This is a genomic window from Streptomyces sp. NPDC046805 (assembly GCF_040645355.1).
Classification (GTDB): domain Bacteria; phylum Actinomycetota; class Actinomycetes; order Streptomycetales; family Streptomycetaceae; genus Streptomyces.
Window position 1 is genome coordinate 1 of the sequence record NZ_JBEYYC010000027.1, and the last position, 113,779, is coordinate 113,779.

Annotated in this window: 99 protein-coding genes and 5 pseudogenes (1 of these 104 cut by a window edge); 43 read left to right on the forward strand and 61 right to left on the reverse strand. The window is 70.2% G+C overall.

Annotation, left to right across the window (positions count from 1 at the left end; genetic code table 11):
- A pseudogene (locus ABZ910_RS26150) lies at positions 1–126 on the forward strand (transposase); the annotation flags it as partial.
- A 157-nt stretch (positions 127–283) separates the two neighbouring features.
- Here the strand turns inward: ABZ910_RS26150 and ABZ910_RS26155 are convergent.
- The 3 genes from ABZ910_RS26155 to ABZ910_RS26165 are packed head-to-tail and all read right to left on the reverse strand — an operon-like array spanning position 284 to position 2,983.
- On the reverse strand, positions 284–1,315 hold the full coding sequence (locus tag ABZ910_RS26155) for an NAD(P)/FAD-dependent oxidoreductase (protein ID WP_361369369.1): 1,032 nt from the start codon (positions 1,313–1,315) through the stop codon (positions 284–286).
- Positions 1,312–1,827, reverse strand: a complete 516-nt coding sequence (locus tag ABZ910_RS26160; protein WP_361369371.1) for an isoprenylcysteine carboxylmethyltransferase family protein — start codon at positions 1,825–1,827, stop codon at positions 1,312–1,314. Before ABZ910_RS26160 ends, ABZ910_RS26155 begins: the two co-directional genes overlap by 4 nt.
- 7 nt (positions 1,828–1,834) lie before the next feature.
- A complete protein-coding gene (locus ABZ910_RS26165; protein ID WP_361369373.1) occupies positions 1,835–2,983 on the reverse strand; it encodes a 3-oxoacyl-[acyl-carrier-protein] synthase III C-terminal domain-containing protein in 1,149 nt (382 codons plus the stop codon).
- Positions 2,984–3,110: 127 nt separating this feature from the next.
- Here ABZ910_RS26165 and ABZ910_RS26170 point away from each other — a divergent pair, with 127 nt between their 5' ends.
- The 7 genes and pseudogenes from ABZ910_RS26170 (at position 3,111) to ABZ910_RS26200 (ending at position 9,988) form a co-directional block, all read left to right on the forward strand.
- The gene (locus ABZ910_RS26170) at positions 3,111–3,878 is read left to right on the forward strand and encodes a UbiA family prenyltransferase (protein WP_361369375.1); all 768 of its coding nucleotides are present in this window, start codon (positions 3,111–3,113) and stop codon (positions 3,876–3,878) included.
- Positions 3,879–4,122: 244 nt separating this feature from the next.
- Positions 4,123–4,845, forward strand: a complete 723-nt coding sequence (locus ABZ910_RS26175; RefSeq protein ID WP_361369377.1) for a DUF2071 domain-containing protein — start codon at positions 4,123–4,125, stop codon at positions 4,843–4,845.
- A 412-nt stretch (positions 4,846–5,257) separates the two neighbouring features.
- Positions 5,258–5,350 (forward strand): annotated as a pseudogene (locus tag ABZ910_RS26180) (SGNH/GDSL hydrolase family protein); the annotation flags it as partial.
- A 193-nt stretch (positions 5,351–5,543) separates the two neighbouring features.
- Positions 5,544–5,783, forward strand: coding sequence for a hypothetical protein (locus ABZ910_RS26185; RefSeq protein ID WP_361369378.1), 240 nt, complete (start codon positions 5,544–5,546; stop codon positions 5,781–5,783).
- A 293-nt stretch (positions 5,784–6,076) separates the two neighbouring features.
- Positions 6,077–7,351: an MFS transporter gene (locus tag ABZ910_RS26190; RefSeq protein WP_361369380.1), complete on the forward strand. Its 1,275-nt coding sequence runs from the start codon at positions 6,077–6,079 to the stop codon at positions 7,349–7,351.
- A gap of 40 nt (positions 7,352–7,391) precedes the next feature.
- A complete protein-coding gene (locus ABZ910_RS26195; protein ID WP_361369381.1) occupies positions 7,392–8,342 on the forward strand; it encodes an alpha/beta hydrolase in 951 nt (316 codons plus the stop codon).
- A complete protein-coding gene (locus ABZ910_RS26200) occupies positions 8,339–9,988 on the forward strand; it encodes an NAD(P)/FAD-dependent oxidoreductase (protein ID WP_361369383.1) in 1,650 nt (549 codons plus the stop codon). Before ABZ910_RS26195 ends, ABZ910_RS26200 begins: the two co-directional genes overlap by 4 nt.
- Positions 9,989–10,013: 25 nt before the next feature.
- On the opposite strand, the gene ABZ910_RS26205 is transcribed toward ABZ910_RS26200, so the two are convergent.
- On the reverse strand, positions 10,014–10,694 hold the full coding sequence (locus ABZ910_RS26205; RefSeq protein WP_361369385.1) for a GntR family transcriptional regulator: 681 nt from the start codon (positions 10,692–10,694) through the stop codon (positions 10,014–10,016).
- Positions 10,695–10,759: 65 nt separating this feature from the next.
- On the opposite strand from ABZ910_RS26205, the gene ABZ910_RS26210 reads away from it, so the two are divergent.
- From ABZ910_RS26210 to ABZ910_RS26220, 3 genes are all read left to right on the forward strand, one after another.
- A complete protein-coding gene (locus ABZ910_RS26210) occupies positions 10,760–12,673 on the forward strand; it encodes an acetate--CoA ligase (RefSeq protein ID WP_361369387.1) in 1,914 nt (637 codons plus the stop codon).
- 7 nt (positions 12,674–12,680) lie between these two features.
- Positions 12,681–14,189, forward strand: a complete 1,509-nt coding sequence (locus ABZ910_RS26215) for an aldehyde dehydrogenase family protein (RefSeq protein WP_361369389.1) — start codon at positions 12,681–12,683, stop codon at positions 14,187–14,189.
- A 106-nt stretch (positions 14,190–14,295) separates the two neighbouring features.
- Positions 14,296–15,375, forward strand: coding sequence for an alcohol dehydrogenase catalytic domain-containing protein (locus ABZ910_RS26220; protein ID WP_361369391.1), 1,080 nt, complete (start codon positions 14,296–14,298; stop codon positions 15,373–15,375).
- A gap of 314 nt (positions 15,376–15,689) precedes the next feature.
- Here the strand turns inward: ABZ910_RS26220 and ABZ910_RS26225 are convergent, their stop codons facing one another.
- The 7 genes from ABZ910_RS26225 to ABZ910_RS26255 all read right to left on the reverse strand — a co-directional run bounded on the left by ABZ910_RS26225 (position 15,690) and on the right by ABZ910_RS26255 (position 22,389).
- Positions 15,690–16,781: a tartrate dehydrogenase gene (locus ABZ910_RS26225; protein WP_361369393.1), complete on the reverse strand. Its 1,092-nt coding sequence runs from the start codon at positions 16,779–16,781 to the stop codon at positions 15,690–15,692.
- Positions 16,771–17,538: an SDR family NAD(P)-dependent oxidoreductase gene (locus ABZ910_RS26230; RefSeq protein WP_361369395.1), complete on the reverse strand. Its 768-nt coding sequence runs from the start codon at positions 17,536–17,538 to the stop codon at positions 16,771–16,773. Before ABZ910_RS26230 ends, ABZ910_RS26225 begins: the two co-directional genes overlap by 11 nt.
- Positions 17,535–18,506, reverse strand: coding sequence for an NAD(P)-dependent oxidoreductase (locus ABZ910_RS26235; protein ID WP_361369397.1), 972 nt, complete (start codon positions 18,504–18,506; stop codon positions 17,535–17,537). Before ABZ910_RS26235 ends, ABZ910_RS26230 begins: the two co-directional genes overlap by 4 nt.
- Positions 18,507–18,542: 36 nt before the next feature.
- Positions 18,543–19,232 (reverse strand): GntR family transcriptional regulator, encoded by a 690-nt coding sequence (locus tag ABZ910_RS26240; protein WP_361369399.1) that lies wholly within the window; start codon positions 19,230–19,232, stop codon positions 18,543–18,545.
- Between the two features lie 378 nt (positions 19,233–19,610).
- The gene (locus ABZ910_RS26245; protein ID WP_361369401.1) at positions 19,611–20,468 is read right to left on the reverse strand and encodes an enoyl-CoA hydratase; all 858 of its coding nucleotides are present in this window, start codon (positions 20,466–20,468) and stop codon (positions 19,611–19,613) included.
- Positions 20,465–21,661, reverse strand: coding sequence for a CoA transferase (locus ABZ910_RS26250; RefSeq protein WP_361369402.1), 1,197 nt, complete (start codon positions 21,659–21,661; stop codon positions 20,465–20,467). Before ABZ910_RS26250 ends, ABZ910_RS26245 begins: the two co-directional genes overlap by 4 nt.
- Complete coding sequence (locus ABZ910_RS26255; RefSeq protein ID WP_361369404.1) at positions 21,658–22,389, reverse strand: enoyl-CoA hydratase/isomerase family protein; 732 nt, start codon at positions 22,387–22,389, stop codon at positions 21,658–21,660. The genes ABZ910_RS26250 and ABZ910_RS26255 overlap by 4 nt, the downstream gene beginning before the upstream one ends.
- A gap of 319 nt (positions 22,390–22,708) precedes the next feature.
- Between ABZ910_RS26255 and ABZ910_RS26260 the strand changes: the two are divergent.
- Both ABZ910_RS26260 and ABZ910_RS26265 read left to right on the forward strand, forming a co-directional pair.
- Positions 22,709–22,855, forward strand: a pseudogene (locus ABZ910_RS26260) (transporter); the annotation flags it as partial.
- A gap of 150 nt (positions 22,856–23,005) precedes the next feature.
- Entirely contained in the window at positions 23,006–23,515 is a 510-nt protein-coding gene (locus ABZ910_RS26265; RefSeq protein ID WP_361369406.1) for a VOC family protein, read from the forward strand.
- A 343-nt stretch (positions 23,516–23,858) separates the two neighbouring features.
- Here the strand turns inward: ABZ910_RS26265 and ABZ910_RS26270 are convergent, their stop codons facing one another.
- The 19 genes from ABZ910_RS26270 to ABZ910_RS26360 all read right to left on the reverse strand — a co-directional run bounded on the left by ABZ910_RS26270 (position 23,859) and on the right by ABZ910_RS26360 (position 43,066).
- Entirely contained in the window at positions 23,859–24,131 is a 273-nt protein-coding gene (locus ABZ910_RS26270) for a DUF4190 domain-containing protein (RefSeq protein WP_361369408.1), read from the reverse strand.
- Positions 24,132–24,366: 235 nt separating this feature from the next.
- On the reverse strand, positions 24,367–25,566 hold the full coding sequence (locus ABZ910_RS26275; protein ID WP_361369410.1) for an FAD-dependent oxidoreductase: 1,200 nt from the start codon (positions 25,564–25,566) through the stop codon (positions 24,367–24,369).
- Positions 25,559–25,732, reverse strand: a complete 174-nt coding sequence (locus ABZ910_RS26280) for a rubredoxin (protein ID WP_361369412.1) — start codon at positions 25,730–25,732, stop codon at positions 25,559–25,561. Before ABZ910_RS26280 ends, ABZ910_RS26275 begins: the two co-directional genes overlap by 8 nt.
- Positions 25,729–25,896 (reverse strand): rubredoxin, encoded by a 168-nt coding sequence (locus tag ABZ910_RS26285; protein WP_361369414.1) that lies wholly within the window; start codon positions 25,894–25,896, stop codon positions 25,729–25,731. The genes ABZ910_RS26280 and ABZ910_RS26285 overlap by 4 nt, the downstream gene beginning before the upstream one ends.
- A complete protein-coding gene (locus ABZ910_RS26290) occupies positions 25,893–27,059 on the reverse strand; it encodes an alkane 1-monooxygenase (RefSeq protein WP_361369416.1) in 1,167 nt (388 codons plus the stop codon). Before ABZ910_RS26290 ends, ABZ910_RS26285 begins: the two co-directional genes overlap by 4 nt.
- A 240-nt stretch (positions 27,060–27,299) precedes the next feature.
- Entirely contained in the window at positions 27,300–29,093 is a 1,794-nt protein-coding gene (locus ABZ910_RS26295; protein ID WP_361369418.1) for a GMC family oxidoreductase, read from the reverse strand.
- A gap of 2 nt (positions 29,094–29,095) precedes the next feature.
- Positions 29,096–30,787: an aldehyde dehydrogenase family protein gene (locus tag ABZ910_RS26300; RefSeq protein WP_361369420.1), complete on the reverse strand. Its 1,692-nt coding sequence runs from the start codon at positions 30,785–30,787 to the stop codon at positions 29,096–29,098.
- Positions 30,788–30,965: 178 nt separating this feature from the next.
- A complete protein-coding gene (locus ABZ910_RS26305) occupies positions 30,966–31,820 on the reverse strand; it encodes a lytic transglycosylase domain-containing protein (RefSeq protein ID WP_361369422.1) in 855 nt (284 codons plus the stop codon).
- 298 nt (positions 31,821–32,118) lie between these two features.
- Positions 32,119–32,838: a hypothetical protein gene (locus ABZ910_RS26310; RefSeq protein ID WP_361369424.1), complete on the reverse strand. Its 720-nt coding sequence runs from the start codon at positions 32,836–32,838 to the stop codon at positions 32,119–32,121.
- A gap of 31 nt (positions 32,839–32,869) precedes the next feature.
- A complete protein-coding gene (locus tag ABZ910_RS26315; protein WP_361369573.1) occupies positions 32,870–33,328 on the reverse strand; it encodes a hypothetical protein in 459 nt (152 codons plus the stop codon).
- 89 nt (positions 33,329–33,417) lie between these two features.
- Positions 33,418–34,689 carry an MlaD family protein gene (locus tag ABZ910_RS26320; RefSeq protein ID WP_361369426.1) on the reverse strand — a complete coding sequence of 424 codons (1,272 nt, stop codon included), beginning with the start codon at positions 34,687–34,689 and terminating at the stop codon, positions 33,418–33,420.
- The gene (locus ABZ910_RS26325; protein WP_361369428.1) at positions 34,686–36,017 is read right to left on the reverse strand and encodes an MCE family protein; all 1,332 of its coding nucleotides are present in this window, start codon (positions 36,015–36,017) and stop codon (positions 34,686–34,688) included. Before ABZ910_RS26325 ends, ABZ910_RS26320 begins: the two co-directional genes overlap by 4 nt.
- Positions 36,014–37,147 (reverse strand): MCE family protein, encoded by a 1,134-nt coding sequence (locus ABZ910_RS26330; RefSeq protein WP_361369430.1) that lies wholly within the window; start codon positions 37,145–37,147, stop codon positions 36,014–36,016. Before ABZ910_RS26330 ends, ABZ910_RS26325 begins: the two co-directional genes overlap by 4 nt.
- A complete protein-coding gene (locus ABZ910_RS26335) occupies positions 37,144–38,148 on the reverse strand; it encodes an MCE family protein (RefSeq protein WP_361369432.1) in 1,005 nt (334 codons plus the stop codon). Before ABZ910_RS26335 ends, ABZ910_RS26330 begins: the two co-directional genes overlap by 4 nt.
- Positions 38,145–39,173, reverse strand: a complete 1,029-nt coding sequence (locus ABZ910_RS26340) for an MCE family protein (RefSeq protein ID WP_361369434.1) — start codon at positions 39,171–39,173, stop codon at positions 38,145–38,147. Before ABZ910_RS26340 ends, ABZ910_RS26335 begins: the two co-directional genes overlap by 4 nt.
- Entirely contained in the window at positions 39,170–40,405 is a 1,236-nt protein-coding gene (locus tag ABZ910_RS26345; protein WP_361369436.1) for an MCE family protein, read from the reverse strand. The genes ABZ910_RS26340 and ABZ910_RS26345 overlap by 4 nt, the downstream gene beginning before the upstream one ends.
- A 103-nt stretch (positions 40,406–40,508) precedes the next feature.
- Positions 40,509–41,336 carry an ABC transporter permease gene (locus ABZ910_RS26350; RefSeq protein WP_361369438.1) on the reverse strand — a complete coding sequence of 276 codons (828 nt, stop codon included), beginning with the start codon at positions 41,334–41,336 and terminating at the stop codon, positions 40,509–40,511.
- A 3-nt stretch (positions 41,337–41,339) separates the two neighbouring features.
- Positions 41,340–42,110, reverse strand: a complete 771-nt coding sequence (locus ABZ910_RS26355; protein ID WP_361369440.1) for an ABC transporter permease — start codon at positions 42,108–42,110, stop codon at positions 41,340–41,342.
- Positions 42,107–43,066, reverse strand: coding sequence for an ABC transporter ATP-binding protein (locus ABZ910_RS26360; RefSeq protein WP_361369441.1), 960 nt, complete (start codon positions 43,064–43,066; stop codon positions 42,107–42,109). Before ABZ910_RS26360 ends, ABZ910_RS26355 begins: the two co-directional genes overlap by 4 nt.
- A 260-nt stretch (positions 43,067–43,326) precedes the next feature.
- On the opposite strand from ABZ910_RS26360, the gene ABZ910_RS26365 reads away from it, so the two are divergent.
- On the forward strand, positions 43,327–44,562 hold the full coding sequence (locus ABZ910_RS26365; protein WP_361369443.1) for a helix-turn-helix domain-containing protein: 1,236 nt from the start codon (positions 43,327–43,329) through the stop codon (positions 44,560–44,562).
- A 179-nt stretch (positions 44,563–44,741) separates the two neighbouring features.
- Here ABZ910_RS26365 and ABZ910_RS26370 read toward each other — a convergent pair whose 3' ends face one another.
- Complete coding sequence (locus ABZ910_RS26370) at positions 44,742–47,498, reverse strand: LuxR family transcriptional regulator (protein WP_361369445.1); 2,757 nt, start codon at positions 47,496–47,498, stop codon at positions 44,742–44,744.
- A 214-nt stretch (positions 47,499–47,712) separates the two neighbouring features.
- Here ABZ910_RS26370 and ABZ910_RS26375 point away from each other — a divergent pair, with 214 nt between their 5' ends.
- The 5 genes from ABZ910_RS26375 to ABZ910_RS26395 all read left to right on the forward strand — a co-directional run bounded on the left by ABZ910_RS26375 (position 47,713) and on the right by ABZ910_RS26395 (position 55,584).
- A complete protein-coding gene (locus ABZ910_RS26375) occupies positions 47,713–49,218 on the forward strand; it encodes an aldehyde dehydrogenase family protein (protein WP_361369446.1) in 1,506 nt (501 codons plus the stop codon).
- A 39-nt stretch (positions 49,219–49,257) separates the two neighbouring features.
- Positions 49,258–50,388 carry an NAD(P)-dependent alcohol dehydrogenase gene (locus ABZ910_RS26380; protein WP_361369448.1) on the forward strand — a complete coding sequence of 377 codons (1,131 nt, stop codon included), beginning with the start codon at positions 49,258–49,260 and terminating at the stop codon, positions 50,386–50,388.
- A gap of 56 nt (positions 50,389–50,444) precedes the next feature.
- Complete coding sequence (locus ABZ910_RS26385) at positions 50,445–51,563, forward strand: MBL fold metallo-hydrolase (protein WP_361369449.1); 1,119 nt, start codon at positions 50,445–50,447, stop codon at positions 51,561–51,563.
- A gap of 215 nt (positions 51,564–51,778) precedes the next feature.
- Positions 51,779–53,251: an MFS transporter gene (locus ABZ910_RS26390; RefSeq protein WP_361369575.1), complete on the forward strand. Its 1,473-nt coding sequence runs from the start codon at positions 51,779–51,781 to the stop codon at positions 53,249–53,251.
- An 83-nt stretch (positions 53,252–53,334) separates the two neighbouring features.
- On the forward strand, positions 53,335–55,584 hold the full coding sequence (locus ABZ910_RS26395; protein ID WP_361369451.1) for an LLM class flavin-dependent oxidoreductase: 2,250 nt from the start codon (positions 53,335–53,337) through the stop codon (positions 55,582–55,584).
- Positions 55,585–55,631: 47 nt separating this feature from the next.
- Here the strand turns inward: ABZ910_RS26395 and ABZ910_RS26400 are convergent, their stop codons facing one another.
- The 5 genes from ABZ910_RS26400 to ABZ910_RS26420 all read right to left on the reverse strand — a co-directional run bounded on the left by ABZ910_RS26400 (position 55,632) and on the right by ABZ910_RS26420 (position 63,185).
- Positions 55,632–57,803 carry a 3-hydroxyacyl-CoA dehydrogenase NAD-binding domain-containing protein gene (locus ABZ910_RS26400; protein WP_361369453.1) on the reverse strand — a complete coding sequence of 724 codons (2,172 nt, stop codon included), beginning with the start codon at positions 57,801–57,803 and terminating at the stop codon, positions 55,632–55,634.
- A gap of 66 nt (positions 57,804–57,869) precedes the next feature.
- Positions 57,870–59,084, reverse strand: coding sequence for an acetyl-CoA C-acetyltransferase (locus ABZ910_RS26405; protein ID WP_361369455.1), 1,215 nt, complete (start codon positions 59,082–59,084; stop codon positions 57,870–57,872).
- Between the two features lie 41 nt (positions 59,085–59,125).
- A complete protein-coding gene (locus ABZ910_RS26410; RefSeq protein WP_361369457.1) occupies positions 59,126–60,799 on the reverse strand; it encodes an AMP-dependent synthetase/ligase in 1,674 nt (557 codons plus the stop codon).
- A 46-nt stretch (positions 60,800–60,845) separates the two neighbouring features.
- Positions 60,846–62,054, reverse strand: coding sequence for an acyl-CoA dehydrogenase family protein (locus tag ABZ910_RS26415; protein WP_361369458.1), 1,209 nt, complete (start codon positions 62,052–62,054; stop codon positions 60,846–60,848).
- Between the two features lie 15 nt (positions 62,055–62,069).
- The gene (locus tag ABZ910_RS26420) at positions 62,070–63,185 is read right to left on the reverse strand and encodes an acyl-CoA dehydrogenase family protein (RefSeq protein WP_361369460.1); all 1,116 of its coding nucleotides are present in this window, start codon (positions 63,183–63,185) and stop codon (positions 62,070–62,072) included.
- A 242-nt stretch (positions 63,186–63,427) separates the two neighbouring features.
- Between ABZ910_RS26420 and ABZ910_RS26425 the strand changes: the two genes are divergently transcribed.
- The 4 genes from ABZ910_RS26425 to ABZ910_RS26440 are packed head-to-tail and all read left to right on the forward strand — an operon-like array spanning position 63,428 to position 65,652.
- The gene (locus ABZ910_RS26425) at positions 63,428–63,745 is read left to right on the forward strand and encodes a hypothetical protein (RefSeq protein WP_361369462.1); all 318 of its coding nucleotides are present in this window, start codon (positions 63,428–63,430) and stop codon (positions 63,743–63,745) included.
- Positions 63,738–64,874 carry a thiolase family protein gene (locus ABZ910_RS26430; protein WP_361369464.1) on the forward strand — a complete coding sequence of 379 codons (1,137 nt, stop codon included), beginning with the start codon at positions 63,738–63,740 and terminating at the stop codon, positions 64,872–64,874. Before ABZ910_RS26425 ends, ABZ910_RS26430 begins: the two co-directional genes overlap by 8 nt.
- Positions 64,871–65,257, forward strand: coding sequence for a MaoC family dehydratase N-terminal domain-containing protein (locus ABZ910_RS26435; protein WP_361369466.1), 387 nt, complete (start codon positions 64,871–64,873; stop codon positions 65,255–65,257). The genes ABZ910_RS26430 and ABZ910_RS26435 overlap by 4 nt, the downstream gene beginning before the upstream one ends.
- Entirely contained in the window at positions 65,254–65,652 is a 399-nt protein-coding gene (locus tag ABZ910_RS26440) for a MaoC/PaaZ C-terminal domain-containing protein (RefSeq protein WP_361369468.1), read from the forward strand. The genes ABZ910_RS26435 and ABZ910_RS26440 overlap by 4 nt, the downstream gene beginning before the upstream one ends.
- 98 nt (positions 65,653–65,750) lie before the next feature.
- On the opposite strand, the gene ABZ910_RS26445 is transcribed toward ABZ910_RS26440, so the two are convergent.
- The 4 genes from ABZ910_RS26445 to ABZ910_RS26460 all read right to left on the reverse strand — a co-directional run bounded on the left by ABZ910_RS26445 (position 65,751) and on the right by ABZ910_RS26460 (position 70,012).
- Positions 65,751–66,614 (reverse strand): SDR family NAD(P)-dependent oxidoreductase, encoded by an 864-nt coding sequence (locus ABZ910_RS26445; RefSeq protein ID WP_361369470.1) that lies wholly within the window; start codon positions 66,612–66,614, stop codon positions 65,751–65,753.
- 2 nt (positions 66,615–66,616) lie between these two features.
- Complete coding sequence (locus ABZ910_RS26450; protein WP_361369472.1) at positions 66,617–68,149, reverse strand: AMP-binding protein; 1,533 nt, start codon at positions 68,147–68,149, stop codon at positions 66,617–66,619.
- 7 nt (positions 68,150–68,156) lie between these two features.
- Positions 68,157–68,786: a VOC family protein gene (locus tag ABZ910_RS26455; protein ID WP_361369474.1), complete on the reverse strand. Its 630-nt coding sequence runs from the start codon at positions 68,784–68,786 to the stop codon at positions 68,157–68,159.
- A 65-nt stretch (positions 68,787–68,851) separates the two neighbouring features.
- Entirely contained in the window at positions 68,852–70,012 is a 1,161-nt protein-coding gene (locus ABZ910_RS26460; RefSeq protein WP_361369476.1) for an alpha/beta hydrolase, read from the reverse strand.
- A 127-nt stretch (positions 70,013–70,139) separates the two neighbouring features.
- Here ABZ910_RS26460 and ABZ910_RS26465 point away from each other — a divergent pair, with 127 nt between their 5' ends.
- From ABZ910_RS26465 to ABZ910_RS26490, 6 genes are all read left to right on the forward strand, one after another.
- Positions 70,140–71,426, forward strand: coding sequence for a CaiB/BaiF CoA-transferase family protein (locus tag ABZ910_RS26465; protein ID WP_361369478.1), 1,287 nt, complete (start codon positions 70,140–70,142; stop codon positions 71,424–71,426).
- On the forward strand, positions 71,423–72,418 hold the full coding sequence (locus ABZ910_RS26470) for a hydroxymethylglutaryl-CoA lyase (protein ID WP_361369480.1): 996 nt from the start codon (positions 71,423–71,425) through the stop codon (positions 72,416–72,418). The genes ABZ910_RS26465 and ABZ910_RS26470 overlap by 4 nt, the downstream gene beginning before the upstream one ends.
- Before the next feature lie 73 nt (positions 72,419–72,491).
- On the forward strand, positions 72,492–73,865 hold the full coding sequence (locus ABZ910_RS26475; protein WP_361369482.1) for a response regulator transcription factor: 1,374 nt from the start codon (positions 72,492–72,494) through the stop codon (positions 73,863–73,865).
- A 121-nt stretch (positions 73,866–73,986) separates the two neighbouring features.
- A complete protein-coding gene (locus tag ABZ910_RS26480; protein ID WP_361369484.1) occupies positions 73,987–75,354 on the forward strand; it encodes an alkaline phosphatase PhoX in 1,368 nt (455 codons plus the stop codon).
- Between the two features lie 146 nt (positions 75,355–75,500).
- Entirely contained in the window at positions 75,501–76,070 is a 570-nt protein-coding gene (locus tag ABZ910_RS26485; protein WP_361369576.1) for a DinB family protein, read from the forward strand.
- Between the two features lie 228 nt (positions 76,071–76,298).
- On the forward strand, positions 76,299–76,979 hold the full coding sequence (locus ABZ910_RS26490) for a class I SAM-dependent methyltransferase (RefSeq protein ID WP_361369486.1): 681 nt from the start codon (positions 76,299–76,301) through the stop codon (positions 76,977–76,979).
- Here the strand turns inward: ABZ910_RS26490 and ABZ910_RS26495 are convergent.
- Positions 76,901–77,509 (reverse strand): hypothetical protein, encoded by a 609-nt coding sequence (locus ABZ910_RS26495; protein ID WP_361369488.1) that lies wholly within the window; start codon positions 77,507–77,509, stop codon positions 76,901–76,903. The two genes, ABZ910_RS26490 and ABZ910_RS26495, sit on opposite strands and share 79 nt — an antisense overlap.
- Before the next feature lie 185 nt (positions 77,510–77,694).
- On the opposite strand from ABZ910_RS26495, the gene ABZ910_RS26500 reads away from it, so the two are divergent.
- Together ABZ910_RS26500 and ABZ910_RS26505 are read left to right on the forward strand one after the other, a co-directional pair.
- Positions 77,695–79,005 (forward strand): SUKH-4 family immunity protein, encoded by a 1,311-nt coding sequence (locus ABZ910_RS26500; protein ID WP_361369489.1) that lies wholly within the window; start codon positions 77,695–77,697, stop codon positions 79,003–79,005.
- A gap of 163 nt (positions 79,006–79,168) precedes the next feature.
- On the forward strand, positions 79,169–79,942 hold the full coding sequence (locus ABZ910_RS26505; protein WP_361369491.1) for an SDR family oxidoreductase: 774 nt from the start codon (positions 79,169–79,171) through the stop codon (positions 79,940–79,942).
- A 124-nt stretch (positions 79,943–80,066) separates the two neighbouring features.
- On the opposite strand, the gene ABZ910_RS26510 is transcribed toward ABZ910_RS26505, so the two are convergent.
- Positions 80,067–81,572 carry a PucR family transcriptional regulator ligand-binding domain-containing protein gene (locus tag ABZ910_RS26510; protein ID WP_361369493.1) on the reverse strand — a complete coding sequence of 502 codons (1,506 nt, stop codon included), beginning with the start codon at positions 81,570–81,572 and terminating at the stop codon, positions 80,067–80,069.
- Positions 81,573–81,766: 194 nt separating this feature from the next.
- On the opposite strand from ABZ910_RS26510, the gene ABZ910_RS26515 reads away from it, so the two are divergent.
- From ABZ910_RS26515 to ABZ910_RS26535, 5 genes are read left to right on the forward strand one after another with little or no spacing between them, the layout of a single operon-like run.
- Positions 81,767–83,323, forward strand: coding sequence for an APC family permease (locus tag ABZ910_RS26515; RefSeq protein WP_361369495.1), 1,557 nt, complete (start codon positions 81,767–81,769; stop codon positions 83,321–83,323).
- The gene (locus ABZ910_RS26520; RefSeq protein WP_361369497.1) at positions 83,320–84,033 is read left to right on the forward strand and encodes an SDR family oxidoreductase; all 714 of its coding nucleotides are present in this window, start codon (positions 83,320–83,322) and stop codon (positions 84,031–84,033) included. Before ABZ910_RS26515 ends, ABZ910_RS26520 begins: the two co-directional genes overlap by 4 nt.
- A gap of 38 nt (positions 84,034–84,071) precedes the next feature.
- A complete protein-coding gene (locus ABZ910_RS26525) occupies positions 84,072–84,872 on the forward strand; it encodes an SDR family oxidoreductase (RefSeq protein WP_361369498.1) in 801 nt (266 codons plus the stop codon).
- A complete protein-coding gene (speB, locus tag ABZ910_RS26530; RefSeq protein ID WP_361369499.1) occupies positions 84,860–85,831 on the forward strand; it encodes an agmatinase in 972 nt (323 codons plus the stop codon). Before ABZ910_RS26525 ends, speB begins: the two co-directional genes overlap by 13 nt.
- On the forward strand, positions 85,831–86,706 hold the full coding sequence (locus ABZ910_RS26535) for a polysaccharide deacetylase (protein WP_361369577.1): 876 nt from the start codon (positions 85,831–85,833) through the stop codon (positions 86,704–86,706). The genes speB and ABZ910_RS26535 overlap by 1 nt, the downstream gene beginning before the upstream one ends.
- Before the next feature lie 37 nt (positions 86,707–86,743).
- Here ABZ910_RS26535 and ABZ910_RS26540 read toward each other — a convergent pair whose 3' ends face one another.
- Together ABZ910_RS26540 and ABZ910_RS26545 are read right to left on the reverse strand one after the other, a co-directional pair.
- Positions 86,744–87,736: a CorA family divalent cation transporter gene (locus ABZ910_RS26540; protein ID WP_361369501.1), complete on the reverse strand. Its 993-nt coding sequence runs from the start codon at positions 87,734–87,736 to the stop codon at positions 86,744–86,746.
- Between the two features lie 290 nt (positions 87,737–88,026).
- A pseudogene (locus ABZ910_RS26545) lies at positions 88,027–88,653 on the reverse strand (sigma-70 family RNA polymerase sigma factor); the annotation flags it as partial.
- Positions 88,654–88,766: 113 nt separating this feature from the next.
- Between ABZ910_RS26545 and ABZ910_RS26550 the strand changes: the two are divergent.
- On the forward strand, positions 88,767–89,858 hold the full coding sequence (locus tag ABZ910_RS26550) for a MerR family transcriptional regulator (RefSeq protein ID WP_361369503.1): 1,092 nt from the start codon (positions 88,767–88,769) through the stop codon (positions 89,856–89,858).
- 23 nt (positions 89,859–89,881) lie between these two features.
- On the opposite strand, the gene ABZ910_RS26555 is transcribed toward ABZ910_RS26550, so the two are convergent.
- From ABZ910_RS26555 to ABZ910_RS26575, 5 genes are all read right to left on the reverse strand, one after another.
- The gene (locus ABZ910_RS26555) at positions 89,882–91,258 is read right to left on the reverse strand and encodes a deoxyribodipyrimidine photo-lyase (RefSeq protein WP_361369505.1); all 1,377 of its coding nucleotides are present in this window, start codon (positions 91,256–91,258) and stop codon (positions 89,882–89,884) included.
- 103 nt (positions 91,259–91,361) lie between these two features.
- On the reverse strand, positions 91,362–92,888 hold the full coding sequence (locus tag ABZ910_RS26560) for an SDR family oxidoreductase (protein ID WP_361369507.1): 1,527 nt from the start codon (positions 92,886–92,888) through the stop codon (positions 91,362–91,364).
- 189 nt (positions 92,889–93,077) lie between these two features.
- Positions 93,078–94,097, reverse strand: a complete 1,020-nt coding sequence (locus ABZ910_RS26565; RefSeq protein ID WP_361369509.1) for a cytochrome d ubiquinol oxidase subunit II — start codon at positions 94,095–94,097, stop codon at positions 93,078–93,080.
- Positions 94,098–94,099: 2 nt separating this feature from the next.
- Positions 94,100–95,536: a cytochrome ubiquinol oxidase subunit I gene (locus tag ABZ910_RS26570; RefSeq protein WP_361369511.1), complete on the reverse strand. Its 1,437-nt coding sequence runs from the start codon at positions 95,534–95,536 to the stop codon at positions 94,100–94,102.
- 90 nt (positions 95,537–95,626) lie between these two features.
- Positions 95,627–96,367: a class I SAM-dependent methyltransferase gene (locus ABZ910_RS26575; protein ID WP_361369513.1), complete on the reverse strand. Its 741-nt coding sequence runs from the start codon at positions 96,365–96,367 to the stop codon at positions 95,627–95,629.
- 69 nt (positions 96,368–96,436) lie between these two features.
- Between ABZ910_RS26575 and ABZ910_RS26580 the strand changes: the two genes are divergently transcribed.
- Entirely contained in the window at positions 96,437–96,631 is a 195-nt protein-coding gene (locus ABZ910_RS26580) for a hypothetical protein (RefSeq protein ID WP_361369514.1), read from the forward strand.
- Here the strand turns inward: ABZ910_RS26580 and ABZ910_RS26585 are convergent.
- From ABZ910_RS26585 to ABZ910_RS26610, 6 genes are all read right to left on the reverse strand, one after another.
- Positions 96,599–97,063 (reverse strand): GNAT family N-acetyltransferase, encoded by a 465-nt coding sequence (locus ABZ910_RS26585; RefSeq protein ID WP_361369516.1) that lies wholly within the window; start codon positions 97,061–97,063, stop codon positions 96,599–96,601. The two genes, ABZ910_RS26580 and ABZ910_RS26585, sit on opposite strands and share 33 nt — an antisense overlap.
- Positions 97,064–97,092: 29 nt before the next feature.
- Positions 97,093–98,634 carry an AMP-binding protein gene (locus ABZ910_RS26590; protein ID WP_361369518.1) on the reverse strand — a complete coding sequence of 514 codons (1,542 nt, stop codon included), beginning with the start codon at positions 98,632–98,634 and terminating at the stop codon, positions 97,093–97,095.
- Positions 98,635–98,714: 80 nt separating this feature from the next.
- On the reverse strand, positions 98,715–99,572 hold the full coding sequence (locus ABZ910_RS26595; RefSeq protein ID WP_361369520.1) for a dioxygenase: 858 nt from the start codon (positions 99,570–99,572) through the stop codon (positions 98,715–98,717).
- Positions 99,573–99,629: 57 nt separating this feature from the next.
- Positions 99,630–100,490 (reverse strand): citryl-CoA lyase, encoded by an 861-nt coding sequence (locus ABZ910_RS26600; RefSeq protein WP_361369522.1) that lies wholly within the window; start codon positions 100,488–100,490, stop codon positions 99,630–99,632.
- Entirely contained in the window at positions 100,483–101,676 is a 1,194-nt protein-coding gene (locus ABZ910_RS26605) for a CoA transferase (RefSeq protein ID WP_361369524.1), read from the reverse strand. Before ABZ910_RS26605 ends, ABZ910_RS26600 begins: the two co-directional genes overlap by 8 nt.
- Positions 101,677–101,751: 75 nt before the next feature.
- Entirely contained in the window at positions 101,752–102,588 is an 837-nt protein-coding gene (locus tag ABZ910_RS26610; RefSeq protein WP_361369526.1) for an IclR family transcriptional regulator C-terminal domain-containing protein, read from the reverse strand.
- Between the two features lie 200 nt (positions 102,589–102,788).
- Here ABZ910_RS26610 and ABZ910_RS26615 point away from each other — a divergent pair, with 200 nt between their 5' ends.
- Positions 102,789–102,998 (forward strand): hypothetical protein, encoded by a 210-nt coding sequence (locus tag ABZ910_RS26615; protein WP_361369527.1) that lies wholly within the window; start codon positions 102,789–102,791, stop codon positions 102,996–102,998.
- Positions 102,999–103,013: 15 nt separating this feature from the next.
- On the opposite strand, the pseudogene ABZ910_RS26620 reads toward ABZ910_RS26615, so the two are convergent.
- Together ABZ910_RS26620 and ABZ910_RS26625 are read right to left on the reverse strand one after the other, a co-directional pair.
- Positions 103,014–103,742: pseudogene (locus ABZ910_RS26620) on the reverse strand (SAM-dependent methyltransferase); the annotation flags it as partial.
- A gap of 271 nt (positions 103,743–104,013) precedes the next feature.
- Positions 104,014–104,985, reverse strand: coding sequence for a Dyp-type peroxidase (locus ABZ910_RS26625; protein WP_361369529.1), 972 nt, complete (start codon positions 104,983–104,985; stop codon positions 104,014–104,016).
- A gap of 474 nt (positions 104,986–105,459) precedes the next feature.
- Here ABZ910_RS26625 and ABZ910_RS26630 point away from each other — a divergent pair, with 474 nt between their 5' ends.
- Both ABZ910_RS26630 and ABZ910_RS26635 read left to right on the forward strand, forming a co-directional pair.
- On the forward strand, positions 105,460–106,251 hold the full coding sequence (locus tag ABZ910_RS26630; protein ID WP_361369530.1) for an SAM-dependent methyltransferase: 792 nt from the start codon (positions 105,460–105,462) through the stop codon (positions 106,249–106,251).
- 179 nt (positions 106,252–106,430) lie between these two features.
- On the forward strand, positions 106,431–107,909 hold the full coding sequence (locus ABZ910_RS26635) for a glutamate--cysteine ligase (protein WP_361369532.1): 1,479 nt from the start codon (positions 106,431–106,433) through the stop codon (positions 107,907–107,909).
- A 45-nt stretch (positions 107,910–107,954) separates the two neighbouring features.
- On the opposite strand, the gene ABZ910_RS26640 is transcribed toward ABZ910_RS26635, so the two are convergent.
- Complete coding sequence (locus tag ABZ910_RS26640) at positions 107,955–108,734, reverse strand: D-Ala-D-Ala carboxypeptidase family metallohydrolase (protein ID WP_361369533.1); 780 nt, start codon at positions 108,732–108,734, stop codon at positions 107,955–107,957.
- Positions 108,735–108,930: 196 nt separating this feature from the next.
- On the opposite strand from ABZ910_RS26640, the gene ABZ910_RS26645 reads away from it, so the two are divergent.
- The gene (locus ABZ910_RS26645) at positions 108,931–109,248 is read left to right on the forward strand and encodes an antibiotic biosynthesis monooxygenase (protein ID WP_361369535.1); all 318 of its coding nucleotides are present in this window, start codon (positions 108,931–108,933) and stop codon (positions 109,246–109,248) included.
- A gap of 138 nt (positions 109,249–109,386) precedes the next feature.
- Here the strand turns inward: ABZ910_RS26645 and ABZ910_RS26650 are convergent, their stop codons facing one another.
- Positions 109,387–110,298, reverse strand: coding sequence for a serine hydrolase (locus ABZ910_RS26650; protein ID WP_361369536.1), 912 nt, complete (start codon positions 110,296–110,298; stop codon positions 109,387–109,389).
- A 287-nt stretch (positions 110,299–110,585) separates the two neighbouring features.
- Between ABZ910_RS26650 and ABZ910_RS26655 the strand changes: the two genes are divergently transcribed.
- Positions 110,586–111,875, forward strand: coding sequence for a hypothetical protein (locus ABZ910_RS26655; protein WP_361369538.1), 1,290 nt, complete (start codon positions 110,586–110,588; stop codon positions 111,873–111,875).
- A gap of 39 nt (positions 111,876–111,914) precedes the next feature.
- On the opposite strand, the gene ABZ910_RS26660 is transcribed toward ABZ910_RS26655, so the two are convergent.
- Positions 111,915–113,372 (reverse strand): hypothetical protein, encoded by a 1,458-nt coding sequence (locus ABZ910_RS26660; protein ID WP_361369540.1) that lies wholly within the window; start codon positions 113,370–113,372, stop codon positions 111,915–111,917.
- Between the two features lie 177 nt (positions 113,373–113,549).
- On the reverse strand, positions 113,550–113,779 hold the 3' end of the coding sequence (locus ABZ910_RS26665) for an ROK family transcriptional regulator (RefSeq protein WP_361369542.1). Its footprint extends 919 nt past the window's final position; the window shows 230 of its 1,149 coding nt (coding positions 920–1,149); the start codon falls outside the window, past its right edge; the stop codon is at positions 113,550–113,552.

A 113,779-nucleotide genomic window follows, 5' to 3' on the forward strand; every position in this document is an offset into this window, starting at 1 on the left:
CCACGGACACGATCCGCTGGGACCGGACGCGGAGCGAACGCGGGAGACCAGCGTGCCCAAAACCGTTCGGGGCACACGACCGAGCACGAGTCCTGGCAGCAGGACTCACTCCCGCTCAGTCTCTAGGAACGGTCGCAGCAATCTCCTGGCTCAGGGGCCGGGTTGAGCGGGCGCCGCCGCCGGTCTGCAGCCGAATGCCGGGGAGAACCGGCGAAGGAGGCCGGATCCCGTCGGTCCATGGCCGTCTGCCCGTACTCCTGGTGGATCGGAGCACGGTCGGAGTTCAGGCCAACGCGTTGACGGCTGCCCTGAACAGGCGTGGCAGGCGTGCTGCGGTGGGCATGATGTGCGGGGCGAGCACGGGCTGCTGTCGCGCTCTTACCAGCAGTTCGGTCAGGAGCCGATGCCGGCGGGTCGCGTTCGCCCAGTCGGTTTCGTACCGGCTGGGCGTGCCACGACACAGGTTGGTGACCAGGGCTTCGGCGCCGGTGAGGGCGAGGGAGAGGCCCTCACCGGTCAGCGCGTCGATGTAGCCGGCCGCGTCGCCGACGAGCAGTACCCTCCCGTGGGCCCGGGTGCGGACTCTCTGACGCAGCGGTCCGGCGCCCCGCACCGCGGTGACGGCCGCCTGCGGGGGGAGGCGGTCGGCCAGCTCGGGGAAGTTCTCGAGATGAGTGGCGAAGGGGGCTCGCCGGGTCGTCAGCATGGCGATGCCGACGAGTCGGGGCCCGAGGGGGGTGACGTACGCCTCTGTGTGCGTTCCCCAGTGCACCTCCACATACGGTGACCACGGGGGCACCGCGTAGTGCCGGCGCAGCCCGTAACGAGGTACGCCTCGGGTCTTCACCTCCAGGCCCAGGCAGCGACGCACGGGTGAGTGCAGTCCGTCCGCGGCGGCCAGCCAGCGGGCACGCAGCCCCGTCCCGGGGATTGTCACGCCGGTGACGTCCTGCCGTACCTCCTCCACCCGCAGGGGCAGTACGGGCACCCCGGCCGCCAGCACGGCCCGGTGCAGGATGCCGTGCAGGTCGGTGCGGCGCGCACCGGTGCCGGGGCCGTGGCGGAAGACGGCCTGGACCTGGCGGTGGTCCTGTACATAGCGGATGCCGGCGATCGGGTGACCGGGGACCTCCAGGCCGAGCGCGGCGAGAGAGCGGACGACGCCGGGCATCAGACCCTCCCCGCACGCCTTGTCGACCGGCGCCTGGCGCGGCTCGGCGATGACGGTGTCGAGACCGGCGCGCGCGGCGTGCAGGGCAGTGGCGAGGCCGGCGGGCCCACCGCCGGCGATCAGCAGGTCGTGGCCGCCGCTCACGCGGGTGCTGCTTGGGTGAGGGCCGCGTTCTCGCAGCGCACCCGGACGGTGAGCAGCACCGCGTTGGCCACGGTGAACACCGTGGCGGTCAGCCATGCGGAGTGCACCAAGGGCAGGGCGGCGACCTCCACGACGACGGCGAGGTAGTTGGGGTGGCGCAGGAAACGGTAGGGTCCGGCGCCGACCAGCCGCGCTCCGGGAACGACGATGACCCGGGTGTTCCAGTACGGTCCGAGTGCGGTCACGCACCACCAGCGCAGGGCCTGGGCCAGGACGGCGAGCGCCAGCATGGGCCACCCCAGAACCGGCAGGAACGGCCGGCCGGCGAGCACGGGTTCGAGCAGGCAGCACGCGAGCAGGCCCGTGTGCAGGGCGACCATGACGGGGTAATGGTCACGGCCGTGCTCCACACCGGCGCGGGAGAGGGTCCACGCCGCGTTGCGCCGGGCGACGACGAGTTCGGCCCCGCGTTCGGCGGCGACGGCGAGAACGAGAAGCGCGTACCACGGCATGAGGCCCTCACCAGCGCAACAGGACGAGTTCGGAGCAGAATCCCGGGCCCATGGCCAGCATCAGCCCCCACGTGCCGGTCTCGGGCCGACGGGACTCCCGGATGCTCTGCAGGATGTGCAGCACGGACACGGACGAGATGTTCCCCACCGTCTCGAGTGAGCGCCGTGAGGGTTCCAGGGCATCGCCGGGCAGACCGAGGGCGTCGTCCACCGCGGAGAGAACCCTGGGACCTCCCGGGTGACACACCCAGGTCCCGATGTCGTCGGTGGTCAGGCCGTGTTCGGTCAGGAAGGCACGTACGTTCCGGCCGAAGTGGTCCCTGACGAAGCCGGGGACACCGGCATCGATCAGGACACGAAATCCGCCTGCGCCGATGTCCCAGCCCAGGAGCTGTCCGGTGTCCGGGTACAGGCAGCTACGCGTGGCGACGACGAAGGGCCCGGCCGTGTCCCCTCGGGCGCAGCCACTGCCCCGTGCGACGAGCGCCGCCGCGCCGTCGCCGAACAGGGCACCGGCAACGAGGTTGGCCCGGGAGGCGTCACCCTGCTGGAGCGTCAGCGAGCACAGTTCGACGGTGAGCAGCACGGCGGTGTCGTCGGGGTGCCCGCGAAGGTAGTCGTGCACCCGGGCGATGCCGGCGGTGCCCGCGACACAGCCGAGGCCGAACACGGGAAGTCTCTTTACGTCGGGCCGCATTCCCATGCGCCCGGCCAGCCTGGCGTCGAGCGAAGGAGCGGCGACACCGGTGATGGAGGCGCAGACCAGCAGGTCGACATCAGCCGGTCCGAGTCCCGCCTCGCGCAGTGCTCCGGTGAGGGCTTCCTCGCCCAGTTCCAGGCCCGCCGTCATCCACGCGTCGTTGCTGTCCCCGAAGTCGCCAAGAAGGGCGTACCGCTCGATCGGCAGGGCGAGATGACGTGTACGCACCCCGGCGGACGCGTGGATGCGGCGCAACAGGGCGCGGTCCGCACCCGGGGCTAGGCACAGATCGCCGATCGGCTCGGTGAGGTCCTCCTGGGCGTAACGGTGCGGCGGCAGCCTGGTACGGACAGCCGCGACGGTGGTCGCTGTGGCGGCGGGCGCGGCTCTGCGGTGCAGGGTGGTGGGCGGGGAAGGGGCATGCTCGACGATCACGGGGACACGCATGTCATTCATGCCTTCCTCGCCTGGGACACTCGATTACCTTGCGTACGTGTCCGTCCACCCGTCTGGGGCTCTGCCGCGCACGACACACCGAGTCCCGGCGTTGCTGCGCTCGTGTCATCCGGAGCCGACGGTCGCCGTGACCGTGTTCGTGACGTGCCTCGCCGCGGTAGCGGGCCGGGGAGTGACCGGGACGGTGACGGTGGCCGTGGCAGTGCTGTCCGGTCAGCTCTCGATCGGATGGTGCAACGACGCGGCCGACGCCCAGCGGGACCTAACCTGCGGGCGCGGCGACAAGCCGGTGGGAACCGGCGAGATCCCGCGCTGGGCGGCGGCCTGCGCGGCCGGAACGGCCTTGGGCTTGTGCGTACCGCTGTCGCTGCTGAGCGGGGTCGCCGCGGGAGCCGCACATCTGGCGGGCGTGGCCGCCGGCTGGACGTACAACCTGCGGCTGAAGCACACGGCGCTGTCCCCCCTGCCCTACGCCGTGGGTTTCGGCTCCCTGCCCCCCTTCGTCACGCTCGGCCTGTACCCGCCGTCCTGGCCCGCCTGGTGGGCGGTGACCGCGGGGGCCCTTCTTGGCCTCGGAGCTCACCTGGTGAACGTCCTTCCCGACATCGAGGACGACCTCGCGACGGGTGTCCGTGGTCTGCCGCACCGGCTGGGGCCCCGGGCCTGCCGGTGGCTGGCCCCGTTCGTCATGCTGACGGCTGTGGGCGTGCTCGCCGCAGGACCGTCCGGGGCGGTCGGAGTCACGGACTGGACACTGGCGGCGGCCGCGTCGGTCGCGGTGACGGGTACGGCTGTGCCGTATCAGGCCGGCAGCCGGTGGCCGTTCCGGGCGGCGATCCTGGTGGCCGGGATCGCTGTGGCCCAGCTTCTGCTGCGCGGTTCGGACATGACGTGACCCGCCGCACCCGTGGGCCCCGCCAGGCCTCGGAGACGGCCCGGTACTCCGCCTGGATCCGAGACGGCCGACACCCGAACCGTTCCTAGAGACTGAGCGGGAGTGAGTCCTGCTGTCAGGACTCCGTCGTCACGCTCTGTCCTGAACACCGGGAAGCAGGACTGGTGACGGCGCATACACAGGCATCGGCCTCTTCATCCCGGCCCTTGCGTTTCCGGGGGCCGCGGGCGGGGACTCGCCGTCCATGGTGTCGTACGAAGCGGAGCAGCGCGTGCGTGCGCCGATGCTGCGGGCCCGTTGGCTGACGCAGACGTTCGTCAACTGGCCCTGTCGACCGGAGTCCGTCCAGGCTCTGCTGCCCGGGGAACTGGTCGTGGACGAGTACGACGGGGCCGCCTGGGTATGTCTCACCCCCTTTCTCATGGCGGACGTTCGCCCTCCCGGAGTGTCCGGCACGTTGCCAGGGCTCCCGACGTTCGCGGAGACCAACCTGCGGACTTACGTCCGGCGCCGGGACGGACAGGACGGATTGTGGTTCCTGTCCCTGGAGGTCTCCTGTCCGCTCATGCTGGCAGCCCGTGCCATCGGGGCGCCGTACCATCCGGGGACCCTGCGCGTCCTGGCCGAGGGGGACACCGTCGCGTACGCCGGTTCGCGGAGGACCGGCCGGGCCTCCTACCGCCTGGACGTCCACACCGGCGGCCCGATCGAACCGACAGAGCGGGACGTGTGGCTGACCTCGCGCTGGCGGGCGTACACGCACAGCATGGGAGTCCTCTGGGAGACACCCGTGGAGCACGAGCCATGGCCGCTGGCCGCCGCCGCTGTCGAGACGATGGAGGAGACACTGACCGCCGCGGCGGGCCTTTCCACCCCTCCCGGCGAGCCCGTCGTGCACTTCTCCGAAGGCGTCCGGGACGTCCGGCTGGGGATCTCCCGTCCACTGTCCCCGCCGGGCCGTTCCTGATCTCCATCCGACGCGGAGCCGCATGCATGCATGCGCAGAGGCGATCCGAGGCAGTCAGAGGAAACCGCTCTGATTCGCCCCCGATTCGACCGGGGCTGCTCGGAGCCGATCAGAGGCATTCACCCTCTGGTACGGCTCGGAGCCGGCCGAGGTCGGGTCGGTGTCGATCAGACTGCGCCCTCCACGACGGCACTCCGAGTCGATCTCGGTCGAGCTGCGACGGGGACGTCCGCCTCCGACTGCTCTCGGCGGTGGTCGTCCTCCCGTAAGTTCTTGCTCTTGCGCAGGTAGAGGTCTATGAGAGGGACGGCCATCGGCGGTGGGGCTCCTTGGCGCTCGGATTGCACCGCCCCCCTTGCCATACGCGCCCTCCATCCCGCGTCCAGGGAACCTGGGTGGGTGTCCCGTCCGGGGACGGCCGACCGCCCAGTTCAGCGCTGAGCTGAGCAAAGCCTTCTGGATCACGCCTGCGGACCGCACAAACCCCGGCCCTGTGACGGACTGGCCACAGGTGGGACCCCGCCCCGGAGCCGCGCCCCGGCGCCCTCATGAAGCCACCCCGGCAGACACCCCGACCGACATCACGCAGGAGCCACTCATGGGCCAACCCATCGAACGTCTCTCCGTCGCGGGGTAGAAGGTCGTCGGCGGCGGCCCGTCCCCCCTCGGTGGAGGACCCGCGGCGGCGTCTCACCGAGATGCGGTACGTCTTCATCAAGTTCCCCAATTCGCGCGAGGCAACGTATGTCGGCGTCCGCATGGACGAGGCGGCCACCGATCTCGCCCAGACGGACTTCGCGGGCGGCACCGGCAGCGTGCACATCGAGAGGATGCTGATCCTCAACACCGTCAGGGCGCGCTGCGTCGCCGACGTCGAACTGTCGTCGCTCAGCGGCACCGGACACCTGGCGGTCCTGGAGGAGTCGGCCGTCCGCTGATCCGTCGTACCGCGCACCGCAAGGCGGGCCCCCGCCTGCGCCACGCCGGAGCCATCCCGCTGAGCCCGCCCGCGCCTCGCGTGAGTTGAAGAAATGCATCCTGCATTATTCATTGACGCGGCTACCACCTGGGCCTACTGTCATGCCCTGTTCGAAGCGAAGCGCGATCGTAGGCGCAGTCAGCCATCGTGTACGGCACCTTCCCTAGGAGCGGTCAGGTGACTTCAACTTCCCCCTCAGCCCCCGCGGTTGACGAACGGACCGTCGATCCCCGTAAACGGCGAAGCGCGATCGTGGGCGCCTACCAGGGCCTGCTCGTGGACTTCATCGACCTTTATCTGCCGGTGATCGCCCTCGGGCCTGCGACGATCTATTTCCAGCCTCCGGGGCTGTCGCCCGCGACGAGTACCACCCTGTACTTCGTCATCTTCGCGGCGACACTGCTCGGCCGGCCGCTGGGGGCTCTGGTCTTCGGCTCGTTGGCAGACCGGGCGGGCCGGCGCCGGATCACCATGATCTCCGTGGCCGGGTTCTCGGCCTGCACCCTGGCCATAGGCCTGCTGCCGGGCTATGACTCGATCGGCATATGGAGCCTGGCCCTGCTCATAGCCCTGCGTTTCATCGACGGCATCTTCCTGGGCGCGGAGTACACCGCCGCGGTGCCCCTGGCCTACGAGTACTGTTCCAAGGAAAAGCGCGGGCTGGTGGGCGGCATCCTCGCCGGAGCCTACTGCGCGGCGTTCATCCTCCTCTCCTTGCTGACACTCCTCGTCCTGCGGATCGCTCCGGCGGGCGGGACCGACTCGTCGTATGTCCAGTGGGGTTGGCGGATCGCGTTCTTCTTCGGTGCCGCGTGTGGTGCCGCCTTCCTGGTCTACCGCCGCAAGCACCTGCCCGAGTCGGACCTGTGGGAGAAGTCCAGCAAGGCGAAGGCGCCGCTGCGCGAGGTGGTGTTCGGGCGCGAACGGGCTTCGTTCTGGCAGGTGTTCATACTCATGACCGGGCTCTGGATCACGTCGTCCATGACCGCGTCCGTGGTCCCGGACATGCTGAAGAGCTACCACAAGCTCGACGCGACCACCCTCACCTGGACCCTGCTCATCACCAACATCCTTCTGTACGCGGGCTTCATCGGGGCCGGAGTGGCGAGCCAGCGGGTGGGGCGGCGTCCCTTCCTCGCCGTGATGGGTGGCGTCATCGTCGTTGCGGGCAGCGCGAGTTACTACGTCTTCATGGACGGAGTGATTCACGGCGTCCTCGCAGTCGCCGCCATGTCGGTCGTCGTACAGTTGGTGATCAGTTCCGTGTTCGGCGTCGCCACCTGCTATGTCAACGAACGTTTCGGAACCAGCGTCCGGTCGTCCGGTTTCGCGATGGGGTACAGCTTCTCCTTGATCATCCCGAGCTTCTACAGCTTCTATCTCCTGGGCCTGGCCGACGTGATGCCCGCTCGGTTCGCCCCGATCCCGCTGCTGATCCTGGGCGGGGCGCTGGTCACCATCGGGGCGCTGTGGGGGCCCGAGACGCGGGACCTCGACTTCCGCGTCAGCGGCCAAGCAGCACATTGACCCAGAGAATGCATTCTGCATCGTAAGAGAGGAGGAGACCGTGCTCGATGCGGCAAGCAGAGCGCTGCTCCAGCAGTTGGCGGAGGCGGGGACGAAACCCTTCTCCCGGATGACGGTCCATGAAGCACGGGACTGGTCGGAGCGAATGGGTGAGTCCCGGGCAACGGGACCGCGGATGGCTCAAGTCCGCGATCACCAGGTCGCGGTGAAGGACGGCGCCATCGACGTCCGGCTGCTCGTCCCGGAAGGGGACGTCCACGGCCTGATGGTCTACTACCACGGCGGAGGATGGGTCATCGGCGGCATCACGCAGTCCGATGCCTTCGCCCGGGTCCTGGCGGAGCGGACCGGCTGGGCCGTCCTGCTGGTCGACTACCGCCTGGCCCCGGAACACCGCTATCCGACCGCCGTCGACGACGCGTGGAGCGCCCTGCTGTGGGCCGCGGAACGGACAACGGAACTCGTAGGACGGGACATTCCGCTGTGCGTGGCGGGCGACAGCGCGGGCGGCAATCTCGCCGCGGTCATGGCCCAGCGCGCACGGGCGGCCGAAACCCCCGACCTCGCGCTCCAGGTCCTCGTCTACCCGGCGACCGACACCGACACCGAGCGCCCCTCCTACCTCGCGCCCGACAACCAGCTCTTGGTCGACCGCGACAGCATGCTGTGGTTCTGGGACCACTACGCGCCCGACGCGGCCGCACGCGCGGAGCCGGAGGCGGCTCCGCTGCGCGCCGACGATCTCGGCGGGCTCGCGCCGGCCATCGTCATCACCGCCGAGTTCGATCCTCTCCGCGATGAGGGGATGGCGTACGCGGACCGGCTGCGCCGGGCGGGGGTGCGGGTCGAATCCGCGCACTTCCCGGACCAGATGCACGGCTTCTTCCCCCTGGTCGGTGTCCTGCCCGGCAGCGACGCCGCCGTCAGTCATCTCTCTCGTACCATCCGCCGGCTCCTCGATACGGACCGGCTGGACAGGAGCAATTCATGACCTTGCCTGACACCTCCGACGCGGGCTCCGACGCTCGCCCGCGCTCGTACGACGCCGTGGTCGTCGGCTCTGGATTCGCCGGTATGTACATGCTCTACCGGCTGCGCGAACTCGGAATGACGGTCCGCGCCTACGAACGTGGCGGTGACGTGGGCGGCACCTGGTACTGGAACCGCTACCCGGGAGCCCGTTGCGACATCGAGAGCGTCGACTACTCGTACTCGTTCTCCCCTGAGTTGGAGCAGGAGTGGCGCTGGTCGGAGAAGTTCGCCACCCAGCCCGAGATCCTCCGTTACGCCAACCATGTCGCCGACCGCTTCGACCTGCGGCGTGACATCCAGCTCAACACCAAGATCATCGCTGCCTCTTACGACGAGGCCGGCGGGCGATGGGAAATCAGGAGCGACGCCGGCGAGGAGATCCGCGCCGACTACTTCATCCTGGCGACCGGCTGTCTTTCGGTCGGCAACGTCCCGGTCATCCCGAGGCTCGACACCTTCGCGGGCAGCGTCCACCACACGGGCAACTGGCCGCACCAGGAAGTCGACTTCGCGGGACAGCGCGTCGGCGTCATCGGTACGGGATCGTCGGGCATCCAGTCCATACCGCTCATCGCCCAACAGGCCGCGCACACCGTCGTCTTCCAGCGGACGCCGAACTTCAGCCTTCCGGCACACAACCGGGAGCTCGACGACGACTACATCCGCGACGTGCGCGCGGGCTATGACGCCCGCCGGGAACTCGCCCGCTACAGCAACGGCGGCGTCCCACGCGTCGACACCACGGTCAAGGCGTTCGACATCCCCGACGACGTGCGGCACGAGACGTACGAAAAGCTCTGGAAGGAGGGCGGCCTCAACTTCGCCAACGCGTTCGCCGACCTCAGGACCAGCCATGAGTCGAGCGAGACGGCCGCCGAGTTCGTCCGGCAGAAGATCCGTCAGATCGTGGAGGACCCGAAGACCGCCGAGCTGCTCACCCCGACGACGTATCCGTTCGCCACGAAGAGGCCGTGCGTGGACACGGGATACTACGCGACCTTCAACCGGCAGGACGTGGAACTGGTCGACGTCAAGGCCGCGCCGATCCAGGAGATCACGAAGACGGGCATCCGCACCGCGAAGGCCGAGTACACGCTCGACGCCATCGTCTTCGCGACCGGCTTCGACGCCATGACGGGAGCGATCAACAGCATCGACATCCGCGGACGCGACGGCGAACGGCTCCGCGAGACCTGGGCGGCCGGTCCGCGCAGCTACCTCGGACTCGCCTGCGCCGGCTTCCCCAACATGTTCACGCTCGCCACCGCCGGCAGCCCGTCCGTCCTGGGGAACATGCTGACCTCGATCGAGCAGCACGTGGAGTGGGTCGCCAACCTGATCGACTCCTCGCGGACCGACGGAGCGGTCGTCATCGAGGCGACGCGGGAAGCCCAGGACGAATGGGTGGACCACCTGCGGGAGATCGCGGACAAGACGCTCTTCCCCACGGCCGCTTCGTGGTACATGGGGGCCAACATCCCTGGAAAGCCACGGGTCTTCCTGCCGTACGTCGGCGGAGTCGGCACCTACCGGCGGCTGTGCGAGGACATCGCCGCGGACGGCTACCCCGGGTTCACCCGAGTAAGGCAGTCCGTTGCGCGGTGAGTTGGGTGCGCGCCCGGCGAGGAGGTCACTCGGGCGGCGACGGCGAGCCCAGGACGTAGCCATGGGCGTCGGGGCTCAGGGTCTGCTCGTGGACCTGCGCGGCCATGGCGCGGACGCTGCGCACGGCGGCCTCGACGTCGCGGCTCTCCATGGCCTCGACCACCGTGGTGAAGCCCGCGACCCACAGGTCCCACAAATTGCTCGAGCCGCTCAGCCCCATGAAGCGGCGCCCGCGGCCGAAGACCATCTTCCAGACGGCCTTGAGGTCGGGGTTGGCCGCCCGATCCACCGCCATGCCGAAGATCTCGGCCACGGCACTGGCCGCGGCCGCGGGGCGACTGCGCTTGACCGCCGTGCCCATGTCCTCCAGGAGCTCCCGCAGGCGCACGAGATCATCGTCGGAGAGATTCGGCAGCGCGCGTTCCACCGCTCCCGCGTACAGGATGAACTGCATGTCCAGGGTCGCCACGGCCTCGTCGAGGTTCATCTGCGCCACGCGGCGCCAGCGGTTCGGGGAGACCTCGACGAGTCCCTCGTGGGCGAGTTGAGCGATCGCCTCCCGTACCGGGGTGATGCTCACCCCCATACGCGCGGCGACTTCGCCGTCCTTGAGGACTTCGCCGGGCGCGAGGACCCCGGAAATGATCTCGGCTCGCAGTTGACTGAGCACGGCTTCGGTACGCGTGGGCGGAACACTGAAGGACACAAATGCATCCTACATCAGTGCCTGTTTCCGCCTCCGCCGGCAAGTGAGAACGTAGAGAGGCTTCCTTGATTTCACCGACCCACCAGCAGACCTACGACCGCAGCATCGCGGAGCCCGAGGCGTTCTGGCGTGACGCGGCCCGGGCCGTGGACTGGATCGAACCACCGTCCACGATCCTGGACGCGACGCACCGTCGATGGTTCCCGGACGGCGTGCTCAACACGTGCTTCAACGCGCTGGACCGGCACGTGCGCGCGGGACGCGGGGACAAGACCGCGCTGATCCACGACTCGGCGATGACCGGAGCCCAACGCGAGTACAGCTATGCGGAATTGACGACCCTGGTCGCCAAGTTCGCCGGTGTCCTGCGGTCGCTGGGCGTCGAGCGCGGGGACCGCGTCCTGATCTACCTGCCGATGGTGCCCGAGGCCCTCGTCGCGATGCTCGCGTGCGCGCGCATCGGCGCGGTGCACTCGGTCGTCTTCGGCGGCTTCGCCGCGGCCGAACTCGCCGCGCGTATCAGCGACGCCCGGCCGAAGGTCGTCGTCGCGGCGTCCTGCGGCCTGGAACCCGGCCGCGTGGTCGAGTACAAACCCCTGCTCGACCAGGCCCTCGACGCGTGCGACCACCAGCCCGACACCTGTGTCATCGTGCAACGTCCTCAGGCGGTCGCCGACTTGGGCGCGCGGGACCTCGACTACGCCTCGCTGATGGCCTCCGAGGAAATACCGGAGGCCGACTGCGTCGCGCTCGCCGCGACCGACCCGCTCTACATCCTCTACACCTCGGGCACGACCGGAAGGCCCAAGGGCGTGGTCCGGGACCACGGCGGCCACGCGGTCGCCCTGTCGTGGTCCATGATGCACGTCTACGACGTCGGCCCGGACGACGTCATGTTCACGGCCAGCGACATCGGCTGGGTGGTGGGCCACTCCTACATCGTGTACGGCCCGCTGCTGGCCGGCGCCACCACGGTGCTGTACGAGGGCAAGCCCGTGGGCACCCCGGACGCCGGAGCCTTCTGGCGCCTCGTGGAGCAGTACGGGGTGAACACCCTCTTCACGGCGCCCACCGCGCTCCGCGCGATCAAGCGACTCGATCCCGAGGGCGAGCACCGTGCCCGGTACGACCTGTCCTCGTTGAGGAACCTGTTCCTCGCGGGCGAACGCCTCGACCCGGCCACGTACGACTGGGCCGGCGAGGTTGTCGGGGTCCCCGTCACGGACCACTGGTGGCAGACCGAGACCGGCTGGCCCGTGACGGCGAGCCTGCGCGGGCTGGACGGACCGCCCGGCAGACCGGCGTCGTCGGGACTGCCCGTGCCCGGGTTCGAGGTGCACATCCTCGACGACGACGGCCGCCCGCTGCCGGTGCGCGAAGAGGGCGCCGTCTGCCTGAGACTGCCGCTGCCCCCGGGCACCCTGACCGGCCTGTGGAACGACGAACAGCGCTTCGTCTCCTCGTACTTGTCGCAGTACGAGGGCTACTACCTCACCGGCGACGGCGGGTTCGTCGACGAGGACGGCTATGTCTACATCCTGGGCCGGACCGACGACGTCATGAACGTCGCCGGCCATCGGCTCTCGTCCGGGCAGATCGAGGCGGCGGTGGCGTCCCACCCGGCGGTCGCCGAGGCCGCAGTGATCGGGGCCCGGCACGAACTCAAGGGCCAGGTGCCGCACGCGTTCGTCGTCACCAGGACGGACTACGCCGGCTCCGACCAGGACCTGGCGACGGAGCTGTCCGCCCTCGTGCGCCGGGACGTCGGCCCCATCGCGACCCTGTCCAGGGTCGACGTGGTGAACGGCCTGCCGAAGACACGCTCCGGCAAGGTCCTGCGCAAGACCATGCGCCAACTGGTCGACGGAGAAGCCGCACCCGTCCCGTCGACCATCGAGGACATCTCGGTCCTCGACGACTTCCGCGCGGCCCTGGCACAGCGAGCCGTGCCGTCCGCGACCCCCCGCGACAAGGAATGAGAGAACGATGACGACTGCCGTCAAGAATCAAATCCTCGCCCCCGTACAGGAGTTCATCAACAAGCCGAAGCGGCTGCTGATCGACGGCGACTGGATCGAGCCCGTCGAGCAGGGCGGCTTCACCACGATCGACCCGGCGACGGGCAATGTGATCTGCGAGGTACCCCACGGCACGCACCACGACATCGACCGTGCCGTGGCCGCCGCCCGACGGGCCTTCGACCACGGCCCGTGGAGCCGGATGCGCCCCAACCAGCGGGAGAAGTTGCTGTGGCGCGTCGGTGACCTCATCGAGGCCAAGGCCGATGTCTTCGCCCAGCTCGAGTCCATCGACAACGGCAAGCCGGCGTCCATCGCGCGGCGATCGGACGTCGCGCGGACGGCCGACCTGTTCCGGTACTACGCCGGTTGGGCCACCAAGCTGGAAGGCAGCACGGTGGACGTGTCGATGCCGCGCGTCACCGAGGGCGAGTTCCACGCCTTCACCCTGCGCGAGGCGATCGGCGTCTGCGGCCAGATCATCCCCTGGAACTTCCCGCTGCTGATGGCCGCCTTCAAGCTCGCCCCCGCCCTCGCGGCCGGCAACACCGTCGTCCTCAAGCCCGCAGAACAGACCCCGCTGACCGCCCTGTTGCTGGGCGAGGTCTTCTGCGAGGCCGGTATGCCGCCCGGCGTGGTCAACATCGTCACCGGCTTCGGCGACGCAGGGGCGGCGCTCGCCGCGCACGACCACGTGGACAAGGTGGCGTTCACCGGATCGACCGAGGTCGGCAAGAAGATCGTCGACGCGGCCAGGGGCAATCTGAAGAAGGTCTCGCTCGAACTGGGCGGCAAGAGCCCGAACATCGTCTTCGCCGACGCGGACTTCGAGACGGCAGTGGAGGGCTCGGTCAACGCCTGGCTCAGCAACCAGGGCCAGGCCTGCGTGGCGGGGACACGCCTGTACGTCGAGGACGCCATCTTCGAGGAGTTCATGCGGGCCGTCGCCGAACGGGTCAGCAAGGTGAAGATCGCCCCGGGCCTCGACCCGGCCAGCGAGATGGGCCCGTTGGTGTCCCAGGAACAGCTCGACCGAGTGACGGGCTACCTGGAGCAGGGCCTCGCCGACGGGGCTCGTGCGCTGACCGGCGGCAGGCGGCGCGGAGAGCAAGGCTATTTCCTCGAACCCACCGTCCTCGTCGATGTGCGCCCCGACTTCAGTGTCGTCCGCGAGGAGATCTTCGGCCCCGTGGTCGTCGCGATGCCGTTCTCGGCCGCCGACGGTATCGACGCGATCGCCGACGTGGCCAACGACACTGACTACGGCCTGGCGGCCGGCGTGTGGACGCGGAACATCTCCACCGCTCACCGCCTCGCACGGCGGATCAAGGCAGGTTCCATCTGGGTCAACCAGTACAACGCCAGTGACTTCGCGCTGCCGTTCGGCGGCTACAAGCAGTCCGGCTGGGGACGCGAGCTGGGCACCGACGGCATCCATCTCTACACGCAGGTCAAGGCCGTGAACATCGCCCTGTGACGCAGGGCCCGAGCACACCGCTGCGCGTCCCTCCCGAGCAGGGGGGACGCGCAGCAACACCCTTTTCCTCTTTTCTCGCTTTCACTCGCTCTCGTAAGGAGTCACCATGCTCGCCGCCGTACTCACCGGCACCGGCCAGGACAAGGTCGAGGTCCGTCGCGATGTCGAGACGACGGGATTCGGCCCAGGAAAGGTCCGGGTCGCCATACGGGCCACCGGTCTGTGCCACTCCGACCTGTCCGCGATCTCCGGCAAGCTGGCCCACCCGGTGCCGGTGGTGCTCGGGCACGAAGGGGCCGGCGAGGTCCTGGAGGTCGGCGAGGGTGTCACCCACGTCCGGCCCGGCGACCGCGTGACGGTCAACTGGCGTCCCTCCTGCGGAACATGCGGACTGTGCCGGCGCGGGCAGAGCAACCTCTGTCCGAGTGGCGCCGCCGCCAGGCACGTCACGGGATTCACCGCAGGCGGCACCGATCTGTACCGCTTCGTGGGCGCCGGCACCTTCGCCGAAGAGATCGTGCTCGACGCGGGGTTCGCGGCTCCGATTCCGCAGGACATCTCCTACGAGGCCGCCGCCCTGATCGGCTGCGGCCTCACGACGGGCTTCGGCGCGGCCGTCAACACCGCCGGAGTCCGGCCGGGCGACACCGTGGCCGTCATCGGCTGCGGGGGCGTGGGCATCAGCGCCGTCCTGGGCGCCAGGACGGCCGGCGCCGCCCAGATCGTCGCCGTGGACCCCGTGGCCACCCGCCGCAAGTGGGCTCTCGAGTTCGGCGCCACCGAGGCCGTCGCCCCGGAGGAGCTGGCCGACGCCGCCGCCCGGCACACGGAAGGCCTGGGATTCGACCACGTCATCGAGGCCGTCGGCCGCCAGGCTGCCGTCCGCTCCGCTTTCGAGGCGGCGCGCCCCGGCGGCAACGTCTGCCTCGTCGGCGTGGCCGGGCCCGAGGAGATGTTCCCGGCCAGTCTGATGGAACTGTTCGCCGGCGAGAAGCGCGTACTGCCCTCGGTGTACGGGGGAGCCGACGTCACGCGCACTTACGGGCGGATCATCAATCTGGTGCGTGCCCGACGCCTCGACATCGAGTCCCTGGTCACCCACCGGCTGCCGCTGACCGAGATCCACGAGGCCATCGACCTGATGCACCGGGGCGAGTCGCTGCGCGTCATGCTGACCACCGACTGACAGTGAGGATTGACCATGGCATCGCTCGGGGGTCCGACTCTCCGACTGGCTGACGCTTCGGCTGACCTTGGCCGGAATCGTCGGCCTGCCGGGCGGTGCCGCCTGGCGTGTGGCCGGCCCCGCGGTCGTGGGCGCGCCGCAGGGCCCGTACGACCGCGGGTGAGGGTGGCTCCTCCGCGGGCAGCCAGTGGGAAGCGCCCGGTCCTCGCGGCTTCGATCACACCGCGAGGACCGGGCGCGTACCCGCTTTCGACCGCCTCGCACCGTCGTGTTGTACGACGCGGAGCGCAAGCACACTCAGGCGCTCACCCGGCTCAGATGTTCCGGCAGACCGCCTGGGTGAACTCCGCCGTCCCGGCCGACCCTCCCAGATCCCGCGTACGCAGCCCCTGCTCGAGTGTCTTCTCGATCGCCCCCATGAGATGGGCCGCGGCGGGGCCGAGGCCCAGGTGTTCGAGCATCATGACCGCTGTCCACATCTGGCCGACGGGGTTGGCGACGCCTTGGCCGGCGATGTCCGGGGCCGATCCGTGTACCGGCTCGAACATGGAGGGGTAGCGGCGCTCGGGGTTGAGGTTGGCGCTGGGGGCGACGCCGATGGAGCCCGCGATCGCGCCGGCCAGGTCGGAGAGGACATCGCCGAACAGGTTCGACGCGACGATCACCGAGAAGGACTCCGGCGTCGCCACCAGCTTCGCGGCCAGCGCGTCGATCAGGACGTGTTCGACGGGCACGCCTGCCTTGTCGGCCACCTCCTGGACGACCTCGTCCCAGAACGGCATCGTGTGGATGATGCCGTTGGACTTGGTGGCCGAGGTGAGCTTCGCGTTCCTCGACGCGGCCAGCCGCGCGGCGTACTCAGCGACTCGGGTGACGCCGGTCCTGGTGAAGATGGCCTGCTGGAAGGCCGCCTCCTGTTCCGAGCCCTGGTACATCCGGCCGCCGATCTGCGAGTACTCGCCCTCGACGTTCTCCCGCACGACCACCAGGTCGATCAACTCGCCCGAGCGCACGGGGGAGTCGACTCCGGGCAGCGCGCGTACGGGACGGAGATTGACGTACTGCATGAACGCACGGCGTATGGGGATGAGCAGACCCCACAGGGTCACGTCGTCGGGGATCTCCGGGTCGCCGACCGCGCCCAGGAAGATCCCGTCCCCGTCGGACATGCGGTCGAGACCGTCCGCCGGCATCATCACGCCGTGCCTGCGGAAGTACTCCGAACCCCAGTCACGATGACGCCAGTCGATGCTGACGCCGTACTCACGTGTCACCGCGTCGACCGCTTCGACGGCGGCCGGTACCACCTCCAGGCCGATGCCGTCCCCGGGAATGAGGTCGATCGTGAAACGCGACCTCGACTCCGGTGCCCCGGCCTGGGCAGTCTCGTCTTGCTTACCCACCATTGGGCCTCCCTGTTACCCACAGCACCTGGCCTGTCATATGACGTGCGTCGTCGGAGGCCAGGAAGGTGATGACGCCTGCGAGATCCTCCGGCTGAGCCACTCGCGGCAGGGCGTTGCGACGGATCTGCTCGGCGCGGATCGACTCGTAGTCGACGCCGGCCGTGTCCGCCAGATGATGGGTCATCGGAGTCTCGACGTGCCCCGGACCCACGGCATTGACCGTGATGTCGAACGGGCCGAGGTCGAGCGCGAGCGAGCGCGTGAGACCCATGACGCCTGCTTTCGCCGCGGCGTAGTGCACGAAGCCGCGCTCGGTTCCGATGGACGCCTGCGAGGTCACGTTGACGACGCGCCCGGAGCGCCGACGCACCATCGATGCCTGGGCCGCTCGGGCGAAGTAGAACGATCCCGACAGGTTCACGTCGAGCATACGCTGCCACTCGCTGTCGCTGATCTTGTGGACCAACGACGTCGCGTGCAGTCCCGCGTTGTTCACGAGCACGTCGATCTCGCCGAGTGAGGCCACGATCGAGTCGACGCACCTGCCGACGGCCGCCGAGTCCGTGACGTCGGCGATGAACGGCTCGGCCGTCCCGCCGGCGTCCGTGATGGCCTCGACCGTGGCCGACGCGGACTCCGTGTCGCGGTCGACCACCGCGACGCGTGCGCCCTCGCGCGCGAAGCGCTCCGCACAGGCTCGCCCGATGCCGCTGCCCGCGCCGGTCACGATCACCACTCGGTCTTCGAAGCGCTTCATCGGCGCTGCTCCTCTGCGGGGACTCGGGCGGATCGCAAGGCGTCGATGTACTGGGCGACGCCCGCCCGCAGGTCGTACGCGGGCTCGTAGCCGATCTCGCGTCGTGCCGCGGACTTGTCGAGGTCCATGACCATGGGGCGGGGCGAGACTCCCGGCTCGATGTCGATGCCGACCCCGGGCACGAGTTCCCTGACGAGCTCCGCGGCCTCCCGCAGCGTGGCGAGTTGCCCGGTGACGGACAGCGCGGGGCTCTCGATTCCGTCCGACCGCAGTGCGAGGCACACCGCTCGGGCCGCGTCCTCGACGTGCAGCCAGTCCACGACCGTGTCGGCGTGGCGGACTCGCGTGCCCTTCAGGCCGGCCACCGGGCGCTCGACCAGGTCGACCACCGGTCCGCCGGCCGAGCCCCGGGGTATCGCGGTCGCCCGTCCGAACCCGTAGACGACGGTGAAGCGCAGGCCGACCGTCTCCATCGCGTACTGCCGGTTGTACTGCGCGCCGATCACCTCCGTCAGCGACTTGGTCCGCCCGTAGATGTCCGACGCGGTGTGCGGTGCGTCGTTGGCGACACTCGTGCCCGGCGTTCCCCATCCGTAGACCGCGGTGCTGCTCGCCCACACCACCCGGGCGATGCCGGCCCGGCGTGCCGCATCGAAGACGTTGACCGCCCCCAGGCAGTTCACCTCGACCGCGAGTTTCGGGTCGCCGTCGGAGCGCTGCGTCAGCAGTGAAGCCAGATGTACGACGCCGGACGCGCCCTCGATCGCCTTCGGCACGGCGTCGCGATCCCGCACGTCCAGGTTGTGCACCTCAAGGCGCGATCTGTCCTTCGCCCCGGTCAGCGCCTCGATCAGGGTGCTGTCCGGCTCCCGGTCCAGGACGACCACCCGGTGCCCTTGTCGGAGCAGGGCTTTGGTGACGTGACTTCCCACGAACCCGCAGCCACCTGTGACGACGACGCGCTCCATGGGTCTCCTTTCATGGGGGACAGGACAGTCGGGAATTCAGCTCCGACGCGACGAACCCGCCGAGGACCGCGCCACCGCGGCCTTGAGGGTTTCAAAGCCGCGTTCGAGGTGGAGGCGGGTCAGGTGTTCCGTCTCCGTGGAGTCCCGGCGCCACAACGCGTCGATGATGTTGCGGTGTTCGAGGATGGCCACCCGGCGGACCTCGTCGTCGTACTGCTCCACGATGCGGGGAACGACGCTGTACGGACGCAGCCGGTCCAGGGTCTCGATCAGGGGCGGGCTTCCGCAGAAGGTGATGATCCGCCAGTGGAAGAGCTGGTTCAGCTCGCTGATCTCGCCGACCATGCCGCTCGCGTCGAGCAGCTTCTCCATCTTCTCCTGCATGGCCTTCAGGTCCTCGAAGTCGTCCGCGGTCATGCGCTGCGAGGACAACGCCGCCGCCCACGGCTCCAGCCGGATGCGGATGGCGAAGCCGTGCGCCACGTTGGGCCACAGATCGGCGACGACCCGCGTGCCGTTGGGCTTGACCGCGACCAGACCGTCGACCGTGAGGCGGGCCAGCGCTTCCCGCACCGGTGTGCGGCTGACGCCCAGGCTGCGTGCCAGCGACTGCTCGGACAAGGGGCTGTCGGTGGCGAACTCGCCCTTCTCCAGCAACGAGCGGAGCCTGCGGTAGGTCTGCTCGGCGAGGCTGTCACCCTCCGCCGCGGTGTTCATGATGTCCATCAGTCGGTCACTCCTCTGTTGAACCACCGGCACACGGCATCACCGACCTGGTTGAGGGAGAGCACTGTGAGGGCGATGGCCGTCGCCGGCGCCACGATCTGCCAGCCAGCCGTGGACTCACACGATAGGCGCGGGAAAGCATGTGTCCCCAGCTCGGGTCCGGGGGCTGGATTCCCAGGCTCAGGAGGCTGAGGCCGGCCTCGGCGAGGAAGGCGAACGACAGCATGAGGAACCACTGGACGACGACGGGACGCCGGCCGTCCGCGACATCGAAGGAGACGTCGTGCACCACCCGTGCGGCGGAGTGCCGTTGCTGCCGGAACCCGACCGTCAGCCGGTCGACGCTCAGCAGGGGTGTGGTCGGTGTGGTCATCGCGGCTACTTCGCGTCTCTGGCGAGGGCCTTCTTGACGAGATCCGTCGAGCCGGGCCCGTTCATGTGACCGATGACCTCGGCGTTGTGCGCATGCGCGAGCTGGTGCAGGCCGAAGACCGAGTCGGTACCGCTGCGGTAACCCATCAGGTCGTCGCACTGGTTGACCGCCTGCTTCGCGAGCGCCAGCCCGATGCGCGGACGCCCCGCGATCCTGGTGGCCAACGCGGTGCTGAACTCCATCAACTCCGCGCGCGGAACGACGTGGTTGACCATTCCGGCCGCATGCGCGTCGCCGGCCGAGAGCCGGTCCGCCGTGAACAGGAACTCCTTGGCCTTGCGGGAACCGAGCTCCCAGGGATGGGCGAACAGCTCCACGCCCGGAATTCCGAAGTCGACCGCCACATCGGCGAAGTAGGCATCCTCGCTCGCGACGATGAGGTCACAGGACCAGGCGAGCATCAAACCGCCCATGATGCAAGCGCCTTGAACAGCCGCGATCGTCGGCTTCGGGAGGTCCCGCCACCGGCGGCACAGGCCCACGTACAGCTCGCTCTCGCGGGCGAACCTGTTCTCGGCGCCTTCCTTGCCCACGTGGTCCCACCACAGGGACACCCGGTCGAACGTGGTCTCACGGTCGCCTGTCGGGCCGAGGTCATGGCCGGAGGAGAAGTGCGGGCCGTTGCCTGCGAGGATCGCGACCTTCGCCTCGTCGTCGAACGCGAAGCGCTGGAAGGCGCGGTCGAGCGCGTACAGCAGCTTGCCGTTCTGCGCGTTGCGCACCTCGGGCCGGTTGAGGGTGATGGTGGCGACGCCGTCGTTCAGCTCGTACAGGACGAGATCCTCGGGGATGTGCTCGCTCATGCGGTGTGCTCCGGGTGTCGGGACGGCGAGGGGAGGAAGTTCGGCGCGTCGTTGTGCTGACCGAGCCCAGGCGGTGCGGTGAAGCGCTCGGGCACGCCGGTCTTGATCGGGTTGCCGACCATGCGGGCCGTCGATCCGTCGCTCAGCTCGACGGGTACGACCATGTTCCGCCGGGCGACCGTGGGCAGGGCGAAGGCCTCGGCGACGTTCTGCACGAGCGCGACCGGGACGTCCTGCGCGCGGAAGCGCTCGACCCACTCACCGGACGGGCGTTCCTTGAAGGCGCTCGCAACGATCTGCTCGAGCTCGGCCCGGTTCTGCTGGCGTGCCGCGAGGTCGTGGAAGCGCGGGTCGTCGGCGATCTCGGGCCGGCCGAGCGCGCGACAATAGCCGGTCCACCAGCGCGGGATGGCACTGGGGGTCGCGTAGACGTAGCGGCCGTCGGCGCACTCGAAGGCCTGGCTGGGCGGGAAGGTGGCGTGCCGCGTTCCCATGCGCTGGTAGACGACGTCGTGGGTGAGGTAGTCCTGCGCCTGCCAGACGAGCAGACTGAGTTGCGCGTCGAACAGCGAGACCTCGACGTGCCGCGCCTCGCCGTCGGTGTTGCGGCCGTGGAGCCCCGCGAGGATGGCGATGGCCGCCCACAGGCCGCCCGCCGTGTCGCCGATCTGGTAACCGACCCGGGAGGGCGGCCCGTCCAGCTCACCCGTGAGGTCCATGACTCCGCTCAGCGCCTGAAGCAGGCTGTCCACGGCCGGATAACCGGCCCAAGGACCCTCGGAGTCGAATCCGTACAGCGAGCAGAGCACGAGATCGCTCCGGCGCTTCAGGAGCTCTTCGTAGCCCAGCCCGAGACGCTCCATCACGCCCGGCCGGAAGTTGTGGCACACGACGTCCGCCTCGGCCACGATCTCCAGGAACTGCTCGCGGCCGGCCGGGGACTTGAGGTCGATGGTCTTTGACCTCTTGTTGCGATTGACGCTGAAGAAGAAGGTGCTGTTCCCGGCGATCTCGTGAGGAGGCAGATTCCGTACGGGATCGCCCGCCGGCGGCTCGATCTTCAGTACGTCTGCGCCGAGGTCGCCGAGGATCATCGTCGCGAAGGGCCCGGCGAGGAAGTGCGAGAGATCGACGATCTTCAGCCCGGTCAGCGGAAGCCGCTGCCCGTCCCGCTCCTGGCTCGCGGCCGTCATCGTGACGCGCCCTTCAGGTCGTCCACGGAAAGACCCCCGGCCTTGAGCCGGCGGTTGCCGGGGAGCTGCTCTATCTCCCAGACCGTGTGCGCGGCGTGCTCACCGGGCCCGCGGGGCACGGTGTCGAGGACGCCCTGCTTCAGGTAGCGCACGACGTCCTGGTCGGCCGAGGCGATCTCCCTCGCCCAGGCCATCGCGGTCGATTCGAGCTGATCACTGTCGACCACGGCGTTGAGGAGACCGGCGCGCGCGAACTCCTCCGGCGTGTGGACCCGGCCGATCAGCAGGATCTCCATCGCGATCTTGTGCGGCACCTTGGTCGCAAGACCCGCCGCCATGCCGCGCGACAGCCCGAACTTGGCCTCGGGATAACGGAACTTGGCGGTGTGCGCGGCGACCGCGAGATCGGCCTGCTGGAGGAGCATCATCCCGGCACCGATGCACCAGCCGTCGATGGCGACGATGATCGGCTTGCTGGTCGCGACACCGAGATTCGGCGCCCACGAGGGCTCCGCCGGCGCGTCGCCGACGTCGATCCCCGCGGTGAAGTCGGCGCCCGCGCCCTTGAGGAGCGCGACGCGGTCGTTCCCCTCGTCGAACTTGATCCACGCCTGCGCGAGCGACTCGGCCATCGCGCGGCTGAGTGCGTTCTTCTTGTTCGGCCGATCGATCGTCAGAACTGCGACGCCGTCGATCGATTCGTAGGTGAGCTGTCCACCATCACTCAAGGCTTCGCCCTCCGGAGTGCTGTGTGCCGTCTGGCTCACCTGACGCTAAGAGGACTGTATCCCGAAGTCAAGATCTGTATACCGACTGATGGGGCGTCAGTTTTCTCGCGGCGGTCTCTCGCCCAGTTGGGACCGCGCTACCACCTGCCGGCTCGCTGACACGACGGCGGCTCGTCCGGTCACCCGGGGCACACGCGCTCGTCGAAACTCAGCCACCGCCCCCTTCCGTCGGCCCTCCGCGATGTCGTGGGCAACGACCCCAGCGTGCAGGCGCGACAGCCCTGCAAGCTGGGGAAAAGTCGAGGCCGGACTGGAGGCGATGCTCGGCGTCCGCGACAGCGGGGTGCTGTCGCAAGCCGTCTCCTACCTGTCCTGACTGGACCCCGCGCATCACGAGGTCGAGGCGCTCGTCCGGAAGGTGCTCGGCGCGGAGGTCGCCGAGACCACCGACTGGCGCCGTCCGCGGCCGACGAGAAAAAGTCGCCCCTCGAAATTCACAGGCTGCAGGTATGTAGTCGCCCAGTTGTGTAACAACCGAGCCCATGCTCCCATCGGCTTATACGGACCCATAACAGCGAACTGGGCACGTCGCGTGACGCTCGTCGACCAGTAGTTGATGAGCGCCCTCTTCGGCTCGGCATTCCAGGCCACTGAACGTGCGGTGAACGAGAAAATCGAGAGAAAGGGAGCCGGCATGGGCGAGGAACTGACACCGGGAATCTCCGGCATACATCACCTGTCACTAACCGTCACCGACATGGAGGCCAGTCTGGACTGGTACCAGCGCTTGCTCCAAGCCGATCGCGTGCCGACCACATTCCCCCACTACGAACGGGAGGACACAGGCTACGGAATTTTGCTGACCGAGCCGCGCTCGGGGCTCGTCATCGGACTGCACCACAACACCGCCAATCAAGGTGAGCAGTTCGATGAATCTCGTACCGGATTGGATCACGTGTCGTTCAAGGTGAATGCACGTGAAGACCTGGAGGCCTGGACCGCTTGGCTCGATGAACTCGGCATTGACCACACCGGTATCAGAGACCTGAAAGAGCCGTTCGCATACTCAACCGTGGTATTCCGCGACCCTGACAACAATCAGCTTGAGCTCGTCGCACTCGGTTGACAGACCGTCTCCATTGAACGCGCCAATCAAAACGTCCCAAGGACGATAACCGCCATCGGTTACGCCGCTGCGCTCATCGCCCTCTCCGCGGCCGTGCTCGTCGCCCAGAGGCGGCGCGAAGCCGGCGAGCTCCGGCAGGAGGCGGAGGAAGCGATGGCCGTCGCCGCCTCACAGAGGTGACCACGGCCATCGTCGGCGCCGCCAGCGGCCGATGACCATCTCGATGTTCGAGTCGCCCTTCGGCATGTCCGGCGGTCCGATCGCCAGCGCGGCTTCCGTCCGCTACGCCACCGGGCCCTGCGCCCCTGATCATCTGTGAGATGGGCGGCATCCTCGCCGTGGTTCAGTGGCCGAAGTTCCAGACGAACGTGCCGTTGGCGGTCACGAGGACGGCGAGCACCAAGAGATCTGCCGCGCCGAGAGCGACGCCCAGCAGGGCACGTCCTCGGCGGGTGGTGCCCCGGTGCAGTGCGATGCAGGACAGGACGATGGCAAGAGGCCCGAGAAAGATGTTCAGCACGAGAAGTCCGAGCAAGCCTAAGACAAAGGAGGCGACGGCCTCGTCGTCAGCACCGTCGACGCTGGTGGGCCGGTGCTCGGATACTACGAATTGCATGGTTCTTCTCCTCGGAGTCGCACAGCGCGGCGACGCGACCGGCTTTCGCGTACGACGAAGTGGATCAACCAGCATCCGATGCCGGCCGCAGCGGCGACGGTGGCAGGGGGCGGCATCTGGGTGATGGCCCCCAGGAGGATTTCCATAAGGACGAAGATGGCTGCTATGACGACCATGGTTCTCCTCTAGGCAGAGGGCTCAACCCCAGCGGAATGGCAAGGCCAGGGGCGGCTCCTCAGTCGGTGTCGGCCGCGAACACGCCGTCGGGGCGAGCCTGTTCGGCGACGAGTCTGCGCAGTGCGCGGAAGTCAGCAGGCCGGCCCGCGGCGACACCGCCGACGAGTCTGCCGTCCTGGTATGCCATGGCGGCGAAGTCGAAATCGGTGAGGTCGCCTTGCAGGATCAGCTCGTCGGCCTGCGCGGGGTGGCCGCAGATCTGCAGGTTGACGCCGTGCTGGTTGGTCCAGCCCCAAGGCACGGCGTCGTAAGGCCGCCGATTGCCTGTGAGCATGTTCCGGGCGACGGCCTCACCATGCTCCTGAGCGTGGTTCCACTGCTCGATCCGCACCCGCTGCCCGAGGAGACCGTCGGGGTGGCGGGCGACGTCGCCGGCCGCATAGATGTGCGGTGCGCTCGTGGTGCCGTACGCGTCCACGACGATACCGTCCGCCGTCTCGAGGCCGGCTTGCTCGGCAAGGCCGGTCTCCGGGACCATGCCCACGGCGACCAGCACCGACTGGGCCTCCCAGATGTTGCCGTCACGGTCGGTCGCGACGACCGCGTCCCGATGCCGGGCAAGGCTCTGCAGCCTCACACCGGTGTGGATGCGGACGCCGTGGGCCCGGTGCAACTCCGTCACGGCCTGCCGAAGCCGGGCGGGCAGCACCCGCTCCAGCGGCTGGGACGCGCTCTCCAGGACCGTCACCTCGCAACCCAACGCCCGTGCGGTGGCAGCGACTTCCAGTCCGATCAGCCCCGCGCCGACGACGAGCAGCGGACCGCCCGACTGAAGGTCTGTACGCAGGCCCGCCACGTCGCCCAGGGAGCGCAGCGTGTGCACGTGGTCGAGGCCGGCCGCCTGAGGCAGGATGCGGGCGCGGCCGCCGGTGGCCAAGAGCAGCCGGTCGTAGGGGTGTCGGGAGCCGTCCGCCAGTCGCAGGGCTGCGGCTTCCACCCCCGTGACCCGTGTGCCGGTGAGCAGATCGATGTCCAACTCTCCCCAGGTGGACGGGGGCTTGAGTCGGCTGGACTCCGGGCGTACGGCGCGCCGGAGCATGTCCTTGGACAGCGGCGGGCGCCGGTAGGGCTCCTCGGGTTCGTCACCGATCAGAACGATCCTGCCGTCGAAACCCTCCTTGCGGAGGGTGAGTGCAGCGGTGGTTCCGGCCACTCCTGTACCGACGATCGCGATGGTACGGGGCTGGGAATCAGGCACGGCTGACCTCGACCATCTCGAAGTCGGCCTTGGCCGCCCCGCAGTCCGGGCAGGACCAGTCGTCCGGGATGTCCTCCCAGCGGGTTCCGGGTTCGATCCCCTCATCCGGCCAGCCGAGCTCCTCGTCATAGAGGAAACCGCAGACCAGGCACTGCCACTTCCTCATGCCGCAACCTCCTCGAAGTCGACCTTCTCCCGCACTCCGCAGTCGGGGCAGCACCAGTCGTCCGGAACCTCGCTCCAGGCGGTGCCCACCGGGAAGCCCTCGCGGGGCTCGCCGATTCGCTCGTCGAAGACGTACGAGCAGACCGTGCACTGGTATCGGCTCATACGGCGGCTCCGTACCGGGCCAGGACCGCGGAGCGCTTGGCCGGCTGAATGTTGGCCAAGGCGACGTCGCCGCGGTAGTGGGAGAGGACACGGCGGTCCATGATGCGGCGCCACAGGGGCGGCACGTAGGCGAGGATCACCATGCCGGCGTAGCCGGTTGGCATCTCCGGGGCCTCCTCGAAGTGGCGCAGGGCCTGGTAGCGGCGGGTGGGGTTGGCGTGGTGGTCGCTGTGCCGCTGCAGGTGGTAGAGGAGCACGTTGGAGGTGATGTTGTCGCTGTTCCAGCTGTGCCGCGGCGCGCACCGCTCATAGCGACCGCCCTCCGTGCGCTGCCTCAACAGTCCGTAGTGCTCTATGTAGTTGACGACCTCCAGCAGCGAGAAGCCGAAAACGGCCTGGAGAATCAGGTACGGCAGGATGCCCGGACCGAAGGCGGCCACCAGGGCGCCGAACAGCACCAGCGACATCACCCAGGCGTTGAGCACGTCGTTGCGCAGCGACCACACCCGCTTGCCGCCGCGCCGCAGCCGAACCTTCTCCAACTCCCAACCGGACCGCGCGCTGCCGAGGACCGTACGGGGCAGGAACCGGTAGAAGCCCTCGCCGAGGCGCGCACTGGCAGGGTCCTCGGGGGTGGCGACCCGCACGTGGTGACCACGGTTGTGCTCGATGAAGAAGTGGCCGTAACAGGTCTGCGCCAGCGCGATCCTGGACAGCCAGCGCTCCAACTCCTCCTTCTTGTGGCCGAGTTCATGCGCGGTGTTGATGGCAATGCCGGCCACCACGCCGAGGGTGACGGCCAGCCCCACCTTGTCCACCACGGACAGGCCGCCGTCGGCGAACAGCCAGCTCCCGGTGACCAGACCGGCGTACTGCAGCGGCAGATACATGAACGTGCACCAGCGGTAGTACCGGTCCTGCTCCAGCCAAGTCAGCGCGCTCTGGGGCGGGTTGACCAAGTCCTTGCCGATCGCCAGATCCACCACCGGGATGATCCCGTACAGCACTATCGGCCCGGTCCACCAGAACACGCCCAGCCCCGTGGCCGCTACCAGACCCCACGAGACAAAGGGGAAGAGGGGCACCAGCAGACCCAGCAGCCACAGATACCGCTTCGGATCCCGCCATGTCGCCTCAGGAACGAGTCCCGCATCCGTTGCCATGGAACACCAACCTTCGTTTTCAGAACTTACATTTGCGGATGAAGCGCCCATTAGTAAGACAGTCCGTGATTAATCCGTCAACGACATGAACAGAGCAGAGTGCACAGGTAAAGCGAAGATCGAGTCGGTAGCGTGAAGAAGTCGCGGTGGCGTTTCACGCAGCCGTTCGCTGCCTCCGCGGTCACTCCGCGGCGGGCCGCAACCGAGTCGGCGGCGGCACGTCGTCCATGGCTCGTCCTCTCACCTTCCGTCGGGTTGCTTCGCGGCGCCGTGTGCCTGGGCGTCGGGACGGACGGTCGGCAGGGGCAGCAGCGGCAGGCGCAGCGCCGCGAAGGCGTGGTCCGGTACGGAGGCACGCGCGGGCGGTACGGGCTCGACAGGCCGGTACGACTCGCCCTGGGCCGGGCGGCCGTCGGTCTCGCCCTTGTTGGGCCAGGCGGCCATGGCCCGCTCGGCCTGAGCGGTGATGGTCAGGGAGGGGTTGACACCGAGGTTGGCGGAGATGGCCGAGCCGTCGACCACGCTGATGCCCGGGTGCCCGTACAGCCGGTGGTACGGGTCGATCACGCCGGTGCCGGGACTGTCGCCGATCGGGCAACCGCCGATGAAGTGGGCGGTCATCGGGATGTCGAGGATCTCCCCGAGGGTGCCGCTCGGGAAGCCGTTGATCTCCTCGCTGAGCAGCCGGGCGGCCTGCTCGGCGGCGGGGATCCAGGCCGGGTTGGGCGCGCCGTGGCCCTGACGGGAGGTCAGCTTGCCGGGGCCCTTCAGCGACACGGTGATCGAGTTGTCCAGGGTCTGCATGACCAGGGCGATGATGGTGCGCTCGGACCACCGGCGCTTGTTCAACGAGCGGAGCAGCAGTCCGGGGCGGGTGACCGCGGCGGCCAGAAAACGCAGCCAGCGCGGACCGCGGCCGACGCCCGGGACCTGGAGTACGGTCAGCAGCCCCATGGCGTTGGAGCCCTTGCCGTAGCGCACCGGCTCGATGTGGGTGTTCTCGTCGGGATGGATGGACGAGGTGATGGCCACGCCCCGGGTGAAGTCGGCCCGGCTGCCGTAGCGGCGATCGGTGGTCTGGGCGCTCACCAGGGATTCGGAGTTGGTGCGCGTGAGGTACCCCAGGCGATCGGAGATGCGCGGCAGGTCGCCACGGGCCTTGAGGGTGTGCAGCAGGGTCTGGGTGCCGTAGGTGCCGGCGGCCACCACCACGTGCCGGGCGGTGAGCCTGCGGCTGCTGCCGCGGCGGCGGTCGGTCCGGCGGGTGTGCACGGTGTGGACGCCGTCATGCTCGGTGATCCGGGTGACGGTGGTGAGCGCGTGGATCTCGGCGCCGGCGCGTTCGGCGAGGTGGAGGTAGTTCTCGGTGAGCATGTTCTTGGCGCCGTGGCGGCAGCCGGTCATGCACTCGCCGCACTCGATGCAGGCCCGGCGACCCGGTCCGGCGCCGCCGAAGTAGGGGTCGGCGACCTCGGCACCGGGCTCGGTGGGAAGGCTGCCGTCCGCGTCCTGGCCGTCGCCGAAGAACACCCCGACGGGCGTGCGGTGGAAGGTGCGGCCGACGCCCATCCTCTCGGCGGCGGACTTCAGATGCTCGTCGGCGGGGGTGACCGTCGGGTTGAGCCGCACGCCGAGCATGCGCCGCGCCTGGTCGTAGTACGGCGCCAACTCCTTTTCCCAGTCGGTGATATGGGCCCACTGGCGGTCGTCGAAGAACGCCTTCGGCGGTACGTAGAGGGTGTTGGCATAGTTCAGAGAGCCGCCGCCGACCCCGGCGCCGGCCAGGATGACCACGTTGCGCAGAAGGTGGATGCGCTGGATGCCGTACAGGCCGAGCTTGGGCGCCCATATGAATCTGCGCGCGTCCCAGGAGTTCTTCGGCAGGTCGGCGGCGGTGTAGCGGCGGCCGGCCTCCAGGACGGCGACCCGGTAGCCCTTCTCGGTCAGCCGCAGCGCGGCGACGGATCCGCCGAAGCCGGAGCCGACCACGATCACGTCGTAGTCGTACTCCTGATTGGTCTGGGTGGTGGTCATCGTCATGCTCCGAGGGACGAGAAGAGAGCGGACAGCGCCGCCGGCAAGGCCTTGGCGAGGGAGGGCTGGGCGGCGAACCGGGTCATGTGCCGGCCGATCGTGTGGGCGTTGCGGTTGTCGACGAACCACGGCGGGGTCGGCCAGGGGCGGAACGGGCCGCGGCCGACGGTGCGCTCCACGTGCGCGGGGTCGAGCAGCAGCGCGTTGTGCACCAGGCCGACGCCGCTGCCCGCGTCGTATATGTCGTGGCCGGGGAAGGCGCCCCAGGTCGCCCGGGGCAGGGCGTAGATCAGCCCGACCCAGCAGTTGACCGCGACCGTGCCGTAGCGCAGCCGGGCAACGGCGTCGTCGAGTGCCGGTCCCAGGGCGCGCATCGTCCGCGGATCGGCGATCAGTCCGGCGCCGAGGTCGCCCGCGAGGTGGTCGTTGCAGAAGTCGACCGCCCGGTCGAGGAATTCGGCGGGCGTGCCGCCGGGCAGGCGCGTCACGCCCAGGACCGGGCCGAAGTACTCGGTGCGGAAGGCCGCGGTGTCCGGGTCGTCCGGGTCCAGATCGGCCAACAGGGTGCGCGGCACGGCCGGGTCGCCGCCGAGCAGTTCCGACTGCGTATGGCTGTCGACGGCGTTGCGCTGTCGATCGGCGGCGCCGGGGTAGTAGCCGGGGCGGACGGGTGCGTCGTGGAGAGCCTCGCGCAGGTGGTGCAGGAACCGGTCGGCCTGCGGCCAGTCGTCGGGCAGCACGACGATCTGGGTGGCGATGCAGTTGAATCCGCTGTTGTGGAGGCGCTGGGCGGCGATGTGCCGCGCCTGCAGCCGCAGGGCGGCTTCACTCCACCGGCCCGGGAGGACGATGGCCGGGCCCACCCCGCCCAGTTCGCTGGTCACCGGCTTGGCGATCAGCGGCTTGCGCTGCGCCCGGCGCCGCTCGCCCTCCTCGCCAGGACCGAACACGATCGCGTCGTGGCTTGCGCGGCTGCCGGTGAGGTGGACGGTGTCCACCTCCGGGTGGCCGACCAGGTGAGCGCCCGTCTGTGCGTCACCGGAGGTGATGCGCAGGAAACCGTGCTCGATGAAGCCCGCGAAGACGCGCCGGAGCACCGGCTCCAAGTAGGCGTTGACCGGGTTCAGTTTGATCAGGACGACCGCGTTGTCCTGGTACAGCTTCGACAACGCGTCCAGCGCCGGGATGGAGTTGATGTTTCCGGCGCCGAGCACCAGACCGACTTCCCCGGGCAGCTCGGTGTCGCGCAGCCTGGCCGCGATCCCGGCCTTCGCCTCGTCGAGCGTGACACCCGGCCGCAGCCAGACCTCGCCGCTGTAGCCCGGCAGGGTCAAGTCCCGTACGGAGTACGGAAAGATCCGCACCGCGAGCTGTCCGCCGGGCAGGGCCCGGGTAACCACGCGGTCGAACGGATTGCGCCCTGCCTCCAACAGCGACAGCAGCCTGATCAGCGCGTCTGCCGCGCCGAGCAACGCGTACGGGCCGCTCAGCCACTCCTCCCCCGCGGCCGGCCGGCCGCAATCGATGCCTTTGCCGCGACAGGACGCCGCCACCCACTCCGCGGCGACCTCCGCGACCGCCTCCCGCAACCGTTCGAGCAGCTCACGCTTGGCCGACAACGGCGTGGTGACCCAGGAACGAGCGTGTGCCCGCAGAACCGCCAAGTCGCGGTCGAGCATGCTGATATCCGGCATGGACTTCTCCGAAAGAGGAAACGGTGGGGGGACCGGCGGCTTGTGGCGCCGTGTACGGCAGCAGGCGATGGGCGCCACCGTAGGCCCGGCCGACAGCACCGGGCGATGGGCCGATGCCCTCTCCTGACCACGCCCGTTGTGCAGCGGCACCCGCCGGGGCATTCCGCGGACATCCAAGTCAGCGTGCGCACGGGACTTTTGGAAGCGTGCAGGACTCCGGAGTCCCCGTGACGAGGCCTGCGACGGTGTCGGTGACCGTCTTCAGGCCGGGCACACGGATGGGGCTCCCGTCGGCGCCGGGCGGCTTGGAAGCGGTGCCTGGCGAAGGTGCGTTGTGCCCGGTGCCTCCTCCGCCCCCACTTCCGGACGGGGTCGGGGACGGCGTCGGCCGGGGCGACGACGGCCTGCTGGGCTTCGGGCGGGTCGACTCACTGGGCGAGGGGGAAGGGGCGGAGGAACCTCGCGAGGAGTCCGGCGACGGGTAGGGACCCGACTCGGTGCTGTCCGGCACCTCGTAGTGGCCCGTTCTGAAGTAGGCGAACCACGCCTTGACGATACGCAGGTACTCCGCGGAGTGGTTGTAGCCGAGGATCGCCTGGTCCACGTCCTGCGGGCGGGACAGATCGCGCCCGCCGGCGCACAGGTAGCGGCCGGCGGCGAGCGTCGCGTCGTAGACGTTGTCGGGATCCGCCCTGCCGTCGCGGTTGCCGTCGGCACCCCAGGTCGCCCAGGTCGACGGGATGAACTGCATCGGGCCGACGGCACGGTCGTAACGGCTGTCGCCGTCGTAGAGGCCACCGTCGGTGTCCGCGATGGCGGCGAACCCATGGCCGTTGAGCGGGGGGCCGAGGATGGGCGATCGCGTCGTGCCGTCGGCGCTCACCCGCCCTCCCCAGGCCTGACCCGACTCGACCTGCCCGATGGCGGCGAGGAGTTGCCAGGGCAGGTTGCAGCCCGGAGCGCTCTGCGCGAGGGAGGCTTCGGCCTTCGTGTACGCGTCGAGGACGGTGGCCGGAAGAGGTGCTCCAATCATCCTGGGCCCGGTTGACGTTACGTCAGCGGACGAGTGGGGCCTGCCCGGTACAGGAGAAAGCGGAGGCAGATCGGTGTAGTAACGCGTCGAGCCTGACGCGGTCGAGACCGGCGGCGGAGTTGCCTTCGCAGCGGACGCGGACGCGCCCGGAGCCGTCGAGCCGGTGAGCGCCGCCATCGCCGCCGCGGCGACCGCCGTACTCATCGCACCCCTGGACATCCGCTGACGGAAGATTCCCGCCATGTATAACCCTCCTGATCTCGGTTGAGGCCTTCTGGTCGCCCTGCCGGCGACCGCGTCAAAGAGCGTCGACCGCGCTGACCTTCCAGGTGCCGTCGGCGGGGACCATCGTCATGCGGACGCGGTTGAGGTCGAGGCGAGGCGTGGACACCTGGGTGCTGTTGGTGACCTGGTTCATGAACAGCAGCACCACGACCTTGTCGGGCGATTCTGAGATCACCGAGGCCGCCGGGGTGCCGCCGCGCGGGGGCGCGGCCACCGTCGCCTTGACCACGCCCTTGTACTTCTCCGCGGTCGGGGCGACGACCGTCGTGGTCGTCTTCCTGTAGCGGGCGACGAAGGGACCTGTCAGATGGCCGCGGGCGGCAGCGAAGTCCTTGTGCAGCCGCCGGTAGTCGTACGACAGGATCGCCGGGGCTGCGGTGCGGGCCGCGGCCAGCGCGGCCGTACGGGCCTGGCGGGTGCGCTCGGCGTCGCGGTACTGCGAGCCGAGGGTGATGCTGGACGCGAGGCCCAGGACGACCAGGACTGCCAGGACCGCGCAGAGCAGGGCGCGCCGTCGCCCCGTGTCCTGCGCGTCGACGTCGGCGTCCGCGTCCGCGGAGATGTCCGGCGTCGTCGGGGTGATGGCGCCGGCGTCGGGTACGGCCGCCGGTTGCGGGGCGGAGGGCTCCGTCGGGTGCGCTCGGGCGACGCGCTTGGCCGCGGCGCGGGCGGCCGCGGACCGCTGTGGGGACGCGCCCTTGCCGGCGTTCCGTCGAACTGACTGAGTTGCCACGGTGGTTCTCCTTGAGGTGCGGGTGTCCCGGTCAGCCGACGAACTCGACGTCGGAGGTCAGCCAGCGCCCGCCCTTGCGTACGAGGTCGAGTTGCAGCCGGTAGTTGCGCGCCTGTCCGTCAGGCGCGGCGGTGTTGGCGACCTTGCTGTCGGCGGCGACCAGGACGCGGGCGGAGTTCTCGTCGGCGCGGATGATGCCCGCGTCGAGGATCTGGCCCTCGGAGACGGACTTGTTGGTCGTGACGAGCTTGGTCAACTGCGCTGTCTGGGCGGCGAATTCCTTCTTGAACTTGCCGGTGGCGTCCTTGAGGACGTTGCGGCTGTCCCGGTCGTAGTGCCGGTAGTCGAGCGAGGTGAAGTTGAGCGCCGACTGCCGGGCCGCGGCCAGGATGTCCTGGCGGCGCTGCTCTTCGGCGCGCTGCTGATGGGCCTGCACGCCGAGGTAGCCGGACGTGGCCGCCAACAGCGCGAGTGCGATCGCCAGTCCCATCAGGAACGCCCGGCTTCGGGCCGCGCGGTTCGTCGCGTCCGCCACTCGTCGGCGCAACGGCCCCGCCGCACCCCCGGTGGTTCGACGGTTCAGGTCATCGGTCCGACGAGCAGCCACTGCCATGAGTCCTTTCCGAATACGTTCTGTTCTCCGCCCGTCGAGCCGATCTGCGCGATCTGCCCGTCCGGTCCGGTTACGGTGCCGGTCGCCGGGTCGTACGCCGCTTGGTCGGCCCCCGACCCGTACGGTCGCCCTGGCGCCCCTGGCGCGTTCTGCGCGCCGCGGACCGAGGTCGTGCTGCCGCGGGGCGCGGCGCAGTGGGCGCGGGTGTTGGCCGGCCGCTCCTGGGTGTCCAGGGGGTCCCGCTTCCGCGTGGTGCCGTATCCCTTCCGGCACGGCGGCGGGTCGTCGACGTTCAGCGCGAGCCCGAAGTGCGCGGTGCCGTCTCCCGGCAGCACGGTGTAGGTGCTGGCGACCAACGACGGAAAGGTGACCAGGGCCTGCTCCACGCCGGGCAGCCGCGCCACCGTGACCTGACCTCCGCTGACCAGATTGCCGAGCAGTACCGGCAGTGCCGACTGGTTGGCCTTGAGCAGCCCGTCCAACTGGCCTGCGGCGGCTGGCCCGTTGTCCAGCAGCGTCCGCACATCCCCGTCACTGTCCTTGAGTTGCCTCGTCAGATCGGACAGGTCATGGGAGAACGCCTTGATCGACGAGCCTTCGTCGACTTGCGTCTTCAGGACCGTCCGGGAGTTCTCGATCAGGGAGACGGTCTCGGGCAGGGCGCCGTCCGCGGACTCCACCAGCGCGTTTCCGGAGTCCACCAGCCGGCCCAGATGCGGGCCGGTGCCTGCGAAGGCCTTGCCCAGCTCGTCGACCGTGATCTTCAGATCGCCCTTGTTCACAGAGCCGACCAACCGGTCGACGCTGCTGATCAGAGCGGTGGTGGGCAGCGGGATCCGGGTGTCCCGGCGCGGAATGGTGCTGCCGTCGTGCAGGAACGGCCGGCTGGCGCGGCGCGGTTGCAGGTCGACGTACTGCTCGCCGACCGCCGACCGGTCGGCCACCACGGCGAGGGTGTCCGCGGGTATCGGAGTGCCGTCCGTGACGTCGAGGTCCACCGACACCCCGCCGCCCCGGGACAGCCGCAGGTGGCCGACGCGGCCCACGGGCACACCGCGGTAAGCGACTTCGGCGCCGGTGAAGATGCCGCCGGAGTCGGAGAAGTCGGCCCGTACGGTGTAGCCGCTGCCGAGGATGCGGTCGGCGAGGCCGGAGTACTCCGCGGCGACGTAGGAGACACCGACGGCGGTGACGGTGGCGAAGGCGAGCAACTGCGCCTTGACAGTACGGGTGATCACGGGCGCATCCCCTTCAGCAGGAGGTCCACCAGCGTCGGATCGACGCCGCTGCCGTACGACGGGCCGGTCGGACCCGCCTCGCCCGCGCTGCCGTGGTAAGCGGCGTAACTCCCGGTGCACAGCGGCGGGCACAGCAATCCCCCACCGCCGTCCTTGGAGGAGCCGGAGCCGCCGGAGTCGTCAGGCGGGTCCAGGCCCGGCATGCCAGGCGCCTTGGGGAGCTTGGGAAGCTTCGGTACCTCGGGAAGGCCGGGCACGCCCGGAATGCCCGGCGGCTCCGGCAACGCGCCGCCGGGCTTGCTCTGCTGCCCGCCGCCGAGGTTGCGGTAGAGGCCGGCCAGATCGAGGTCGGCGGTCGCGTGCAGATTGACGTAGTCGCCGTGGATCGTGTCCGTGACGTTGCGCGGGAAGGGGTAAGTGGTCAGCAGTTCCAGGGCGTTGGGCAGATCGTCGCCCGCCTCGTCGAGCCGGGTGAGGATCGGGGTCAGGTTCCTGAGGTTGGCGATCGTGTCGCTTCGCGACGCATTGATCACCTTGGTTCCAGTGGCGCCGAGTGCGTCGAGGGAGGCCAGCATCGTCGTCAGTTTGCGGCGCTGGTCGGCGAGGACCTTCAGGGCCGGCGGAATGGTGTCGACGGCCTGGCCGATCGTGTCCTTCTCCGTCCGGAGCCTCTTCGCCAGCCTGTCGACGCCCGTCAGGGCGCGGACGATGTCATCGCGCTGTTCGTCCAACCCGCCGATGAAGGTGTCCAGTTGCTTCAGCAGGTCTTTCACCCGGTCCTCGCGGCCGCCCAGCGCCTTGTTCAGCTCGACGCTGATCGTCTTGAGCTGGGCCACTCCCCCTCCGTTGAGCAGCGCGGACAGGGCGGACAGCACCTCTTCGATCTCGGCGTTGCGGCCACTGCGCGACAGGGGGATCTTCGCGCCGTCACGCAGCCGGCCGACGGGCTGGGCGTCCGGCGGGGCCGACAGGGCGACGTACTTCTCGCCGAGCATGCTGGTCTGCCCGATCTCCGCGATCGCGTTCGCGGGCAGCTTGACGTCGTTGGAGATACGCATCCGTACGCGCGCGTGCCAGCCGTCCAGCCGCACGTTCTCCACCGCTCCGACAGTGACGTTGTCGACCTTCACCGCCGACTGCGAGACGAGATCCAGTACGTCCCGGAACTCCACGGTGACGTGGTAGGCGTTGCCGTCCGCGGCCGCTCCGCCGGGCAACTGGACGTCCTGGAGGCCGTTGAACTCACATGCCGTGAGCAGCACCGACCCCGCGGCCGCCCACAGCACAGCGGTTCGGGCCCTGGCGAAGGCTCCTGAGCGGGTGCTCATACCGTGCCTCCCAGGATTCCGCCGAGCGTCTTGTCCGTCGAGGCGGCAGCCGGCTGCAGCGCGGGCAGGGAGTCGAACAGCTTCTGGAGCCGCGAGCAATCTGCCTTCTGCCCGGCAGTTCTCAGCAGGGAGCACAGGTACAGGCCGGGGTCATGGAGCTGTTCGGCGTTGATGCGGGTGTCGAGCGTGCCGGAGGACGGGTTGTAGGCGTTCTGCAGGTTCGACAGCCCGGTGGGGGCCACTGCGAGCAGTTCGTCCAGGGCGGCGCGCTGCGTGACCAGCACCCGGGTGACCTTGCTGAGCCCCTTCACATCGGCGGTGAGTGAGCCCTTGTTGTCGTGGACGAAGGCAGATACGTCGCCGAGCGCGACGGCCAGGTTGTGCACGGTGGTCGCGAAGTCCTTGCGCTCGCCAGAGAGTTGACCCGCCACTTCGGCGAGGTTCTCGTCGAAGGACCGTACGTCGTTGTCGTCCGAGGACAGGGCGGCGGTGAACACCTGGAGATTGCGCACGGTGGCGAACAGGTCCTGGCGCCCGTCGGAGACGGTGGTGACCGCCTTCGAGAGATCCTCGACCGTCTGGTGCATCCGCTCGCCCTGCCCGTGCAGGTTGTCGGCGCTCACCCCCAGCAGCCTGGAGAGGGAACCGTTCTTGTTGGCGCCGCGCGGGCCGAGTGCCTCGGTGGTGGTGTGGAGGCTGTCGAAGATCCGGTCCAGCTCGACCGGGACCGCCGTACGGCGCTCGGGGATGACCGCGCCGTCCTTCATCACCGGTCCGCTCCGGTACACGGGGAACAGCTGGACGTAACGATCGCTGACCAGTGAGGAGTTGATGATCGCGGCCTTGGCGTCCGCGGGCACCTTCCGCCCGGCCTCGTACTCCAGCTCGGCCCGGACCCGGTCGCCCTGCGGCGTGATGCGCTTGACCTCGCCGATCTTGACGCCCAGCACGCGCACATCCGAACCGGGATAGATGCCGACGGTGCGGGGGAAGTAGGCGGTTGCCTCCGTCTTCCGCGGCTGCGGCCAGAACGTCACGACCAGGGCCGCGGCAAGAAGCAGTGCCGTGACGAGCGCCAGGCGGCGGGCGTTGCGCCCATTCAGCGAGACCCTCCAGGGTGCCCGGCTCATCGGTCTCCTCCCGGGGGGATCTGTGCGGTCGCGCCGCCCCGTGCGGTCACGGGGGCGGGGACCAGGTTCTGGACGTACACGTCGAACCACCGGCCGTTGCCGAGGGTGTTGGTGAAGACGCGCGCGTACGGGGCAAGGAGCGCCACGCTGCGCTGCAGGCTCTTCTCGTTCCGTTCGAGCATCGTCACGACCGCGTTGAGGCGGTGGAGGGCCGGCCCGATCTGCTTCCGGTTGTCGGTGACGAGGCCGGAGAGCTGGACGGCGAGCGCGGAGCTGTTCAGCAGCAGCGCGTGGATCACCTCGCGCCTGCGCTCGATCTCCTTGAACAGGGCCCCGCCGTCCTTCGTCAGCGTGACGAACTCGCCGGACCGGTCGGCGAGCACCTTGGTCACCCTGCCCGTGTGGCCGAGCAGTTCGCGCAGCGCCGCATCGCGTGTGGCCACGGTCCGGGAGATCCGGGACAGCCCGCGGATGGACGTCTTCACCTCTTCCGGCGAGTCCTTGAAGGTGGTCGAGACGGCGTCCAGGGCCTTCGCCAGTTGCCAGGTGTCGACCTTCTCGGTGGTCCGGGTCAGATCGCTGAACGCCTGCACCACGTCGTACGGGGCAACGGTCCGCTTCAGCGGGATCTCGCTCCCGGGCTCGAGCTGCCCCGGGCCCTCCGGCTGGATCGCCAGGTACTTCGAGCCCAGGATGGTCTTGACGCGGATCGCCGCGCCGGTCCGGATGCCGAAGTGCGCCCCGTCCTTGATTCGGAAGGTCACCTTGACGTGGTCGCCGTCGAGGCCGACCTCGTCGACCTTGCCGACCTTGACCCCGGCGATGCGGACCTCGTCGCCGGACTTGAGCCCGCCGGCTTCGGAGAACGCGGCGGTGTAGGTCTCTCCGTCGCCGATCAGCGGCAGGTTCTGGACGTTGAACGCGGCGACGGCCAGCAACCCGAGCAGGGCGAGGCAGATGGCCCCGATGATCACCGGGTTCCGTTCGCGGAAAGGGGTCACCGGTCGCACCTCCCCTGGGCCACGTGCAGGTCCGGGGTCATCGCGTCCGCCGTCTTCGGCAGCGCGATATGGCCGTCGACGTCGCACAGGTAGAAGTTGAACCAGGAGCCGTAACTGGCCGTGCCGGTCAGCTTGTTGAGTTTGTTCGGCAGGCGCTTCAGCACACCCTCCACGGTCTTGTGGTTCTTCTGCAGCGTCCCGGAGACCCGCGACAGCTCGGCGATGTCCTCGCGCAGTGCCGGGCGTCCGTCCTGGAGCAGGCCCGAGGTGGCCGCCGCCAGGTCGTCGATGCCGCCCAGGGACTGCCCGATCGCCGTGCGATCCGCGGCCAGCCCGGAGACCAGCCGCTGGAGCTGCCTGAGCAGGTCGGAGAAGCGGGCGCTGCGCCGGTCGAGGGTCTTCAGCACCCCGTTCAGGTTGTCGATGACGGAGCCGACGAGCTGGTCCCGGTCGGCGAGGGTCGAGGTGAGCGACGCGGTGTGCGCGAGCAGGCTGCCCACCGTGCCGCCCTCGCCCTGGAACGTCCGGATGATCTCGAAGGCGAGCTGGTTGACCTCCTTCGGGCTCAGCGCCGCGAACAGCGGCTTGAAGCCGTTCAGCAGGGCGTTCAGGTCCAGGGCGGGCTGCGTGCGGGACAGCGGAATGGTGCTGCCCGGCGCGAGGCGGGTGCCGTCGCCCGGTCCTTCGGTCAGCGCGACGTAACGCTGGCCGACCAGGCTGCGGTAGCGGATGACGGCGCGGGTGCCGGAGAACAGCGGCCGGTCCTGGGCGGCGGTGAAGGTGATCTCGGCGAGCGTTCTGTCCTTGATGCGGATGCCCTCGACCTGGCCCACGCGGACGCCGGCCACCCGGATGTCGTCGCCCTTCTCCAGGCCCGTGACGTCGCTGAAGACCGCCTTGTACTCGCCGGTCGGGGTGAAGCGGACGCCCACGATGGTGGCGGCCAGGAGGGCGGTCGCCGTCACCGTGACGGCCACGAAGACGCTGAACTTGATCAGCGGGGCGGTGATTCCCTGGGCCTTCATGCCTGGCTCACCGCCAGGCCCCGGATCATCGGACCGAGGAGCAGGGTGGTCACCGGGGGCACCTCGTCGGCGGAGACGCCCATGACCGGAGCGGCCAGTGCACCCACGACCTTCTGCTCGGCAGAGGTGGACGACACGCGCGGGCCGTCGACAGCCACGCCGGCGCCGCTGCCCTTCGTACCGTCGTCGAACTTCATCCCCGGTGCGGGGACGGGCGGATGGGGCAGGCCGTAGCAGCCGGGGCCGCGGTGCTCGGCGTAGCGCGGCTCCTCACCGGGCCGGTATCCGGGACGGGGCAGGACGGCCTCCAGGGTGATGTGGAACCTCCCGCCCTGGAACGCCGGTTCGGTCCGCCGCTCCTCGTCCACCAGTCCCTTCAGCAGACAGGGGTATTCCGGTGAGTAACGCGCGAGCAGGGCCAGGGTGGGCCGCGAGACCCGGTCGAGGGTGATCAGATGCCGGCCGTTCTCCTCCAGCACCTCCCGGGCCGTGCCGGACATCGTGGTGGTCCCGGTGAGCAGGGCGGCGAACTGCGCCTTCTTCTCCACGAGCGTCCTGCTGACGGTGACGGTGTTCCGCAGCGTGCGCAGCAGGTCGGGGGCGGCATCCCCGTACACCTGGGCGACGTCCGCGAGCCGGGCGATGTCGGACTTCAGGGCAGGCATGTGCGGGTTGAGCCTTTGCAGGTACGTGTCCAGCCGTACGAGGTTGTCGCCGATCCGGTCGCCGCGGCCTTCGAGGGCGTCGGCCAACGCCGAGAGGGTTGCGCCCAGTTCACCGGGCCGGACGGTGCGCAGCAGCGGCAACAGGTCGTTCATCACCTGCTGGAGTTCGATTCCGGCCTTGGTACGGTCCTGGCCGATCACGTCTCCGGCGCGGATGTGCCGGGCCGAGGGGTTCTTGGGCTCGACCAGGTCGACATACCTCTCACCGAAGAGGGTCTTGGGCAGCAGCCGGGCGTTGACGTCGGCGGGAATCCGCGAGACGTCCGCGGGGTCCAGGGCGATGTCGAGCGTGGCCTTGCCGCCGTCGGCGTGCACCTCGCGCACCTGGCCGACGATCAGGCCGCGCATCTTGACGTCGGCGGGCGGCTCCAACTGGTTGCCCAGGGAGTTCGCCTGCAGCCTGATGCGCACGGCCGGAGTGAACGCCTGCCGGTAGACCGCGACGGTCAGGGCCAGCAACAGGCCGAGCACGGCGAGGAAGACCACGCCGTACAGGCGCAGCTTCACAACCTGCCTTATTGCCGGGCGTGTTGGCTTCCTTCTTACACCCGCCGGCGTCGGACCGGCTGCCGGTGGGATCACGGATGTGGGAGTGGATATGGGCATTCGGCTATCCCGCAATCCTGACTGTGGTGTTGGCTCCCCAGATCGCCAGGGAAAGGAAGAAATCCAGCACGTTGACGGCGACGATGGAGGTGCGCACCGCGCGGCCGACGGCGACACCGACCCCGGCCGGACCGCCCTTGGCGTAGTAGCCGTAGTAGCAGTGCACCAGGATGATCACGACGGCGAAGACGATGACCTTGCCGAAGGACCACAGGACGTCGACCGGCGGCAGGTACTGCTGGAAGTAGTGGTCGTACGTGCCCGCAGACTGGCCGTAGAAGCCGGTGGTGATGGTGCGGGAGGCGAGGTACGACGACAGCAGCCCGACCACGTACAGCGGGATCACCGCGACGAACCCGGCGATCATCCGGGTGGTGACCAGGAACGGCAGGGACGGGACGGCCATCACCTCCAGCGCGTCCACCTCCTCGCTGATCCGCATCGCGCCCAACTGGGCGGTGAAACCGGCCCCCACGGTCGCCGCGAGCGCGATCCCGGAGACGATCGGGGCGATCTCCCGGGTGTTGAAGTAGGCCGAGATGAACGCCACGAAGTTGGTGATGCCGAGCTGGCTGAGGGCCGAGTAGCCCTGGAGCCCGACCTCGGTGCCGGTGAAGAAGGTCATGAAGGCGATGACACCGACGGTGCCGCCGATGACGGCCAGGGCACCGCGCCCGAAGCTCACCTCGGCCAGCAGCCGCAGGACCTCCCGCTTGTAGCGGCGCAAGGTGCGGCCGGTCCAAGCCAACGAGCGTCCGTAGAAGCAGAGTTGACCGCCCAGCTCTTCCAGGGAGCGCAGCGGGCGCGTCACGAGACGATCGACAAGCGCCATGGGTCAGCCCCTCTGCGGAACGACTTGGAAGTACACCGCAGTCATCACGAAGTTGGTGACGAACAGCAGCATGAAGGTGATGACCACCGACTGGTTCACCGCGTCCCCCACGCCCTTCGGCCCGCCGCCCGCAGTCAGCCCCTTGTAGGAGGCCACGATCGCGGCGATCAGCCCGAAGACCAGAGCCTTGATCTCCGCCGCCCACAGGTCGGGGAGCTGCGCGAGGGTGGTGAAGGAGGCCAGATACGCGCCCGGAGTGCCGTTCTGCAGCACGACGTTGAAGAAGTAGCCGCCGGCCACCCCCACTACCGACACCAGGCCGTTGAGCAGCACCGCCACCACCATCGACGCCAGCACCCGGGGCACGACCAGCCGGTGGATCGGATCGATGCCCAGGACTTCCATCGCGTCGATCTCCTCGCGGATCCGGCGCGCCCCCAGATCCGCGCAGATCGCCGAGCCGCCCGCCCCGGCGATCAGCAGCGCGGTCACGATCGGCGACGCCTCCCGCAGCACCGCCAGCACCGATGCGGCACCGGAGAAGGACTGGGCGCCCAACTGCCGTGTCAGGCTGCCGATCTGGAGCGCGATCACCGCCCCGAAGGGGATCGAGACCAGCGCCGTCGGCAGAATCGTGACGCTGGCGATGAACCACGCCTGCTGAATGAACTCCCTTACCTGGAAGGGCCGTCGGGCTAGCGTGCGCAGGACGTCCAGGGCCAGCGCGAACAGGCGCCCCGACTGCTTGAGCCCAGCGGTGGGCGACAGGCTCATACTTCAACCGCTTCCAGCGCGCTGAACTCCGCCTCGCGCTCGGCGATCTCCCGCCAGCGCGGCGAGCGGGAGATGCCGGGGCTGGGCAGCAGCCTCGGCGTCACCCCCGCCCCGGAGGCGCCCTTGCCGCCCTTCGGCCCGCGGTGCAGGCCGTTCTCCAACTCCGCGAGCTCTTGCTCGACCTGAGCGGCGTCCTTCTCCTCCGCCATGCCGATCGGTCCCTGCATCCGCCCGTGCAGGAACTGCCCCACGACCGGCTCGTCGCTGGTCAGCAACTGCTCCCGAGGACCGAACATCACCAGCTCGCGCCGGAACAACAGGCCGATGTTGTCCGGCACTTGACGGGCGGAGGCGATGTCGTGCGTGACGATCAGGAAGGTCGCGTCGATCTGCGCGTTCAAATCCACGATCAGCTGGTTCAGATACGCCACACGCACTGGGTCCAGACCAGAGTCCGGCTCGTCGAACAGCACGATCTCCGGGTCCAGGACGAGGGCCCGCGCGAGCCCGGCCCGCTTGCGCATACCGCCGGAGATCTCGCCGGGCAGCTTCTCCTCAGCCCCGAGAAGCCCGACCATGTCCATCTTCTCCAGCACGATGCGCCGGATCTCGCTCTCGGGCTTGCGGGTGTGCTCCCGCAGCGGGAAGGCGATGTTGTCGTACAGGTTCATGGAGCCGAACAACGCGCCGTCCTGGAACAGCACGCCGAACAACTTCCGTACCTCGTACAGGTCGTGCTCGCGCAGCCGGGTGATGTCGCGGCCCGCGATCCGTATGGACCCGTTGTCAGGCCTGAGCAGGCCGACCAGCGTCTTGAGGAACACCGACTTGCCCGTCCCCGACGGCCCGAGCATCACCGAGATCTCACCGCTGGGCAGCGTCAGCGAGACGTCCTGCCAAATGACCTGCGGGCCAAAGGACTTGGTCAGCCCTTCCACACAGATTTCGACACCCACAAAGGACACCCTTCAAAAGCAGAGAAAAGGAGAGAGATCCCAAATCGGCGATGGGATCTACTGGTACGGGTCGAGGAGCACGCGCTCGATGAACGTGCGAAGAGGGGGAAACAGCGGGGCCCGGCGGCTTGTGGCGCCGTGTGCAACAGCAAGCTGTGCGCGCCAACGTAGGCCCGGCCGATACGCTGGGGCGATGTGCCGGTGCCCCCTTCTCGTCACACCCGTTGTGCAGCGGCACCCACACCCTTAACCTGCCGGGCATGAACACCGCCGACCCGCGCATCGCGGCCCTCATCAGGTGCGTTGCCCAGAAACTCATCAGCCGGGTCGACGAGGGCGTCGCCGCGATCGACGCGGCGATCTTCGAAGTGGCACCAGTCCTGGCCGAGGACCCCACACTCGCCATGGAGAGCCGGGCCAGTGTCCGGGCAAACGTGCTGCGCTTCTTGACCGCAATGCAGCGCTCCCCCGGTGAGCCGGTCTCCCGGGACGCCCCGCTGGAGACCGTCGACCTGGCCCGGACCCTGGTGCGCCGCGGCATCGAGCTGGAGGTGCTCGTCCAGTCCTACCGTCGAGGCCAGAACGCGGCCTGGCGCTGGTGGACGGACGAGGCGATGGCAGCGGTCAAGGAGCGCGAGGACCTGGGCGAGTTGCTCCAGGCCTCCTCGGCCGTGATGTTCGCGTACGTGGACGGCGCGCTCCACTCCGCGATGGCCCGCATGGAACAGGAACGCCAGGACCTGCTCTCCGGCGACCTGGCCCGCCGTGGCGAAACGATCCGGCTCCTGCTCGACGGCGCCCCCGTCAACGCCGAACGAGCAGGCCGACAGCTCGAGTACGACCTCACCGCCCGGCACACCGCCGCCGTGCTGTGGTCCGAGCCGCCCGGCGGGGTCCCGGGCGCGCTCGAACAGGCCGCCGACCTGCTCGCCGGCGCCGCCCGCGTCCGCCGGCCCCTCACCCTGCCCGCGGGCACCTCCACGCTCTGGGCCTGGATCGCCACCCGCCGCGACCCCGACTGGGACGCGCTGCGCGATGCCATGCGTTACGCCGCGCCGAACGTCCGCACCGTGCTCGGCCCGCCGCGCGACGGTGTCACCGGATTCCGCCGCAGTCACGCCGCGGCGCTCACCGCCCAGCGCCTGCTCACCGGCAACCCGGACGGGGAGCGGCTCACCACGTACCACGAGGTCGAGGTCGTCGCCCTGGCCAGCCGGGACGAGGAACAGATGAGCGAGTTCATCGGCTCCACCCTCGGCCCGTTGTGCGGCCCCGGCCGGGCGCTGGCCGACCTGCGCACCACCCTGCGCGTCTACCTGGACGAGGGCGGACACGCCCCCCACGCGGCAGAGCGGCTGCACACCCACCGCAACACCGTGCTGCAACGGGTCGCCCGGGCCGAGACCCTGCTGGGCTACCGGGTCACCGAGCGCCGACTGGCCCTCGCCCTCGCCCTCGAACTCCTGCACCACTTGGGGAGCCGGATGCTGCCGTAGCGTTGCCCGCCCGTCGTCGGCACTCTCTCGGAGTCGGTCGAAGCGTGCGCAAGCCGGCTCCTCTGCTGCCGGCCGCTGCCCAGGACATCGCGGAGTTCATCCGGTGGACAACGCCGACGCTTCCCCCGCCCCGCACGGCAGCGCGGTTCTGCCCCGCGGGCGGCCGCGGGAGTGCGCCGTCAGCCGCCGAGCGGCATGTGGCGGGCCAGCTGGGTGCGGGAGCTGACTCCGAGTTTGGCGTAGATCTTCGTCAGGTGGGCCTCGACGGTGCGTCGGCTGACGTACAGCTGGTCGGCGATCTCGGGGTTGGAGGCGCCCTCGGCAGCGAGCCGGGCGACTCGAGCCTCCTGAGAGGTCAGCGTGTCCGCCGCTGAGGGTTCACGGCGCACGTGCTCGCCCGTCGCCTCGAGTTCGGCGCTCGCCCGTCGGGCGAACCCCTTGGCACCGATCGAGTCGAAGAGCTTGTGCGCGATCCGCAACCGCTCACGTGCCTCACGGCGTCGGCGCTGTCGCCGCAGCCACTCGCCGTAGAGCAGGTGTGCTCGGGCCAGGTGGACCACGGCACGCGTCTCGCGCAGATGACCGACCGCGGCGGCGTACGCCTCCTCGACCTCGCTGGCCTCGGCACCCGCCGCTTCGGCGAGCACGGCACGGGTCCTCGCATCGATACCGAGAGCGAAAGGGGTGCCGCTCGCCCGGGTCGACTCCGCCAGACGGAGTGCGGCGCTCTCGGCGAGGTCAGGCTGTGCCGCGCGTGCGGCCGCCTCCACGAGGTCGGGCAGGGCGGCGGTGGAGACGAAGGAGTGCGGGACGTCGAGGGCGAAGCGCAGATGTCCCAGAGCTTCCGGGTAGCGCCCGGCGGCGATGTGCAGCATGGCGAGGCCGTGCGCGGCAGCGTCCGCCAGGCCGCCGAGGCGGTGTTCGACGGCGTGGGCGACGACCGACTCCGCGACATCACGGGCCCTGTTCTCGTCGCCGCGGAGTGCCGCGACCATCACCTCGCCCGGCGGCACGGTGCCGATGATGCCCGGGTTGCCGGTGAGCTGGGCGATCTCCCGCACCGACGCGTACAGCACCTGAGCCTCGGCGAGATGTCCCGCGAGAAGTTCCGACTCGCCGCGGGCGCTGAGCGCGAGCGGCATCAGGACCAGACCGCCGAGGGTGCGGGTCAGACGCAGGTGCTGCTCGGACAGGACCTCCGACGCTCGGTCGTCCCACAGCTCCACCGCCGCGTACAGGGCCATCTCCAGTTCGGGTCCGGTCTGCTCCGGCGGGAGTTCCTCGATGGCCCGGCGCAGGAGGGGGGCCGCCGCCGCGGGGGAATCGGTGAACCGCGCGGCGAACCCGTCGAGGAGCAGTTCCCGCACGGTCGGCCGAGCCGACCTCGGGGAGGCGCTCGCCGCCCGTGCGGCGTCCGCGAGGGCCTGGGCAGGGGCGTAGCGGCCGGCGTGCACGTACGTCTGGAACACCAGCAGGTGCGCCCACTGCGCGCGGCCCGGCTGCCGGGGTTCGAGGGCACGGGCGGCCGCGCCCAGGAGGGGCGCCGCATCGCTTCCCCGTCCGCGCAGCAGGGCGAGCAGGCCGCGCAGCAGCGGGGCGCGGCCCTCCTGACGGGGGTCGGTGCAGAGCTCTTGCTCGGCCCGCTCCAGCAGCATGGCGCCGGAGTCCAGGGCGCCGGCGGCCATAGCGGCTTGGGCGGCGCTGAACAGGCGCTCGGCGCGGCGACACGGCTCGGTGCTCAGCTCGGCGGCGCGGCGCAGGAACGCCTCGGCGGTGGACAGCCCGCCTCGGCGCTGGGCAAGCACCGCCGCGTCGGCGAGTTCGCCCGCGATCTCCTCGTCGGGGCCGGGCTCGGCGGCGGCGCGGTGCCAGGCCCGGTGGTCGGGGGCCGCGGCCCCGTCGGTGGCGTCGGCGAGGGCGCGGTGCACGCGGCGCAGTTCCTGCGCGGGCGCGTCGGCGAGGAGGGCGGCGCGCAGCAGGGGATGCGGGAAGCCGAGCCGGCCGGTGAGGGTGATCAGGCCGCGTTCCTCGGCGGCGCCGAGAGCATCGGGGTCCGCTCCCAGGGCGGTGCCCGCTCTGCGGACCAGTGCCTCGTCACCGGTGGGATCGGCGGCGGCGGTCAGCAGGAGGAGCCGGGTGGCCTCGGGCAGGCCGTGCACCACGCCGGTCAGGGACCGTGCGAGCCGGTCCCCGAGGGGCAGTGCCTGCGGCAGCGGCCGGCGCCCGGCGAGCTGGTCGGCGGACAGTTCGGCGGTGATCTGCAGCAGGGCCAGGGGGTTACCGGCCGCCTCGGCGACGATCCTGCGGCGGGCGTACGCGTCGACCGGTCCGGGTGCGGCACCGTCGAGGAGCGCGCGGGCCGCGTCGGGGGCGAGCCCGTCCAGGCGCAGCTCGTCGAGTCCGTCGAAGGGTGCCGTGGGTGCGCCGGCCCGGGGCCCGCGTACGGCGAAAAACAGCGCGATCGCCTCGGGCCGGGCGCGGCGGGCGAGGAAGGCGAGGGTCTCGGCGGACTCCGGGTCCAGCCACTGCGCGTCGTCCACGACGCAGACGAGGGGGACAGTGGCGGCGGCGTTCGACAGCAGGGTGAGAAGGGCCAGGCCGACCAGGATGCGGCCCGTGGGAGCGGCTGGGCGCAGACCGAAGACGGATTCCAGGGCCTCGCGCTGGGGGTGCGGCAGGGTGGCGAGGTTCTTCGCGTCCAGGAAAGGCGCGGCGAGCTGCTGCACGCCGGCGTAGGCGAAGGCCGACTCGGACTCGACGCCCGCGGCCCGGCGGACCTGCAGGCCTTCGGCGGAGGAAGCCGCGTGGTCGAGCAGCGCCGTCTTGCCGATCCCGGCGGGGCCGCGTAGCACCAGGGCCCCTCCGCGTCCCGCGCGCACATCCTCCAGCACACGGTTGACGGCGGCCTGCTCGTCCAGTCGTCCGATCAGTTTCACACCGTTGACCGTACGACAACCTCGCAGCTCGGGGCGTCGTGCTCGGCCCCTGCAGCCGCCTCTCGGATGTGGGGCCAGCGGTGTGACTCGGGCCGCGTGGTGTGCCGTCGGTACGTACCCCACCTCCGCACGCCATCACTGCGGAGTTCCCCGATGCCGTGGCCTGCCCCCGCTTCATAGCTTGTGGATCAGCCCAGGCAAGGAGATGGCAGACATGACGGACAGCGCACGATCCCCGGATGCGGCGGGCGAGGAGGCCGACCGCGCCGGACGCGGGCCCGCCCGCCACTGGATCGACGGCAAGTGGGTCGCCTCCGACCGGACGGCGACCTCGTACAACCCGGCCGACGGCAGCGCGCTCGGCGACTTCTACGCGGGGGGCCGGGACGAGGCGCAGGCGGCGATCACCGCCGCGCGGGAGGCGTTCGAGGCGACGACGTGGTCGCGCGATCGGGCCCTGCGCTCCCGCGCCCTGCTCGAGCTCGCCGAACACTTCGAGGAGCACTCGGAAGAGCTGGCCCTCCTGCTGACCCGCGAGAACGGCAAGCTCCTGCGCGAGGCGACCATGGAGGTCTCCAGCGCGCCGAACACGCTGCGCCACAACTCGGGGCTGGCCCTCAGCGACGCCGGATCCGCCTCCGAGGTCAAGCCCGGCGTGTACTTCCAGACGCTGGCCGAGCCCATCGGCGTGGCCGGGATCATCGTGCCGTGGAACTCCCCGGTGGCCCTGCTGATCCGCTCGCTGGCCCCGGCGCTGGCCGCCGGCAACACGGCCGCGGTCAAGATGCCCGCGCAGACCGCGCTCACCGGCGCGTTCGTGCAGAGGATCGTCGAGGAGACGGCCTCGCTGCCGCGCGGTGTCGTCAACTTCTTCACCGACTCCGGCAACGGCGGCGCCCAACTGCTCGTCGAGTCCCCGGACGTCGACCTCATCAGCTACACCGGCGGTACGACGACCGGCCGGACGATCTCCGCGAACGGCGCCAGGACCCTGAAGCGGCTGAACCTGGAGCTGGGCGGCAAGACTCCGATGGTCGTCTTCGACGACGCCGACCTGGACGCGGCGGTGCCCCTCCTGGTGGCGGCCGTCACCACGTTCGGCGGCCAGTTCTGCATGACCGGCTCCCGCGTCCTGGTGCAGAGCGGGATCGCCGACGAGCTGCGCGAGCGGCTGCGCAGGCAGCTCGCCGATGTCGCGGTCGGCCCCGGTGAGGACCCGGCCAGCCAGATGGGCCCGCTCATCGACCGTGCCGCCGTCGCGCGGGTCGACGCGATGGTGGCGGAGGCGGGCACGTACGCGAAGACCCTCGTGCGCGGCGGCCCCGTCACCGAAGGGCCGCTCGCCGAGGGCGCCTTCTACCGCCCCTCCATGCTGGAGGTCGAGGACACCGGCACGGACATCGTGCAGAGGGAGGTGTTCGGCCCGGTCGTGACCTTCGAGGTCTTCGACGACGAGACCGAGGCCGTGAGGAAGGCGAACGCCACCGAATTCGGGCTCGCCGCCGCCGTGTTCACCCGGGACGTGGACCGGGCCCGCCGGATCTCCCGCGAGATCAAGGCCGGAACCGTCTGGACCAACACTTGGGCCGTCGTCAACGACCGCTTCGAGGAAGGCGGTTACAAGCAGAGCGGCACCGGACGGCTGCGCGGCGGGCGCGGTCTCGCGGAGTTCCAGGAGACCAAGACGTACGTCCACATCGCCCCGCCCCTTGCGAACTGACGCCAACACCCCCCATCGCACCGGAAGGAACAACCCGTCATGCGCGTCAAGGCAGCGGTAGTCGAGGAGAAGGGCGGCCCCTTCACCTTGCAGGAGCTGGAGATCGACGAGCCGCGTCCGGACGAGATTCTCGTACGCATCGAGGCGAGTGGCATCTGCCAGACCGACATGCACATCCAGCACCAGGCCTTCCCGGTCGGGCTGCCCTATGTCCTCGGCCACGAGGGCGCGGGCGTCGTCGAACGGGTCGGTGAGTCCGTGACCTCCGTCGCACCCGGCGACCATGTGGTGCTGTCCTTCCAGGCCTGCGGCCACTGCCGTCAGTGCCTGTCCGCGCAACCGTCGTACTGCGAGCGGGCGTTCGCGGCGAACTTCGGCGGAGCGCGGCTCGACGGCACCCGCGGTCTGCACCGGGCGGAGGGCGATTCGGGTGAACCGGTCCTGGCCCACTTCTTCGGCCAGTCGTCCTTCGCCACCTACGCCCTGGTCACCGAGCAGAACACGGTCAAGGTGCCCAAGGACATCCCCCTGGAGATCCTCGCCCCGCTCGGCTGCGGCCTGCAGACCGGCTCCGGGACCGTGCTCAACACACTCGGACTGCAACGCGGCCAGTCCATCGCCGTCATCGGCACCGGCACCGTCGGCCTCGCCGCCGTCATGGCCGCCAGGGCCACGGGAGCGAGCACGATCATCGGCGCGGACATCAACAATGAACGCCTGGCGACCGCACTGGAGTTGGGCGCCACCCACACCGTCAACAGCGCCGAACAGGATCTGACCGAGGAGATCCGCCGCCTCACCGACGGGCGGGGCGTCGACGCCGTCGTCGACCTGACCGCCCAGCCCGTCGTCGTCGCCTCGGCGCTCGGCGCACTGGCCCGGCGCGGCACCCTCGTCCTGGTCGGCTCACCCAGGCCTGGCGCCACGGCGGAACTGGAACTGCTGAAGCTCGCCGGCGGCAACGCGGTACGAGGCGCGGTCCAGGGCGACGCGGTCCCGCAGCTCTTCATTCCCCAGCTGATCGAGATGTACCGGTCCGGACAGTTCCCCTTCGACCGTCTTCTCAGCTTCTACGACTTCGACGACATCAACCAGGCCGTCGACGACACCCGGCGGGGAACCGCCGTCAAGCCGGTGCTGCGCATCGGCAGCGCGGCGAAAAACCGGTGACCACAGACCAGTTGGTCCCGTCCCCCGCCGACACTTCCCGAAGAGAAAGTACTGCCTTGTCGAACAACAACGACACCAGCAACATCAAGGGCTCCTTCCGCAACGACCGCCCGCAGGAGAAGATCCACGTCGAGGGACTCGGCGACGTCTACGACCTGGGCGCCTGGGGCTTCCCCTACCAGAAGCCCGAGGACAACATCATCGCGCCCAAGAGTTCCCTGGGCGCCCGCCTCAACCCGGAGCTGAAGGCAAAGGGTTACCTCGTCCAGGAGCTCAACGACGGCTTCTACTGGGTGACCAACGGCGGTTACGACTGCGCCTTCGTCGTGAGCAGCGAGGGCGTCATCGCCATCGACGCCCCGCCGAACCTCGGCGCCAACCTCCTCAAGGCCATCAAGGAGGTCACGGACAAGCCCGTGACCCACGTGATCTACAGTCACTGGCACTCCGACCACATCGGCGCCGCGGACATGTTCGGGCCGGACGTCGAGATCATCGCCCACGCGATCACCAAGGAGCTCCTGGAGCGCTTCCCCGACCCGCAGCGCCCCGTCCCGACGCGCACCTTCGTCGACGAGCTGACCCTGAACATCGGCGGGGTCCTCCTGGAACTGGCCTACAAGGGCGCCAACCACACGCCGGGCAACATCTTCATCAACGCACCCCGGCACCGGGTCCTCACGAAGATCGACATCCTCAGCCCCGGACAGTCGCCCTTCTTCCACGCCGACGCCTCGGAGAACATCAGCGGCTGGCTGGAGGCCCACGACCAGATCCTCGAGTACGACTTCGACTACCTGATCACCGGTCACCTCACCCGCTACGGCACCCGTGAGGACGTCGAGGCCGCCCGGGAGTACTTCAACGACATGCTCGACCTCGCCTGGGAGGTCGTGAAGGTCACCAAGCCCCTCTCGATCTACATGCAGTCGGGCGGCTGGGACTACTCCTGGGTCGGCGCCGAGAACTGGCTGAACGCCATGGCCAACTACGTGACCGGCAAGGTACTCAACAAGGTCAGCTCCAACGGCGAGACCTGGGCCGACCGCCTCGCCGGTGCCACCTCGATGACGAAGTACCACGCGCACACGATCGTCGAGTCCGTCCGCCTGGAGCGCACCCACCACGGATACGTGGGCAAGGACCCCGAGGCGCCGTTCGACTTCGTCTACTGACGGTTCCCCGACAGTCCGGTGGGCGGCGCGGGTCCCGAGTTTCGCCTCGGGACCCGCGTCGCCCCGTCACACTCCGGTCCCCGCACCGCGAAGAGAGCAGTGCTCGGGTGCCCAGAAGAGAAAGCAGTCCTCGGGTGACCACCAGATGCACCACCCCCGAACCCGCCGCCCCGGCCACCGATGCCGCCGCACCCCGCCCCGGCCCCGAACCACCCATGAACCAACGGCAGGTGACGAAGGCGCTTGCGGGGCTACTGCCCGGCATGTTCGTCGCGGTTCTGGCCGCCAACATCGTCGCGGCCGCCCTGCCCACTATCATGCGCGCGCTCCATGCGGGCCAGACCGTTTACACCTGGACGGTCGTCGCCACCCTGCTCGCGGCCACCGTCGCCACCCCGGTCTGGGGCAAGCTGGCCGATCTGACCAGCAAGAGGACCCTGGTGCAGATCGCGCTGCTGGTCTTCTCCCTCGGCACCCTGGGCTCCGGATTCGCCCAGAACCCGGAGATGCTGCTCGTCTCCCGCGTGATCCAGGGCATCGGCAGCGGCGGCATGATGGCGCTGGCCCAGATCATCATGGCGGCGATGATTCCGCCGCGGGAACGCGGGCGCTATTCCGGCTACCTGGGAGCCGTCCTCGCCCTCGCCACCGTCGCGGGCCCGCTCGTCGGCGGCCTCATCGTGGACACCTCCTGGCTCGGCTGGCGCTGGGTGTTCTTCGTGAGCGTCCCCATCGCGCTCGCCTCCCTCGTCGTCCTGCGCCGTACCCTCCACCTGCCGGCGAGCAGTCACGAGGTCCGCGTCGACTGGGCCGGCGTCACCCTCATCACCGCGGCGGTCTCGCTGCTGCTGATCTGGGTCTCCTTCGCGGGTGACGCCTACGACTGGCTGTCCTGGCAGACCGCCGTCATGGCGGGCGGTGCGGTCGTGCTCGCCGTGCTGTTCGTGGCGGTGGAGGCCCGGGCGGCCGAACCCATCATTCCGCTGCGGCTGTTCCGCGACCGCATCGTGAGCCTCTCCGCGGCGGCCAGCCTGCTGATCGGCATGGCGATGTTCGGTGTGCCGACCTTCCTGAGCCAGTACTTCCAGATGGCACGCGGGCAAAGCCCCACCGCGGCGGGCCTGTCGACCCTTCCGATGATCGTCGGCCTGCTGATCGGCTCGACCGGCTCCGGTCGGCTGATCACTCGTACCGGCCACTGGAAGGTCTTCCTCGTCGCGGGCAGCGCGTCCCTGGCCGTCGGCCTCGCGCTGCTCGGCACGGACCGGTACGACACCGCGTACTGGCAGCTCGCCGTCGGGATGCTGCTGGTGGGTGCGGGCGTCGGCATGACCCAGCAGAACCTCGTCCTCGCCGTGCAGAACCGGGTGACCTCCGGCGACCTGGGCGCCGCCAGCTCGTCCGTGTCGTTCTTCCGCTCTCTGGGCGGCGCGCTCGGCCTGGGCGTCCTCGGCGCCGTCCTCTCTCACCGGATCGCCGCTTACGCCACCGAAGGCGCCGGACGCCAGGCCGCGTACGGGCACGGTCTCGCTGACCTGTTCCTGTACATGGCCCCGGCTGTGGTCCTCTCCCTTCTCGCGGTCCTGGCCATCAGAGAGGTGCCGCTGCGCATGGCGGGAGGGCCGGCGGAGGATTCCAGGCCGTCCCACGGTCGGCACGCCCGGCGAGGCAACTCCGCGACGCCGTGACCCAGCGCCGTACCGCCACCCCGCAACAGACGTCGGCTGACCGGCCGTTCGCACCACCATCCCCACAACCTGGAGGAACAACCATGCCCGACTACGGACACGACCTGCGGTTCGGCTCCTTCATCACTCCGCACGCCGGGCGGCCGGAGACCGTAGTGGAGTTGGCGGAGCTGAGCGAGCGGGCGGGACTCGACCTGGCCACCTTCCAGGACCACCCCTATCAGCCGGGCTTCCTGGACACCTGGACGTTGATCAGCTACGTCGCGGCTCGCACGGAGCGCATCCATCTCTCCGGCAACGTGCTCAACCTGCCGCTGCGCCGGCCCGCCGTGCTCGCCCGCTCCCTCGCGAGCCTGGACCTTCTCACCGGCGGCCGTATCGAACTCGGGCTCGGCGCGGGCGCGTTCTTCGAGGCGATCCAGGCGATGGGCGGCCGGAACCTGGCCCCTGGCGAACGTGTCCAGGCGCTGAGCGAGGCCATCGACGTCATGCGCGGCATCTGGGACAGCGACAACCGCACCCCCCTGCGTGTGCACGGCGACTTCCACCCGGTCGACGGTGCCAAGCGCGGCCCGGCCCCGGCCCACGACATACCGGTCTGGCTCGGTGCCTACAAGCCGAGGATGCTGCGCCTGACCGGTACCAAGGCCGACGGCTGGCTGCCCAGTCTGGGGTACGCCACCCTCGAGGACCTGACCAAGGGCAACAGGATCATCGACGAGGCCGCGCGGGAGGCCGGACGCGACCCGCGGGAGATCCGCCGCCTGCTGAACTTCATGACCACCCGCGATCTGCGCGGCACTCCCGAGCAGTGGGCCGACCAACTGCTCCCGCTCGTCCTCGAGGACGGCTTCAGCCTCTTCATCCTCGGCGGCGACGACCCGAACGCTCTGCTGGGCTTCGCCCAGGAGACCGCCCCCGCCCTGCGCGAGGCCGTCGCCAAGGAGCGCCGGGCGGCCGGCACCACCACCGGGCCCGTCCGCCCCGAGGCCGCCCTCGCCCTGCGGGAACCCCGCATCGCCTACGACGACGTGCCCGCGTCGCTGGCCATGGACGCCGTCGAGCCCGGCGACCGCGGCTACGACCGCATCCGCTCCTCCTACGTGTGGTCCGGCACCCCGGGCCTGGTCCTGCGCCCCGCCACCGCCGGGCAGGTCTCCGAGGCGCTGCTGTTCGCCGAGCGACAGGACGTGCCCCTCGCCATACGCAGCGGCGGGCACGGCATCAGCGGCCACTCCACCAACGACGGCGGCATCCTCATCGACCTCGGCCGCCTCGACGGCGTCGAGATCATCGACCGTGCCAGGCGCCTGGTCCGGGTCGGCGCGGGCGCGCTCTGGGGTGACGTGGCCGCGGCGCTGGCCCCGCACGGCCTGGCGATCAGCTCAGGCGACTACGGCGACGTGGGCGTCGGCGGCCTGGCCACCACCGGTGGCGTCGGCTTCCTGTCCCGCTCGTACGGGCTGACCATCGACCACGTCACAGGCGCCGAGGTCGTGCTCGCCGACGGCAGGATCGTGCGCGCCGACGCCGAGCACGAGAGCGACCTGTTCTGGGCGCTGCGCGGCGCGGGCGCCAACATGGGCGTCGTCACCTCCTTCGACATCGAGGCCGCCGAGATCGGCGACGTCGTCTGGGTGGTGATCGTCCACGATGCCCCCGACACCCGGGAGTTCCTCAGGAACTGGGGCCGCCTCCAAGAGGAGAGCCCACGCGAGCTGACCGCGTTCCTCTCCGTCCACTCGAGCCCCGGCAACGGGCCGCTCTTCAGCCAGTCCCTGATCATGTGGGCGAACGACGACACCGAAGCCGCCGCCAAGGCGATCCGGCCGTTCCTGAACCTGACCCCCGTCGTACAGCAGCAGGCCCAACTGGTCCCGTACGCCGCCGTACTGGCCCCTCATCACAACGCGCACCACGGGCAGGCCCTGCACCACAGCCGCTCAGCCCTGGTCGCGCACCTGGACGACACGACGGTCGACATGGTGGCGGACCTGTTCACCAGGGGCCACATCCGGACCATGCAGATACGCTCCGTCGGCGGTGCCGTCGCCGACATCGATCCCGCCGCGACCGCATTCGCCCACCGGGACCGGAACTTCGCGATCTCGGTCGTGGAAGGCTCCCCGCGACGTGCCGAGGTCGCCGCCGCATGGGAGGGGCTGGGCTCGGACGCGCTCTACCTCAGCTTCGAATCCCACCCCGACGCCCACGCCCTGGAGCACGCCTTCCCGCCGGCCACCCTGGCCCGGCTGCGCCGCGTCAAGGCGCAGTACGACCCGCGCAACATCTTCCGGCACAACTTCCCGATCGAGCCGGCCCCGCAGGCATGACCACGGGGCCGCTCTCCAGCGGCACCCTGGCGTCAACTACCGTACCGTCAGGCGTCGGTGAAGCTCTCGCCCCTCTCCGCCTTCTCCAGCAGCAGCGCCGGCGGCGCGAAGCGGTCACCGTACGCTGCCTGGAGTTCGCGGGCGCGGGCCACGAAGCCGGGCAGGCCGCCCTCGTAACCGTTGACGTACTGCAGGACGCCGCCGGTCCAGCCGGGGAAGCCGATGCCGAGCATCGAGCCGACGTTGGCGTCGGCGATCGAGGTGAGCACGCCCTCCTCCAGGCAGCGCACCGCGTCGAGGGCCTCGGAGAAGAGCAGCCGCTCCTTGATGTCCTCGAACGACACCTCGACGTCAGGCTTCGCGAAGTGCTCCCGCAGCCCCGGCCACAGCCCGGTCCGCTTGCCGTCCACGTAGTCGTAGAAGCCCGCTCCCCCACTGCGGCCCGTGCGGCCGAACTCGTCGATCATCCGGACGATGACCGCATGGGCCGGCGTCGCCTCCCACGTACCGCCCGCGGTCTCGGCGGCGCGTCGGTTCTCCTCGTTGACCTTGCGCGTGAGGGTGAGGGTCAACTCGTCCATCAGGGACAGCACCTTGGCCGGGTAGCCGGCCTGGGCCGCGGCCTGTTCGATAGACGCAGGGGCGATGCCCTCCCCCACCATCGTGACGCCCTCGTTGAGGAACTGGCCGAAGACGCGGGAGGTGAAGAAGCCGCGGGAGTCGTTGACGACGATCGGGGTCTTCTTGATCTGCCGGACCAGGTCGAAGGCGCGGGCCAGCGTCTCGTCGGCGGTCTTCTCGCCCTTGACGATCTCGACGAGCGGCATCCTGTCGACGGGCGAGAAGAAGTGCAGGCCGATGAAGTCCTGGGGACGCTCGACGCCCTCGGCGAGCAGGGTGATCGGAAGTGTGGAGGTGTTGGAGCACAGCAGCGCGTCGGGCGCGATGACGTCCTCGATCTCCTGGAACACCTTCTGCTTGAGGGAGGGGTCCTCGAACACCGCCTCGATCACGGCATCACAGCCCGCGAGGGCCTGAGGGTCGGCGGCCGGGGTGATGCGGGCCAGGAGTTCGTCCCGCTCGGCCTCGGTCGTACGACCGCGCGCGAGTTCCTTCGCGAGCAGGCCCTCGGAGTACGCCTTTCCCTTCCGCGCGGCCTCGATCGACACGTCCTTCAGTACGACCTCGATGCCGGCGCGGGCGCAGGAGTGGGCGATGCCCGCGCCCATCATCCCGGCGCCGAGGACGGCGACCTTGCGGACCCGGCGGGGCTCGATGCCCTTGGGGCGGCTCGCGCCGGAGTTGACGGTCCGAAGGTCGAAGAAGGAGCCCTGGATCATGTTCTTGGCGATCTGTCCGGTGACCAGTTCCACGGAGTAACGGGCCTCGATGACCTGCGCGGTCTCGAAGTCGACCTGGGAGCCCTCGACGGCCGCGGCGAGGATGTTGCGCGGGGCCGGGTAGGGAGCGCCGCCCAACTGCTTCTTCAGTCCGGCCGGAAGGGCCGGCAGTGTGGTGGCCAACGTGGGGTTCGACGGGGTCCCGCCGGGAATCTCGCACCCCTTGACGTCCCAGGGCTGCCGCGACTCGGGGTGGGCGTCGATGAAGGCGCGCGCCTTGGTGAGCAACTCCTCGAAGGTGGCGGCCACTTCATGCACGAGGCCGTTCGCCAGGGCCGCTCGGGGCGTGTACCGAGTGCCCTGGAGCAGGACCTTCAGGAGCGCGTCGGTCACGCCCAACAGCCGTACCGTACGCGTGACTCCACCACCCGCGGGGAGCAGGCCGAGCGTGACCTCGGGCAGGCCTATGCGCGAGCCGGCGTCGTCGAGGGCGACGCGGTGATGGCAGGCGAGGGCCAGCTCGTAACCGCCGCCGAGCGCCGCGCCGTTGATCGCGGCGACGACCGGCTTGCCCAGGGTCTCGATGCGGCGCAGGTTCCGCTTGATGCCCTGGCCGACCTCGAAGGCCTCCTGAGCCTGCTCCGGGCCGAACGCGATCAGGTCGCGCAGGTCGCCGCCGGCGAAGAAGGTCTTCTTGGCCGAGATGACGATGACGCCCCGGATCGATTCCCTCTCGGCCTCCAGGCGGTCCGCGACCGCTTCGAGGGAGGCCTTGAAGGCCTCGTTCATGGTGTTCGCGGACTGGTTGGGGTCGTCGAGGACAAGAGTGACGACACCGGTGTCGTCCTGTTCCCAGCGGATGGTGGTGCTCTCGGTCATGACGCGGTCTCCAGTAGAAGTATCTGGTACGGCTGATGCCGTTGGCTGTGCCGATCCCGCCGGGAATCAGATGCGCTCGACGATCGTCGCGATGCCCATGCCGCCGCCCACGCACAGCGTGACCAGGCCGTAGCGCTTGTCCTGGCGCTCCAGTTCGTCCACGAGCGTGCCGAGGATCATCGCGCCCGTGGCGCCGAGCGGGTGGCCGAGCGCGATGGCGCCGCCGTTGACGTTGACCTTGTCCAGGGACAGGCCCATGTCCTTCACGAACCGCAGCACGACCGCCGCGAACGCCTCGTTGATCTCGACCAGATCGATGTCGTCGATCGCCAACCCGGCCTTGGCCAGCGCCTTGCGGGTGGCGGGCGCGGGCCCGGTGAGCATGATCGTGGGCTCGGAACCGGAGACCGCCGCGGACACGATCCGCGCGCGGGGGGTAAGTCCGTAGCGCTCGCCGACCTCCTTGGAGCCGATCGCGACGAGCGAGGCACCGTCCACGATGCCGGAGGAGTTGCCCGCGTGGTGCACGTGGTCGATCTTCTCCACCCAGTGGTACTTCTGCAGCGCCACGGCATCGAACCCGCCCAGCTCGCCGATGCCGGCGAACGACGGCTTCAGCCGGGCGAGCGAATCGGCGGTCGTGCCCGGCCGCATGTGCTCGTCGCGGTCCAGGACGACAAGGCCGCTGCGGTCCTTCACCGAGACCACGGAGCGGTCGAAGCGGCCCTCCTTCCAGGCCGTGGCCGCGCGCTCCTGCGAGAGCGCCGCGTACTCGTCGGCATCCCGGCGCGAGAAGCCCTCGATCGTGGCGATCAGGTCGGCGCCGATGCCCTGCGGCACGAAGCCGGTGACGAAGTTGGTCATCGGATCCGCGGCCCAGGCGCCGCCGTCGGAGCCCATCGGGACCCGGGACATGGACTCGACGCCGCCGGCGAGGACGAGGTCCTCCCAGCCCGAACGGACCTTGGCGGCGGCCAGGTTGACGGCCTCGAGGCCGGACGCGCAGAAGCGGTGCTCCTGCACTCCGGCGACGGTGTCCGGCAGGCCCGCTGCCAGCGCCGCGATGCGGGCGATGTCGGAGCCCTGCTCGCCGACCGGGCCGACGACGCCCAGCACCACGTCGTCGATGGCCGCCGGGTCCAGGTCCGGGAAGCGGCCGCGGAGCTCGTGGATGAGGCCGACGACCAGGTCGATGGACTTGGTGCCGTGCAGGGCGCCGTTCGCCTTGCCGCGGCCGCGCGGGGTGCGGATCGCGTCGTACACATACGCTTCGGTACTCAATGGACAAGCCTTTCGGGGGCGGGATCGTCGTTCCGGGTGCCTCAGCCCACCGCGCCGATGGAGCGGTCGTCGGCGTAGAGGGCCTCGATGCGGTCGGCGTAGCGCCGTGCGATGGGGGCGCGGCGCACCTTCAGGGTGGGGGTGAGCACATCGCTGCCCGGCGTCCAGTACTCGGGGAGGACGGCGAACTTCTTGACCTGCTCCACCCGTGAGAGCTTGGCGTTAGCCTGTGCCACGCCCTCCTCCAGCGCCGCGCGCAGACGGGGGTCGGCGGCCAGTACGGCGGGGTCCGCCGGCAGCCCGTGCTGCTTGGCGAAGTCCTCGGCCACCGGCGGGCTCAGGGCGATCAGCGCCACCACGTACTTGCGGCCGTCCCCGATGACGACGGCGTGTTCCGCCAGCGGGCAGCAGGCCAGCACTGTGTCCTCGATGACCGTGGGCGACATGTTCTTGCCGCGGTCGTTGATGATGAGTTCCTTCTTGCGGCCGACGATGCGGACGTAGCCGTCGTCGTCGACCTCGGCGAGGTCGCCCGTGTGCAGCCAGCCGTCGGCGTCCAGGGCCTCGGCGGTGAGCTCCGGCTTGTTGTGGTAGCCGCGCATCACCGAGCCGCCGCGGATCAGCAGTTCGCCGTCCTCGGCCAGGGTGACCTCAAGGCCGGGCAGTGGCTTGCCCGCGGTGCCCCGGCGGTGTGCCCCCGACGGCTGCATGACACCGGGCGCGCCGATCTCCGACATGCCCCAGACATCGCCGAGCGGTACTCCCAGTCGGTGGAAGAAGTCCAGGATCTCGTCGGAGATGGGCGCGGCTCCGGCGAAGGCGAACCGGACCGCGTCCAGGCCCGCGGCCGCGCTCAGCCGCCGCGAGTCCGGTTCCTGTGGAGCGTATGAGGTCAGCGCTTCCATGATCTTGCGCCAGAAGCCGGGAGGGGCGCCGAGCACGGTGGGCCGTACCTCGGGGAGTACGGAGGGCAGTTGCCGGGCATCCGCCAGGCAGGTCACCTGTGTGCCGTGCACGGAGGGCAGGTAGTGCGAGGCGAACCGGTCCGCGACGTGCGCCGCGGGCAGGAAGGAGACGATGCGGTCGTCGACCCCGGCCTCGATCACCTGGTTGGCCGCCTCGACGGTGAACAGCATCCTGCCGTGAGTGAGTTCGACGCCCTTGGGCTCTCCGGTCGTGCCCGACGTGTAGATGAGCGTGAGCAGGTCGTCGGGGTGGACGGCTTGCCAGGCCGCGTCGAAGTCGAAGTCCGGGTCGGCGACGACCTCGTCGAGCGGGAGCGTGCCGTCGGGCTTTCCGTCCACGCACAGCACCCGCTCCACCTGGGTGTCCGCGCAGGCCTCGGTCAGCAGCGCAGCGAACTGCTCCTCGCACACGGCGATACGGCAGCCCGCGTCGCGCAGCACATGGGCGATCTGCTGGGGCGCGGCGGTGTTGTAGACGGAGAAGGGGGCGGCTCCGAGGTGGTGGGCCGCGGTGTCGAGGAAGTGGAACTCGGGGCGGTTGGTCATCATCAGCGCGAGGGTGTCACCACGGCGGACGCCGAGTGCGGCCAGCGCCGCGGCGGTGTCACGGACGCGGTCGGCGTACTCGGCCCAGGTCACGGTGACGGCGTTCCCCGGGGTGCGCAGGGCGACAGCCTCGGGGTGGCGGGCGGCTGTGGCCTGGAAGGCCGCGCACAGAGTGGTGGGGGTGGTGCTGTCGCTATCGGTCATCACATTCCATCCGGGGGTGCGGGGCGAACGCATGCACGGGCGCGTTTCAGGGGTTGCGTCGCAGTTGCCGGAACGGGGTGTCCCGGTCGCCCTGCGGATCGCGCGGGAGCCCCAGCACTCGCTCGCCGAGCACGGTGAGCTGGATCTGCTCGGTGCCGCCGGCGATGGACAGGGAGGGCGCGAAGAGTTCGCCGTGCGCCCATATGTCGCCCTGCGGATCGTCCGCGTCCCAGGCCAGGGCCTCCTCCGAGGCCGCGTCCAGGGCGAGGGTGGCCAGGCCGCGTGCCGCGCGGGAGGCGGCGACCTTGCCGACCGAGCCGAGCGGTCCCGGATCGCTGCCCGTGCTCGCCGCTCGTGCGATCCGCTCGGCGAACAGCCGCACGCCGAGCTGTGCCACGTAGGCGTCGGCGACGCGCTTGCGCAGCACCGTGTCGCCGGTGAGGCCGCGCCCCCGGATGAGCCGCACCACGGCGTCGAGGTCGAGGCCGGAGCTGATCGGGTTGTTGCGCAGGGCAAGCCGCTCGTTGGCGAGCATGAGCGTGGCCGCCCGCCAGCCGTCGTTGACCTCGCCCACCAGGTTCTCCGCGGGGATGCGCACGCCGTCCAGGAACACCTCGTTGAACTCGGCGTCCCCGGTGGCTTGCCGCAGCGGCCGCACGGTCACGCCCGGGGCGTGCATGTCGAGGATGAACATGGTGATGCCGCGGTGCTTGGGGGCGTCCGGGTCGGTACGGGTCAGCAGCAGCCCGTAGTCGGCGTGGTGCGCGAAGCTGGTCCACACCTTCTGACCGTTCACCACCCATGTGTCGCCGTCCCGCACGGCGGCGGTGGACAGCGCGGCCAGGTCGGAGCCCGCGCCCGGCTCGGAGAAGAGCTGGCACCAGAGGTGCTCGGCCCGCAGCATGGGCCCGAGGTGGCGGCGCCTTTGCTCATCGGTCCCCTTGGCCATCAGGACGGGGCCGCACATGCCCAGGCCGATGGTGAACACGTCCCGGTACGCCTCGTAGTCCTGGGCGGCCTCTTCGAACGCCGTCTCGTGGGCGGCGCTGAGGCCGAGGCCGTGGTGTTCCTCGGGCCAGGTGATGCCCGACAACCCGGCGTCGTAGAGGGCTTGCTGGTGGGCGCGGGCCGCGGTGAGGTAGGCGTCCGGCTCACGGGTGCGGCTGGGCGCGGCGCCCAACGGGGTCCCGTGGGTACGGAAGAACGCGGCGGCCCGGTCGCGCAACGCGGCGAGGTCAGGCTGATGGTCACTCATGAATGAACGCATCCTTCACGGGAGTTGGGGCCGGGGAGCCGCACCGAGGCCGGCGTGGGCGGCCAGTTGGTCGGCGTACGCGTCGGCGGTGCCGAACAGCCGGGCGGTGGCGCGGGCGCGGCGGAAGTAGAGGTGGGCGTCGTGCTCCCAGGTGAAGCCGATGCCGCCGTGGACCCGGATGGTGTCGGAGGTGATCTGCGTGAACGCCTGCGAGCAGGCCAGTTTCGCGGCGGCGGCAGCGTCGGTGAGCTCGTCGCGGGCGACGTCGCCGTGCAGGCCCGCGGCGAGTGCCAGGGCGTTCCAGTAGACCGAGCGGGCCAGTTCCAGCTCGATGAGCATGTTCGCGCACAGGTGTTTCACGGCCTGGAAGGAGCCGATGGCGCGGCCGTACTGGTAGCGCTGCGAGGCGTACGACGCGGACATCTCCAGGCAGCGCTCGGCGCCACCGATCTGCTCGGCGGCGGCGAGCACGGCCGCGTACGCGACCGCGCGGGTGTGCCAGTCGGTGGGGTCGGCGGGGTGGATCGGGCGCACCGGGGCGTCGTCGAGGACGATCCGGGCCTGGCCGCGGGTGAGGTCCATGGTGTGCAGTGGCGCCCTGCGCACGCCGGGCTCGCGGAGGTCGACCAGCAGGCCGCCTTCGGGGCCGGCGATCACCGCCAGGTCGGCGGCGTCCCCGTCGACGAGGTACGACAGGGTGCCGCTCGCCTTGCCGTCCTGTATGCGCACCGGGCCGGTCCCGGACTCTGTGCCCGGCGCCTCCAGGTGCACCGCGGCGACCCGTTCGCCGTGGGCGAGTGCGGGCAGTTCCTCGCGCCAGGGGCCGGGTCCTGCCGACTCCAGGATGAAGGCGGCGAGCGTCGTGGACAGCAGGGGGGCGGGCAGGTTGGCCCGCCCGGCCTCCTCCAGGGCCACCGCCAGGGCGACCAGGTCGATGCCGCTGCCGCCGTCGTCCTCGCCCACCGCCAGGCCGGTCAGGCCCACCTCGGTGGTGAGCCGGTGCCACAGCGTCCGGTCGTAGGGGTCAGGGCCGTCGATGACCGCGCGTACCGCCGAGCTGGAGGCGGACTTCTCCAGCAGTCCGCGGACCGCGGCACGGAACGCGGCGTGCTCGTCCGTGTACATCGTCATGGGGCGTCCTTCCTCGGCATCGCGCGGGTACCGCTGCGACGCGGAAACCGGCCCGATCGGGCCGTGGCAGGAGCGTCACACCGGCGCGTGAACCTGGGCAACGGAAGCCGGAGCTCTGACATCTTGCGGAAAGGTTGCTGCTCATAGCGTCGATCTCCCAAGGAGGAAGCGGCCGTTCGGCCGCCGACGTGAGGAGAGCCAGTCATGCGCGATGCGCGAGATCACGGACCCCGGAGCGCCCGGTGACGGCCGCGGTACCCACCCTGGCCGGATCGCGCGATCCGGGCACCGGCCAGGTGTACGTGGGCCCCCGCCGGTTCGCCGCCGACGGTTCGCTGCGGCCGTGCGAGCCCGTCCTGGTGCCGGCCCGCGGGACGCTCTACAGCTGGACGGTCCACCGCGGAACGGGCTACGGGCTGATCGACCTGGACGCGCCGTACGACAGCGTGCGCATCGAAGTGCGGCTCGGGGACGGCCCGTACGAGATCGGCGCCCGCTACCACGGCGAGGCTGAGTCCGACGAGGCCACGATCACCGAGGTGAGGTTCTGCCGTGACTGAGGTCTTCGTCGCCGGAACGGGCATGACCCGCTTCACCGGCCACGGGCCGGGAACCGCCCGAGCGTTGGCCGCCGAGGCCGCCCAGGCCGCGCTGTCCGACGCGGGGTTGTCCTTCGCGGACGTCGACACGCTCATCGCCGGAGCCGGACACCCGCTCAGCCCTCGTGGCTCGATCGTCGCCCGCGAACTGGGCCTGACCGGCATCCCCGTGCAGCACGTCGTCAACGCCTCGGCCACCGGCCTTGCGGCGATCGACGCCGCGATGCGCACCGTCGAGTCCGGCCGGGCGGATGTCGCGCTGGTCCTCGGATACGACGCGCCCGAGGTCGACATACCGCTGGAGCAGGTGATCGCGGCCGAGGGCAGCCGTCCGCCCGCGGTGTCCTTCGCACTGTGGGCGCGCCGCCGTATGCACGAAGTCGGCACGACCCGCGAGCATCTGGCCGCGGTGGCCGCCAAGAACTGGAACTACGCCCGGCAGAGCCCTTACGCGGCTCGGCAGGCAGCGGAGCCGGTCACGACTGAACGGGTGCTCGCCGCCAGTACGGTCGCCGACCCGTTCACCTCCATGATGTGCACGCCGTGGGGCGAGGGGGCCGCCGCCGTGGTGCTGTGCTCGGACCGGGCCCGGGCGACGCACGGCGGCCGCCCCGCCGTACGGCTCGCCGCCAGCGCGCTGTGCTCCGAGCGCTACGCACCGCGTCAGGTGCTGGACGGCGTCGTCGCCGCGGCCCCCGAACTGACCCGGCACACGGCCATGCAGGCCATGCGGGCCGCCGGGGTGACGGCGCGGGACCTGGACCTCGTGCAGGTCCACGACGCGTTCGCCGTCGAGGAACTCGTCTACCTCGAACAGCTCGGCCTGACCGAGCCCGGGGAGACCGAGAAGCTGCTGCTGGAGGGCGCCTTCGGGCCGGGCTCACGCGCCCGCTTCGGCCTGCCCGAGGTTTCCACCGACGGCGGGCTGATCGCCCGTGGGCACCCCGGCGCCCCGACCGGCGTGGCCCAGGTGTGGGAGACGGTGCGCCGGATGCGCACGGTGGCCTCGGACCGGGTGGGCCTGTGCCATCTGGTGGGCGCCGGCCCGGTGTGCGTGACCCAGGTCTACATCCGAGAGGACCCCTCATGACCGACACAACCGCGAAGCCGGCGTATCCGCCGGTCGTCACCTCGGTCGATGCCGACCGGGTCGCCGCGTTCGCCGCGGCCACCTCTGCCGACCCGGCGCTGGGAGTGCCGCCGGCGTTCGCCGCCGTGTACACGTTGGCGGCGACCATGCCGCAGGTGCTCGCCGACGAGGCGCTCGGCATCGACCTGTCCCGTGCGCTCCACGGAGAGCAGGAGTTCACCTGGACCGACCACCCCCGCGAGGGCGAGGCGCTCGTGGCGAGCGGCCGGATCGTCGAGGACGTGAACAAGGGAGACAAGCGGATGGTCATGATCGAGACAGCGGTCACCGGAGACGGATCGCGGCCGGTGTGTGTCTCCCGCATGCTGCTGGTGATCCGATGAGGGCCGCCGAGCTGACGCCCGGTCAGCAACTTCCCGGACTCTCCGTGGAGATCACGGAGGAGATGATCCGGCGGTACGCGGACGCGTCCGGTGACCACAACCCCCTTCACCTGGACGCCGCCGCGGCCCGCGCTGCCGGTCTGGACGGGGTGATCGCACACGGCATGCTCCAGTTCGGGCTGCTCAGCGGCGCGGTCACCGCGTGGGCGGGCGAGGCGTCGAAGGTACGGCGCATCGGTGTGCGGTTCGCGGCCATGGTCCGCCCGGGAGACACCGTGTCCGTCACCGGAACCGTGGCGGCGAGCGAGGAGGGGCGCACCCGCATCGACGCGTCGGTGGTCAACCAGCGCGGTGAGGCCGTACTGACGCGCGTTCGTGTCGAGGTGGACGGCTGACCGTGCGGTAGCCGGCCGTACGCGGCCTACGCGTCAAGGCCCTTGGGAGATGTCCCCCAAGGGCCTTGAGCATGGGCTGCCGCGCGCGGCGGGCGCTGTCAGCCCACCGGGTTGGTGCCCGGTACGGCGCCGTCCAGGTCGGTGATCTCGCCCCAGCGCCCGGCGACTTCCCCGAGCGTCGGCACCTCGCTGAAGGTGACGCCCTTGCTCTGGTACAGCCGCACCCGGTGCACCTCTCCGCCGCCGGCGGAGACGACCAGCCCGCTGTCGGTGAGTTCGTCCGAGAGCAGATGGCCGACGACGGGTGCGACATGCGCGGGGTCCAGGCGGGTGCGCATCTCGGGCGAGGCGATGTCCTCGGTCATGCGGGTCGCGGCGATCGGCGCGATGGCGTTGGCCAGGATGCCGTACCTGCGGCCCTCGATCGCGAGGGTGTTGATCAGGCCGACCAGAGCGCCCTTCGCCGCACCGTAGTTGGCCTGCCCGAAGTTGCCGTACAGGCCCGAGGCCGAGGTGGTGACCACCACGCGTCCGTGACGCTGCTCGCGCAGATACGGCCATGCGGCGCGGACTACGTGATAGGTGCCGTACAGGTGCACCCGCTGTACGGCGTCCCAGCTCTCCGCCGTCATCTTGTGGAAGGACGCGTCGCGCAGGATGCCCGCGTTGGCCACCACACCGTCGATGCGCCCGAATGCGTCGAGCGCGCGCTGCACCACCGCGGCGCCGCCGTCCTCGGTGGCGACGTTGCTGTGGTCGGCGACCGCCTGGCCGCCCGCCTCGGTGATCTCCGCGACGACGGCGTCGGCGGCCGCGCTGCCGCTCCCGCTGCCGTCCCGCGCCCCGCCGAGGTCGTTGACGACGACCTTGGTCCCGGCGCGGCCCAGCAGCAGCGCGTACGCGCGGCCGAGGCCGCCCCCCGCTCCGGTGACAGCGATCACTCGTCCGTCGACTCCTGCCATGGTCAGCTCCCTGCCTTGTCTCGGGTGTCCGTGCCGCTGGGGGCGAAGCGCTCCCGCAGTGCACGTTTGTCGGTCTTTCCGTAGGTGTTGCGGGGGATCGTGTCCACGAACTCGATGCGGCGCGGGCTCTTGTAGGGAGCGAGGCGGTCGCGGCAGTGCGCTTGCAGCTCGTCGGGGGAAGGGCGGGTCCCCGAGGGAACCACCACGGCGGTGACGATCTCGCCCCAGGTGCGGTCCGGCAGTCCGATGACGGCGGCGTCCACGATGCCCGGGTGCTCCAGCAGCGCGCCTTCGACCTCGATCGCGTAGACGTTGGAACCGCCCGTGATGATCAGGTCCTTGGCCCGGTCGAGCAGGAACAGGCGGCCGCGCTCGTCGATCCTGCCGAGGTCGCCGGTGTGCAGCCAGCCGCCGCGCAGGGCGCGCGCACTCTCCTCGGGGCGTCGCCAGTAGCCGGCCATGAGGGCGGGCCCGCTGGTCACCACTTCGCCGACCTCGTTCGGGGGCAGTACCGCGCCCGTGTCCGGATCGACGATCCGTACGGCCATTCCGGGGCGCGGATGGCCGGCGCAGTGCGGCAGCGCCGCCTCGCCGTCGTCCGGGTCCGGATGCTCCTCGGCCGGCAGCCAGGTGATCGTCATGGGTGACTCGCCCTGCCCGTAGAGCTGCACCAGCACCGGCCCGAAGGTCCGCAGAGCGGCGGCCAGTTCGGTCTGCGGGAAGGGCGCCCCGCCGTAGACGACGCGCCGCAGCGCCGGAAGCGCGGGGTCCGCGCCGTCGATGTGGTCGGTGAGCAGGGTGATCTGGGTGGGCACCAGCCAGGTGTTGGTCACCTGGTGCTCGCGCATGAGCCGCAGGACCGTCTCCGGGTCGAACCGCTCGCCGGTCGGGATCACCTGGTGTGCGCCGCGGGCGGTCGCGGCCAGGGCGTGAAATCCCGCGCCGTGGCTGAGCGGAGCGGCGTGCAGCGTCACATCGCGGTGGTCGAGCGGGGTGAGGTCGGCCAGCCAGGACGCGACGACGAACGCCAGCCCGCCGTGCGTGAGCACCGCGCCTTTGGGGCGTCCCGTGGTGCCCGACGTGTAGAAGAGCCAGGCCGGCGCGTCGGCGTCCACGTCCTCGGTCCGGGCCGGGGTGCCGGTGTGGGCGGCGAGCAGTTCCTCGTACCCGCTGCCGGTCACCACCAGCGGAACGCCCAGGTCGTCGACGCCTTCGGTGCGGTCGGTGACGAGCACCGCGGCACCGGAGTCCGCGAGGTGGTACGCGACCTCGGCCGCGGGCAGTTTCGCGTTCAGCGGGACGACGGCGGCCCCGGCCTTGAACGCGGCGTACATGGTCTCCAGCAGTTCGGGCCGGTTGCGCATGAGCAGCGCCACCCGGTCGCCGGGGCGAACCCCGGCCGCGCGCAGAGCGTGCCCCAGGGCGTCGGACCGGCTCTCCAGCCGGCCCCAGCTCACGGTCCGGTCGCCGTAGGTCAGCGCGGGCGCGTCCGGGTATCGGGCGGCGGTCTGACTGAGCGTGTGGGCGAGGTTCATCGGGGCCTCAATGCCGCTCTGCGGGCTGGTTCTTGACGGAGCGCTCCGCGATGAACGCCAGCAACTCCTTGGCGACGTCCCGCCCCTGCTCCTTCGCCTCCCGCTTGACCGCGAGCCAGTCGCTCAGGTCCCGGGCGGCCTGCTCCTCGCGTGCGTTCCAGTCCTCGACGAGCGGGGTGGTGATCTCCAGGCGGATGTCGTTGACCGGGTCGCGGAAGTAGACGCTGAGGATGATGCCGTGGTCGGTCGGGCCGACGACCTCGAGGCCGTTGGCCCGCAGCCAATCGGCCCAGGCGTGGATGTGCTCGGGGCTGGGCGCCTCGAACGCGAGGTGGTCGAAGATGTCGTAGGCGGGGTGGCCCTTGGGGTTGGCCGGGGGCAGTCCGGGAGCCTCGAAGAAGGCCACCGTCGATCCGTCCTGAAGACGGAAGAAGACATGGAAGTACGGGAAGTCGTCGCCGGTCGACGGCACCTTGTCCCCGATCACCGTGCTGACCATCGGCATGCCCATGACCCGGGTGTAGAAGTCGACGGTCGCCTCCACGTCGTGGGTGACGTAGGCCAGGTGGTTGAGCATCATCGGCCGTCCCGGCGACGGCGGGCCGGCGAGCTCCGAGGGTCCGGTGGTCTCGCTCATCGTGGATCTCCTCTTGGTGGTCTCTTGTGCGTGTGCTGTCGTGCGAGGTGTGGCCCGGCAGGGAGTCAGTTCCGGTCCGCCGCCCAGGCGACGATCCGATCGCAGGCCTGATCCCGCAGCTCGGGCTGTCCCTCGAAGTAGTGGCCGGCGCCCGGCACCGCAAGCAGGTCACGGGGGGCCTTGCGCACCGCCTCGTACATGTCGAGCGCGTGCCGCGGGTGCGCCGCCGTGTCGCCGGTGCCGTAGACGATCAGCACCGGAACCGTCACCTCGCGCAGCCAGCGCAGTGCGTCGCCCTGGGCGTGCTCGAGCGACCACTGGTTGAGCCAGCTCCGGGCGGTCGTGTAGCGGGCGATCGCTGCCGGCAGGTAGTTGGCGGAGGCGGGTGGACCCCACAGCGAGACGCCGACCTCGCGGTCGCTGGGTTCCAGCGTCCCGTCGAGGCTGCGCGGGTCGGCGTAGGTGCCGTGGACGACGAACGGGAAGTCGTCCACGCCGGGCGGCAGCGACCGCAGCCGTGCCTGTGCCCAGCGCGTGATCCGGTGATTGCGCTCCACCTGGGCGGCGCGGAAGCGGGCGACGAACTCCGCCGTGTAGGGCGGGCCGTTGCGCTCGTCGAACATGTCGAGGTCGGGATCGCGGACGAACGGCTCGGACTCGTCGGCGATGGCGGGGTCGAGCCATTCGGTCAGCAGCCGGGCACGCCCGGAGTGGGCGTTGAGCATGACGACACCGTCGGCCGGCGGCAGCGTGTGCGCGGTCAGGTCGGGGCCGCCGCCGGGCGGGTCGGTGACGGTCGTGTGCTCCGCCTGAGCCTGGTAGTACGGCACCACCGAGGCGCCGCCCGAGTTGCCGACCAGGATGACGCGCCGGTATCCGCGCTCCCGCAGGTGCGCGACCATCGCGGCGATGTCCAGCAGGCAGTTCTCGGTGATCAGCGACGAGTCGTTGCCGACATAGCGGGTGGTGAGACCGACGGCGGCGACACCCCGCCGCGCCAGCGGTTCCAGCGCGTAGTGGCCGAGCATGTTCGACGTCGGGTGCACCACCATCACGGCCGTGTCCGGCGACGGCCCCTCGGCGACCACTTCGCTGGCCCACACGGTGCCCGAGAGCCGTGCGACGCCCGAGTAGATGTCAACTCTCTTACTGGGTACGGAGGGCGCGGCGAGCAACGTGCGTGTCAGGCCGGGTCCTGCCGTGGTCGAATGCGTGATTGCGTTCACGGGCTCACCGTGACAGCGGTTTCCTGTCAGCCCCGTGTCGGTTCTCGCCGCGAACCAGCATGTCAGCCTCCTGTCGACTGCGCCACGGCCGAACTGCGCCGGTACCGCGCGCTGTTAGAAGTGCTGCATGCCTGAGACTTACGACGACTTCGACATCGAGGACAGTGACCGGTCCCCGACCTGGCCGGACGGCTCCGGCTCCGGCTCCGGCGGTCCCTTGGACGGCGTACGCGTCATCGAGCTGGGCACGGTCGTGTCAGGCCCGTTCGCCGGTCGCCTCCTCGCCGACCAAGGGGCAGATGTGATCAAGGTCGAGGCCCCGGACCGCCCCGACCCGATGCGTCACTGGGGCCAGCACTCCTATCGGGGCCACCGACTGTGGTGGACGGTCCACGCGCGCAACAAGCGCTGCGTGACGCTCGACCTGCGCACCCCTCGCGGGCAGGAGCTCCTGCTGCGGCTGGTGCGGCACGCGGACGTGGTGATCGAGAACTTCCGCCCCGGCACCCTGGAGCGCTGGAACCTCGGCTACGACCGGCTCGCCGAGGCCAATCCGGGGCTGGTACTGGCCCGCGTGTCCGGCTACGGGCAGAGCGGCCCGTACCGAAGGCGTCCCGGCTACGCGTCGGTGGCCGAGGCGATGGGCGGGCTGCGTGCGGTCAACGGCCACCCCGATCCCGACCGGCCGCCGCCCCGCATGGCGCTGTCGCTGGGGGATTCGCTGGCCGGCATGGTCGCGGTGCAGGGCATCCTGGCCGCGCTGCTGCACCGGGAGCGCACGCAGGGCCGCGGCCAGGTGGTCGACGTGGCGCTCACCGAGGCCTGCCTGGCGCTGTCGGAGTCGATCATCCCCGAGTACGACCGGCTCGGACGCGTACGGCAGCCCTCCGGAACCCGGCTGGACGGCATCGCACCGTCCAACATCTTCCGTTCCCGTGACGGCCAGTGGGTGATCGTGGCCGCCAACCAGGACACGGTGTTCGACCGCCTGTGCAAGGCCATCGACCGCCCGGAGCTCGCCAGCGATCCGCGGTTCACCACCCATGAGGCGCGCGGCAGGAACCAGGACGAGATCGAGGCGATCGTCGACGCATGGGTCGCCCGGCACAGCGCCGAGGAGGCGGTGCGGCTGCTCACGGCCGCCGACGTGGTGGCCGGCCCGGTCTACACGGCCGCGGACATCGTCGAGGACCCGCAGTTCAGGGCCCGCGACATGCTGGTGCCGCACCCCGACGAGCGGGTGGGCGAGGACGTGCTCGGTCCCGGCGTGGTACCGAAGTTCTCCGCGACGCCCGGGGCGGTGCGGTGGGCCGGCCCGCCCCGTCCTGGCACCCACAACGACGCGGTGTACCGCGGGCTGCTCGGGCTCGCCCCCGAGGAGATCCGCTCTCTCGAGGAGGAAGGAATCCTGTGAGCGCACAACCGACTGCCGGAGTACGGCCGTTCGGGCTGCCCGCCCGTATCAACCTGCGCGAGGTGGGACCGCGCGACGGCCTGCAGATCGAGCAGCCGATACCCACCGAGGCCAAGCTCGAACTCATCACGGCCCTGGTCGACGCGGGAATGCGCCGCATCGAGGCCACGGCCTTCGTCTCCCCCAGCGCGGTCCCGGCGATGGCGGACGCCGAAAAGGTCGCCGCACACCTGCACCAGTGGCCCGACGTCGAGTTCTCCGCACTCGTGGCAAGCCCCCGGGGAGCCCGGCGTGCCCTCGACGCCGGCGTGCGGGTCGTGGAGTACGTGGTGTCGGCCGCCGACGGCCACAGTCAGGCCAACGTTCGGCGCACCAGCGCGGCGGCACTGGCGCAGGTCGAGGAGGTCGCGTCCCGGGTGCACCGGCACGGCGGCAGCTGCGAGGTCATCGTCGCGACCGCCTGGGACTGCCCCTTCGACGGCCCGACCCCGCCGGACGGTGTGGTGGACGTGGCCCGGCGCGCGGTCGACCTGGGCGCGGACCGGCTGTGCCTGGCCGACACCATCGGCACCACCACCCCGGTCCGTATGGCCGAACTGCTCGGCGCCGTCCGGGAGGCGGTCCCGGGGACGCCCATCGGGCTGCACCTGCACAACACCCGCGGTGCGGGGCTGGCCACGGCGTTCGCCGCGCTCCAGCTGGGGGTGGTGGACATCGACGCGTCGATCGGCGGTCTGGGCGGCTGCCCGTTCGCCCCGGGCGCGAGCGGCAACATCGCCACCGAGGAACTCGCCTACCTGTGCCGGGACATGGGTGTGGAATCCGGGACCTCTCTGGAAGGCCTGCTCAGAGCGGGCCGCATCGCCGAGCGGGCGCTGGGCCGGACCCTGCCCAGCGGGGTCCTGCGGGCGGGCGACCGGTCCGCGGGCAGCCGGGTGGGGACGGGGCCGTCCGCCTCTTGCGTGCAGAGACCACGGATGACAGTTTTCTGAAATGTTGCCGACATGTACGGCGATTCACGCTGTCGAATGACGGAACAGTGACCGCGGGTTCGAGGAGGCATCCATGGCGCACACGACACTCGGTCGCCCCAGGCAGACGCCCGGTGCCGACCGGCCTGACCGGGGCGGCACCGGCGCTCTGCCGGCCAGGACGCGCACACCGCGACCGGACCTGATCCCTGCACGGCCGGCGCTGATCGTCGCCGAAGAGGAGAACGGCGTCGCCGCGCGACTGCGCGAGCTGTGCGCCTCCATCGGCTGGTCACATCTCTTCGTGACCGAAGAGGCACAGCTGCGCTGGTCGGCCACGGTGCACCGGCCGGCCGCGGTCATCGTCGTGGCCGGCACCGACGCATGGTTGGACCGCACGGCGAAGGTGGCCCGCGCGACCGGCTTCGGCGGCGCGGTGGCCATCGTCGGAGCACTGCTCTCGCCACGGGTGATCGCCGTCCTGCGTTCGGGCGTCGACGTGGTGGCCGCACCCGACCTGCCCGGCACGGAACTCCTCGCCCGCATCCTGGCGGTGGTCCGCCGCTCTTCCGAGACGTTCGAGTCCGGCGCCCGGTATCTGGTGGGCGGACCCGTGCGCGTCGACCTGTGGCAGCGGGAGGTCCGGCTCGACGACGAGGTCGTGTCCCTCTCCGGCACCGAGTACAAACTGCTCGTCCACCTGATGCGCAACTCCGGCCGCACGGTGGAGAGCAGGACCATCCTCGGCAAGGTCTGGGGGTGGATGGACGGAGGTGGTCTGAACACACTGCGCATCCACATCGGCCGGCTGCGCCGCAAGCTCGGCGACGACGCCAAGAAGCCGACGCTGGTGCTCTCCGCCCGCGGCTACGGCTACAGCTTCGGCCCGCAGGTGCTGGAGATGGGCGACGAGGGACGCACCAGCAGCCTGGTCCCCGCACCGCAGGTGGACATGCTGCGGGCCCTGACAGGGTTGATCGAACGATTCGGCCGGCAGCCCGATGAGGAGGGGTGCACGCGTGAGCTCGTCGGCACGCTGGTGGCGGACGGCACGGCGGACGCCGTGGCCGTCCACCACGTGCACCAGGACCGCCTGAGGCTGATCGCGCACAAGGGCCTGTCACCGGCCTGGGTGCGCGCGGTCACCCCGGACGTTCCGCTGAGATCGGGCTTCGCCTGTGCACACGCCGTCAAGACGGCGTCGCCGGTGCAGCTGATGCGACTGTCCGCCGGCCGGTTCCGCGACACCTTCCACGTCTGCAGCCAGGAGGTGCCGGGTGCGTACCTGTTCCTGCCGATAAAGATCGGCACGGACAGCTCGGCGTGCATGGGCGTCGTGCGGCACCGCGACGAGCCCTACGGTCCCACCATGCTGTCCTATCTCGACGCCGTCGCCGCGGCGTACGGCAGTCATCTCGCGGCGCGACGTGCGGGGCGGGAAACGCCCCGGTCGGTGACGTGTGCTTGAGGCGGAGAGTGCACGGCAACAACCAGTGACACGTGCAACACGCGTGGTTCCCGCCGTCTGCGCCAGGTGATAGACACAGCGGGGTCACAGTTCCTGTCCGCCAGCAGGAGGTTGCTGCCGTATGTCTGCAACACGACGTCAGATCCTGGCCCGAGCGAGCGCGCTCGGCTCGGGCATCGTCTTCACCGGGGCTCTGTCCGAACTCTTCGCGGGCACCGCTGCCGCGCAGAACCTGGGCCACACGGGCTACGGCCCTCTCGTCCCGGACCCGAACGGCCTGCTCGACCTGCCGGAAGGCTTTCGCTACACCGTCCTCTCCCGCGAGGGCGACCAACTACGCTCGGGCGAGGGCCTCGTGCCGTCCAACCACGACGGCATGGCCGCCTTGGCCGGCAGAGGCGGCCGTACCCACCTCGTCCGCAATCACGAGAACCGCCCCACCGCGAAGATCCCGGTCCCCGCCGTCGAGGGCCTCACCTACGACCCGGCGGGTCATGGCGGTTGTACGGCCCTGACGCTGGACTCCGGCAACCGCGTGCTGTCCGAGCACGTCGCCATCGCCGGTACGGCCGTCAACTGCGCGGGCGGCCACTCCCCTTGGGGCACCTGGCTGACCTGTGAGGAGACCGAGGACAAGGCGGGCACCAACGGCTACACCAAGGACCACGGCTTCATCTTCGAGGTCCATCCCACCGACCCGCATCGCACCAGCGCCGTGCCGCTGACCGCGATGGGCCGCTTCCAGCACGAGGCGGTCGCGATCGACCCCCAGCGCGGTGTCGTCTACGAGACCGAGGACGCGTTCCTCAAGCCGTTCGGCCTCTTCTACCGCTTCCTGCCGAACAAGCCGCTGGGCGGCGTGGGTTCACTGCGCGCGGGCGGCCGGCTGCAGGCGATGCGGGTGCCCGGCGTATCGGACCTGTCGATGATCCAGGAGACCGGTGCGACCTTCGACGGCATCGAGTGGGTGGACGTACCCGACCCGCTGGCCGCCTCCACCCCCGTCCGGCTGCAGGACTACGGGCCGAAGGGGATCACTCACGCGCAGAAGCTGGAGGGCTGCTACTGGGGCGGCAACTGCGTGTACTTCGTGTCGTCGTTCGCCCACAGCGCGGACGGCTCCGCGGCCGACCACTACGGCCAGATCTGGCGCTACGACCCGCAGCGGCGCCGCCTGACCCTGGTGATCGTCTTCGGCCCGGACACGGATGTACAGCTGCCCGGCGAGTCCCCGGACAACATCTGCCTCGCCCCCAGCGGCGGCCTGATGGTGTGCGAGGACGGCAACGGCGCCCAGCACGTCTTCGGCGTCACGCGCGGGGGCGAGGTGTACGCCATGGCCCGGGGCCGGCAGAACATCGGTACGCCGGACAAGCCGGAGTGGGGCGAGTTCGCCGGGGTCACCTTCTCCCCCAACGGCGACACCATGTACGTCAACTGCTACACGCCCGGCACGACCTTCGCGGTCACCGGGCCGTGGCGCAGGTAGCCGGTCGGTCGCCGAGCGGTAGCCGTGATCATGCCGGGGCGGCACTCCGTCCCGGCATGAGGGGAGACACCCTCCAGCGCCACCGCCACCACGACGGCATCCCGGAGCGAGAACTCAGTGGCGAGCCCGGGACGTCACGGACGAACATGGAACGCATGAGTGACCAACTCGCGCGATGGACCCGGGCGACCGTCTATCCCGACATGTGGGCCGATCCGGACGACGACCCACGTAACAGCGAAGATCCCACTCCGGACGGTGAGCTTGCGACGCTGCAGGACTTCCTGGCGAACTACCGCATGACCCTGCGGATGAAGTGCGAGGGCCTGGACGCGGAGCAACTGGCCCGTCGGTCGGTTCCGCCGTCGACGATGTCGCTGCTCGGCCTGGTGCGGCACCTCGCCGAGGTGGAGCGGGACTGGCGCAACTGGATCAGCGACGGCGACCCGCTGCCGAAGCTGTACGGCGAGCGTGACGCGGACTTCGACGGAGCTGTCGCCGAGCAGGCGGTGGTCGACGCCGCGTACGTCGATCTGGAGCGTGAACAGGCCGCAACCGACGCCGCGTTGGCCGAGCATCCGGACCTGAGCGAGCGTGCAGGGAAGGACGCGGTCTCCGTTCGGGAGCTGATGGTGCACAGGGTCGAGGAGTACGCCCGCCACTGCGGGCACGCCGACCTGTTACGGGAGCGCATCGACGGGAGGGTGGGCCAGTGAGGAGGGCCGGTGTTTGCACTCGCCCCCACCAGTGGGCCATCTGGAACGCAGGCAGGGATGCGCGTTCTCGTGGTACCGGCCGCGTCGCGCGTACGCGAAGCGGGCAGGCTGTCCGTCATGGCGACGTATGACCACATTGGTGCGACGTACAGTTCCACTCGACGACCGGATCCCCGGATCGCTGCCAGGATCCACCGGGCACTCGGCGATGCCGCCACGGTGATCAACGTGGGCGCCGGCACCGGGTCGTACGAGCCACCGCACACGGTGCTGGCAGTCGAACCCAGCTCGGTGATGATCGCCCAGCGACCGGCGAGCTCGGCACGCGCCGTCCAGGCCTCCGCGGAGTCGATCCCTCTCGCTGATGACTCGGCCGACGCGGTCATGGCCCTCCTGACCGTGCATCACTGGACGGACCTGGAAGCCGGCATCGGGGAGCTGCTCCGAATCGCCCGCCGACGCGTGGTCATCTTCACCTGGGACCAGGTCGCCTTCCGGAGGTTCTGGCTGGTGGACGAGTACGTGCCGCAGGCTGCGGTGTTCGACGACACCCGGGCGATCGCAGTCGACGGGCTGGCTGCGCTGCTGGGAGGCGCTCGCATCGAGGCCGTACCGATCCCGCATGACTGCACCGACGGATTCGGCGCCGCCTTCTGGCGTCGGCCCGAGGCATACCTCGATCCGCAGGTACGGGCAGGAATTTCGATGCTCGCCCAGACCGGCGAGGAGGCCATCCGGCCGGGCCTGGCCCGGCTGTCCGACGACCTGTCTTCCGGCCTGTGGCACGAACGCCATGCCGACCTGCTCGACCGCGAAACACTTGATGTCGGCTACCGACTCCTCGTAGCCGACCTGGAGGACCAACCTGCTGACCGGGGTCCGGGAGTTGGCCCGGCGGAGCAGGAATGATTCTCCTTGCCGACGAACTCCGCCAACTCGTCGGCGGACTCGGCGGTCAGACGGTAGAAGCCCTGGAGGCCGACGGCGCGTTCGAGGCGCCCGTCCACCACGTGCTTCAGACCGCGCGTTCGACCTCGGCGGTTGCGCCAGGTGAGTCTCTCCAGAAGATCGCCGGGAATCGGTATGTCGAAGCGTACGGGCGTCGCGTCCACGTGCACCGCCGCGGCACCGCAGCCGCCGGCGCCGAGCATCCACCAGTCGTCGTGTCCGGGAAACGCCGGGTCGTCCCACGTCGCGCGGCCCGGACCGCAGCAGTCGCGCCGCTCCCTGTCGACCACCCGCATCCGGCTCACCACGTACACGACGCACCGGTTGACGTGCAGTGCGTACACCTCGTCCCCGGCCTGGGCACCCGACCAGGCGGGCAGGGAGGAATGGACGCCGCTGAAGGCGACCGGTGGCCGCTCGCCCACACGACCCGCCTTGCGCAGGGCACGGCACGTGTCATGGGTCCACAAAACGCTGAAGGCATCAGACATGCCGTGATCTTATGAACGAGGACTGACAACCTCCCCCTGTGCCGTGTCCGGCGAGGCTGGGTGACTGCCACCGAGGCGGCCCTCCGCCGGCCCCGAGTACCCCGCCTGGCCAGGGATGTGTCGCCGTATCAGAGCTCGGTCGCCCCGGTACGGACCGGGTGCTGTGCCGGTGACAGGATGGCCGCATGAGTGAGGAGCTGGACGACGTACTGGCCGACCCCGTACGGCTGTTGACTGCAGATCGCGCGGCAGTGCGTGACCACATCGCGGCCGCACAGGGCGCGGAGAGCGTGGGACGCGAGGTCTTCCTGCAGGCCGAGGCGATCTTCGGCGGCGCGGACACGACGCCCGCGGAGTTCGCCTCCTGGCTGCACTTCGCGGCGAAGGCGACCGGCCACGAGGAGTACGCCGAGCGGATCGCGAAGGCCGAGCCGGGGATGCCGTGGCGCACGGTGTGGGCGTGGTGGCGCCCGGCCAACTGGTTCATGGCCCACCCGAGCCTGAACGGCGACTACTACCAGGTCCAGCGCCGCCTGTACGAGGGGCGAGAGCTCGTCGAGGTGACCGACCAGCGCGGCCCGCTCCGGCTCGACGCGCAGACGGGCCGGCGGGTGACGGTCCAGGACGAAGGAGCGCTGGCAGAAGCGTCCTGGCCGACTGAGGCGCTTGCCGCACATGAGCTGCACAACTGGGAGTTGACCGCCCCGGAGAGCTGGGCAGATGCCCTCGCTTTCGCCGCCGAGGGCAGCAGGACCCGCCATCTCGTCGAGGACGCGCACGGCATGGCCGTGCTCGAGACGGACGCGGCAGTGCTGCGGGACTGGCCGCGCGGCGGAGGAATCGACCCCACGTCGTCCGAGGAACCCCCGCCCGGCGGTCTCGAACCGGCCCGACGCCGGCCGACAGGTCCGCTCACCGCGGCCCGGGTCGACGACGCCTTCGGGCAGCGGCACGTGGTTCGTCTGCCCGAGAACGCACTGCCCGAAGGGCTCGAACACCCGGGAAGCAGGGGGCACTTGCGGGACATCGGGCTGCCCTCGTGGTGGGCATGTCACGGGGGCGAGTACGAGACCCATTCGGTCGAGGCAATGCGGCCCCCGGCCGACGGCGCTGTGTCCGCGGACGGGTTGCCCAGCGGTGTGGCCGCCGCGGACCTGATCGCCTTCGGCATGTGCGACTACGGCGAGCTCTACCTGCACCGCCGCGACGGGTCCGTGTACATCTGGAGTCGACTGGGCGGCCGTACGGACCAGACGTTGGTGCCGCTCGCGCCGGATCTCGACGTCTTCACTCGCGTCCTTGAGGCCGTCGACCGCTACCGCAACGCCTGCTGGCACTCCTATCCGGTGGAGGGGGACCAGGAGACGGTGGCGCAGGTGTTCCTGGACGAGCTGGACGAGTTGGCCCCGGGCCTGCTCGACCCGGCCACGCCCGGCGGCGAGGTGTGGAGCTGGCTCTACGCAGGCATCACCGAGCTGGGCGTGGACGGCTTTTAGCACCCTCACTGACACCCTTCACTGACACCTGCACGGGCGCCTCCGGGGGCGGGCTCCGAAGGCGCCTTGGGTGGCTGATCCGTCGTCACGCGGCATCAGACAGGTCACCTCGGGAAGACGGTCTCTTCGTGTGCGAGTCCCGTCACTTGACCGAGGAGGAGGCGTGAACCGTTCCTACGTGGTGACCGGTGGAGGGCGAGGTATCGGACGAGCCGTCGTCGAGCGGTTGCTCGGCGAGGGGAGATTTGTGGTCGCGATCGACCACGACGCGGTCTCGCTCGACTGGGCTCAGGGCCATCCGGCCGGACCGCGGGTGATTCCAGTCATCGGCGACGCCTCGGACGAGACGGTCACGGAGCACGCCGCCGATCTGGCGCAATCCGCGGGCGCACTCGTGGGCTGGGTCAACAACGCCGCTGTGTTCCGCGACACTTCGATCCATACGGCCTCGCCTCGCGAGGTCCTGGATCTCATCGCGCTGAACCTCGACCCTGTCGTTGTGGGCTGCGCGACCGCAATCCGCCGCTTTCTCGCCGCCGGTACGGGCGGGGCCGTCGTCAACGTCTCCTCGCACCAGGCCCAGCGGGCAGTCCGAGGAGCGCTGCCGTACTCCACGGCCAAAGCGGCCACCGAGGGACTGACCCGAGCCCTGGCTGTGGAGTACGGCCCGCACAACATCCGGGTCAACGCCGTGTCTCTCGGATCGATCAGCACCGAACGACACGAGGCGTTCCTCGCACGGCAGGAGCCCCAGGAGGCCGCGCGGATCGAGCGAGAGATACGGCTTCTCCATCCGGTCGGCCGACCTGGGCGCCCCGAAGAGGTCGCTGCCGCCATTGCCCACCTTCTGTCAGGCGACTCGAGCTTCATCAACGGCGCCATCGTGCCCGTGGACGGCGGTCGATCAGCGCTCGGACGCGATCCCGAGGAAACCTGAGCCGTCCCTGGAGTCAGAGGTGCTTACCGAAGAAATCGGTGAGCTTCGCGACCCTGCACGCCTCCAAGTCGCCAAATCGCCAAGTAGTCAGGTGGCTAGGTCACCTTGTCACCCACTCGCCACATCACGGCGTCGGAGCACCGGAGAGCAACGCCCGGGCCTGGAAGGCGATCCAGAGTTCGGTGATGTCGGCGGTCTCGGCGAGCGTACGGCCCGTGAGCTGTTCCACCCGCTGGATGCGGTACATGACCGTCTGCTTGTGCACGTTCAGGGCGGCTGCGGTCCGTTGCCACGAGCGGCGGTGCTGGAGAAAGGCCTCCAGCGTGGCCGTCAGGTCGGTTCCGTGGGCCGCGTCGTAGGTGAGCAGCGGGCCGAGGACACGGTCGGTGACTGACTGGGCCTCCTCGATGCTGCGCAGCACCGTGTAGGTCGTCTCGTCGCCGTAGCGTGCGCATCCGTCGGGTGCGGCGCGTGCCAGGGAGAGGGCCCATACGGCCTCGCGCCGGGCCATGGGGATCCGCTCGGGGCTGCCGACCGTGGTGCTCACGCCCAGTGCCGTCCCGGGGCCGAGCTTGTGGCGCAGGGCGTCGAGGTCGCGCGGGGCGTCGCGCAGCAGGGCGAGGAACAGGCTGCCGCGTTTGAGGAGCAGGTGGGGTATGCGGCGGCGACTGAGCGTCAGATGGATGTCCCGCTGGCCGGGGCCGTCGTCGTGGTGGGCTGCTACGACGACGGTGTGGGCGGGAGCGAGTCTGGCGGCGGTCAGTTCCCGGGACGCGGCGGGCGGGTCGATTCTCGTGTCGAGGAGGTGGGCGAGGAGTTCGGCGCCCAGCCGGCGCTCGTGTTCGCGGACCATCGCCTGGTGGGCGGTCTCCACGGCGGCGGCGGTGGCCAGGTGATGAAGGAGGGAGGTGTCCATGCCGGGGAGGTCCACGGCGACGAGGACCGTGGGCTCCTCGGCGGGGACCTCCACCGCCAGCGCTGTGGTGTGGCCGGCCGGCTGGAGGTGGAGTACGCCGGGGATGCGGCCGTCGTGCGCCTCGATGCCGGCGATCAGAGCTTGGCGCAGCACGGAGTCCGGTTCCGGAGCCGTAGGGTCGACGGGGTGGCCGGTGGAGGTGTCCAGGAGCAGCAGACGGCAGCCGAGGTCACGCCCGAGCCGGGCGGTGGGCGAGTCTCCGACCCCGCCGCCCAGGCTGTCCCGGAGTACGCCGTAGATCCGCTCGATCTGGCCGAAGCGTGCGGAGTCCTCCCCTGAGTTGGCGTCGGCGACGGCTCGCGCCACCGCGGCGAAGCTGACCGAGTACGACGCCGTCAGTACGGCCAGGGTCCGTTCCTCCGCCGCCGCTGCCAACTCCCCGCGCAGTGCGGGCATCTGGGAGTCCTCACCGATCACGATGCCGCTGGCGCCCGCGTCGGCGCAGCGGTGCAGCAGGGCGGCCTGAGCGGAGCCGTCGGACGGGAGCGTGCGCCCGTTGCGCATGAGGAGTTCGCCGCCCGCCATCCAGTCCCACGGGCTGTCGAGATCGGAGGCGTGGGCCCAGGACACGGTCCTGTCCAGGCCGGCCGCACCGGCGAAGAGGCCGAGTCGGAGGTGAGGCAGGTTCAGTACGTCGGCGACGGTGGCACGCACGGCCCCTCCCGAAGGCGTTTCGTGTGTTCCGGGTGATTGTGTTGTGCGATCGCTCAAACTGCAATCCCCGATTGTGGTTTTCGCGTTGTGGATCTTCGGTCCGGCGGGCCCGCAGACTCCCTGCAGTCCGGCCCTGGATGGCCGGACGACAGGTGACCACAGGCCCCGGAGAGGGGCAGGCAAGGAGCCGGCGGATGACCAAGCATCCGGTTGCGTCCCAGGCTGCGCGGGGCGCCTCAGCGACGACGGACCACGAGGGTGACAGCCGCCTCAACCGAGGTTTCAGCTTCCGCTCGGCCTTCTCCCTGGCCTTCGCGGACGTCTCCCCCATCGTCGCGCTGTACGCGATCTTCACTCTGGGGCTGTTCTCGGCGGGCCCGGCATTCATCTGGGCCTTCCCGGTCGTGCTGGTCGGGCAGTTGCTGGTGGCGTGTGTGTTCGGTGAGCTCGCCTCCCGGTGGCCGTATGCCGGAAGCGTCTACCAGTGGGCCCGGCACGTGCGGGGCACGTCATGGGGCTGGGCGGCTGCCTGGGCGTACGCCTGGGGGCTGACGATCGCCCTGTCCACCCTGGCGTACGGGGCGGCCGGCTTCCTGCTGCCCGCGCTCGGGGTGAACGACGCCGGCCGGGCGCTGACCGCCGGAACCGCCATCGCGATCCTGGCCGTGGGCAGCGTCGCCAACATGGTGGGCCGCAGCGTCCTGAAGGTGATGGTCGTGGCCAGCATCATCTGCGAGGTCGTCGGCTCGGTGGGCCTGAGCACCGTGCTCCTGCTGTTCCACCGGGTCAACCCGGTGCACATCCTCTTCGACGGCTACGGCACCCAGGGCACCGGAGCGTGGCTCGGCGGGCCGCTGCTGGTCGCCACGGCCTACGTCGGATGGTCGTTCGTCGGCTTCGAGGCGGCGGGCTCCATCGCCGAGGAGGTGGAGAAGCCGGAGCGCAACGTGCCCAAGGCGATCATCCTGTCGCTGCTGTGCGTGGCCGCGATCGTGATGTACTCCAGCGTCGCCCTGGTCCTCGCCATACCCGACCTGCAGCACGTGATGGCGGACAAGAGCGGCGACCCGGTGACCCAGACGCTCGTCGCCCAACTCGGATCCGTGATCGCCCGCCCGCTGCTCATCCTCTTCGTGATCGGGTTCCTCTCCAGCTTCCTGGCGGTCCAGGCGGCCGTCTCGCGTTGCCTCTGGGGCTCCGCCCGGGACCACGCCCTGCCGGGCTCCAGGAGCCTGGCGAAACTGGCCGGTCCCGAGCGGCTGCCGGTGAACGCGATCGCGCTGACCGGCGCCGTCGCCGCCGTCCTCGTCCTGCTCGCCGGCTCCCGCCTGTACGGCGTGCTGGTGAACTTCACCACCATGGGCTTCCAACTCGCCTTCGCGGTACCCGTGGTGGGTGCGGCTGTCGCCCGGTTGCGCGGCAAGTGGCAGCCCGGAGCCTTCAGTCTGGGACGCTGGGGCACGCCGGTGACCCTGCTCGCCGCCCTGTGGACGATCGCGCAGACCGTCAACATCGCCTGGCCGCGCTCCTCCATGGGCGACACCTGGTACGTGCGGTGGAGCATGATCCTCATGACCGTGCTGCTCGCCGCCGTCGGCGCCGTCGTCTTCGCTTTCATGCGCAAGCGGATCAAGCAGCCGCTCGCCGACCGCCTCCCCGCGGACAGCCCCGGGACGGTCTCCGCCACTTCCGAGGCCTCGGCGGTCACCGGCGCCGCGGCACCGGGCGACGTACGAACGGAGTCGGCATGAGCGCGCGTACATCACGGCGGGTGGCCCTGGTCACCGGGGCGGGCAGCGGTATCGGCGCGAGCATCGCCGCCGGACTCGGCGCGGCCGGATGGACCGTCGCGGGGATCGACCTTCACCCGGCCCCCGACACGGCACTGGCGCTGATGCTTGCCGCCGACGTCGCGGACGCGGACGCCGTACGCACCGCGGTGAGCCGGGTGGAAGCGGAGCTCGGTCCCATCGACGCGCTGGTCAGCGCGGCAGGCCACTACGCGATCACCCCCGTCGCCGAGATCACGCACGAGCAGTGGACGCGCATGCTGCGTGTCCATCTCGGCGGACTGGTCAACTCCGCGCGCGCGGTGCTCCCTTCGATGGTCGAGCGCGGCGGCGGCAGTATCGTCGCGATCTCCTCCGAGCTGGCGATCGGCGGGGGTGAGGGCGAGGCGCACTATGCCGCCGCCAAGGGTGCGGCCATCGGGCTCGTACGCAGCCTGGCGGCCGAGTTCGGCTCCCGCGGAGTCCGTGTGAACGCGGTCGCGCCCGGTCCGACCGACACGCCCCTGCTCGCCGCCGACTCACCCTGGCGGGCGCCCGAGTATCTGGCGACGCTGCCGGCCCGGCGGCTCGGGCGCCCCGACGAGGTCGCCGCGGTCGTGCAATTCCTGCTGGAGGAAGGCACGTTCTGCACCGGCGAAGTCCTGTCCCCGAACTGCGGAGCGGTGATCTGAGCATGGAACGCGATCCGGCAGTGGAAGGTGATCCGACCATGGAAGCCCTGGCGCGCCCGACACCCCCGACACACCCGACACGGCCCCTCTGGGGTGCGACCGCTTTGGTCACCGGTGCCACACAGGGAATCGGGAAGGCCATCGCCCGGCGCCTCGCCGACGACGGAGCCCGCGTCGCCGTGGGCGACCGGGTCCACTCCTCGGCGATGGACGCAACTGTCGCTGCGACGGGCGGAGTTCCCGCACCCGCCGACATAGCCGACCGGGGGCAGGTGCACGCCCTGGTCGACCGGCTGCGCGACGAGGTCGGCGACATCGATGTGCTGGTGTGCAACGCGGCCTACATGACCATGGGCACGTTCACCGAGTACGACGAAGCCGACTGGTGGAAGGTCGTCGACACCAACCTCAGCGGGACCTTCCACCTCGTGCAGGCCGTCCTGCCCGGCATGCGCCGCCGCGGCCGGGGGCGCATCGTCGTGATCTCCTCCGAGTGGGGCGTCAACGGCTGGCCGGAGGCCAGCGCCTACGCCGCCTCCAAGGCCGGGCTGATCTCCCTGGTCAAGAGCCTGGGCCGGGAACTCGCGCCCGAGGGCATCCTCGTCAACGCCATCGCACCGGGCGTCATCGACACCCCTCAGCTCCAGGTCGACGCCGAGGCCGCCCGACTGCCCCTGCACGCGATGCACAAGCATTACGCGGCCGGCATTCCGCTCGGCCGGATCGGCCGGCCGGAAGAGATCGCCTCCGCGGTCGCCCTGCTCAGCGACTTCCGCATCGGCTCCTTTGCGGGCCAGACCATCCAGATCAACGGAGGAACCACCCGATGCCGCGTGTGAACCGCCCCGCCGAGGCCGGCCCCGCACCCGTCGGCCAGACCGACGGCCAGGTCAGTCCCCGCTACGCGGGCCTGACCACCTTCGCCCGGCTGCCCCGCATCGAGGACGTACCGGGCCACGACGTCGCGGTCGCCGGTGTGCCCTTCGACGCCGGCGTGACGTTCCGGCCCGGAGCCCGCTTCGGGCCCTCCGCGATCCGCGAGGCCTCCCGGCTCCTGCGCCCGTACAACCCCCAGCTCGACGTGATGCCGTTCCGCGACCAGCAGGTCGTCGACGCCGGCGATCTGCCGTGCAATCCGTTCGACATCGCCCAGGCCGCCAAGGAGATCGAGGAGGCCGCCTACGGGCTGATCCGCGACGGAGCCCGGCTGGTCACCCTCGGCGGCGACCACACCATCGCCTATCCGCTGCTGCGGGCGATGAACCGGGTGCACGGACCCGTGGCCCTGGTGCACTTCGACGCCCACCTCGACACCTGGGACACCTACTTCGACGCGCCGCTGACCCACGGGACCCCGTTCCGGCGGGCTGCCGAGGAGGGCCTGTTCCTGCCGGGTTCCAGCGCGCACGTCGGCATCCGCGGATCGCTGTACGACCCCCAGGACCTGACCAGTGACGCGGAACTGGGCTTCACCATCGTGCACTGCGCCGACCTCGAGACGCTGACCGTGCGCGATGTCGTCAGCCTGCTGCGGCAGCGGATCGGCGACGCCCCGCTGTACGTCTCCGTCGACATCGACGTACTGGATCCCGCGCATGCCCCGGCGACCGGCACCCCGGAAGCCGGCGGGATGACCAGCCGGGAACTGCTCGGCATCCTCCGCGGCTTCAAGGGCCTCAACCTCGTCGGGGCCGACGTCGTCGAGGTCTCCCCCGCGTACGACCACGCCGACATCACCGCCGTCGCCGCGGCCAACCTCGCCTACGAGTTCGTCTCCCTCTGCACGAAGGGCACGTGATGGTTCCGCAGCCCGCACAACCGGTGGTGTGGCCGCAGGGCAAGCGCGCCGCGGCCTGCTTCAGTTTCGACGTCGACGCCGAGTCCGCCGTGCTGCACGAGCATCCCCGGGCGGCACAGCGCATGTCCGTGATGAGCCACCAGTCCTACGGTCCGCTGGTCGGCGTCCCCCGGCTGCTGAGGATCCTGGCCCGCCATGACGTGCGCGCCACCTTCTTCGTGCCCGGCTGGACTGCACGCCGCTACCCCGACACCGTGCGCGCCATCGTCGACGGCGGCCACGAGATCGCCCACCACGGCTATCTGCACGAGCCGTTGGCCGGTGTGGACGCCAAGGCGGAGGCCGACTATCTCGACCGCGGCCTGGAGGCCCTCGACGCGGTGGCCGGGGTACGGCCGGTGGGCTACCGGGCACCGATGTGGGAACTGACCTACAACTCCCCACGCCTGCTGGCCGAACGCGGCTTCCTCTACGACAGCAGCCTGATGGACGCGGACGTCCCCTACGAACTGTCCGTGCCGGGCAGCCCGTCGCCCTTGGTAGAGATCCCCATCCAGTGGGCCCTCGACGACTGGGAGCAGTACTGCTACCTCCCCGGGATCTCCGGCAGCGGACTCATCGAGAGCCCCCGCAAGGCGCTCGAGATCTGGTCCCTGGAATTCGAGGCCGTACGGCAGGAAGGGGGCTGCTTCGTCCTGACCACGCACCCGTTCCTCACCGGCCGTCCCTCTCGCGCTGCCGCCCTGGAGGAACTGATCGCACGGGCCGTGGGCACCGGGGACACATGGGTGACGTCCCTGTCCGAAGTCGCCCGGCACATCCGTTCCCTGGGCCTCCAGCCGCGCGTGCTCACACCACCGGACCCCACCCGGTGAGCAGGGGGCGCGGCAGGCGCCGTCGGTCAGTCGTCGGTCAGTCGTCCGTGTCGCGGCCGGAATCGTCCCGCAGTTCCCGCCAGAACTGCATATGGCGCACCAGGTACAGGGCGGCGAACAGGATGACGATCTGCAGACCCACGGCGAGCAGCCAGAAGACGCCCTCACTCGTCAGCTCGTTCGTCATGTAGTTGAAGTTCATGCCGAAGAACCCGGTGATGAAGGTCAGCGGCAGGAAGATCATCGATACGACGGTGAGCCGGTTGATCACGGCGTTCTGCTCGCCGCTCACCAGCGACGAGTAGGTGAGCATGACCCGCCGGGTGCCGTCCTGCAGTGATTCGATGGCCGCCAGTGCCTGGGTCATGTTGCGTTCGTAGGTGCGGTGCAACGCCCGGCGCTCCTCCGGGAGCGTGCTGTCCACCACCCGCCGTGTCAGGAGTTCCTGCATCCCCTGCGCGAAGGGCAGGAGTTCGTGGTGCAGCAGGGACGCGCTCCGACGCAGGAGCGCCAGCCGGTAGACCTGCCGCTGACGCCGCCGCACGAACATCTCGTCCTCGAGATCCTCCACTCCCAGGACACCCTGCCCGGCGGACCGGCGAAACGTGTCGAGGGCACTCTGCAGCAGCAGGAACAGGCAGGCGACGAGATCGGCCGGCCTGTCGTGGCACAGCCGGGCGATGAAGTCCTCCATCAGCTCGACCGGGCCCCGATGCACCGTGATCAGGTACCGGTCCCGCAGCAGGACGTGCACATGGACCACGTTGTCGTCCTCCACCAAGGGCACGACCAAACCGCCGGTCTCGCCGTCGTATTCGGTCCGAACGGGTTCACCGTCCCTGCCGAACCATTCCAGTGTGTCCCCGTCCAGTCCCAGCAGGCCGGACACCGGCTGTGCCTCCGGTGGCATCTCCTCGGGCAGCTCGATGTCCACCATCAGGCAGTCCGAGGCCGCCAAGCGCTCCCGTGCCTCCGACAGGCCGGTACGCGTGACGGCCCCGTCCGGCATCGACACCACTGATGCGATCACGCTGCCCAGCGTGCGCACACGCCACCGCCCCCGCATACGGAGAGATGGGCCTGCAGCCCGAAGATCCCCCGAACAGGTGCCTTGCCGCCCCGTTACGGGGCGGGGTGGCGGACCGGCACGTCCGTCTACGTCACGGGCGCACAGCCCGCCGTCGGCGCCGCCGTCGCCGTGGTGGAGCCGTACGCTCCCGTCGCCCACGCGTGCAGCACGACGCAGACGTATCCGAGCGTCGTTTGTGCATCGAATGTGTCCGAGTCGGAGCCTTCGTCGTGAGTGTCGGCGGCCTCGGCCTGTTCGAGGTAGCGCCGGAGCTGGTGCAGTCCCCGCCGTGCGTGGCTCTTCACCGTGCCCAGCGGCCAGCCCGTGCGGGCGGCGATCTCCGTCTGGGTGAGGTCCTCGTAGAAGGCCAGGTACAGCACCCGCCGCTGCGTGGCGGGCAGGCGTTGCAGCGCGTTCCGGACGAGGACCCGGTCGAGTGCCGCCTCGGGACCCGCGTGTGCGGCACCGGCGGCGGTCGTGTGGGCGAGGGCCGCGCCGGCCGCCGCCACGAGTTCGCCGCGCCGAGTGCGGGCCGACAGGGCGTCGACGATCTTGCGCCGCGTGATCCCGACGATCCAGCCGGCCAGCGGGCCGCGCTCCGGCCGGTAGCCCCGCCGTCCGCACCACACGCCGAGGAACACCTGCTGAGTGACGTCCTCCGCCTCCCCGGCGTCGCCGAGTGAGCGCCAGGCCAGCGTGTACACCAGTCCGGACCAGCGGCGATAGGCGGCGGCCAGGCAGGCCTCGTCGCCCGCCACCAGGCCCCGCGCGAGCTCCTCGTCCGCGCACGGCACCTCGAACGGAACGCGGGGCGGCACCTCGGCCGGCACTCCAGGGGTGGCGGACGCGGTGGCGCAGGCGGTCGGATTCGGCGCCATGACCCGGCTCCTCACGTGTGACGTTCCAGCCCTCGGGCGAGCTCACCGTCATCGTGCGAGTCGATGCGCCGCGCGGACAACTTGCATTGATTCTGCGTCGTATGCTCGTTCGCATGAACGACGAACCGGATCGAACCGGAGCAGTCCCGGAGCACCCCTCGCCGGAGACCGCGCCCGCCGATGCCGGACTGACCACCGGCGCCCTCGCCCGCAGGCTCGGCGTCTCCCCCACCACCCTGCGTTCCTGGGACCGCCGCTACGGCATCGGCCCGGCCGCGCGCGCCGACGGGCGGCACCGGCGCTGGGCACCGCAGGACGTGGCGCTGCTGGAGGCGATGTGCCGGCTGACCTCGTCCGGCGTACCACCGGCCGAGGCGGCCCGGGCCGCGAAGAACCTCGCGCACCCCGGCACCACCCCGAGCGCCACCGCGACACCGCCGGCACCCCCTTCCTCATCCCCGGCTGCCGCCCCCGCGCCGTCCCCGGAGCGGAGGACCGCGGCCCCCTCGCGGGCAGCCGGCGGACTGCCCCTGGGCGAGGTCCGTCAGGAGTCCCGTGGCCTGGCCCGCGCCGCCGTCCGGCTGGACGCGGCCGCCGTGGAGGAGCAACTGGACCGCGCCGTCACGGAGTACGGCATCCGGTTCGCCTGGCAGGACGTGATGGCGCCGACCCTGCACGCCGTCGGCCGCAAGTGGGCCTCGTCGGGCGACCGCTACGTCGAGGTCGAGCACCTGCTGTCCTGGCACGTGTCCAGCACGCTCCGCCGTCACACCCGTCAGCCCCCGCGCACCGGCGGCGCGACCACCGCGGGGCCCGTCGTCCTGGCCTGTGTTCCCGGCGAAGAGCACACCCTGCCGCTGGAGGCGCTCAACGCCGCTCTGAGCCAACACGCCATCCCCACGCGGATGTTCGGAGCGGCGGTCCCGGCCGAGGCGCTGGTGGCAGCGGTACGGCGCCTGGGCCCGACCGCCGTCGTGCTGTGGGCGCAGTCGCACTCCACCGCCAGCCTTCCCCTGGCCCAGTACGTCGCGGCCACCGAGTGGGGAGTGCGGGGAGCCCGCACGCAGCCGCTGGTCATGCTCGGCGGCCCCGGCTGGACGGGCCGGGCCGCCCGCGGCATGCTGCGCCCGACCGGCCTGTCCGACGCGCTCGACACGCTGACGGCGGTGTACGGGGCGACGCCTCGGCACGACGACCAGCGCTGACGCCCCATGCCGCGCGCCGTACCTCAGTCGCGTCCCCGGGCCCGCTTGAAGCGGCCCAGCCCGTCGGCGAGTTCGACGACGGGGTCCGGATAGTCGCCGGTCCTCGCCCGCTCCGCCCCCAGGAGCTTCCACGGCTCGTGGATCGCGGCACCCCGCACACCCGCCAACTCGGGTACCCAGCGCCGGACATAGGCGCCGTCGGGGTCGAACCGCTTGGCCTGGGTGATCGGGTTGAGGACCCTGTTGGGGCGGGTGTCGGTGCCCGTTCCGGCCATCCACTGCCAGTTCAGCTGGTTGTTGGCGACGTCCCCGTCCACCAGCAGCTCCAGGAAGTGGCGGGCCCCCACGCGCCAGTCGACGTACAGCGTCTTGGCCAGGAAGCTCGCCGCGAGCAGTCGGCCGCGGTTGTGCATCCAGCCCTCGTGCAGCAGTTGGCGCATCGCCGCGTCGACGATCGGGTAGCCGGTACGGCCCTCCCGCCAGGCCTCGATGTCCTCGCCGGCCGAGCGCTCGGACCTCCACTGGTCGTGCCGGGTGCGGTAGTCGTCGTCGGCCGCGGCCGGGCGTGCCGCCAGCACCTGGCGGTGGAAGTCGCGCCAGGCGACCTGCCGTACGAACGCCTCCGCGCCCGGACCGCTCGACGCCCGCGCCCGGTGGACGAGTTCGACGGCGGACAGCGTGCCGAAGTGCAGGTGCGGTGACAGGCGCGAGGTCGCGTCGCCCGCCAGGTCGTCGTGCCGGTCCTCGTACGCGGCGATGCCGGAGCGCAGCCAGGCGGTGAGCCGCTTACGGCCCTCCGTCTCGCCGCCGGCGGCCGGCCCCGGCGAGGTGCCGGCCACCGTGGACCGGGACGGTGGCTCCTCGGACCCGATGCCCTCCGGCACCCGGATCGAGCGGGGTGCGCCGAGCGTGTCCCGCGGCGGCTGCTGCGACCACCGGCGGAAGTACGGCGTGAACACGGCGAAGTGGTCCGAGGACGCCGGGGTCACGGCGCCGGGCGGCACCACCCCCGTCACCGTCTCGTGGACGGTCAGCCGCCGCCCGTCCGCCTCCAGGGCCCGGCGCAGCCGCTGCTCGCGCAGCTGGGCGTACGAGCTGACGTCGGCCGCCATGTGCACCTCGTCGGCGCCGGTCTCGGCGGCCACCTTGCACACCTCGGCCACGACGTCACCGGAGCGCACGACGAGCCGTCCGCCGCGCTCGCGCAGCCCGGCGTCCAGGTCCCGCAGGCAGTCGGCGAGGAACGCCAGCCGGTTGGGCGCTGCGAAACCGGCGTCCGTCACCCCCTGGTCGCGCACGAACAGGGGGACGATCTCGTCGGCCCCGTCCAGCGCGGCCCGCAGCGGCGGATGGTCGTGCAGGCGCAGATCGGCGGTGAACAGGACGACGGAGGTGTTCATCGTGCGGCTCCAGGCGAGACGGCTCGTACGCGGGACGGTGCGTGCGCAGGGCGATGCGTACGCGGAACGGTTCCGGCCCTGGATGCCGGACGGATGCGCCTGTTCAACGTGCGGCCTCGCCGACCACCGCCTCGTCGGCCTGCCGGGCCGCCGCCAAAGCGATGTTGCGGGCCATCCCTCCGAACACGATGGCGTGGAAGGGCGAGACGGTCCACCAGTAGATCTGCCCGAGCAGCCCGCGCGGATGGAACAGGGCGCGCTGGCAGTAGCGGCTGCCGCCCTCGTCGCCGTCCGGTTCCGCGAACATCTCCAGCCAGGCCAGGCCGGGCAGCCGCATCTCCGCCCGCAGCCGCAGCAGGCGCCCCGGCTCGATCTCCTCCACCCGCCAGAAGTCCAGCGAGTCGCCCACCCTCAGCCGCTCCGCGTCCCGGCGGCCCCGGCGCAGCCCGACGCCGCCGACCAGCCGGTCCAGCCAGCCCCTCAGGCTCCAGGCGAGCGGGAAGGAGTACCAGCCGTTGTCGCCGCCCACTCCTTCGATCACCCGCCACAGGGTGCTCACCGGCGCGTGCACCGGCGTCTGGCGGCTGTCCGTGTACAGGCTGCCGCCCGCCCAGTCGGGGTCGGTGGGCAGCGGGTCGCTGGGCGCGCCGGGCACCGCGGCGGACGACCAGCGCGTGGCCACCTTCGCCTCACGCACCCGGCGCAGGGCCAGTCGTACGGCCTGGTCGAAGCTGAGCGGATGTCCCGGGGGTTCGGGCAGGTACTGCCTGACGGCGTGCTCGTGGCAGACGACCTCGTGGCGCAGCGACTCGGTCAGCGGCCGGGCGATGGACGCGGGGACGGGGGTGACCAGACCCACCCAGTGGCTGGAGAGCCCCGGCGTGAGGACCGGCACGGGCAGGATGACCCGCGGGGGAAGGCCGGCCACGCGCGCGTAGCGGACCATCATCTCCCGGTACGTCAGGATGTCCGGGCCCCCGATGTCGAAGGCGCGGCTGACGTCCTCGGGCAGCCGGGCACAGCCGACCAGGAGTCGCAGCACGTCCCCGACGGCGATGGGCTGGATACGGGTGTGCACCCAGCTCGGGGTGACCATCACGGGCAGCCGCTCGGTGAGGTAGCGCAGCATCTCGAAGGAGGCCGAGCCGGAGCCGATGATCACGGCGGCGCGCAGCACGGCGGTCGGCACGCCGCAGTCCAGCAGGATGCGGCCCACCTCCGCCCGTGACCTCAGGTGCGGGGAGAGCTCGTCCTCGGGCACGTCGGTCGGCGTCAGCGCGCCGAGGTACACGACGCGGCGCACGCCGGCCGCCTTCGCCTGCTCCCCGAAGATCTGGGCCGCGCGCCGGTCGGTCGCCTCGAAGTCCTTGCCGGTGCCGAGCGCGTGCACCAGGTAGTACGCCACGTCGATGTCCGTCATGGCCTGGGAGACCGAGTCGGCATCGGTGACGTCGCCCTGCATCACCTCCACGTCGCCCGCCCAGGGATGGTCGCGCAGCTTGCGCGGATTGCGGGCCAGACAGCGCACCTGGTGCCCGTCCGCCAGCAACTCGGGCACGAGCCGGCCGCCGATGTAGCCCGTGGCGCCCGTCACCAGGCAGCGCAGCGGTGTCGAGTCGTTGTGGTTCATCGCTTCCGGTCCTCCGCGTCGGCGATTGCGTCGGTGATCCCCCCTGTGATCACTTCCCATGTGACGCGGCTTGCGGATGCGTGTCCTGCCCTGCGACCACCCGATTCCTACGGGCCATCTGGTTCACACGGTTCACGAGCTGGTTCCTACGGGTCGTACGGGCCGTACGAGTCATGCGGGGATGCCGGGTCACAGGGTCCTGGGAGGCGGCCGGTCGCCGACGCCCACGCTGCCGCGGCCGCTGAGCCGGAACAGCAGCACGATGGACGGCAGGATGAGCACCGCCGCCACGCACGCGACGGCGACGAGGACGGCGAGGGTCGCATCAGGTGCGGTCGCCTCGTCGAGCGAGAGGTGCGTGCCGAGGAGGTAGGGGTACTGGGACACGCCCCAGCCGCAGACGATCAGCGCGACGGCCGCCGCGGCGGTCACCCGCACTCCGTACGTCTTTCCGACCAGGAGCAGCGCCAGGCCCAGCAGTCCGCCGAGTGCCGCCAGCACGAGCAGCGGCAGCGCGCGGTGGGTGAGGTTGTGGAACAGCCGAGGGGCGTCGGAGCTCAGCACGAAGATGCCGGCGATGCTCACGGCACCCGTCACGGCTCCGACTCCCAGAGCCCGGTACCGGAAGTAACGGAACAGGTCCCGGTCGTCCCGGCGCTGGGCTTCCACGATCAGGTAGGTGGCGGCGAGGTAGGCGCAGGAGAGCACCGCCAGCACGCCGCCGAGGATGCTGGAGGGGTTGATCCAGCTCGTGACGGCGTCACCGTTTCCCTGGGTCGGGACGCGCCCGGAGGCCAGGGCACCGGCGATGGCTCCGAAGCAGTAGGGCGTCAGGACCGAGGACAGGGCGAAGGCGGCACCGTACAGACGCTGCTCCGGGGTACGGATGGACGCCTTGCGGAACGCGAATCCGGCGCCCCGCAGGACGATGCCGAGCAGAGCGAGCACCAGGGGGACGTAGAGCGTGGTCGTGATGGCGGAGAAGGCGGTGGGGAATCCGCTCCACAGGATGACGATGCAGTAGATCAGCCAGGTGTGGTTGGCCTCCCACACCGGTGCGAGGGACGAGTCGATCAGTTTGCGGGGAGCGTGCCCGCGTCGGGCGCCTCCCGCGAGGAGATCCCAGAATCCGGCGCCGAAGTCGGCCCCGCCGAGCACGGCGTAGGCGATGACGCCGATGAAGAGGAACACCGCCACCAGTTCGGGCATCGCTACGACACCTTTCCCTCGGAGTGGCCGGGGCGTGCGCTGTCCGGGGTGTCCGGCCCGTAGGGGACGGGGACGGCCGCGTCACCCTGTCTCTCCCACCGCTGCTTCATCGACCGCAGCACCCAGAGGGCCCCTGCGCCGACCGCGGCGTAGAGGATCACCACACCGATGAAGGTGGGCCAGAGGTTGCCCTGGGTCGTCACCGCGTCGCGGGTCAGCAGCAGGCCCACGGCGATCCACGGCTGGCGGCCGACCTCGGTGACGACCCAGCCGCTCTCCAGGCAGAGGATCGAGACGATGCCGCAGACGGAGGCCGCCCGCAGGAACCAGCGGTCGGTCGCCAGTGTGTGCCGGCGCCGCCACCACAGCCAGCAGAACCAGAGGGCCACGGCCAGCAGGAGGCAGGAGGTGCCGACCATGATGTCGAACGCCCAGTGCACGATGTTGACCTGCGCGGTGGTGGGTCTCACGGCCGCGGGGACGGCGTCGAGTCCCTTGACGGTGGTCGACGGCTTGAAGCCGGCCAGCACGGAGGCCACGCTCGGGACCGAGATGCCGTACCGGACCTCCCCGTCGATCAGCACGCCGCCCAGCGTTTCGGGCACATGACTGCCGGTGGTGGGGAGCAGTTCGATCGCGGCGAACTTCGCGGGCTCGGCGTCGAAGACCTGGCGGGCGATCGTGTCACCGATGAATATCTGCACCGGCATGGAGACGGCCGCGGTCACGAAACCTATGAGGAAGCCGACCTTGTGGTAGCGGTCGCGCCGGCCTCGGAGCATGCCGACGGCGTAGACACCCGCCACGACGAATCCCGCGACGATGTAGGCGGCGAGGAGCATGTGCAGGAACTGCAGCCAGAAGGCGTTGTTGAAGAACACCTTCGCCGGCTGCACGGCGATGACCTGGCCGCCCTTCATCGTGATGCCACCGGGCTGGTTCATCCAGCTGTTGGCGGCGATGACGGCGGCCGCTCCGCCGACACTGGCCAGGGCGACCGGCACGCCCGCCCAGAAATGTGCCCAGGGCCGCATCCGGTCCCATCCGTAGATGTAGATGGCCACGAAGATGGCTTCGAGGAAGAAGAACAGTCCCTCGATCGCGAACGGGAAGCCGAACGCGGCGCCGTACGTCTTCATCAGCCCGGGCCAGAGCAGACCCAGCTCGAACGAGAGCACGGTCCCGGTGATGGCGCCGACCGCGAACAGCACGGCGGCGACCTTCGACCACCGCCGGGCGAGCACCATCGCATCCTCGTCGCCCTTGCGCAGGCCGCGGTAGTTCGCGATGAGCATGAGCGTGGTGAGAGCGACACCGAAGGGCACCAGGATGATGTGGAAACCGAGGGTGAAGGCCATCTGCTCCCGGGCCGGAAGCAGTTGATCGGGATCGGCGGCGCCCAGGAACACGTGGTAGGGAACCAGGTCGACAGTCGTCATGAACGGAACCTCGCCATCGAATCACGCACTCCGATCACGCATACTTCGTGCGCAACGCGGCTTTCGGTTGCACCGTTATGAACGTTTTCGTCAAGCTCGGAACTCCTCGAAGGGCGGCTCGAACGCGGGGTCGGGCAGGCGCAGGGCCTTGCAGCGAGTCTCTTTCTCGGACAGGCGATCAACAGCATGCTGCGTCAAGGCTTCCCCGGGGAAGGCGTCGGACAGCACCGTCCACCTCAGATTCCGCTCGTAGTACCGCACGGCGGCGCGCACCGACGGCACCAGGGCGTCGTCCAGGACGATCAGCCCGCCGGGCCGGACGATCTTGCGCAGGAAGTAGAGGTCGACGAAGACCTCGTGGAACCGGTGGCTGCCGTCCACGAAGGCCGCGTCGGCCACGAGGCCTTCGACGAGGAGTTGAGGGAGCGCGATCGACGAAGGAGCGAGCATGAGCGAGGCGATCGAGTCCAGTCCCGCCGAGCACAGCAGCTCCCAGCCGACATTGGACCAGTCACGTTCTTGAAACGGGTCGATGATGACGTGCCTGGGGCGTGTGCGGCCGGCCGTGACCAGTGCCTCACCGATCGCGAGCGCGGAACTGGCGTACGCGAGCCCGACCTCGACCACTGTCTGCGCGCCCTCGGAGATCAGCAGGTCGCGCAGCCGATCGCAGTCACGTTCCGGCACCGTGACCGTCTCGAAGTCCGCCTCGCGGTCCCGCGTCCGCGGCGGCCCCTCCCGCGCGAGCCGACGGCGCACCTTGCGGACCCGCGCCCTGAGTCCGTCCAGCCCGTCCCGTCCATCCCTTCCATCCAGTCCATCCGCTTTCATCGTGCCGACCACCCCTCCGCGAACTCGTCGCGCAACTAGTCGAGATGTCTTTCAGGTGTCACGTGTTCGGTGGCCGACGGTGGCGTACGGGTTGGCGGCCGCGCCCTCGGTGCTCAGCAGTACGACCACCGAGGACGGCCCGAGCCCCAGCGCCGTACGGCGTGCGTCGGCGCCCGCACCGGTGAGCGCGGCACGCAGACCGACGAGCGGCGCGGCCCCGCAGGGACCGGATCAGCCGACGCCCAGGCGATAGACCTGCCGTGAGCCGCCTTCCGGGCCCGGGTCGGCGGCTTCGGCGGGGAGGAAACCGAGACGCTCGTAGAAGACGCGGGCCCCGCCGGCCACGGCGCCCGGATGGTCGGCTCCGAAGGTGACCACCTCGATGCTGCCCGGGCCCGACACGAACCTGCGGGTGGCGTCGGCCATCAGCGCGCGGCCCACGCCCTTCCCGCGTTGATGCTCCGAGACGACGAGCCAATGGACGTGGTAGGTCGGGGGCTTGGCGCCGAAGAGCAGGCCGCCGAGGAGCTCCGATCCCGAGGAGACGGCGACGAGCGCCGTGGACCGGCGAATGTACTTGTCCACGGCGCGACGGAAGCCGGGATCCTCGACCATCGGACCGAACCAGTGCTCGACCTGGCCCGCCAAGCCGAGCAGACCAGGAACATCGTGCTCTCCCGCGAGTCTGACGATCACCGGAGCAGTGTGGCAGATCCCTCCCCGCCTCAGCTGACCCCGCGATCGCGCCCCGACCAATAGGGCTGACGGAGCTTGAACTTCTGGATCTTGCCCGTGGCCGTGCGGGGGATGGAGTCGCGGAACTCGACGGACGTCGGTGCCTTGTAGCCGGCCAGGCGTTGCTTGCAGTGGGCGATGATGTCCGCCTCCTGTGCCGTCGCACCCTCGGCCAGCACCACCAGGGCCTTGATCGTCTCGCCCCACTTCTCGTCCGGCACCCCGATGACGGCGACCTCGGCGACCGCCGGGTGACTGAAGATCGTGTCCTCCACCTCGATCGACGACACGTTCTCACCACCCGTGATGATCACGTCCTTCTTCCGGTCGGAGATCGTCAGATGGCCGTCGGCCGCATCGAACGACCCGCCGTCGCCGGTGTGGAACCACTCGTCCTCCAGCGCCGCTTCGGTCTCCTCCGGCTTGTCCCAGTAGCCGTCGAGCACGGTGTTCGAGCGGGCCAGGACCTCGCCCGCGTCCGAGACCTTCAGGTGGACGCCGAGCGCAGGCAGCCCCGCACGGGACAGCTTGCGCGCCCGTTCCTCGGCCGGCAGACCGGCGTCGGCAGGACGGGAACGGTTGAAGGTCAGCAGCGGGGACGTCTCCGTCAGGCCGTAGATCTGCGTGAACTCCCAGCCGAGCTCCTCGCCCACCCGCTGGATCATCCGGCTCGGCGGCGGAGCCCCCGCGCACACGACCCGGACGCGATCACGGCCCGGGATCTCGCCCTCCCAGGTCGCCGCGGCGTCAAGTACCGCATTCCACACAGCGGGTGCGCCGCACATGAGCGTGACGCCGTGCTCGTCGACCCGGCGCAGGATCTCGGCACCGTCGACCTTGCGCAACACCACCTGTTTGACGCCGAGTCCGGCCATCACGTATGGCATTCCCCAGCCGTTGCAGTGGAACATCGGCAGCGTGTGCATGTACACATCGCGCTCCCACGCGCGCGTGTGCAGCCCGAAGGTCAGGCCGTTCACCCAGATGTTGCGGTGGGTCAGCTGCACGCCCTTGGGGCGGGCCGTGGTCCCCGAGGTGTAGTTGATCGTCGCGGTGGCGTCCTCGTCCGGACGCGACCACGGCCGGGGTTCGATGCCAAAGCGCATCAGCTCGTTGTCCGTGTGCTCGCCGAGCACGAAGCGGTGACGTACCGGGATGCCGGACAGAGCGGCATCCAGCTCCGGGTCGACGAGCAGGACCGACGCCCTGCTCTGCTGCACCACGTAGGCGACCTCTTCGGGCTTCAGGCGGAAGTTGACCGGCACACAGATCCGGCCGCTCATCGGGACCGCGAACAGCAGCTCGAGGAGACGCGCGGAGTTGTGGCTGACCACCGCCACGCGCTCGCCTTCACCTACGCCGAGCGCATCGAACCCCGCCTGCCAGGCCCGCACCCGCTCGCCCAACCGCCCGTACGTCGCATCGGGCACCGCCGGACCGGGCTGGTCCGGCTCGTCCACGACACCTGTGCTGGACGAGAACCCCGCCTCCGCCCGGTCGAGAAAGTCCGTGACGGTCATCGGTACGCGCATGTTCGCTCCCTGTATCCGCGCCAACCACCAGTGGCTGCTTCGCCCTTGACGCTAATTCCGAACCTCTGTCGCCGGTGGGGTCATCGAGGTTGCAGCACGAAGTCGTACGCGGCGTGCAGGTACGGCTCCGCAAGGACACTGCCGTCGGGTGCGGCGCCTGCCGGACACGCGTCGAAGCGTACGACCAGGGCGTCCTCGACCCCGAACACCACGTCGCTGTCGAGGTACTCGCCGCCCTCCTGGAACAAGTGGGTGATCAGCCTCTCGTACCCGGGCTCCTCGATGAGGAAGTGGACGTGCGGGGGCCGGAAGTGGCTGATGTCCGTCGCGCGGACCAGCCGGCCGACCGGGCCGTCCATGGGGATGGCGTATCCGCGCGGTGCGATGGTGCGGATGCAGTAGGTGCCGTCCTCCCGGGTCCGGTACTTCGCGCGCAGGCGCGCTTCGTCGATGTCGGGGAGCTGTGATTCGTAGGCTCCGTCGGCGTCGGCCTGCCAGGCGTCGAGCACGGCGTGGGCGACGGGGCTGCCGTGGGTGTCGGTGACCTTGCCCGTGATGAACAGCGGTGTTCCCGGGATGCCGTCCGACATGTCGAAGCCGTACGCAACGGCGGGCGATCCGTCGATGTGGAACGGGCCGAGCACGGTGGCAGGGGTCGCCTGCGGCGAGAACCTGTTGTTCAGCTGCACGACGAGCATGCTCAGACCGAGCACGTCCGAGCTCAGGATGAGTTCCTGACGCTTGTCGTCGCTCATGCGGCCGGCCGCGGTCAGCCATTCGATCGCGGCCATCCACTCGTCCTCGGTCAGCTCCACCTCACGGGCGAAGGCGTGCAGGTGGCGGACCAGCGCGGTCATCAGCTCCGCCACCCGCGGCGAGTGGGCGGTGGCCCAGCGCTGAACGGCGAGGTCGGTGATCTTGTCCTTGTCGACGGACATGGTTGCTCCTCGGTGTGCGCTGAACCTCCGTCCTCGGTCTGCTGTCGGCCGGCGGCATCAGCCTTCGCCGCCTGCATCCGAGAGCGGATCGGGGACGAAGGGGTCCGGTGGGATGGCGGTGTTGTTGAGGTCGACGGAGAGGAAGACGTCGCGCGCGACCGGATGGCGGAGTTCCTCGGCGAGTTGCCCGATCAGTCCGGCCGTGCGGGCCAGCAGCGCGAACCCGCGCAGCAGCGGCAGCGGAAGGCCGAGGTCGGCGAGCGCGGCGCCGCAGACACCGGCTCCGTTCAGCGGCAGTGTCTTGCCCAGTACGGCCGGATGCACACGGCCGATGGCGGCGAACAAGGACAGATGCGGCCCGAACAGGCCTTCCTCCGTGGCGATCCGCATCAGCCTCGGCGTGCGGGGGTCGACCTCCTTGTGCACGTGATGTCCGAGCCCGGGGACGAACTCCCCCGCCGCGCGCCGCTCCCGCACCGTGCGCAGTGCCACCGCGTCCCAGCCCGCCTCGTCGGACGGCAGGTCGCCCTTCAGAGACGCCAGGACGTCGTGCAGGAAACGGCCGGTGTCCTCGGTGACTCCGAGGAACCGGGAGCCGCCGCCGAGCAGTCCGGCGGCGAGCGCGCCCTGGACGGAGTCCGGCGCCGACAGGTACGTCAGCCGGGTGACGATGGCGGTGGGGGTAAACCCGTGGTCGGCCAGTGCGGCGAGCACCGCGTCGAAGACCCGTGTCTCGCCGGGGCTGGGCCGACGCTGGGTGGCCAGCCAGAAGGCCAGTTCGCCGAAGCCCACCGAACCCATGATGTCCCGGGCCAGGTCGTGGCCGAGCAGGGTGATGGTCTCCGGGTCGGACGCGCCCAGGGCCGTGGGGTACGCGGGACGGCTCTGCGGCTGCGACTGCGACTGCGACTCAGTCATGGTCGGGCTCCTGCGGGTGGGACAACCACGTGCGGAGTTCGTCGCCGTGTTCGTCGAGGTCCGGCGGCGGCAGCCGATAGCCGGCCGGGGTGGCGGAGAAGCGGATCGGGTGACGCGTGGTGGGGACGGCACGCTCGCCCTCCCCCGCGGTCACGACCGGTTCGAGCCCGAACCGGTCGGCCATGGCGAATCCGCCGTCGATGGTGTTGATCGGCCCGCTCGGCACCCCGGCCTCGACCAGCAACGTGAACCATTCGTCGGCGCCGCGGGTGACCAGGCGCTCGACCAGCAGCGGCCTGAGCTGCTCGCGGTGGACGGTGCGGTCGGCGTTGCGGGCGAAGCGCGGGTCGTCGGCGACCTCCGGGATTCCCAGCACCTCGCACAGCCTGCGGAACTGTCCGTCGTTGGCGGCGGCCACGATCAGATCGTTGTCCGCGGTGGGCAGGGGTTCGTACGGGAACACGCTGGGGTGGGCGTTGCCCATCCGGTACGGCACGGTGCCCCCGGCGACGAACGCGGAGCTGTGGTTGACCAGTCCGGTGAGCGCGGAGGACAGCAGGTTCACCTCGACCAGCTGGCCCTCACCGGTCGCGTCCCGGTGGCGCAGGGCCGCCAGGATGCCGATGGTGGCATGGTTGCCGGCCATGACGTCGAAGACGGAGATCCCGGCCCGGTAGGGCGGACCGTCCGGCTCCCCGGTGAGGCTCATCAGTCCCGAGACGGCCTGCACCATGAGGTCGTACCCGGGCACATGACGCCCCGCGCCGGAACCGAATCCCGTGATCGACGTGTAGACCAGTCCGGGGTTGTCGTGGCGGACCGTGTCGAAGTCCAGCCCGTACTTCGCCGTCGCCCCGGGTTTGAAGTTCTCGATCAGGACGTCGGCGCGGCGGGCGAGTTCGCGTGCGAGCGCGGCGTCGGTCTCGTCGCGGAGGTCCAGCGCGATCGAGCGCTTGCCGCGGTTGATCCCCAGGTAGTAGGTCGCCACGTCACCGCGCACGGGGGGCGTCCAGGCGCGGGTGTCGTCACCGTTCGGCGCCTCCACCTTGACGACGTCGGCCCCGAGATCCGCCAGGAGCATCGTGGCGTAGGGACCGGCGAGGACGCGTGAGAAGTCCGCGATCAGCAGTCCGGACAGCGGCCCCGCGACGCTCGCACGATCGTCGTTCGTGGCGCTTTGTGACATCGGCGTCGCCTTCCGCTGTCCGGTCGACGGACATACGTCCGTCGGCGCGATTCTGGAACGCGTCCCACGGAGGCGTCAAGGATTCACGACGCGCGGCAGAGCCTCGGCCGAGGGCGGCCGGGTCGTGTGCGGCACGGTCTCGAGCCGCGCGAAGTCCACGCTGATCTCGCCCGCGGCTCGGAGGAGGAGCGGCAGGTACGTGTGGAGGAGCGTCTCCACCGAGGTCTCGGCCGCATGCGCGTTGACGTTGATGCTCGCGACGACCCGCCCCGATCCGTCGCGCAGCGGCGCCGCCACCGACCGGATGCCCCGGGCGAGTTGTTCGTCGGTCACCGCCCAGCCGCGCGCGCGGACCTCCCGTAACTCCGCCTCCCATTCCTCCCGGTGGGGCTGCCACACGGGAACAAGGCCCGACCGGCCGGGTTCGGCAAGCGTCCGGGCCGCGTCGTCGGGCGGCAGCGCGGCCAGCAGCACCTTCCCCAGTGATGTCTGCAGCGCGGGGAAACGCGTCCCGATCTGTACGGTGAGGGCGACGATCTTCGGCACGGACACCCGCGCGACGTAGACGATGTCGGAGCCGTCGAGTTGTGCGATCGAGCAGGACTCATTCGTCCGCTCGACCAGCCACTCCAGATGGGGCCGGGCCACGTCCCACAGCCCTGTCGAGCAGACATAGGCGACACCGAGGTCGAGCACGCGCGGGGTGAGCGCGAACCCGTCGTCCTGCCGGCGTACGTACCCCAACTCGCCCAGGGTGAGCAGGATTCGGCGTGCTGTCGGCCGGGCCAGCCCCGTCGCGCTCGCCACGTCGCTCAGCGACATCACCGGCCGCCGGGGCTGGAAGGCGGTGATCACTTCCAGCCCTCGGGCCAGCGCCTCGATGAAATCGGGCCCGGTTCCTTCGCGTGGCATGGGAACTCCTCGTGGTCCGTCTCTTGCTGCGTCACCGGAAAAACCCTCGCCTCCCCCGGTATTGACACCGCTGTGCGGCCTCACAACTATCGTCCGCAACCGCACGGTGACGCCATACGGATGACCGTCCGACGCGGGCGGCGACGGGTGGTGCCGGTGACGCATCGTCGTACGAAGCCGCGGCACGAAGGAGATCAGCGATGACTCAGCCCGCCGCATTCCTCCCGGGTCGGCCCGTCGTCCTTCGTCGCGGCACCGTGCTGCCCATGGACCGGGCGCGGCGAGTACTGACCGACACCGACGTGCTCGTGGTCGACGACCGGATCGCGGCGGTCGGACTCGTCGCGTCGGCCGTGCCACTCACCGCCCGCGCGCGGGTGTTGCGCGAGCGACGGTCGACATCTGGCTGACGGCTACGGCTACGGCTACGGCTTGAAGCCCATCCCGCAGAACTCGTCCACCTCGGGGACCGCGCCGGAGGCGTTGTCCTCGGGTCGCCAGCGCGGGCACGAGACGATGCCGGGCTCCAGGAGTTCCAGGTCCTGGTGGAACCGCGCGAGCACCTCCGGGTGGCGCAGGTGGTAGGTCGGCTTGCCGTTCTGGTTCCACAGGTCTATGGCCTGCTCGAACGCCTCACCGGTGATCACGTTGGTGCCGTCGGCGGTGACGAGGTAGCTGCCCGGGGGCAGGGCGTCGACCAGCCGCTCGACGATCGACTGCGCCTCGGCGGTGTCCTCGATGTGCCCCAGGATGTTGAGCAGCATCAGCGCGATCGGCTGATCGAAGTCCAGCGTGTCCCGAGCCGCGGCGAGAACCTTCTCCGGTTCCCGCAGGTCGGCATCGATGTACTGGGTGGTCCCCTCGGCGCTGCCGGTGAGCAGGGTACGGGCATGCGCCAGCACGATCGGGTCGTTGTCGACGTACACCACGCGCGCGTCCGGTGCCACCCGCTGAGCGACCTGATGGGTGTTGTTCGCGGTTGGCAGCCCCGTGCCGATGTCGAGGAACTGGCGTATCCCGGCCGTACCGACCAAGTAGGTCACCGCTCGCTGCAGAAACGCCCGCGACTCGCGCGCCACCGCCACGATGTCGGGGTAGATGCCGCTGAACTGGTCGCCGACCTCACGGTCGACCTCGTAGTTGTCCTTGCCGCCGAGCCAGTAGTTTCAGATCCGCGGCGAGTGCGGAACGGTGGTGCCGATCACGGGTCCTGGGGTCTGCCCACTCCCGTCGAGCGGTTCGTTCGGTGCCATGGGACGCTCCTGGGGCTGTGCGTTGCGCTGCGCTGCGTGGTGCAACGGACAACCTATCCAGGCGAGTTGACGATGCCTACGACTACGACACCACTACGGCGGCGCGCGCCCGCCAGTTGCGATGCCCCGCCCCCGGTCCGTGACGGACGTCGCAACTGACGGGCCCGGCGGCTCAGTCGCCCAGATCGGTCAGGAACTGGCGAGGAGGCGCGAAGAACGTCACGCCGGCGACGGCCCTGGAGTAGTCGAGAATCCGGTCGTACAACGGAGGCGGGTCGCCGATGAACATCCGCTCCAGCATTTTCTCGATGACCCAGAGGTGCCTGGAGTACCCGATGAAGTACGTGCCGTACTCGCCGCGCCCAGGGACGGCGAACGGCATGTTGTCGCGCAGGATGTCGTGCTCGCCGTCGGCGTCCTTGATGGTGCACAGGGTCTTGTGCGACTTCTGGCCCTCGGTCGCGTCCGGCAGCTCGACGTTGTCGAACTTGGTGCGCCCGATGATGGCTTCCTGCGTCTCGGTGCTCTGCCCGCGCCAGCCCTTCAGGTTGTGCAGGTACTTCTGGATGACGACGTAGCTTCCACCGGCGTAGGCCGGATCCTCGGAGCCGACCAGAGTGGCGGCCGGAAGGGAGAGACCGTCCGGGTTCGCCGTGCCGTCGACGAACTCGAGGAGGTCACGCCCGTCGAAGTAGCGGAAGCCGGCGACGTCGTCCACCGCTGTCACGGAGTCACCGAAGGCCTCGAGCAGGATCTTCTCGAACTCGACGATCAGGTCGGTCGAATCGGCCCGAATGTGGTAGAGCAGATCACCGGTGGTGGCGACGGCGGTGTGCTTGGAGCCCCTGATCTCCTGGAACGATTTGAGCTCCTTGGGCAGCGGCTTCCCGGTCAGCGGCTCCCAGGCGTGGTGGGAGATGCCGACATTGCAGGTGAACGGACCTCCGTTGACACGGATGGTGATGTCCTTGATCAGGTCATCCGTACTGGCGACCACGGAGCGGGCGGTGGCCATCGCCTCTTCGCCGTCGTTGATGACCAGCACCAGGAAGGTGGCCGCCGCGGTCAACGGCGCGTCGATGTACTGGGGCTCGGTATCGATGGCCTGCTTCTCGGCGGCGAGCTCCGATGCGGTCTGGTCCATGCTCTCTCCCGGTAAGTGGCGTACGTCTCGGGCGGTGTGTTCTCCGGTACGTGGCAACCCAGCCCCACCAGCATCGGACACCGGAGGACGGTCCGCCACCGGCCCCTGACCGTCGTGCCGCACACGCGTTCCCCCGTACGACGGACGGCCCGCGGGTTCTGCGTACAACAAACGGGCCCCACTCCGCCGATGCGGAGTGGGGCCCGTATCCGAGCGCCGGGCAGGCCTTGCACCTGCATCTCCCCGCAGGAAGCGGGGCGTCTTTCCTTGGACCACCAACGCACGACCGGACGCCGAAACTCCCGGCGACCAGCTCAAGATCAAGCATAAGCCATACGTGGAGGCAGAGCACAAGCCGAGAGGTCACGAGCCGAGCCGAACGCCCTACCTCTCGCGCGCGGGGTCTCTCCCGCTGCTTGACGGATCACGGTGCGTGGCTGTGGGCTGGCATCCGGTCCAACTCAGGGAGTTCTCATGTCACTTGATGCCTCGGCCATCAACAGTTCCGTGCCGCACTCCGCCCGGATCTGGAACTACTGGCTCGGCGGCAAGGACTCTTACGAGATCGACAGGCAGGTCGGTGACCAGATCGTCGCGGCCAACCCGCAGATCCTCGACATCGCGCGGGCCCAGCGGGCGTTCCTCGTGCGCGCCGTGGAGCACCTCGTCCGCGACGCCGGTGTCCGCCAGTTCCTGGATGTCGGTACGGGCCTGCCGACCGCGAACAACACCCACGAGGTCGCGCAGGGCATCGCACCGGAGACGCGGATCGTCTACGTCGACAACGACCCCATCGTGCTCGCCCATGCCGAGGCGCTCCTGACCAGCTCGCCCGAGGGCAGGACGGACTACATCGACGCCGACCTCCGCGAGCCCGAGAAGATCCTGCGCCGCGCCGCCGAGACGCTCGACTTCTCCCAGCCCGTCGCGCTCGTCCTCCTGGGCATCACGGCCCACGTCACGGACGACTCGGCGTACGACTTCGTGGGCCGGCTGATGGACGCGCTGCCCTCGGGCAGCTACCTGGTGCTCTGCGACGACACGGAGGTCATCGACCCCGAATCCATGCGCACGATGATCGAGCAGTGGAACGAGGCCGGCGAGAACCCGCGCATCAACCGCAGCCCGCAGCAGCTCGCTCGCTTCTTCGACGGGCTGGAGCTGCTCGACCCCGGCCTGCTGTCGATCTCGCGGTGGCGCCCGGGACCCGCCGACGCGGAGCCCGCGGAGGTCGATGACTTCGGGGGTGTCGGCCGCAAGTCGTGACGGCGCGTCCGGCCGTCGGTCGCCCGTCCCGGCTCGGCGGGTGGTCAGTCCCGCCTCGGTCGACCGGCCGCCCCTCTCTGGCTCCGTCCCGCCCGGTCGGGATCTCGCCTGGTCCGGGTCGCCCGGTGGTGCGACGCTGGGGTGAAGAGGTGTCCGAGGAGGGGAAGCCGGGAGGGCCGATGGGACGGGACGTCCCGGCGCTGGTCTTCACCCGCGAGGACCGCCGCCGGTACCGGATCAAGATGCAAGAGTGCCTCGACGCGTTCGCGCAGATGCTGCGCGAGTCACGGTTCGAGTCCGAGCGGCCCCAGGTGGGGCTGGAGATCGAGCTGAACCTGGTCGACGACGAGGCAGAGGCCGCGATGCGCAACAGCGACGTGCTCGAGGCGATCGCGGACCCTGCCTGGTCCACCGAGCTGGGCCGGTTCAACCTCGAGATCAACATTCCGCCCCGCCGTCTGACGGAGGGCGGTCCCGACGCCTGGGAATCCGAGATCCGCACCGCCCTGAACCACGCGGACCAGCGCGCCCGGTCGGTCGGCACGCATCTGATCATGATCGGCATTCTGCCCACGCTGCGGCAGAAGGACGTCGGCGAGGCGGCGCTGTCGGAGAACCCGCGCTACCGGCTGCTCAACGACCAGGTCTTCGCGGCGCGCGGCGAGGACCTGCGCATCGAGGTGGACGGCGTCGACCGGCTGCGGACCTATGCGGAGACGATCACCCCCGAGGCCGCGTGCACCAGCACCCAGTTCCATCTCCAGGTGTCCCCCGAGGAGTTCGCCGACTACTGGAACAGCGCGCAGGCGATCGCCGGGGTTCAGGTCGCGCTGGCCGCCAACGCTCCGTTCCTGCTCGGCAAGGAACTGTGGCACGAGACCCGTATCCCCCTGTTCGAGCAGGCCACCGACACCCGCCCGCAGGAGATCAAAGTGCAGGGGGTACGGCCCCGGGTGTGGTTCGGAGAGCGGTGGATCAACAGCGTCTTCGACCTCTTCGAGGAGAACGTGCGGTACTTCCCGGCGCTGCTCCCCCTGTGCGACGAGCAGGACCCTGCGGAGACGCTGGACCGCGGCGACATCCCCGAACTCGCCGAGCTCACCCTGCACAACGGCACCATCTACCGCTGGAACCGCCCGGTGTACGCCGTCGCCCACGACAAGCCGCACCTGAGGGTGGAGAACCGTGTGCTGCCCGCCGGGCCGACCGTCGCCGACACGCTCGCCAACGGCGCCTTCTACTACGGCCTCACCCGCGCCCTGGTGGAGGAGGACCGCCCGGTGTGGTCACGCATGTCCTTCGCGGCCGCCCAGGACAATCTGCACGCGGCGGCACGGCACGGCATCGAGGCGCGTCTGTACTGGCCCGGCGTGGGCGAGGTTCCGGCGGCGGAACTCGTCCTGCGGCGCCTGCTGCCCCTGGCGCACCGAGGCCTTGAGCACTCCGGCATGGACGAGGCCTGGCGGGAACCGCTGCTCGGCATCATCGAGCAGCGGTGCGTCACCGCCCGCAACGGGGCGACCTGGCAGAAGGAGATGTTCCATCACATCGATGACACCACCCATGCCGGACGCCATGAGGCCCTGCGGCGCATGACCGAGCTCTACATCGACTACATGCACCTCAACGCCCCGGTCCACACCTGGCCGGTCGACTGATCCCGGGCCCCGTACGCCACAGCGCGAGCGGAACGGGCGGAACGGTCACACCACGCCGCTCTCCCACCACCAGGAACCCGAGCCGTAGGAGGGGTACTGAACGCGGCTGTCGACGTGCTGCCAGGAGTGCGTGTACGCCTCGAGTCCGGAGAATCCGCAGGTCTCGGCGATCTTGTAGACCTGGAGCGTGGTGTGGCCGGCGACCACGACGTCCGCCGCGTCGCCGTAGCAGTGCATGCTGTTGGACGCGCCGCCCACCGAGGAGTTGTAAGCGACACTGCGGAAGCCGGAGTTGATGGTGACCGCGCTGTTGCCGGCCTTCTTGCGGAGCGCCTCCAGCTTGTACATCAGCCGGCGTACGTTCTCCTTGACCTCCGCCGCGCCCACCCGGCCGCCGCCGAAGCCGGAGCCGTCGTGGGAGGTGAACTCACTGAAGTCGAAGTGCGCCGTCGAACCGTCGCTGTTCTCCAGGCTGTTGAGCACGCTCTGGGTCTGCGGTCCCGCGGCACCGTCCGCGGTCAGGCCGTAGGCGGACTGGAAGCGTCTGACCGCCCCGTCCGTCGCCGGGCCGAAGTCGCCGTCCCAGGCGATGCAGGTCTGCTGGGCGCTGGACGCCGCCCAGCCGCCGACCCGGATCTGCAGTTCCACCACGTCGGAGCCGGAGGCGCCCTGCTGGAGCGTGCGGGTCCACCCGTAGGCGGAGGCCCTGCCCGCCGACGCGAGGTCGACGGCCGCCGTCAGGCCGACCACGGCCGTGAGGCCTGCCGCGGCGCGGAGCACCGTACGGCGGTCGACGCCTGAACCGTAACCCTGCGGCATGTCCATGAACGTCCTCCTCTACTGGCTTCCGGATCGATACGGAGCGAAACGCAGCGATACGGAGCGAAACGAAGGGATGCGAACGGATACCTAGCGATACGAACGGTTGACGCACGTAGACCGTACTCGGATTGTCATGCCCGCAACAGACTTCAGGATGGACTGCCCCGGGCCGCGGGGACCGCGATGGCAGGATGGGGCCATGAGCGTAGTCAAGATCAACGTACTGAGCGTCCCCGCTGACCAGCGGGAGACCCTGGAGAAGCGCTTCGCCTCCCGCGCGCACGCGGTCGAGGGCTCGGACGGCTTCGAGTGGTTCGAGCTCCTCCGCCCCGTCGAAGGCACCGACAACTACCTGGTGTACACGCGCTGGCGTGACGAAGAGTCGTTCCAGGCTTGGATGGAGGGCCCGATGAAGCAGGCCCACCAGGGCGGCAGCGATCGCCCGAAGCCCGCCGCGAGCGGGTCCACGCTGTGGTCCTTCGACGTGGTGCAGCAGGCCGCCCCGAAGGGCGAGTAGGGGCTGCGCGCAGGCTGATCCAGTTCGCTGGTGATCCATGGGCCCGGCTTGAACCGTCGCTGTCGCACGGCATCAAGCCGGGCCCTTCGCCGCTGCGGGTCCGTCAGTACGGTGGATTTACCGGCGGCTGTGGATCCGTCAGGAGGCGGTCGCGTCGAAGACGGCGGCCCGGGACGCCTGCTCCACCAGCGAGATGCCGCTCTTCATCGACGTGGTGCCGTCGGAGAGGGCCGCGACGAGGTAGTGGTGGCCGTCCACCGTGATCTGTCCGACGCTGTTGACGTCCCACAGTCCGGTGGTGGTGCGCTGCAACCAGCCGTTCTTCAGCGCGCAGTCGGAGCCCGAGGCCGCCGAGACACCCCAGGCCTGCTCGTCCACGATCCGGGCCATCAAAGAACGGATGTACGCCCGGGACGCTTCACTGAGCACCGAGGGGCCCGTGTACGCGGCCGGGCCGGTGCGGAACACCGCACCCAGCAGCCGTATCTGGTCGCTCGCCGTCGTTCGCGTCAACCCCCACTTGGAGCCGGGGCCGCCCTTGGTCCGGGTCAGCCCCAGCCGCTCGTTCGCCTTCTCCAGTCCCGGAGCCCGGCCGATGTGGCGCCACAGCGCGTTCGCCGCCGCGTTGTCACTGCGCTCGATCATCACCTTCGCCTCGCCCTGCTCCCGCTCGGTCAGGTGGCGTCCGGCGTCCTGCGCCTGCAGCAGCGCCGCGGCGAGGATGTCGACCTTGACGATGCTCGCGGTGTCGTAGGGGGTGTCGTCGCCGTACACCACGGGCTCGCGGCTCGCGTCGTCCAGGTCGAGTACGGCGGCCGTCACGCGCGCCTTGTCCTGTGACCGCGCCGGGGCGGAGAGGCGCGTCGTGGCGGTGTCCGACCCCGACGACGCCGGGCCCGAGGCCGCGAAAGCCGTGTCGAGCGTGCCGGCCGCGGCGAGCGTCGTCACCGCGGCCACGAGGACGCCCGCGCACATCGCGGCGCGCCGGCGCGGAGACTTACGCGTCCCAGCGCTCGGCGGAGGGGACACGGAGGACAGGCGGTGCGGCATGGCGTGGGACCTCGGCAGTTCACGTGAGAGACACAGATGAGACAGATGAGAGGGACACGGAGCTGCGAACGTATACAAAACGCCCGCCCTACGCCGTGACGACTGCCACGAATATCCCCATCGGGGATGAAATGTGGGCAGAACCACAGATTCGCGGCTCACCCCCCTGCCCGCCTGGACCGAGAGGCGTCGCCCCCCCGGGAGGCCGTAACCGAGCCTCCCGATGCCCCCCTGATGTGCGCCACGTCACTGCCCCAACAGGGGCAAACCGTGCCACCATCACTTTCGTGCAACGTTCAACCATTTCTGTCGGGCGGGCGGCCACCGTGCTCACTCGGGGCGTCAAGGGTCTGATCGCGGTACTCCTGACCTGGGTGGTCACCTCGTGGTGGCTGCCGGGCGAGCAGCAGTACCCGGCCGTGGCCACGGCACTCCTCATGGTCAACGCCCCGACCATCCACCGATCGATGACGCAGGCCGTCCGCAGTGTGACCACGCGAGCGCTGGGGCTGGCACTGGCCGCGGCCGCCGCATGGCTGCTCGGCTCGACCGCGGGAAGCGTCGCGGCGATCCTGGCGATCGCGCTGTTCGCCGGTGCCGGTACGAGACCCGGCGGCCGTTGGAGTTCCGACGACCGACTGCAGGTGGTCTCGACGGCGGTGCTCGCCCTGACGATGGCCGCGGTCGCCCCGATGGGCCACCTGGTCGCACTGCTCCTGTCGACACTCACCGGAGCGGCGGTCGGAACCGCGGTGAACGGCCTCGTCCTGCCGCCGCTGCACCTGCGCGCCTCCGACGCCTCGGTGCGTGATCTCGCCGCGGCCATGGGGGCGCTGCTGAGTGACATGGGGCGCGGCCTGCGGGAACGGCAGCACACCGACCACGCGCACACCTGGCTGGAGCAGGGCAGGCACCTGGAGGAACTGGTGGTGCAGGCCCACGAGGACGTCCGCCGGGGCCAGGAGAGCCTGCGCTGGAACACGCGCTGCACCGTCCGCGGCAAGGAGAAGCCGCCGGCCCATGGCGAGGCGCTCCGCGCCCTGCACCACGTCTCCTTCCAGGTCCGCGGCATCGCCCGGACGCTGGCCGACAACGTCGACGACCGGCACACCGACCACCACCTGGGCAGGCTCTTCCTCGACCGGTACGCGGCGACCCTGGAGGCGGCCGGACAGGCGGTGACCTCGTTCGCCGCCTCGGGGCGGGCCGACGACCCCGAGGACACCGAGGGCACCCGCCCCCGCGACAGGCTGCGTCAGGGCATCGTCGAAGCCACGGCCTGGCATCGGACGATGACCGATCTGATCGTCCACGGCGCGCTGTCCGAGCCGGGCGCCTGGCACGTGTACGGCTCGCTGATGACCGACGTCGAACGCCTGCTGGCCGACCTGGACCGCGCGGACCGGTTCACCGCGGCTGCCTTGGATCGCCGACCGGATTCGGATCGCCGGCCGGAAGCGGCTTCCGCGGACGGTGCACCGGATCGTGCGTCGATCGGTGCACCGAAGGTCGTACGACGGTCCCCCCGGCCGTGGATCGGCGACTGGGCGCCGCGCCGGTGCCGCGTCCGCGCGTAGGCGCATCCGCATGTCGGCGGCCGGGGGGATTCGGCTGTGTCAGCCCGCGAGCGTGAACTCGGTGGCGTTGTTGGACAGGTTGGGGTCGAAGTCCTCGATGGGCAGGTCAGTGTTGTCGTTCACGGTGGCGACAGAGCCCTTCGCGCCGTCGACGATGCTGTCGACGCGGAGCTTGAAGTCGAAGGTCAAGCTGTCCTTCTCCCAGAGGAAGACCGGGGTGTAGCAGCGGTAGAGGTTGGCGCCCCGCACGTAGCACATGTCGGGCACGGAGACGGCGGTCGTACCCTCGGGCAGGCGCACGTCGAGAGGCGCGACGTTCGCGCCGGCGGCGAGCGACGCCACCCAGGCGGGACCCTGGTTCTTGACGCCGACGCGGGCCGTGACGGTGTCACCCGGGGCGGCGCCGGTGATGTCGTCGGCCTGGGCGACGAAGTCGGCGGTGTTGGTGGCGGTGATCTGGGTCATGCGGTAGTTGTCCGCGGAGTTGAGGTCCTGGCTCTGGGCGGCGAAGGTGCGCGCCGACGCCACGGGGGCGGCGTCGAGCTCGGGACCGGTGCCCTGGACGAACGGGCGGCCGGCGAGGGCCTGCTGGTAGGCCTCGTCCGAGTACGGGTCGACGGAGTAGTCGAACCGCTCGTACAGCGCGGCATCCGTGGCGGTGACCGCGCCGGCCGCCGAGAGGTCGTAGGACTGCCCGGGCTCGATCGGCTCGTCGAGCACGCAGACGGCGGTGGTGCCGGTCGGGTTGGTGACGCGGTCCGCGTTCAGGTAGGTGCAGTTACTGAAGCGGTTGGTCAGGCTCAGGCCGTGCGAGGCGAAGAGGGTGAGGATGGTGCGGTCGGCGGCCTCGTTGCCGTGGTTGGAGAGGCGGATCGGCTGCGACAGGTCCGTGCCGGGCTGTACGTCCTTGAGGAACGGAAGCTGGTTGACGCCGAGGTCCGGGCCGTTGCCGAGCTGGATCTGGGTGTCGGTGGGGTACGACGTGAGCGTACCGAAGCTGCTGTCGGCGGTCGCCGAGTAGTGCAGGGCGCCGGTCGCGTCGTCCGGGGCGCCGGCCTTGGCGCGTATGTCGATCTTGGCGACGGACGTCCACGGGGAGCCGTCGAGGGAGCCGAAGGGGCAGCTGGCGGCGGTGTCCGAGGTGGGGGTGCAGGCGGACGGCCAGGTCACCTCGGCGACGTCGGTCAGGTCGGAGGCGTCGATGGTGAGAGTGCCGCCGGAGACCGAGTTGTGGGTGTTGTCGTGGTTCAGCACGATGTCGATCGTGTTGGAGACGGCGTCGCCGGTGTCGGGGTCGGCGGTGGGGAGCGTGAGGTCGGAGGGAGCCGTGATCCAGAGGTAGTCCGTCTCCGGCGGGCTGTCGGCCAGCGCGGGGCCTGTGGCGGCACCGAGGCAGAGAAGGGTCGCCGCCGCGGTGGCGGCGAAGGACAGGGCACGGGATCGCGTGCGCCCGGCGGTGCGGGCGCGGGTCGCGTGCGATTGTCGCGGGTTGTGCATGATTTCGGCTTCCTCGCAAGGCGGGGGACTCTGACGGAAGTTCGACTCGCCGAAGTGGGGGCTGGTTGTACGGGAGTTGATCACTTCACGAATCCGCCTCATCCGAGCCTTCGTCATCCCCGGGCCTCGAAGGGACCGCGGGCTGTGCCCAGGCCTGACTCAGGAGTTGAGGGAGCGTCAGGATCCATCACGGTCGGCAGGGCGTGTCGACTCGACGATCAGCATGCGGAGTTCCTCCACCGCTCGGGCGCGCGCTCCGGCCAGTTCGGGTGAGGTCAGTACGGCGGCGGTGACGGGAGCGGGCCGTGGAGTGGGGCTGAAGTGCTCGTCGATCGCGGCGACCATGCGGGGGCAGCTGCCCCATGCGCCGCCGATGACGATCATCCGGGGATCGGCCAGGGAGACGG

Coding starts and splice junctions, on each gene's coding strand:
- ABZ910_RS26235 (WP_361369397.1), bottom strand. CDS start 18,506: ATGGAGCGCGTCGTCGTCACAGGTGGCTGCGGGTTCGTGGGAAGTCAC.
- ABZ910_RS26420 (WP_361369460.1), bottom strand. CDS start 63,185: ATGACGATGTACACGGACGAGCACGCCGCGTTCCGTGCCGCGGTCCGC.
- ABZ910_RS26520 (WP_361369497.1), top strand. CDS start 83,320: ATGAGCGCGCGTACATCACGGCGGGTGGCCCTGGTCACCGGGGCGGGC.
- ABZ910_RS26200 (WP_361369383.1), top strand. CDS start 8,339: ATGACCTTGCCTGACACCTCCGACGCGGGCTCCGACGCTCGCCCGCGC.
- ABZ910_RS26535 (WP_361369577.1), top strand. CDS start 85,831: ATGGTTCCGCAGCCCGCACAACCGGTGGTGTGGCCGCAGGGCAAGCGC.
- ABZ910_RS26350 (WP_361369438.1), bottom strand. CDS start 41,336: ATGGCGCTTGTCGATCGTCTCGTGACGCGCCCGCTGCGCTCCCTGGAA.
- ABZ910_RS26440 (WP_361369468.1), top strand. CDS start 65,254: ATGAGGGCCGCCGAGCTGACGCCCGGTCAGCAACTTCCCGGACTCTCC.
- ABZ910_RS26495 (WP_361369488.1), bottom strand. CDS start 77,509: ATGTCTGATGCCTTCAGCGTTTTGTGGACCCATGACACGTGCCGTGCC.
- ABZ910_RS26560 (WP_361369507.1), bottom strand. CDS start 92,888: ATGAACCACAACGACTCGACACCGCTGCGCTGCCTGGTGACGGGCGCC.
- ABZ910_RS26225 (WP_361369393.1), bottom strand. CDS start 16,781: ATGGTGGGTAAGCAAGACGAGACTGCCCAGGCCGGGGCACCGGAGTCG.
- ABZ910_RS26215 (WP_361369389.1), top strand. CDS start 12,681: ATGACGACTGCCGTCAAGAATCAAATCCTCGCCCCCGTACAGGAGTTC.
- ABZ910_RS26590 (WP_361369518.1), bottom strand. CDS start 98,634: ATGCGCGTACCGATGACCGTCACGGACTTTCTCGACCGGGCGGAGGCG.
- ABZ910_RS26325 (WP_361369428.1), bottom strand. CDS start 36,017: ATGAGCACCCGCTCAGGAGCCTTCGCCAGGGCCCGAACCGCTGTGCTG.
- ABZ910_RS26270 (WP_361369408.1), bottom strand. CDS start 24,131: ATGCAATTCGTAGTATCCGAGCACCGGCCCACCAGCGTCGACGGTGCT.
- ABZ910_RS26240 (WP_361369399.1), bottom strand. CDS start 19,232: ATGGACATCATGAACACCGCGGCGGAGGGTGACAGCCTCGCCGAGCAG.
- ABZ910_RS26165 (WP_361369373.1), bottom strand. CDS start 2,983: ATGAATGACATGCGTGTCCCCGTGATCGTCGAGCATGCCCCTTCCCCG.
- ABZ910_RS26390 (WP_361369575.1), top strand. CDS start 51,779: ATGAACCAACGGCAGGTGACGAAGGCGCTTGCGGGGCTACTGCCCGGC.
- ABZ910_RS26330 (WP_361369430.1), bottom strand. CDS start 37,147: ATGAGCCGGGCACCCTGGAGGGTCTCGCTGAATGGGCGCAACGCCCGC.
- ABZ910_RS26600 (WP_361369522.1), bottom strand. CDS start 100,490: ATGACTGAGTCGCAGTCGCAGTCGCAGCCGCAGAGCCGTCCCGCGTAC.
- speB (WP_361369499.1), top strand. CDS start 84,860: ATGCCGCGTGTGAACCGCCCCGCCGAGGCCGGCCCCGCACCCGTCGGC.
- ABZ910_RS26595 (WP_361369520.1), bottom strand. CDS start 99,572: ATGTCCGTCGACAAGGACAAGATCACCGACCTCGCCGTTCAGCGCTGG.
- ABZ910_RS26395 (WP_361369451.1), top strand. CDS start 53,335: ATGCCCGACTACGGACACGACCTGCGGTTCGGCTCCTTCATCACTCCG.
- ABZ910_RS26640 (WP_361369533.1), bottom strand. CDS start 108,734: ATGGACATGCCGCAGGGTTACGGTTCAGGCGTCGACCGCCGTACGGTG.
- ABZ910_RS26250 (WP_361369402.1), bottom strand. CDS start 21,661: ATGACGGCCGCGAGCCAGGAGCGGGACGGGCAGCGGCTTCCGCTGACC.
- ABZ910_RS26625 (WP_361369529.1), bottom strand. CDS start 104,985: ATGGACCAGACCGCATCGGAGCTCGCCGCCGAGAAGCAGGCCATCGAT.
- ABZ910_RS26485 (WP_361369576.1), top strand. CDS start 75,501: ATGGAACGCATGAGTGACCAACTCGCGCGATGGACCCGGGCGACCGTC.
- ABZ910_RS26160 (WP_361369371.1), bottom strand. CDS start 1,827: ATGCCGTGGTACGCGCTTCTCGTTCTCGCCGTCGCCGCCGAACGCGGG.
- ABZ910_RS26435 (WP_361369466.1), top strand. CDS start 64,871: ATGACCGACACAACCGCGAAGCCGGCGTATCCGCCGGTCGTCACCTCG.
- ABZ910_RS26455 (WP_361369474.1), bottom strand. CDS start 68,786: ATGAGCGAGACCACCGGACCCTCGGAGCTCGCCGGCCCGCCGTCGCCG.
- ABZ910_RS26285 (WP_361369414.1), bottom strand. CDS start 25,896: ATGAGCCGATACCAGTGCACGGTCTGCTCGTACGTCTTCGACGAGCGA.
- ABZ910_RS26575 (WP_361369513.1), bottom strand. CDS start 96,367: ATGAAAGCGGATGGACTGGATGGAAGGGATGGACGGGACGGGCTGGAC.
- ABZ910_RS26380 (WP_361369448.1), top strand. CDS start 49,258: ATGCGCGTCAAGGCAGCGGTAGTCGAGGAGAAGGGCGGCCCCTTCACC.
- ABZ910_RS26550 (WP_361369503.1), top strand. CDS start 88,767: ATGAACGACGAACCGGATCGAACCGGAGCAGTCCCGGAGCACCCCTCG.
- ABZ910_RS26175 (WP_361369377.1), top strand. CDS start 4,123: ATGGTGTCGTACGAAGCGGAGCAGCGCGTGCGTGCGCCGATGCTGCGG.
- ABZ910_RS26480 (WP_361369484.1), top strand. CDS start 73,987: ATGTCTGCAACACGACGTCAGATCCTGGCCCGAGCGAGCGCGCTCGGC.
- ABZ910_RS26475 (WP_361369482.1), top strand. CDS start 72,492: ATGGCGCACACGACACTCGGTCGCCCCAGGCAGACGCCCGGTGCCGAC.
- ABZ910_RS26415 (WP_361369458.1), bottom strand. CDS start 62,054: ATGAGTGACCATCAGCCTGACCTCGCCGCGTTGCGCGACCGGGCCGCC.
- ABZ910_RS26645 (WP_361369535.1), top strand. CDS start 108,931: ATGAGCGTAGTCAAGATCAACGTACTGAGCGTCCCCGCTGACCAGCGG.
- ABZ910_RS26635 (WP_361369532.1), top strand. CDS start 106,431: ATGGGACGGGACGTCCCGGCGCTGGTCTTCACCCGCGAGGACCGCCGC.
- ABZ910_RS26315 (WP_361369573.1), bottom strand. CDS start 33,328: ATGGGACTGGCGATCGCACTCGCGCTGTTGGCGGCCACGTCCGGCTAC.
- ABZ910_RS26610 (WP_361369526.1), bottom strand. CDS start 102,588: ATGCCACGCGAAGGAACCGGGCCCGATTTCATCGAGGCGCTGGCCCGA.
- ABZ910_RS26340 (WP_361369434.1), bottom strand. CDS start 39,173: ATGAAGGCCCAGGGAATCACCGCCCCGCTGATCAAGTTCAGCGTCTTC.
- ABZ910_RS26570 (WP_361369511.1), bottom strand. CDS start 95,536: ATGACGACTGTCGACCTGGTTCCCTACCACGTGTTCCTGGGCGCCGCC.
- ABZ910_RS26465 (WP_361369478.1), top strand. CDS start 70,140: ATGCCTGAGACTTACGACGACTTCGACATCGAGGACAGTGACCGGTCC.
- ABZ910_RS26565 (WP_361369509.1), bottom strand. CDS start 94,097: ATGCCCGAACTGGTGGCGGTGTTCCTCTTCATCGGCGTCATCGCCTAC.
- ABZ910_RS26355 (WP_361369440.1), bottom strand. CDS start 42,110: ATGAGCCTGTCGCCCACCGCTGGGCTCAAGCAGTCGGGGCGCCTGTTC.
- ABZ910_RS26400 (WP_361369453.1), bottom strand. CDS start 57,803: ATGACCGAGAGCACCACCATCCGCTGGGAACAGGACGACACCGGTGTC.
- ABZ910_RS26605 (WP_361369524.1), bottom strand. CDS start 101,676: ATGTCACAAAGCGCCACGAACGACGATCGTGCGAGCGTCGCGGGGCCG.
- ABZ910_RS26295 (WP_361369418.1), bottom strand. CDS start 29,093: ATGACCACCACCCAGACCAATCAGGAGTACGACTACGACGTGATCGTG.
- ABZ910_RS26265 (WP_361369406.1), top strand. CDS start 23,006: ATGAGCGCCCTCTTCGGCTCGGCATTCCAGGCCACTGAACGTGCGGTG.
- ABZ910_RS26280 (WP_361369412.1), bottom strand. CDS start 25,732: ATGAGGAAGTGGCAGTGCCTGGTCTGCGGTTTCCTCTATGACGAGGAG.
- ABZ910_RS26650 (WP_361369536.1), bottom strand. CDS start 110,298: ATGCCGCACCGCCTGTCCTCCGTGTCCCCTCCGCCGAGCGCTGGGACG.
- ABZ910_RS26515 (WP_361369495.1), top strand. CDS start 81,767: ATGACCAAGCATCCGGTTGCGTCCCAGGCTGCGCGGGGCGCCTCAGCG.
- ABZ910_RS26375 (WP_361369446.1), top strand. CDS start 47,713: ATGACGGACAGCGCACGATCCCCGGATGCGGCGGGCGAGGAGGCCGAC.
- ABZ910_RS26230 (WP_361369395.1), bottom strand. CDS start 17,538: ATGAAGCGCTTCGAAGACCGAGTGGTGATCGTGACCGGCGCGGGCAGC.
- ABZ910_RS26245 (WP_361369401.1), bottom strand. CDS start 20,468: ATGAGCGAGCACATCCCCGAGGATCTCGTCCTGTACGAGCTGAACGAC.
- ABZ910_RS26450 (WP_361369472.1), bottom strand. CDS start 68,149: ATGAACCTCGCCCACACGCTCAGTCAGACCGCCGCCCGATACCCGGAC.
- ABZ910_RS26365 (WP_361369443.1), top strand. CDS start 43,327: ATGAACACCGCCGACCCGCGCATCGCGGCCCTCATCAGGTGCGTTGCC.
- ABZ910_RS26500 (WP_361369489.1), top strand. CDS start 77,695: ATGAGTGAGGAGCTGGACGACGTACTGGCCGACCCCGTACGGCTGTTG.
- ABZ910_RS26660 (WP_361369540.1), bottom strand. CDS start 113,372: ATGCACAACCCGCGACAATCGCACGCGACCCGCGCCCGCACCGCCGGG.
- ABZ910_RS26410 (WP_361369457.1), bottom strand. CDS start 60,799: ATGACCGATAGCGACAGCACCACCCCCACCACTCTGTGCGCGGCCTTC.
- ABZ910_RS26290 (WP_361369416.1), bottom strand. CDS start 27,059: ATGGCAACGGATGCGGGACTCGTTCCTGAGGCGACATGGCGGGATCCG.
- ABZ910_RS26220 (WP_361369391.1), top strand. CDS start 14,296: ATGCTCGCCGCCGTACTCACCGGCACCGGCCAGGACAAGGTCGAGGTC.
- ABZ910_RS26445 (WP_361369470.1), bottom strand. CDS start 66,614: ATGGCAGGAGTCGACGGACGAGTGATCGCTGTCACCGGAGCGGGGGGC.
- ABZ910_RS26555 (WP_361369505.1), bottom strand. CDS start 91,258: ATGAACACCTCCGTCGTCCTGTTCACCGCCGATCTGCGCCTGCACGAC.
- ABZ910_RS26300 (WP_361369420.1), bottom strand. CDS start 30,787: ATGCCGGATATCAGCATGCTCGACCGCGACTTGGCGGTTCTGCGGGCA.
- ABZ910_RS26305 (WP_361369422.1), bottom strand. CDS start 31,820: ATGATTGGAGCACCTCTTCCGGCCACCGTCCTCGACGCGTACACGAAG.
- ABZ910_RS26185 (WP_361369378.1), top strand. CDS start 5,544: ATGCGGTACGTCTTCATCAAGTTCCCCAATTCGCGCGAGGCAACGTAT.
- ABZ910_RS26630 (WP_361369530.1), top strand. CDS start 105,460: ATGTCACTTGATGCCTCGGCCATCAACAGTTCCGTGCCGCACTCCGCC.
- ABZ910_RS26615 (WP_361369527.1), top strand. CDS start 102,789: ATGACTCAGCCCGCCGCATTCCTCCCGGGTCGGCCCGTCGTCCTTCGT.
- ABZ910_RS26525 (WP_361369498.1), top strand. CDS start 84,072: ATGGAAGCCCTGGCGCGCCCGACACCCCCGACACACCCGACACGGCCC.